This is a genomic window from Roseobacter sp. HKCCA0434 (genome assembly GCF_032464675.1).
In the GTDB taxonomy this organism is placed as follows: Bacteria; Pseudomonadota; Alphaproteobacteria; order Rhodobacterales; family Rhodobacteraceae; genus Pontivivens.
In genome coordinates this window covers 56,332-146,816 of sequence record NZ_JAWDKL010000004.1, presented here as the reverse complement: position 1 = coordinate 146,816, position 90,485 = coordinate 56,332, and the positions used below count along the sequence as shown (strand labels likewise).

The 90,485-nt window shown below is 68.5% G+C and carries 94 protein-coding genes, 1 tRNA gene and 1 pseudogene (1 of these 96 running past the window's edge); 64 read left to right on the top strand and 32 right to left on the bottom strand.

The genetic code is table 11. The features are described from left to right. From RX333_RS04645 to RX333_RS04630, 4 genes are all read left to right on the top strand, one after another. Positions 1-966 (top strand): alpha-D-ribose 1-methylphosphonate 5-triphosphate diphosphatase (locus tag RX333_RS04645; protein WP_316013750.1); only part of this gene is annotated, 966 nt, incomplete at its 5' end. Between the two features lie 10 nt (positions 967-976). Continuing rightward, a complete protein-coding gene (locus tag RX333_RS04640; RefSeq protein ID WP_316013749.1) occupies positions 977-1,975 on the top strand; it encodes a hypothetical protein in 999 nt (332 codons plus the stop codon). A 37-nt stretch (positions 1,976-2,012) separates the two neighbouring features. Further along, entirely contained in the window at positions 2,013-2,471 is a 459-nt protein-coding gene (locus RX333_RS04635; protein WP_316013748.1) for a universal stress protein, read from the top strand. Between the two features lie 87 nt (positions 2,472-2,558). Continuing rightward, positions 2,559-3,068, top strand: coding sequence for a peptide-methionine (R)-S-oxide reductase (locus RX333_RS04630; protein ID WP_316013747.1), 510 nt, complete (start codon positions 2,559-2,561; stop codon positions 3,066-3,068). A gap of 4 nt (positions 3,069-3,072) precedes the next feature. Here the strand turns inward: RX333_RS04630 and RX333_RS04625 are convergent, their stop codons facing one another. After that, on the bottom strand, positions 3,073-4,065 hold the full coding sequence (locus RX333_RS04625) for a mechanosensitive ion channel family protein (protein WP_316013746.1): 993 nt from the start codon (positions 4,063-4,065) through the stop codon (positions 3,073-3,075). Positions 4,066-4,198: 133 nt separating this feature from the next. On the opposite strand from RX333_RS04625, the gene RX333_RS04620 reads away from it, so the two are divergent. From RX333_RS04620 to lpxK, 10 genes are all read left to right on the top strand, one after another. Then, positions 4,199-4,759 carry a NifU family protein gene (locus RX333_RS04620; RefSeq protein WP_316013745.1) on the top strand — a complete coding sequence of 187 codons (561 nt, stop codon included), beginning with the start codon at positions 4,199-4,201 and terminating at the stop codon, positions 4,757-4,759. Continuing rightward, complete coding sequence (gene tsaB / locus RX333_RS04615) at positions 4,752-5,393, top strand: tRNA (adenosine(37)-N6)-threonylcarbamoyltransferase complex dimerization subunit type 1 TsaB (protein WP_316013744.1); 642 nt, start codon at positions 4,752-4,754, stop codon at positions 5,391-5,393. Before RX333_RS04620 ends, tsaB begins: the two co-directional genes overlap by 8 nt. Next, positions 5,390-5,800: a GNAT family N-acetyltransferase gene (locus RX333_RS04610; protein WP_316013743.1), complete on the top strand. Its 411-nt coding sequence runs from the start codon at positions 5,390-5,392 to the stop codon at positions 5,798-5,800. The genes tsaB and RX333_RS04610 overlap by 4 nt, the downstream gene beginning before the upstream one ends. 90 nt (positions 5,801-5,890) lie before the next feature. Continuing rightward, positions 5,891-7,621 carry an acyl-CoA dehydrogenase gene (locus RX333_RS04605; RefSeq protein ID WP_316013742.1) on the top strand — a complete coding sequence of 577 codons (1,731 nt, stop codon included), beginning with the start codon at positions 5,891-5,893 and terminating at the stop codon, positions 7,619-7,621. Positions 7,622-7,676: 55 nt separating this feature from the next. Beyond that, entirely contained in the window at positions 7,677-9,020 is a 1,344-nt protein-coding gene (locus tag RX333_RS04600) for a TldD/PmbA family protein (protein WP_316013741.1), read from the top strand. Further along, the gene (locus RX333_RS04595) at positions 9,007-9,792 is read left to right on the top strand and encodes a 3'(2'),5'-bisphosphate nucleotidase CysQ (protein ID WP_316013740.1); all 786 of its coding nucleotides are present in this window, start codon (positions 9,007-9,009) and stop codon (positions 9,790-9,792) included. The genes RX333_RS04600 and RX333_RS04595 overlap by 14 nt, the downstream gene beginning before the upstream one ends. Before the next feature lie 55 nt (positions 9,793-9,847). Further along, the gene (locus RX333_RS04590; protein ID WP_316013739.1) at positions 9,848-10,090 is read left to right on the top strand and encodes a DUF4170 domain-containing protein; all 243 of its coding nucleotides are present in this window, start codon (positions 9,848-9,850) and stop codon (positions 10,088-10,090) included. 10 nt (positions 10,091-10,100) lie between these two features. Next, a complete protein-coding gene (locus RX333_RS04585) occupies positions 10,101-10,844 on the top strand; it encodes a lysophospholipid acyltransferase family protein (RefSeq protein WP_316013738.1) in 744 nt (247 codons plus the stop codon). Beyond that, the gene (locus tag RX333_RS04580) at positions 10,844-12,130 is read left to right on the top strand and encodes a 3-deoxy-D-manno-octulosonic acid transferase (RefSeq protein ID WP_316013737.1); all 1,287 of its coding nucleotides are present in this window, start codon (positions 10,844-10,846) and stop codon (positions 12,128-12,130) included. The genes RX333_RS04585 and RX333_RS04580 overlap by 1 nt, the downstream gene beginning before the upstream one ends. Continuing rightward, positions 12,127-13,083 carry a tetraacyldisaccharide 4'-kinase gene (gene lpxK, locus RX333_RS04575; protein WP_316013736.1) on the top strand — a complete coding sequence of 319 codons (957 nt, stop codon included), beginning with the start codon at positions 12,127-12,129 and terminating at the stop codon, positions 13,081-13,083. The genes RX333_RS04580 and lpxK overlap by 4 nt, the downstream gene beginning before the upstream one ends. A 62-nt stretch (positions 13,084-13,145) precedes the next feature. On the opposite strand, the gene RX333_RS04570 is transcribed toward lpxK, so the two are convergent. After that, positions 13,146-13,736, bottom strand: a complete 591-nt coding sequence (locus RX333_RS04570; RefSeq protein WP_316013735.1) for an ABC transporter substrate-binding protein — start codon at positions 13,734-13,736, stop codon at positions 13,146-13,148. A gap of 31 nt (positions 13,737-13,767) precedes the next feature. Next, on the bottom strand, positions 13,768-14,499 hold the full coding sequence (locus tag RX333_RS04565) for a VacJ family lipoprotein (RefSeq protein ID WP_316013734.1): 732 nt from the start codon (positions 14,497-14,499) through the stop codon (positions 13,768-13,770). Between the two features lie 184 nt (positions 14,500-14,683). On the opposite strand from RX333_RS04565, the gene RX333_RS04560 reads away from it, so the two are divergent. The 6 genes from RX333_RS04560 to RX333_RS04535 are packed head-to-tail and all read left to right on the top strand — an operon-like array spanning position 14,684 to position 20,496. After that, entirely contained in the window at positions 14,684-16,453 is a 1,770-nt protein-coding gene (locus RX333_RS04560; protein ID WP_316013733.1) for a type I secretion system permease/ATPase, read from the top strand. After that, positions 16,450-17,751 carry an HlyD family type I secretion periplasmic adaptor subunit gene (locus RX333_RS04555; RefSeq protein WP_316013732.1) on the top strand — a complete coding sequence of 434 codons (1,302 nt, stop codon included), beginning with the start codon at positions 16,450-16,452 and terminating at the stop codon, positions 17,749-17,751. Before RX333_RS04560 ends, RX333_RS04555 begins: the two co-directional genes overlap by 4 nt. 44 nt (positions 17,752-17,795) lie before the next feature. Further along, positions 17,796-18,248, top strand: a complete 453-nt coding sequence (locus tag RX333_RS04550) for a RidA family protein (RefSeq protein ID WP_316013731.1) — start codon at positions 17,796-17,798, stop codon at positions 18,246-18,248. Then, the gene (locus RX333_RS04545) at positions 18,245-18,997 is read left to right on the top strand and encodes a glycerophosphodiester phosphodiesterase family protein (protein ID WP_316013730.1); all 753 of its coding nucleotides are present in this window, start codon (positions 18,245-18,247) and stop codon (positions 18,995-18,997) included. Before RX333_RS04550 ends, RX333_RS04545 begins: the two co-directional genes overlap by 4 nt. Before the next feature lie 45 nt (positions 18,998-19,042). After that, the gene (locus RX333_RS04540) at positions 19,043-20,212 is read left to right on the top strand and encodes a GNAT family N-acetyltransferase (protein WP_316013754.1); all 1,170 of its coding nucleotides are present in this window, start codon (positions 19,043-19,045) and stop codon (positions 20,210-20,212) included. Continuing rightward, positions 20,212-20,496 carry a 4a-hydroxytetrahydrobiopterin dehydratase gene (locus RX333_RS04535; protein WP_316013729.1) on the top strand — a complete coding sequence of 95 codons (285 nt, stop codon included), beginning with the start codon at positions 20,212-20,214 and terminating at the stop codon, positions 20,494-20,496. Before RX333_RS04540 ends, RX333_RS04535 begins: the two co-directional genes overlap by 1 nt. Positions 20,497-20,531: 35 nt before the next feature. On the opposite strand, the gene RX333_RS04530 is transcribed toward RX333_RS04535, so the two are convergent. Next, positions 20,532-21,020: a peroxiredoxin gene (locus tag RX333_RS04530; RefSeq protein ID WP_316013728.1), complete on the bottom strand. Its 489-nt coding sequence runs from the start codon at positions 21,018-21,020 to the stop codon at positions 20,532-20,534. A 73-nt stretch (positions 21,021-21,093) separates the two neighbouring features. Between RX333_RS04530 and RX333_RS04525 the strand changes: the two genes are divergently transcribed. Beyond that, the gene (locus RX333_RS04525) at positions 21,094-22,302 is read left to right on the top strand and encodes an NAD(P)/FAD-dependent oxidoreductase (protein WP_316013727.1); all 1,209 of its coding nucleotides are present in this window, start codon (positions 21,094-21,096) and stop codon (positions 22,300-22,302) included. Here RX333_RS04525 and tldD read toward each other — a convergent pair. Continuing rightward, positions 22,299-23,723, bottom strand: coding sequence for a metalloprotease TldD (tldD, locus tag RX333_RS04520; protein ID WP_316013726.1), 1,425 nt, complete (start codon positions 23,721-23,723; stop codon positions 22,299-22,301). The genes RX333_RS04525 and tldD overlap by 4 nt on opposite strands. Positions 23,724-23,912: 189 nt before the next feature. On the opposite strand from tldD, the gene coxB reads away from it, so the two are divergent. The 6 genes from coxB to RX333_RS04490 all read left to right on the top strand — a co-directional run bounded on the left by coxB (position 23,913) and on the right by RX333_RS04490 (position 28,151). Beyond that, complete coding sequence (gene coxB / locus RX333_RS04515; RefSeq protein ID WP_410056046.1) at positions 23,913-24,770, top strand: cytochrome c oxidase subunit II; 858 nt, start codon at positions 23,913-23,915, stop codon at positions 24,768-24,770. A gap of 96 nt (positions 24,771-24,866) precedes the next feature. Then, positions 24,867-25,817 (top strand): heme o synthase, encoded by a 951-nt coding sequence (locus tag RX333_RS04510; protein ID WP_316013725.1) that lies wholly within the window; start codon positions 24,867-24,869, stop codon positions 25,815-25,817. An 11-nt stretch (positions 25,818-25,828) separates the two neighbouring features. Continuing rightward, entirely contained in the window at positions 25,829-26,032 is a 204-nt protein-coding gene (locus RX333_RS04505) for a hypothetical protein (protein ID WP_316013724.1), read from the top strand. After that, entirely contained in the window at positions 26,029-26,595 is a 567-nt protein-coding gene (locus RX333_RS04500; RefSeq protein ID WP_316013723.1) for a cytochrome c oxidase assembly protein, read from the top strand. Before RX333_RS04505 ends, RX333_RS04500 begins: the two co-directional genes overlap by 4 nt. Position 26,596: 1 nt before the next feature. Then, entirely contained in the window at positions 26,597-27,403 is an 807-nt protein-coding gene (locus tag RX333_RS04495) for a cytochrome c oxidase subunit 3 (RefSeq protein WP_316013722.1), read from the top strand. Between the two features lie 73 nt (positions 27,404-27,476). Then, complete coding sequence (locus RX333_RS04490; RefSeq protein WP_316013721.1) at positions 27,477-28,151, top strand: SURF1 family protein; 675 nt, start codon at positions 27,477-27,479, stop codon at positions 28,149-28,151. On the opposite strand, the gene RX333_RS04485 is transcribed toward RX333_RS04490, so the two are convergent. Then, on the bottom strand, positions 28,148-29,122 hold the full coding sequence (locus RX333_RS04485) for an agmatinase (RefSeq protein ID WP_316013720.1): 975 nt from the start codon (positions 29,120-29,122) through the stop codon (positions 28,148-28,150). The two genes, RX333_RS04490 and RX333_RS04485, sit on opposite strands and share 4 nt — an antisense overlap. A gap of 80 nt (positions 29,123-29,202) precedes the next feature. Here RX333_RS04485 and RX333_RS04480 point away from each other — a divergent pair, with 80 nt between their 5' ends. Further along, positions 29,203-29,937, top strand: coding sequence for an SDR family oxidoreductase (locus RX333_RS04480; RefSeq protein WP_316013719.1), 735 nt, complete (start codon positions 29,203-29,205; stop codon positions 29,935-29,937). A 466-nt stretch (positions 29,938-30,403) separates the two neighbouring features. Here RX333_RS04480 and RX333_RS04475 read toward each other — a convergent pair whose 3' ends face one another. From RX333_RS04475 to RX333_RS04460, 4 genes are read right to left on the bottom strand one after another with little or no spacing between them, the layout of a single operon-like run. Further along, positions 30,404-30,844: a MarR family winged helix-turn-helix transcriptional regulator gene (locus tag RX333_RS04475; RefSeq protein WP_316013718.1), complete on the bottom strand. Its 441-nt coding sequence runs from the start codon at positions 30,842-30,844 to the stop codon at positions 30,404-30,406. After that, positions 30,841-31,674, bottom strand: coding sequence for a carbon-nitrogen hydrolase family protein (locus tag RX333_RS04470; RefSeq protein ID WP_316013717.1), 834 nt, complete (start codon positions 31,672-31,674; stop codon positions 30,841-30,843). The genes RX333_RS04475 and RX333_RS04470 overlap by 4 nt, the downstream gene beginning before the upstream one ends. Then, positions 31,671-31,928 (bottom strand): glutaredoxin 3, encoded by a 258-nt coding sequence (gene grxC / locus RX333_RS04465; protein WP_316013716.1) that lies wholly within the window; start codon positions 31,926-31,928, stop codon positions 31,671-31,673. Before grxC ends, RX333_RS04470 begins: the two co-directional genes overlap by 4 nt. Positions 31,929-31,939: 11 nt before the next feature. Next, the gene (locus tag RX333_RS04460; RefSeq protein ID WP_316013715.1) at positions 31,940-32,674 is read right to left on the bottom strand and encodes a ComF family protein; all 735 of its coding nucleotides are present in this window, start codon (positions 32,672-32,674) and stop codon (positions 31,940-31,942) included. A 48-nt stretch (positions 32,675-32,722) separates the two neighbouring features. Between RX333_RS04460 and RX333_RS04455 the strand changes: the two genes are divergently transcribed. Then, positions 32,723-33,547: a methyltransferase domain-containing protein gene (locus RX333_RS04455; RefSeq protein WP_316013714.1), complete on the top strand. Its 825-nt coding sequence runs from the start codon at positions 32,723-32,725 to the stop codon at positions 33,545-33,547. A 107-nt stretch (positions 33,548-33,654) separates the two neighbouring features. Continuing rightward, entirely contained in the window at positions 33,655-34,734 is a 1,080-nt protein-coding gene (hemH, locus tag RX333_RS04450) for a ferrochelatase (RefSeq protein ID WP_316013713.1), read from the top strand. A 61-nt stretch (positions 34,735-34,795) separates the two neighbouring features. On the opposite strand, the gene RX333_RS04445 is transcribed toward hemH, so the two are convergent. From RX333_RS04445 to RX333_RS04430, 4 genes are all read right to left on the bottom strand, one after another. Beyond that, entirely contained in the window at positions 34,796-34,918 is a 123-nt protein-coding gene (locus tag RX333_RS04445) for a hypothetical protein (RefSeq protein WP_316013712.1), read from the bottom strand. Between the two features lie 97 nt (positions 34,919-35,015). Continuing rightward, the gene (locus RX333_RS04440) at positions 35,016-35,402 is read right to left on the bottom strand and encodes a (deoxy)nucleoside triphosphate pyrophosphohydrolase (protein ID WP_410056045.1); all 387 of its coding nucleotides are present in this window, start codon (positions 35,400-35,402) and stop codon (positions 35,016-35,018) included. A gap of 8 nt (positions 35,403-35,410) precedes the next feature. Then, entirely contained in the window at positions 35,411-36,688 is a 1,278-nt protein-coding gene (gene argJ / locus RX333_RS04435) for a bifunctional glutamate N-acetyltransferase/amino-acid acetyltransferase ArgJ (RefSeq protein WP_316013710.1), read from the bottom strand. A 49-nt stretch (positions 36,689-36,737) separates the two neighbouring features. Further along, the gene (locus RX333_RS04430; protein WP_316013709.1) at positions 36,738-37,685 is read right to left on the bottom strand and encodes a peptidylprolyl isomerase; all 948 of its coding nucleotides are present in this window, start codon (positions 37,683-37,685) and stop codon (positions 36,738-36,740) included. A 271-nt stretch (positions 37,686-37,956) separates the two neighbouring features. Here RX333_RS04430 and secA point away from each other — a divergent pair, with 271 nt between their 5' ends. Further along, complete coding sequence (secA, locus tag RX333_RS04425) at positions 37,957-40,707, top strand: preprotein translocase subunit SecA (protein WP_316013708.1); 2,751 nt, start codon at positions 37,957-37,959, stop codon at positions 40,705-40,707. Positions 40,708-40,763: 56 nt separating this feature from the next. Here the strand turns inward: secA and RX333_RS04420 are convergent, their stop codons facing one another. Further along, positions 40,764-41,855 (bottom strand): alkene reductase, encoded by a 1,092-nt coding sequence (locus RX333_RS04420; RefSeq protein ID WP_316013707.1) that lies wholly within the window; start codon positions 41,853-41,855, stop codon positions 40,764-40,766. A gap of 52 nt (positions 41,856-41,907) precedes the next feature. Beyond that, the gene (locus tag RX333_RS04415) at positions 41,908-44,199 is read right to left on the bottom strand and encodes a xanthine dehydrogenase family protein molybdopterin-binding subunit (protein WP_316013706.1); all 2,292 of its coding nucleotides are present in this window, start codon (positions 44,197-44,199) and stop codon (positions 41,908-41,910) included. 198 nt (positions 44,200-44,397) lie between these two features. Between RX333_RS04415 and RX333_RS17220 the strand changes: the two are divergent. After that, a pseudogene (locus tag RX333_RS17220) lies at positions 44,398-44,679 on the top strand (hypothetical protein); the annotation flags it as partial. Between the two features lie 38 nt (positions 44,680-44,717). On the opposite strand, the gene RX333_RS04410 reads toward RX333_RS17220, so the two are convergent. Then, positions 44,718-45,047 carry a hypothetical protein gene (locus RX333_RS04410; RefSeq protein WP_316013705.1) on the bottom strand — a complete coding sequence of 110 codons (330 nt, stop codon included), beginning with the start codon at positions 45,045-45,047 and terminating at the stop codon, positions 44,718-44,720. 95 nt (positions 45,048-45,142) lie between these two features. Here RX333_RS04410 and RX333_RS04405 point away from each other — a divergent pair, with 95 nt between their 5' ends. Beyond that, positions 45,143-46,318, top strand: a complete 1,176-nt coding sequence (locus RX333_RS04405; RefSeq protein WP_316013704.1) for a hypothetical protein — start codon at positions 45,143-45,145, stop codon at positions 46,316-46,318. Between the two features lie 42 nt (positions 46,319-46,360). Next, on the top strand, positions 46,361-47,971 hold the full coding sequence (locus RX333_RS04400) for a phosphate ABC transporter substrate-binding/OmpA family protein (protein WP_316013703.1): 1,611 nt from the start codon (positions 46,361-46,363) through the stop codon (positions 47,969-47,971). A gap of 882 nt (positions 47,972-48,853) precedes the next feature. Here the strand turns inward: RX333_RS04400 and radC are convergent. Both radC and map read right to left on the bottom strand, forming a co-directional pair. Further along, positions 48,854-49,597 (bottom strand): RadC family protein, encoded by a 744-nt coding sequence (gene radC / locus RX333_RS04395; protein WP_410056044.1) that lies wholly within the window; start codon positions 49,595-49,597, stop codon positions 48,854-48,856. Between the two features lie 43 nt (positions 49,598-49,640). Beyond that, positions 49,641-50,450, bottom strand: coding sequence for a type I methionyl aminopeptidase (gene map, locus RX333_RS04390; protein ID WP_316013702.1), 810 nt, complete (start codon positions 50,448-50,450; stop codon positions 49,641-49,643). 110 nt (positions 50,451-50,560) lie between these two features. Between map and RX333_RS04385 the strand changes: the two genes are divergently transcribed. Both RX333_RS04385 and RX333_RS04380 read left to right on the top strand, forming a co-directional pair. Next, positions 50,561-51,271 (top strand): competence/damage-inducible protein A, encoded by a 711-nt coding sequence (locus RX333_RS04385; protein ID WP_316013701.1) that lies wholly within the window; start codon positions 50,561-50,563, stop codon positions 51,269-51,271. A 47-nt stretch (positions 51,272-51,318) separates the two neighbouring features. Next, positions 51,319-51,404 (top strand) — tRNA-Leu (locus tag RX333_RS04380). Positions 51,405-51,410: 6 nt separating this feature from the next. On the opposite strand, the gene RX333_RS04375 is transcribed toward RX333_RS04380, so the two are convergent. Then, positions 51,411-51,857, bottom strand: coding sequence for a PaaI family thioesterase (locus tag RX333_RS04375; RefSeq protein ID WP_316013700.1), 447 nt, complete (start codon positions 51,855-51,857; stop codon positions 51,411-51,413). A gap of 165 nt (positions 51,858-52,022) precedes the next feature. Here RX333_RS04375 and RX333_RS04370 point away from each other — a divergent pair, with 165 nt between their 5' ends. The 4 genes from RX333_RS04370 to RX333_RS04355 are packed head-to-tail and all read left to right on the top strand — an operon-like array spanning position 52,023 to position 54,882. Further along, the gene (locus RX333_RS04370; RefSeq protein ID WP_316013699.1) at positions 52,023-52,457 is read left to right on the top strand and encodes a hypothetical protein; all 435 of its coding nucleotides are present in this window, start codon (positions 52,023-52,025) and stop codon (positions 52,455-52,457) included. Then, positions 52,454-53,371, top strand: coding sequence for a sterol desaturase family protein (locus tag RX333_RS04365; protein WP_316013698.1), 918 nt, complete (start codon positions 52,454-52,456; stop codon positions 53,369-53,371). Before RX333_RS04370 ends, RX333_RS04365 begins: the two co-directional genes overlap by 4 nt. Positions 53,372-53,374: 3 nt before the next feature. Continuing rightward, positions 53,375-54,094: a TlyA family RNA methyltransferase gene (locus RX333_RS04360; RefSeq protein ID WP_316013697.1), complete on the top strand. Its 720-nt coding sequence runs from the start codon at positions 53,375-53,377 to the stop codon at positions 54,092-54,094. Further along, positions 54,091-54,882, top strand: coding sequence for an alpha/beta hydrolase (locus RX333_RS04355; protein WP_316013696.1), 792 nt, complete (start codon positions 54,091-54,093; stop codon positions 54,880-54,882). Before RX333_RS04360 ends, RX333_RS04355 begins: the two co-directional genes overlap by 4 nt. 67 nt (positions 54,883-54,949) lie before the next feature. On the opposite strand, the gene RX333_RS04350 is transcribed toward RX333_RS04355, so the two are convergent. Together RX333_RS04350 and RX333_RS04345 are read right to left on the bottom strand one after the other, a co-directional pair. Further along, positions 54,950-56,980, bottom strand: a complete 2,031-nt coding sequence (locus RX333_RS04350; protein WP_316013695.1) for an NADPH-dependent 2,4-dienoyl-CoA reductase — start codon at positions 56,978-56,980, stop codon at positions 54,950-54,952. Positions 56,981-57,252: 272 nt separating this feature from the next. After that, the gene (locus RX333_RS04345) at positions 57,253-57,507 is read right to left on the bottom strand and encodes a hypothetical protein (RefSeq protein ID WP_316013694.1); all 255 of its coding nucleotides are present in this window, start codon (positions 57,505-57,507) and stop codon (positions 57,253-57,255) included. 115 nt (positions 57,508-57,622) lie between these two features. Between RX333_RS04345 and pyrC the strand changes: the two genes are divergently transcribed. Both pyrC and RX333_RS04335 read left to right on the top strand, forming a co-directional pair. Further along, positions 57,623-58,660 (top strand): dihydroorotase, encoded by a 1,038-nt coding sequence (gene pyrC, locus RX333_RS04340; protein ID WP_316013693.1) that lies wholly within the window; start codon positions 57,623-57,625, stop codon positions 58,658-58,660. A gap of 22 nt (positions 58,661-58,682) precedes the next feature. Then, positions 58,683-59,378, top strand: coding sequence for an orotate phosphoribosyltransferase (locus RX333_RS04335; RefSeq protein ID WP_316013692.1), 696 nt, complete (start codon positions 58,683-58,685; stop codon positions 59,376-59,378). A gap of 67 nt (positions 59,379-59,445) precedes the next feature. Here the strand turns inward: RX333_RS04335 and RX333_RS04330 are convergent, their stop codons facing one another. Both RX333_RS04330 and pip read right to left on the bottom strand, forming a co-directional pair. Further along, entirely contained in the window at positions 59,446-60,096 is a 651-nt protein-coding gene (locus RX333_RS04330; RefSeq protein WP_316013691.1) for an OmpA family protein, read from the bottom strand. A 136-nt stretch (positions 60,097-60,232) separates the two neighbouring features. Then, complete coding sequence (gene pip, locus RX333_RS04325) at positions 60,233-61,222, bottom strand: prolyl aminopeptidase (RefSeq protein ID WP_316013690.1); 990 nt, start codon at positions 61,220-61,222, stop codon at positions 60,233-60,235. A 53-nt stretch (positions 61,223-61,275) separates the two neighbouring features. Here pip and ubiG point away from each other — a divergent pair, with 53 nt between their 5' ends. Beyond that, positions 61,276-62,022, top strand: coding sequence for a bifunctional 2-polyprenyl-6-hydroxyphenol methylase/3-demethylubiquinol 3-O-methyltransferase UbiG (gene ubiG / locus RX333_RS04320; protein ID WP_316013689.1), 747 nt, complete (start codon positions 61,276-61,278; stop codon positions 62,020-62,022). Here the strand turns inward: ubiG and RX333_RS04315 are convergent. From RX333_RS04315 to RX333_RS04305, 3 genes are read right to left on the bottom strand one after another with little or no spacing between them, the layout of a single operon-like run. Continuing rightward, a complete protein-coding gene (locus RX333_RS04315; RefSeq protein ID WP_316013688.1) occupies positions 62,019-62,798 on the bottom strand; it encodes an SseB family protein in 780 nt (259 codons plus the stop codon). The two genes, ubiG and RX333_RS04315, sit on opposite strands and share 4 nt — an antisense overlap. Continuing rightward, positions 62,791-63,411: a uracil-DNA glycosylase family protein gene (locus RX333_RS04310; protein WP_316013687.1), complete on the bottom strand. Its 621-nt coding sequence runs from the start codon at positions 63,409-63,411 to the stop codon at positions 62,791-62,793. The genes RX333_RS04315 and RX333_RS04310 overlap by 8 nt, the downstream gene beginning before the upstream one ends. Continuing rightward, positions 63,408-63,995 (bottom strand): uracil-DNA glycosylase family protein, encoded by a 588-nt coding sequence (locus tag RX333_RS04305; RefSeq protein ID WP_316013686.1) that lies wholly within the window; start codon positions 63,993-63,995, stop codon positions 63,408-63,410. Before RX333_RS04305 ends, RX333_RS04310 begins: the two co-directional genes overlap by 4 nt. 107 nt (positions 63,996-64,102) lie before the next feature. Between RX333_RS04305 and RX333_RS04300 the strand changes: the two genes are divergently transcribed. The 4 genes from RX333_RS04300 to kdsA are packed head-to-tail and all read left to right on the top strand — an operon-like array spanning position 64,103 to position 68,400. After that, positions 64,103-65,356, top strand: coding sequence for a Na+/H+ antiporter NhaA (locus RX333_RS04300; RefSeq protein ID WP_316013685.1), 1,254 nt, complete (start codon positions 64,103-64,105; stop codon positions 65,354-65,356). A 54-nt stretch (positions 65,357-65,410) separates the two neighbouring features. After that, positions 65,411-66,064, top strand: a complete 654-nt coding sequence (locus RX333_RS04295; protein WP_316013684.1) for an ABC transporter ATP-binding protein — start codon at positions 65,411-65,413, stop codon at positions 66,062-66,064. After that, a complete protein-coding gene (locus tag RX333_RS04290; RefSeq protein WP_316013683.1) occupies positions 66,048-67,565 on the top strand; it encodes a capsule biosynthesis protein in 1,518 nt (505 codons plus the stop codon). Before RX333_RS04295 ends, RX333_RS04290 begins: the two co-directional genes overlap by 17 nt. 1 nt (position 67,566) lies before the next feature. Then, entirely contained in the window at positions 67,567-68,400 is an 834-nt protein-coding gene (kdsA, locus tag RX333_RS04285) for a 3-deoxy-8-phosphooctulonate synthase (protein WP_316013682.1), read from the top strand. Between the two features lie 199 nt (positions 68,401-68,599). Here the strand turns inward: kdsA and RX333_RS04280 are convergent, their stop codons facing one another. Beyond that, a complete protein-coding gene (locus RX333_RS04280) occupies positions 68,600-69,772 on the bottom strand; it encodes an NAD(P)/FAD-dependent oxidoreductase (protein WP_316013751.1) in 1,173 nt (390 codons plus the stop codon). Beyond that, the gene (locus RX333_RS04275) at positions 69,772-70,581 is read right to left on the bottom strand and encodes a response regulator (RefSeq protein ID WP_316013681.1); all 810 of its coding nucleotides are present in this window, start codon (positions 70,579-70,581) and stop codon (positions 69,772-69,774) included. The genes RX333_RS04280 and RX333_RS04275 overlap by 1 nt, the downstream gene beginning before the upstream one ends. 254 nt (positions 70,582-70,835) lie before the next feature. On the opposite strand from RX333_RS04275, the gene RX333_RS04270 reads away from it, so the two are divergent. Further along, on the top strand, positions 70,836-72,623 hold the full coding sequence (locus RX333_RS04270; protein WP_316013680.1) for a sensor histidine kinase: 1,788 nt from the start codon (positions 70,836-70,838) through the stop codon (positions 72,621-72,623). A gap of 7 nt (positions 72,624-72,630) precedes the next feature. Here the strand turns inward: RX333_RS04270 and RX333_RS04265 are convergent, their stop codons facing one another. Both RX333_RS04265 and RX333_RS04260 read right to left on the bottom strand, forming a co-directional pair. Further along, on the bottom strand, positions 72,631-73,044 hold the full coding sequence (locus RX333_RS04265; RefSeq protein ID WP_316013679.1) for a DUF2177 family protein: 414 nt from the start codon (positions 73,042-73,044) through the stop codon (positions 72,631-72,633). Between the two features lie 86 nt (positions 73,045-73,130). After that, positions 73,131-74,168, bottom strand: a complete 1,038-nt coding sequence (locus RX333_RS04260) for a hypothetical protein (protein WP_316013678.1) — start codon at positions 74,166-74,168, stop codon at positions 73,131-73,133. 126 nt (positions 74,169-74,294) lie between these two features. Here RX333_RS04260 and RX333_RS04255 point away from each other — a divergent pair, with 126 nt between their 5' ends. From RX333_RS04255 to RX333_RS04205, 11 genes are all read left to right on the top strand, one after another. After that, positions 74,295-74,570 carry an STAS domain-containing protein gene (locus RX333_RS04255; protein ID WP_316013677.1) on the top strand — a complete coding sequence of 92 codons (276 nt, stop codon included), beginning with the start codon at positions 74,295-74,297 and terminating at the stop codon, positions 74,568-74,570. Continuing rightward, positions 74,570-74,929: a response regulator gene (locus RX333_RS04250; RefSeq protein WP_316013676.1), complete on the top strand. Its 360-nt coding sequence runs from the start codon at positions 74,570-74,572 to the stop codon at positions 74,927-74,929. The genes RX333_RS04255 and RX333_RS04250 overlap by 1 nt, the downstream gene beginning before the upstream one ends. 11 nt (positions 74,930-74,940) lie before the next feature. Continuing rightward, on the top strand, positions 74,941-76,962 hold the full coding sequence (locus RX333_RS04245) for a chemotaxis protein CheA (protein ID WP_316013675.1): 2,022 nt from the start codon (positions 74,941-74,943) through the stop codon (positions 76,960-76,962). Next, on the top strand, positions 76,959-77,447 hold the full coding sequence (locus tag RX333_RS04240) for a chemotaxis protein CheW (protein WP_316013674.1): 489 nt from the start codon (positions 76,959-76,961) through the stop codon (positions 77,445-77,447). The genes RX333_RS04245 and RX333_RS04240 overlap by 4 nt, the downstream gene beginning before the upstream one ends. 31 nt (positions 77,448-77,478) lie before the next feature. Next, positions 77,479-78,525, top strand: a complete 1,047-nt coding sequence (cheB, locus tag RX333_RS04235; protein WP_316013673.1) for a chemotaxis-specific protein-glutamate methyltransferase CheB — start codon at positions 77,479-77,481, stop codon at positions 78,523-78,525. A 15-nt stretch (positions 78,526-78,540) separates the two neighbouring features. Continuing rightward, positions 78,541-78,921, top strand: coding sequence for a response regulator (locus RX333_RS04230; RefSeq protein WP_316013672.1), 381 nt, complete (start codon positions 78,541-78,543; stop codon positions 78,919-78,921). Positions 78,922-79,005: 84 nt separating this feature from the next. Beyond that, positions 79,006-80,340 carry an NAD(P)-dependent oxidoreductase gene (locus tag RX333_RS04225; protein ID WP_316013671.1) on the top strand — a complete coding sequence of 445 codons (1,335 nt, stop codon included), beginning with the start codon at positions 79,006-79,008 and terminating at the stop codon, positions 80,338-80,340. Then, complete coding sequence (locus tag RX333_RS04220; protein ID WP_316013670.1) at positions 80,340-81,116, top strand: DNA-formamidopyrimidine glycosylase family protein; 777 nt, start codon at positions 80,340-80,342, stop codon at positions 81,114-81,116. Before RX333_RS04225 ends, RX333_RS04220 begins: the two co-directional genes overlap by 1 nt. Before the next feature lie 26 nt (positions 81,117-81,142). Further along, the gene (preA, locus tag RX333_RS04215; RefSeq protein WP_316013669.1) at positions 81,143-82,444 is read left to right on the top strand and encodes an NAD-dependent dihydropyrimidine dehydrogenase subunit PreA; all 1,302 of its coding nucleotides are present in this window, start codon (positions 81,143-81,145) and stop codon (positions 82,442-82,444) included. 128 nt (positions 82,445-82,572) lie between these two features. Next, complete coding sequence (locus tag RX333_RS04210) at positions 82,573-83,283, top strand: DUF1963 domain-containing protein (RefSeq protein ID WP_316013668.1); 711 nt, start codon at positions 82,573-82,575, stop codon at positions 83,281-83,283. 80 nt (positions 83,284-83,363) lie between these two features. Next, a complete protein-coding gene (locus RX333_RS04205; RefSeq protein WP_316013667.1) occupies positions 83,364-84,251 on the top strand; it encodes a DMT family transporter in 888 nt (295 codons plus the stop codon). A gap of 202 nt (positions 84,252-84,453) precedes the next feature. Here RX333_RS04205 and RX333_RS04200 read toward each other — a convergent pair whose 3' ends face one another. After that, a complete protein-coding gene (locus RX333_RS04200; RefSeq protein WP_316013666.1) occupies positions 84,454-85,077 on the bottom strand; it encodes a TetR family transcriptional regulator C-terminal domain-containing protein in 624 nt (207 codons plus the stop codon). Between the two features lie 137 nt (positions 85,078-85,214). On the opposite strand from RX333_RS04200, the gene RX333_RS04195 reads away from it, so the two are divergent. The 5 genes from RX333_RS04195 to hydA all read left to right on the top strand — a co-directional run. Further along, complete coding sequence (locus RX333_RS04195; RefSeq protein WP_316013665.1) at positions 85,215-86,543, top strand: aspartate aminotransferase family protein; 1,329 nt, start codon at positions 85,215-85,217, stop codon at positions 86,541-86,543. A gap of 106 nt (positions 86,544-86,649) precedes the next feature. Next, positions 86,650-88,143, top strand: coding sequence for a CoA-acylating methylmalonate-semialdehyde dehydrogenase (locus RX333_RS04190; RefSeq protein ID WP_316013664.1), 1,494 nt, complete (start codon positions 86,650-86,652; stop codon positions 88,141-88,143). 103 nt (positions 88,144-88,246) lie between these two features. After that, entirely contained in the window at positions 88,247-89,497 is a 1,251-nt protein-coding gene (locus RX333_RS04185; RefSeq protein ID WP_316013663.1) for a Zn-dependent hydrolase, read from the top strand. 111 nt (positions 89,498-89,608) lie between these two features. Continuing rightward, positions 89,609-89,896, top strand: a complete 288-nt coding sequence (locus RX333_RS04180) for a GIY-YIG nuclease family protein (RefSeq protein WP_316013662.1) — start codon at positions 89,609-89,611, stop codon at positions 89,894-89,896. A 113-nt stretch (positions 89,897-90,009) separates the two neighbouring features. Continuing rightward, on the top strand, positions 90,010-90,485 hold the 5' end (the start) of the coding sequence (hydA, locus tag RX333_RS04175) for a dihydropyrimidinase (protein ID WP_316013661.1). The gene runs 985 nt beyond the window's last position; only the first 476 of its 1,461 coding nucleotides appear in the window; the start codon lies at positions 90,010-90,012; its stop codon lies off the right edge, out of view.

The window sequence follows — 90,485 nt, the reverse complement described above, 5'->3', positions numbered from 1 at the left end:
CGATCCGACTTGTTCGAGCGGCATGTCGCGGGGCGGCGCGGCATGGTCCGCGCGCCCGCCGAGGGGCTGCCGATGCTGGCGGCGGAGCTGGCGGCCTGCGGGATCACCACCGCCTGTCTCGCGCAATACTGGAGCTGGGAGGGTGGGCAGCGCGGGCCGGAAGCGGCGAAGGCGCTGGCGGCGGCGCTTGCCGACCACGCGGGGCCGGTGGACCTGCGGATACAGCTGCGGGTCGAGACGCACATGATCGCCGATTTCAACGCCATCGCGCGTTTCGTGCGGGCGGCGGGCATCGGCTACCTCGTCTTCAACGATCATCTGCCGCACAAGGCGCTGGCGCGCGGCAAGCGGCCCGAGCGGCTGACGGGCGCCGCCTTGCGCGCCGGACGCTCGCCCGAGGCGCATCTGGAACTGATCCGGGCGCTCGCCGCGAACGGGCCGCAGGTGCCGCTGGCGCTCGCCCGGCTGGTGGCGGAGCTGCCGCCGGTGGTGCTTGGCTCGCATGACGACGCGGATGCGCGGATGCGTGAGGGCTATGCCGCGCTGGGCGCCGAGGTGGCGGAGTTCCCGCTATTCGCGCCGGAGGCCGGGCCGGTCGTCATGGGCGCGCCGAACGTGCTGCGCGGCGGCAGTCACGGGCGGGGGCCGGATGCGGCGGCGATGGTGCGGGCGGGGCGCTGCGGCGTGCTCGCATCGGATTATCACTACCCCGCGATGCTGGACGCGGTAAGGCGTCTGGTGGCGGAGGGGATGGCGTTGCCGGAGGCCTGGGATCTGGTTTCGGGCGCGCCCGCGCGGATGCTGGGTCTGGCGGATCGCGGGCACCTCGCCGAGGGGGCGCGCGGGGACGTGGTGCTGCTCGATGCCGGAACGCTGGAGCTGCACGCGACCTTCGCCGCCGGGCAACCGGTCTGGCTGTCGCCGATGATGGCGGGGCGCTTGCTGGCGGCGGGGACGGGGCGCTAGGCTCGATAGCATGGAACGGCGCGCGCATCGCGGAGTGCTCTGGGCGGACCGGCTGCGGCGGGTGCTGCGGGTCTGCGTGCTGTTGAGCACGGTGGCGCTGCTGATCGGGATGACGCGCCAGCCGTGGCTGGCGCCTTATGTCGAGCGGACCGGGGCCGAACTGCGGCTCGCCCTCGACCGCGCGGTGGCGGAGGATCTGTCGGAGGTCTGGCTGGCGGCGGAGGCGGACGCCGCGCTCGACACCGGGGACGCGGATCGGGCCGAGGTGCTGCTGGCGCTGGCGGGGCGGCACGACCGGGCCATGCCACGGGAGGCGGAGCTGCGCGCCCTGCTCGACCCGCCCCCGCGCGAGCGCGCGCTGCAATGTGCCCGCTGCGCCGCGAATTTCGAGAGCTGCCGGGGGCTGGGAGAGATCGCTTCCTGCAACCTGCCGGTGGAGCTGACGCCGATGGGCGACCTCAACGCCCTGCGCCGGGGCGCGGCGGCCTGGTGGGCGGAGGAGGAGGTCGACCGCTTCGACGTGGCGCTGGCCGGTGTCGGGCTGACGGCCACGGGCCTCGCGGTGGCGAGCGGCGGGACCAGCCTGACGGTGAAGGGCGGGGCGGCGCTGATGCGGGTCGCGCGCCGGGCGGGAAGCCTGTCGCCGCGGCTGGTGCGGGTGGTGCTGGCCTCGGCGCGGGAGCCTGCGCGGCTGCGACCTCTCATCAGCGATCTTGCCCGCGTGCGCGGGTCGGTCGGGACGGCGGCGACGCTCGACCTGATGCGGCATGTGGACGATGCGGGCGACGCGGCGCGGCTGGTGCGCGTGACCGATGCGGTCGGCCCGGCGGCGCGGGGGCATTTCGCGGTGCTGGGCAAGGCGCGGGTGTTCCGCGCCATGGTCCGCTTCAGCCGCCCGCTGCTGGCGATGTGGGGCGCGATGGCGGCGCTGGCCGGGCTGGTCGGCGCGATGCTCCTCAACATCGCCATCGGTCGGGTACTGCGGCTCCGGTTGCACGGGCGCGGGTGATCCGGCATCCTGCCTGCCGGCCCTGAAGGAGGCAGCCATGCGCAAGTTCCTCGTCGTGCTCGACGACAGCCCCGAATGCGTCAACGCGATCCGCTTCGCCGCCATGCGGGCGTGCAACACCAGGGGCGGGGTGCAGGTGCTCGCCGTCATCCAGCCCGAGGAGTTCCAGCACTGGCTGGGCGTGGGCGACCTGATGCGCTCCGAGGCGCGGGAGAAGATCGAGGAGAAGTTCGCCTTCTTTGCCGAGAAGATGCGCGAGAACGAGGGCATCGAGCCCGAGCTGGTGGTCCGCGAGGGCGAGACGGCCAAGGAGGTGCTGGCCCAGATCCGCGAGGATCGCGAGATCGGGGTGCTGGTGCTGGCCGCGGGCACGCATGGCGACGGGCCGGGCCCGCTGGTCAGCCAGCTCGCCGGGCGGATGGCCGCGCAGATGCCGGTCCCGGTGACGGTGGTGCCTGGTGCGATGACGCTGGAGGAGATCCGCGCGGTCTGCTGAGGGGTCACGCCCCGATCGCGCAGCCGTGTCGGGGGCGGGCGCAATTCCATGCTATGCTCACGGTCCAGCAATTCAGAGGAGCGTGCCATGCCGACCCGACGCCAGTTCATGGGAACCACCATTGCCGGGGCAGCGCTGTCGCCGCTCGCCGCCGGGTCCGCCGCCGCGCGGGATGACGGTTTCACCTACGAGATCGAGCGGACCGAGACCCAGTGGCGGGAGTTGCTGACCGACGAGGAATACGCCATCCTGCGCGAAGGCGGGACCGAGCGGCCGCATTCCAGCCCGCTGACGACCGACTATCGCGAGGGCACGTTCCACTGCCGGGGCTGCGAGTTGCAGCTCTATTCCTCGCAATGGCGCGAGGAGGTCGACAAGGGCTGGGTGTTCTTCCGCCATGCCGAGCCCAACGCGATGCTGATGGATATCGATGGGCCGGAGGAGGCTTACGGTCAGCCGGAACTGGCGAGCCTCACCAATATCGAGGGGCATTGCCGCCGGTGCGGCAGCCATATCGGGCATATCCTGCTGGTCGAGGGCAAGGTGCTGCACTGCATGAACGGATCGGCCCTGATCTTCCGCCCGACGGAGGCGTAGCGCCTCAGCTCGCCTCCGCCTCTTTCCGGCGTGCGGTTTCTCGGTCGCGCTCGACGATGGCGTCGGAGATGCGGCGCGGCTTGGGGTCGTCCTCGTTGGGCCGCGCGGGCCAGCCCTCGCGCTGTTGCGAGCGGATGCCGTCGGTCTCCTCCGTCTGGTCGTGGAACAGGCTGACGGTGGTGGGGTAGGGCATGTCGATGCCGTTCTCGGCCAGCGCCTTGGCCGACGCTTCGATGACGCGGCCGAAGGTCTGGATCTGGCTGGCGCGGTCGGGCGCCGTCCACCAGCGCAGGCGGATGATGTTGGCGAAATCGCCGATCTCGACCGGGATCGCCTCGGGCGCAGGGTCGGAGAGCACGCCCTCGCAGCCGCTGGCCGCCGCGATCATGATGCGCCGCGCCTCGGCCCAGTCGTCGTTGCAGCCGATGCCGATATCGTATTCCGACCGGCGGCTGTTATAGGCGGTGTTGACCACGACCGCGTCGGTATAGACGTCGGCGTTCGGGATCAGCACGCGCCGCCCGTCATAGGTCTTGATGATCGTCGCGCGGGTCTCGATCCGCTCCACCGTGCCCTCGTGCCCCTTCGAGACGATCTGGTCGCCCACCTCGAAGGGCTGGCGCAGCAGGATCAGAATGCCCGACAGCATGTTCTGCAGGATGTCCTTGAAGGCGAAGCCGATGGCGACGGAACTGACGCCGAGGCCGGAGATCAGGTTGGCGGGCGTGATGTTGGGCGAGATGATGGTGATGGCCAGCATCAGGCCCACGATCACCACCGCCCAGCGGGTCAGCGACGCGCCGACATCGCCCAGGCTCTCGCGCCCGCGGGCGTGGGCGAGCCGCCGGACCGCCCGCCCGGCATAGCGGGCCAGCGCCAGGAAGATCAGGAAGACGATCAGCCCGACGACGAGGTTCGGGATCAGCCGGATGAACCCGTCCAGCCAGGCGTCCAGCCTCTCGAATATCGGCTGCGACGATGCGTCGACCTCGTCCATGTCCATCTCTCCTTGCGCGGTTGTCGGGGAGGTAGCGGCATGGCGGGAATGCTCAACTTGGAATCATTCCAGATATATCTTGAAGAAATCGGTCAGGATGGGCATGTTGAGCCTCAGACGAGGAGTGTGCCCCATGTTCATCCAGACCGAATCCACGCCGAACCCCGCGACGCTGAAATTCCTGCCCGGACAGGCGGTGATGAGCGCGGGGACCGCCGATTTCCCCAGCGCGGAGGCGGCTCAGGCCTCCCCGCTCGCACGCCGCATCTTCGCCGTGGACGGCGTAGCGGGCGTGTTCTTCGGCCCCGATTTCGTGACCGTGACCAAGACCGACGCCGTGATGTGGGAGCATATCAAGCCCGCGATCCTGGGTGCGGTGATGGAGCATTTCCAGTCCGGCGCGCCGGTCATGGAGGGCGAGAGCGGCACGGTCGGCCATGCCGAGCACACGGGCGAGGACGAGGAGATCGTCGGCCAGATCAAGTCGCTGCTCGACACCCGCGTCCGGCCCGCCGTGGCGCAGGATGGCGGCGACATCACCTTCCACGGCTTCGACCGCGGCGTGGTCTACCTGCACATGCAGGGCGCCTGCGCGGGCTGTCCGTCCTCGACCATGACGCTCAAGCACGGGATCGAGAACCTGCTGCGCCATTACATTCCCGAAGTGACCGAGGTGCGCCCTGTCGGTGTCTGACGCCCGCATCCTCGCCTTCGACACGTCGGCCGCGCATTGCGCGGCCGCGTTGATTCAAGGCGGGCGGTTGCTGGCCCAGGCGCGCGAGGAGATGGCGCGTGGGCAGGCGGAACGGCTGATGCCGATGCTGGAGGAGGTCTCGGGCGGATGGCGGGTCGACGCGCTCGCAGTCTGCACGGGGCCGGGCAACTTCACCGGCATCCGCATCGCGGTGGCGGCGGCGCGCGGTCTGGCGCTGGCGAAGGGCATTCCGGCGGTCGGGGTCAGCGTGCTGGAAAGCCTCGCGCCGGTGGAGGGTGCGGCACTGGTCACGGCGGATGCGCGGCAGGGGCGGTTCTACGCCCAGATGTTCCGCGATGGCGCGGCGCAGGCGGAGATCCGGCTGGTGACGCTGGACGAGATCGCGCAAGCCGCGCCGCAGGACTGGCAGGTGATCGGCCACCGGGCCGAGGAGGTCGCGGACCGTCTGGCAGCGCCCTGCTGGCGGGAGGCGGAGGTCGCGGACCTCGCCGCCGTCGCGCGGATCGGAGCGGAGCGGATCGCGGCGGGCGAGGTCACGCGGCCCGCGCCGCTCTACGTGCGCCCGGCGGATGCGGCCCTGCCCTCCGAGCCGCCACCGGTGATCCTGCCGTGACGCCCGAGGCGATGGCGGCACTGCACGCGCGCTGTTTCGACGATGCGCCGCGCCCCTGGAGTGCGGCGGAATTCGCCGAGTATGTCGCCGACCCCGCCTGCCTGATCGAGACGGCCGACGCGGCGCTGGGCGTCGTGCGCGTCGTCGCGGACGAGGCGGAACTGCTGACCATCTGCGTCGCCCCCGAGGCGCGGCGCGGCGGGCGCGCGGCGGGTCTGCTCGACCGTCTGATCGAGATCGCAAGTTCGCGGGGCGCGACCCGCATGTTCCTCGAAGTCGCCGAGGACAATGCGGCGGCGCGGGCGCTCTACACCCGTGCGGGCTTCACCGACGCGGGCTATCGCAAGAGCTATTACCGCCGCGCCTCCGGCCCCGTCGGCGCGCGCGTCATGGCCCGTCGGCTCTGATGCGTATTTGCAGGAAGCTGAAGCTCACGTCGCGTCGGGGGTGACAGGGCGCGCGCGGGGCCGCAGGGTTCGGGGTCAAAGGAGACGCCTATGCCCCATATCCTCGACCCGCGCGACATCGACTTCCTGCTCTATGACCTGCTCGATCTGGAGGCCACTCTGGAGGCGACGGGCCATGACCGCGGCACGGCGGATGGCATCCTCGCCACGGCGGAGCGGATGGCCGAGGACCTGTTCCAGCCGCACGCGGCCAAGGCCGATGCCGAGGAGCCGCGTTTCGACGGCAAGCGCGTGCACCTGATTCCGGAGACGGAGGTGGCGCTGAAGGCCTATGCCGAGGCGGGCTTCCCGGCGGCAGGCTTCGCCGAGGCCGATGGCGGGATGGGGCTGCCTTACCTCTTATGTCAGGCCGCGGCGGGCTGGTTCACGGCGGCCAATGTCGGGTTCTCGGCCTATCCGTTCCTGGCGCAGGCCGCGGGCAACCTGCTGGCCGAGTACGGGACGGAGGAGCAGAAGGTGCGGTATCTGACCCCCATCGTCGAGGGGCGGGCCTTCGGGACGATGTGCCTGAGCGAACCGCAGGCGGGCTCGTCGCTAGCCGATATCCGCACGCGGGCCGAGCCGCAGGCGGATGGCAGCTATCGCCTGTTCGGCAACAAGATGTGGATCTCGGGCGGGGCGCATGAGATGGGCGAGAACATCGTGCACCTGGTGCTGGCCAAGATCCCCGGCGGCCCGGCTGGGACGAAGGGGATCAGCCTGTTCCTCGTGCCGAAGGTGCTTGAGGATGGCAGCCTCAACGACGTGCGGCTGGCCGGTCTCAACCACAAGATGGGCTATCGCGGCGCCACCAACTGCGCGCTGAATTTCGGCGAGCAGGGCGGCGCCGTCGGCTGGCTGGTGGGCGAGGCGCACCGCGGCCTCGCCGTGATGTTCCACATGATGAACGAGGCGCGGATCGGCGTCGGGCAGGGCGCGGCGGTGCTGGGCGTGACCGGCTACCTGCACGCGGTGGCCTATGCCAAGGACCGCACGCAGGGCCGCGCGCCGGACAATCGCGACCAGTCCACGCCGATGGTGCCGATCATCGAGCATGCGGATGTGCGCCGCCAGTTGATACAGGCGAAATCCTATGCCGAAGGGGCGCTGGCCCTGTGCCTCTACGCCGCGAGCCTGGTGGATCGGGAGCGGGCGGGCGACGAGGCAGCCACTCCGCTGCTCGCCATCCTGACCCCGGTGGTCAAGTCGTGGCCCTCGGAATTCGCGCTGCGCGCCAACGACATCGCGATCCAGATCCACGGCGGCTATGGCTACACGCGCGATTATCCGGTGGAGCGGCTCTACCGCGACAACCGGCTGAACCCGATCCACGAAGGCACGAAGGGCATCCAGGGGATGGACCTGCTGGGCCGCAAGGTGGTGCAGGAGGGCGGCGCGCCCTTGAAGGCGCTGGCGGGGGAGATCGCGGCGACGCTGGGCGCGGCGGGAGAGTTCGCCGAGGAACGCGACCAGCTCGCTGCCCTGCTCGACCGGGTGGGGCGGGTGACGGCGGGGATGGCCGCTGAGGCGGTGGCCGATCCCAAGGCGTATCTGGCGAACGCGACGATCTATCTCGACATGCTGGGCCACGTGGTGGTGGCGTGGATGTGGCTGCGGCAGGCGATCGCGGTCGAGGGCCACGCGGATGCCGATTTCGCGTCGGGCAAGCGCGCGGCCATGCGCTATTTTTTCCGCTACGAGCTGCCCGCGACCGGCCCGCAGCTCGACTTGCTGGAGGCGATGGACCGCACCTGCCTCGATGCGGAGGCGGAGTGGTTCTGACGCGCGCGTCCGTGCGCTCTTGACCGGGGCGGTGCGGCGGGCCAAGTCGCAGGGCATGACACAGACCCTTCCCGACCTGACCGCCGCGCTGATCGAGGCGGCCCGCCGCGCGGGCGCCGATGCCGCCGATGCCGTCGCCGTCGCAGACGAGACGCTGTCCATCGAGGTGCGCGGCGGCGCGCTGGAACATGCCGAACGCGCGGAGGGGATGGAGATCGGCCTGCGCGTCTTCGTCGGCAACCGCGTGGCGAGCGTGCAGTCTTCCGACACGCGGGCCGAGATGATCGCGACGCTGGCCGAGCGCGCGGTGGCGATGGCGCGGATCGCGCCTGCCGATCCCTGGGCGGGGCTCGCCGACCCGGACCAGCTGGCGCGCGATACGGATGCCGCCGCACTCGATCTGGTGGATCCGACCCGGCCCGAGCCTGCGGCGTTGGAGGAGGTGGCGCTGGCCGCGGAGGAGGCCGCGCTCGCCGTTCAGGGCGTGACCCAGATGCAGGCGGCGGGGGCGGGCTGGTCGCACCGGCGCAGTCACATCGAAGGCACGAATGGTCTGTCGGTCAGCGGCGAGCGGACCGGCTGGTCCACCTCCGCCGTCGCCATCTCGGGCAGTGGGCTGGGGATGGAGCGGGACTATTTCGGCGACGCCCGCACCCACCGTGCGGACCTTACGTCGGCGGAGGAGATCGGCCGCATCGCGGGCCGGCGCGCCGTCGACCGATCGGGCGCGATCAAGCCGCCCACGGGCCGTTTCCCAGTCATCTACGACGAGCGCATATCGGCCGGGCTGATCGGCCACCTGCTCGCCGCCGCCAGCGGCGCGGCGGTCGCGCGCGGGGCGAGCTGGCTGAAGGATGCGCGCGGCGAGGCAGTCCTGCCCGACGGGCTCGACCTTATCGAGCAGCCGCACCGGCCCCGCGCCTCCGGCTCACGCGTCGTGGATGCGGAGGGGTTGGCGACGCGCGAGCGCGCCATCGTGCGGGGCGGCGTCTTGCAAGGCTGGACGATGGACCTCGCCACCGCGCGGCAGCTCGACGAGGTGCCGACGGCGAGTGCCGGGCGCGGCGTCTCCGGCGGGCCCTCGCCGGTCGTGGGCAATGTCGCGCTGACCCAAGGGACGCATTCCAAGCAGGAGCTGCTGGCGCAGATGGGGACGGGGCTGCTCGTCACCTCGCTGATCGGCTCCTCGATCAACCCCAATACCGGCGACTATTCGCGCGGGGCCTCGGGCTTCTGGATCGAGAACGGGGAGATCGTGCGCCCGGTGAACGAATGCACGCTGGCGGGCAACCTGCGCGACATGCTGCGCGGGATCGTGCCCGCGAACGACGCGCGCACCCATCTGAGCCGCGTGGTGCCGAGCCTGCTGGTCGAAGGGCTGACGATTGCCGGGGCTTGAGGCCGACCTGACGCTGCTGCGCGACGTGGTGGCGGAGGCGGCGGAGCTGGCGCTCGGCCATTTCGGCAACAGGCCGAAGGTCTGGCAGAAGGAGGGCGGCCTCGGCCCCGTGACGGAAGCCGATCTGGCCGTGGACAAGCTGCTGCGAAAGCGTCTGCTGGCGGCGCGCCCCGATCACGGCTGGCTGTCGGAGGAAACCACCGACGATCCCGTGCGGCTGTCGCATCGGCGCTGCTTCGTCGTCGATCCGATCGACGGGACGACGAGCTTCATCAAGGGAAAGCCCGGCTGGGCGATCTCGGTCGGGCTGGTCGAGGACGGGGTGCCCGTGGCGGGCGTGATCGCTCAGCCCGTGACGAAGACGGAGTTTACCGCCGCCTTGGGGCACGGCGCGTGGCGCAACGGCGAACGGCTGGCTCCAGATTGGCCGCTGGAGGGGGCGAGCCTCGCCATCCCGCGCCCGCAGCTCGACGCGGTGAACTGGCCGGGCGGCGTCCCGGTCGAGCCGGTGGTGCATGGCGGCGCGCTGGCGCTGCGGCTCGCGCGGCTGGCGGTGGGCGACATCGCGGGCACCGTCACCTTCCGCCGCGTCTGGGAATGGGACATCGCCGCGGGGGCCGTGCTGGCGGCGGAGGCGGGCGCGCGGCTGACCGACCGGCACGGCGCCGCGCTCAGGTTCAACTCCCCACCCGGCGCGCTCGACGGGCTGGTGGCGGCCGGGCCGGTGATGCACGATCGCCTGATGGCCCGCATCGCGCCGGGCGATTCTTGACCTCCGCCCGCCGGTGACTAGGGTGCGCGGCAGTTTGACCCCGAAAGGACCGGCCATGACCCAACGACTTCACCTCGTCTTCGGCGGAGAGCTGGTGGACACGCAGCGTACCGAGTTCGCCGACACGGCCCAGATCGACGTCGTGGGCATCTTCCCCGACTACAAGTCCGCCTACGAGGCGTGGAAGGATGCCGCCCACCGCACCGTGGACGAGGCGCAGACCCGCTATTTCATCGCGCATTTGCACCGGCTGCGCGACGAGGAGACGCCCGCCTCCCCCACCGAAGAGCTGGGCTGAGGGCGGCGCGGTGGCGCGCCCGCTGCGACGTTGGTGGAAACGGCGCGGCTACGCGCTGGGCGGGCGGCTGGCCTATTACTACCTGCGCTTCGTCTGGGCGACGGCGCGGGTTGAGTTCACGGGCGACGCGGATATCCGGGCGCTGGCCCGTTCCGGCGACGCGCGCTTCGTGCTCGCGCTGTGGCACGGGCGGGTCGCGGGCGCGACGCGCATCGTCAAGGACGGCGTGCCGATCATCGGCATCGCCTCGCGCTCCGGCGACGGGGCCTTCGCCGCCGCGTTCCTGGAGCCGATGGGGGTGGAGCTGATCCGCGGAAGCTCCGCCAACCCGCGCAAGCCCAGGAAGGACAAGGGCGGGGCCGCGGCGATGGCCGCGGCCCTCGGCGTGTTCCGCAAGCGCGCGGCTGGCATCGTCACCCTGACCCCCGACGGCCCGACCGGACCGCGCGGGCGCTGCAAGCACGGCGTCGCCGTCATCGCGGCGCGGGCTGGCGTCCCGGTGGTGCCGCTGAGCTTCTCCGCCCGGCGGGCTTGGCAGCTCGACAGCTGGGACCGGGCTCTGATCCCGCTGCCCTTCACCCGCGTATCGGTGATGTGGGGCAGCCCCGTCGCGCCCCCTGCCGAAACAGGTGATCCAGAGGCGGTCGAACGCTTTCGCCTATCCATCGAGACGGCGTTGAACGATCTGACGACCCGCAACGATGTCGAGGCGGGCCGACCCGATCCCTGGGCACCGGCGGCGGAGGCGGCGTGATGCCCGCGCTCTCCTCCGGTCTCTACGGTCTGTTCTCGCGCTTCGGGGGCGGCTACGGGCAGCGCCTGCTCGCCCGCCGCGTCGCCGAGGGCAAGGAGGATCCGGCCCGCCTCGACGAGCGTCTGGGCCATGCCTCCGTCGAACGGCCCGAGGGGCCGCTGATCTGGTTTCACGCAGCGTCGGTGGGCGAGTCGCTGTCGCTGCTCGACCTTCTCAGCCGCATCCGGGCGGGCTGGCCCGAGATCGCGATCCTCGTGACCACCGGCACCGTGACCTCCGCCGACCTGATGCGGCAAAGGCTGCCCGAGGGCGTGCTGCACCAGTACTACCCGCTCGATTTCCGCGCGGCGGTGGACCGGTTCCTCGATCACTGGCGGCCCGACCTCGTGCTCTGGACCGAGAGCGAGCTGTGGCCGACCATGTTGCGCCGCCTGCACCAGCGATCCATCCCGGCGCTGCTCATCAATGCCCGCATGTCGGAAAAGTCGGCGACCCGCTGGCGCTGGGCGCCGGGTCTGGTGCGCGCGACCTTGCGCCGGTTCGACCTGATCCTCGCGCAGGATTCGGACAGCCGGTCGCGGATGATCGCGCTCGGCGCGCCCGAGGGATCGACCGAGGTATCCGGTTCGCTCAAGGACAGCGCGACACCGCTGCCCCATGACGAAGCGGCGCGGCGCGACCTTGCCGGACGCATCGCGGGGCGTCCCGTCTGGTGCGCGGCGTCCACCCATCCGGGCGAGGAAGAGATCGTGGTCGAGGCGCACCGGCTGGCGCGCAAGGCCGCGCCGGGCCTGATGCTGATCCTCGTGCCGCGCCATCCCGATCGCGGACCGGGCATCGCCGTCGATCTCAAGGCCGATGACTGGCGGGTCGGTCTGCGCAGCGCCGGAGACCGGCTCGACGAGCATCAGGAGATCTACGTCGCCGACACGCTGGGCGAGCTAGGGCTGTGGTACCGGCTGTGCCCGGTGTCGCTGGTCGCGGGCTCGCTGCTGCCCATCGGCGGGCACAACCCGTTCGAGCCGGCGGCGCTCGGCTCCGCCATCATCCACGGACCGCATGTCGACAATTTCCGCGATGCCTACGCGCAACTGTCGTCCGCAGAGGCGGCGGTCGAGGTCGCGGGCGCCGCGGACCTCGCCGCCGCGGTGGCGGATCTGGTGCGGCCCGATCGCGCGGCGGCGCTCGCCACGGCAGCCTGGGACCTGTCCTCGGCGGGGGCGGGCACGCTCGACATCGTGTTGGAGCGTCTCGGGCCGCGGCTCGACGCGGTCGCGGGCCGGTGAAGGCGCCGGGGTTCTGGTATCGCGAGCCGGGCCTCGGTGCCGCGTTGCTCTCCCCGCTCTCGGCGCTCTGGGCGATCGGGGCGCGCAGGCGGGCGGCGCGGCCCTGTCAGAGGGTGCCGATCCCCGTGATCTGTGTCGGCAACCTGACGGTTGGGGGCACCGGCAAGAGCCCGACGGTCATGGCCCTGGTCGAGATGTGCCGCGCCCGCGGGGTGGAGCCGCACATCCTGTCGCGCGGTTATGGCGGCAGCGTGGCGGGCCCGGTCGCGGTGACGGCACAGATGACGGCCGACGAGGTCGGGGACGAGCCGGTCATGCTGCGCGATTTCGCCCAAGTCTGGGTGGCGCGCGACCGGCTGGCGGGCGCACAAGCGGCGGCGGAGGAGGGGGCTCAGACGCTGATCCTCGATGACGGCTTCCAGGATCCCAGCCTCTGCAAGGACTTGTCGATCCTCGTCGTCGATGCCGAGACCGGCTTCGGCAACGGGCGCCTGCTGCCTGCGGGCCCTTTGCGCGAACGCGTCGCGGACGGCGTCGCGCGTGCCGACCTTGCGCTGATGATCGGGCAGGGCGACGGCCCGAGCCTGCCCTTGCCGACCGCGCGGGGGCGAATCGAGCCCTTGCGCACCGGCATGCCCTGGGCGGGGCTGCCGGTGGTCGCCTTCGCCGGGATCGGGCGGCCCGAAAAGGTGTTCGCGACGCTGCGCGGGCTTGGTGTCGATCTGAAAGCCGCGCATGGCTTCGGCGATCACGCCCCCTACACGCCCGCGATCCTGTCGCGGCTGGAGGCGGAGGCGAGGCGCCACGGCGCGCAGCTGGTGACGACCGAAAAGGACGCCGCGCGCCTGCCTGCCGACTTTCGCGCGAAGGTCTTGCCGCTGGCGGTGCGGCTGCACCTGCACGACGGCACGGCGCTTGAGACGGCGCTCGACCGAGTGCTCGCCCCGTCCTGATAGCGGAGACGAAAAAGGGCGGACCGCGCACGGCCCGCCCTCAAATCAACCTTGGAGACTGATCAGCCGGCGTTCGGCAGATCCGCGATCAACTGGTCGAGATTGCCGCCGCGCCGGTCGAGCATGTTGCCGATGGCCGAGCGCTCTGAGGTCAGCAGGCTCACGCCCTCGGCCACGATATCGACCAGCAGCGGGCGGCCGGACCGGTCCGAGAACTGCCACTGAACCGCGATCGGGGCACCGCCCGCGCGCGACACGGTGGAGTCGACCACAATCCCGCGATCGCCCAGGTCCCGCGCGCCGCCCACGGCGATCTGCGCGCCCTGGTAGTCGCTGAACTGCGAGCCGTACTTGTTCGACACGTAGGTCCGGAAAGCCTGCGTGAAGGCCGCCTGCTGCGCGGGCGTGGCGGAGCGCCAGTTGACGCCGAGCACGTAGCGCCCGATTGCGTTCATGTCCGCATAGCGGTCCATCGTCGTGCGGAACGAAGCCTGCTTGCTCGAAAGCGACGCGCCGCTCTGGATGTAGCCCTGCACTTCCTGGACGATGGTGTTCGTCAGGCTGGTCGCCTCCTGCGTGGTCAGCGCGGCGGCGCTGAGCGGCATGGCGGCGATGGCGGTGGCCAGCAGGGCGGCACGGGTTTTACTCAACACGGACATGGGGGTTACCTCTCTCTCGATGCCGTCACTCGGCATATATGTCCACGAACCCCTCGGTGCCGCCTTCCGTTCCGTTCACGAATGCGCGACGGTTCTGGATGTAGACATCTCGCAACGCGACGTAGCTGTCCTCGCTCTCGTAGAGGATCGCGTCGAGCGTTCCGCCCAGCTCGTCTCGCGTGTCCACGATGTCCGTCGTGGTGCCCGCGACCAGCACGTCCGTGGCAGTGTCCGAGTCGATCAGGGCGAGCGGGTTGGTCACGATGTCGACCACGGTGCCCACCGCGTCGCGCGTGGTGGACGGGCCCAGCAGCGGCAGTTCGACATAGGGGCCTTCCTGCACGCCGTAGACGGCCAGCGTCTGACCGAAATCGGCGGGCACCCGCTCGATCGCGTTGTCGCCCGCCACGTCGAGGAAGCCGCCCAGACCCAGCGTGCTGTTCATCAGGAACCGTCCCAGATTGCGCGAGAACCCGTCCCCGTCGCCCTGCAACGCGTTGTTGACCATGTCGCCGGGCAGCGAGAGATTGGAGACGAAGTTCTCGATCCCGCGCTCCATCGGTTCGGGCACGATGGCGCCGTAGGCTTGCGAGGCGGGCCGGATCAGCGCCACGTCGATGCCGGTGTTGAACGTGTGCACGACCCGGTTCGCGGGCTCGTAGGGGTCGGCGATCAGCGCGGTCTCATCGGCGGTTCCCGCACAGGCGGAGACGGTAAGGGCAAGCGGCAGGGCAGCGATCCGGAGGGCACGGGACATGGTTCGCCTTTCATTTACGATTGGGACTTATGCAGGACGGACGGTGCCGCGGCGCATCGCTTTCGCAGGCTCCAACTCGATGTTATAGCGATTCTGCACGAAAGAGAAATGCGGCCACCCTCAAAAAGACCATAATATCCGGGCATGTGGCTGCGAGACGTTCCGATCTCGGACAGGAGACGATATGGCGGCAAAGACACCCGGCGGGCGTGAGGAGTTGCGCGGCGTGCTGCGTCGCAGCCGCGGACTGTTCCGCATCGTGCTGCTGTTCAGCATCTTCGCCAACATTCTGGTCCTGACCGGGCCGCTGTTCATGCTGCAGGTCTACGACCGCGTGCTGTCGAGCCGGTCGGAGGCGACGCTGGTCGCGCTCTTCGCGCTCGTCGCGGTGCTCTATGCCATCATGGGCGTGCTCGACTACGCGCGGGGCCGGATCCTCGGCCGGGTCGGGGCGCGGTTCCAGTCGATGCTCGACCGCCGGGTGTTCGACGCGGTTCTGCGCCGCTCGGTCGATCCGAACTTCCGCAATCGCCCCGCGACGGGTCTGCGCGATCTGGAGGCGATCCAGCGGCTGCTGTCCTCGCCTGCACTCTTCGCCTTCTACGACCTGCCGTGGACGCCGATCTTCCTGGCCGCGATCTTCATCTTCCATCCCCTGCTGGGCTGGATGGCGGTGGCGGGCGGATCCGTGCTCATTATCGCCACCGTGCTCAACCAGATGCTGTCGAAGGGTGCGCAGCGCGAGGGGCATCAGGCCAACGCCGCGGCGGAGAACTTCGCCGAATCCGTGCGCCGAGATGCGGAGGTGATCCAGAGCCTCGGGATGCGCGACGCGGTGCTCGGGCGCTGGCGGCAGCAGCGCGACACCGCGCTCGACCACACGATCCGCGCGGCGGACGTGTCGGGCAGTTTCTCGACCTTCTCGAAGACCTGGCGCTTCTTCCTGCAGTCGGGGATGCTGGCGCTCGCCGCCTATCTGGTGCTGCAGGGGCAGCTGACGCCCGGCGCGATGATCGCGGGCTCGATCCTGCTGGGCCGCGCGCTCGCCCCGATCGAGCAGGCCATCGCGCAATGGTCGCTGGTGCAGCGCGCACGGCAGGGCTGGACCTCGCTGGAGGAATTGCTGGAGGCGACCCCGCAGGAGGAGGAGAAGACCGAGTTGCCGCGCCCCAAGGCGATGCTGGACGTCAACGGCCTTGCCGTCGTCCCTCCGGGCGAGAAGACGCCGACCCTGCGCAACGTCTCGTTCCGCGTCGGGCCGGGCATGGCGCTGGGCGTGATCGGGCAGAGCGCGTCGGGCAAGTCGACGCTGGCACGCGCCATCACCGGCATCTGGCCCGCCATCCAGGGCAAGGTGCGGCTCGACGGGGCGGCGCTCGACCAGTTCGACCACGCGACTTTGGGTAAGCATATCGGCTACCTGCCGCAGGACGTGTCGCTGTTCGACGCCAGCGTCGCGGACAACATCGCCCGCCTGTCGGCAGAACCCGACCCCAAGGCCATCGTCGAGGCGGCCAAGAAGGCTGGCGCGCACGAGATGATCCTCAAGCTGCCCGAAGGCTACGACACCCGGATCCAGTCCGGCGGCTCGCGCCTCTCGGGCGGCCAGCGGCAGCGGCTGGGCCTCGCCCGCGCGATGTACGGCAACCCGGTGCTGCTGGTGCTGGACGAGCCGAACGCCAATCTCGACAACGAAGGCTCGACCGCGCTCAACGCGGCGATCGAGCAGACCAAGAAGGACGGCGGCGCCGTCATCATCATGGCGCACCGCCCCGCGGCCATCGCGCAATGCGACCTGCTGCTGGTGATGGAGAACGGCACGGTCAAGGATTTCGGGAAGCGCGACGACGTGCTGCGCAAGAACGTGAAGAACCACGAGCAACTGGCCAAGACGACCGCGACGCCGCAGGTCGCCGCCGCACCCAAGGTCGCGATGGTGGAGGGCAAGTCGTGAGCGAACAGACGAAATGGAGCGCGGGGCGCCCAATCTTCCTGGGGTTGGTGGCGCTGCTGGTGCTGACGGGTGGCGTGTTCACCTGGTCGGTCGTCACCACCATCGCGGGCGCGGTCATCGCCTCGGGCCAGCTGGAGGTCGAGTCGAACCGGCAGATCGTCCAGCACCCCGAGGGCGGCGTCGTTGGCGCGATCTATGCCGACGATGGCGACATGGTCGCGGCGGGCGACGTGCTGATCCGGCTCGACGACACGATGCTGCGCTCCGAACTCGCCATCATCGAAAGCCAGTATTACGAGCTGATCGCCCGCCGCGGGCGGCTCAGGGCCGAAAGCGAGGGCAGCGATGTCATCCGCTTCGACGACGACCTGCTGCAGATCGCGGCGGCGAACGAGGACGTGGCCGAGCTGATCGGCGGGCAGATCCGGCTCTTCAACGCGCGCATCGTCTCCAACGACCAGCAGATCAGCCAGCTGGAGGAACAGCAGACCCAGATCGAGGAGCTGATCGCCGGCCGCACAGCGCAGGTCGACGCGCTGGGCGAGCAGCTGGAACTGATCGCGGGCGAGCTTGAGGACCAGCAGAGCCTGCTCGACCGCGGCCTTGCACAGGCCAGCCGCGTGCTCGCCCTGCGGCGCGAGGAATCGGCGCTGCGCGGCGAACAGGCCGCCCTGACCGCCAGCATCGCCGAGTCGCGCGGTCGCATCGCGGAATTGGAGATCCAGAAGATCCAGCTGCAGAACGTCCGGCAGGAGGAGGCGATCACCACCCTGCGCGACATGCAGTTCCGCGAGAACGAGCTGCGCGAGCGGCGGCTCTCGACCCTCGAAACCCTCTCGCGGCTGGAGATCCGCGCCCCGGTGGACGGGATCGTCTACGGGCGCACGGTCCATGCCCTGCGCTCGGTCATCCGGCCTGCCGACCCGGTCATGTTCATCGTGCCGCAGGACAGCCCGCTGGTCATCACCAGCCGGATCGAGACCATCAATATCGACCAGGTCCAGGTCGGGCAGGAGGCCGTGCTGCGCTTCGCCGCCTTCGACCAGCGCACCACGCCCGAGCTCTACGGCGTCGTCACCCGCATCTCGGCGGACGTGCTGACCGACGAGGCGACGGGCCTGAACTTCTACGAGGCGCAAATCCTGCCCTATGATGGCGAGATCGAGAAGCTGGCGGGCCTCGAACTGGTGCCCGGCATGCCGGTCGACGCCTTCATCCAGACCGGCGAACGCTCGCCCCTGACCTTCCTGACCAAGCCGTTGACCGACTATTTCACGAAGGCGTTTCGCGAGACCTGATCCTGTACTAGCCTCGCGCCGAATCGAAGCGGGAGGAGAGCGCGATGTCCGTCGAGGATCGTTTGAAGGAATTGGGGATCGAGCTGCCGGAGGCCGCGGCCCCCGCCGCGAACTACGTGCCGACGGTGCGCACGGGCAACCTGCTCTACGTCTCGGGTCAGGTGCCGCAGCGGGACGGCGTGCTGGTCAAGGGCCAGTGCGGCAACGGCATGTCGGTCGAGGATGCCGCTGCAGCAGCACGGCTCTGCGGCCTGTCGCTGATCGCGCAGGTCAAGCGCGCGGCGGGCGATCTCGACGCGGTGCGGGTGGTCAAGCTCAACGGCTTCGTCAACGCGACCGGCGATTTCGGCGATCATCCGGCGGTGATCAACGGCGCGTCCGACCTGATGGTCGAGGTGTTCGGCGACAAGGGGCGGCACGCCCGCTCCGCCGTCGGCTCCTCCTCGCTGCCCTTCGGCGTGGCGGTCGAGGTCGAAGGCATCTTCGAGATCGGATGAGCCTCTCCGACACCTTCTTCGCCCGGCCCGTCGCGCATCGCGCGCTGCATGATGCGACCAGGCCCGAGAACACGCTGGCCGCGATCCGGGCCGCGATGGACGCGGGCTATGGCATCGAGGTGGACGTGCAGCCCGCCGCCGACGGCACGCCCATGGTGTTCCACGACTACGCGCTCGACCGCCTGACCGGGCAGGAGGGCTGGGTGCGCGAGCAGCCGGTCGAGACGCTGGGCGACCTGCGGGTGAAGGGGACCGGGGAGCGGGTGCCGACGCTCGCGCAGGTGCTCGACACCATCGGGGGTGCCGTGCCGCTGATCGTCGAGATCAAGGATCAGGACGGCGCGCTCGGGCCCGCGGTGGGCGCGCTGGAAAAGGCGGTGGCGGACGTGCTGGCGGGCTATGCCGGCCCGGTCGCTGTGATGAGCTTCAACCCCAACTCCGTCCGCGTCTTCGGAGGTCACGCGCCGGACATCCCGCGCGGCCTGGTGACGGATGCGTTCACCGAGGAAGATTGGCCGATGGTTCCCGCCCCGCGCCGCGCAAAACTCGCCAGCTTGCGCGAGGTCGCGGCGTCGGGCGCGCAGTTCATCAGTCACAATGTCCGCCATCTCGACATGGTGGAGGTAGAGAAGGTCAAGCGCGGCGGACTGACCGTGCTGTGCTGGACCGTGCGCAGTGCAGAGCAGGCGGACCGGGCCCGCCGCATCGCCGACCAGATCACCTTCGAAGGCTTCACCCCGGTTGAATGACGCCCCGGCGGCCCCAAGTCAGGACCTGTGACCGGGGACGCCACCATGCAGGACAGGATCGAGATCACCGTGCTGACCGCGCTCGACCAGATCGAGGCGGGCGCGTGGGATGCCTGCGCCGCGCCCGAAGCGGGCCGCCCGCGCGATCCATTCACCACGCATCGCTTCCTGTCGGCGCTGGAACGCTCGGGATCGGTGGGGGAGGGGACGGGCTGGGTGCCGCGTCACCTCGTCGCGCGCGCGGATGGCGAGGTCGTCGCGGTCATGCCGCTCTACGCCAAGGGGCACAGCCAGGGCGAATACATCTTCGACCACAACTGGGCCCATGCCTATGAACGCGCGGGCGGGCGCTACTACCCGAAACTCCAGGGCGCCGTGCCCTTCACCCCCGCCACCGGGCGGCGCTTCCTGACCTTGCCGGGGCGCGAGGCGCAGGGCCGCGCAGCACTGATGCAGGGCCTCGTGCAGCTGGCGTCCGAGAATGAGCTGTCCTCCGCCCATGTCACCTTCTGCACCGAGGCGGAATGGCAGGCGGGCGGCGAGGCGGGCCTGCTGCAACGCACCGGCCAGCAATTCCACTGGGTCGATCGCGACTATGCCGATTTCGACGCCTTCCTCGCCGACCTCAGCTCGCGCAAGCGCAAGACGATCCGCAAGGAACGGCGCACGGCGCAGGATTTCGGCGGCACCATCCATCTGCTGACCGGCGACGCGATCCGGCCCGAGCACTGGGACGCGTTCTGGCGGTTCTACCAGGACACCGGCGCGCGCAAATGGGGATCCCCCTACCTCACGCGCGCCTTCTTCGAGGAGGCGCAGGCGACCCTGCGCGACGACATCCTCCTGGTGATGTGCGAACGCGAGGCGGCTTGGGTCGCCGGGGCGATGAACCTGATCGGAGACGACACGCTCTACGGTCGCTACTGGGGCTGCATCGAGGACCACCCCTGCCTGCATTTCGAGGTCTGCTACTATCAGGCGATCGACTGGGCTCTCGCGAACGGCCTGACCCGCGTCGAGGCCGGCGCGCAAGGGGAGCACAAGCTGGCGCGTGGCTACCTGCCGGTGCCGACCTATTCGCTGCACTGGATCGCCGATCCCGGTTTTCGAAGTGCTGTCGAAAGCTATCTGGAACAGGAACGCGCCGCGGTGGACGAAGAGATCGAGATCCTCACCGATTACGGCCCGTTCCGCAAAGTGACGGGAGAGGACTGATGGTCGAGAAACTGGATGCGCAGGCGGTCGAGGCGGGGCTGGCCGAACTGGACGGGTGGGAGATCGCGCGCGATGGCGCCGCGATCGCCAAGACCTACAAGTTCAAGGATTTCACCCGCGCCTTCGGCTGGATGACAACCGCCGCGATCCTGGCGGAAAAGGCCGATCACCATCCCGAATGGTTCAACGTCTACAACCGGGTCGAGGTCACGCTGACCACCCATGACGCGGACGGGCTGTCGCAGCGCGACATGGACCTCGCCCGCGCCTTCGACGGCATCTGAGCGCACCCCGACGCTTGCCGGGGCGCGCGCCCCCGTCACATCGCGTCGAGCAGCGCCTCGCCGGCGCTCAGCTCGCAGGTGCCGGGGCTGTCCTCGACATTCAGTTCCTCGACCACGCCGTCCTTCACCAGCATCGCGTAGCGTTGCGAGCGGGCGATCAGCCCGGCGGGCGGTGCAGTGAAATCCATGCCGATCGCCTTGGTGAACTGCGATTCGGGGTCCGACAGCACGGTGATCCCCGCCCCCGGCGCGCCGGTCGCATCGGCCCAGGCCTTCATCACGAACGGATCGTTGACGGAGACGCAGGCGATCTCGTCCACGCCCTTGTCGCGCAGCTTGTCCGCCGTGCGCACGAAGCTGGGCATATGCGCCGAGGTGCAGGTCGGGGTGAAGGCCCCCGGCACGGCGAACAGGGCGACCGTGCGCCCCTTCAGCATCTCCGCTGCCTGGACGGGCGCGGGCCCCTCGGCCCCGAGCGTCAGGAAGGTGGCGTCGGGAAGCCGGTCTCCTTTGGCGATTGTCATGTCGTTTGGCCCCTTTCGGTCAGGTGTCGTTGCGTGGCAGTAACCTAGGCACGAAACCGGAGGAGGGCGAGAGATGAAGCATGTCGTGATCGGCGCGGGCCAGGCGGGGGCGGCCCTGGTGGCGAAACTGCGCAGCCTCGACGCGGAGGCCGAGATCACCCTGCTGGGCTCCGAGCCCGTCCCTCCCTACCAGCGCCCGCCGCTGTCCAAGAAATACCTGATGGGCGAGATGGAGCTGGAACGGCTCTACCTGCGGCCCGCCCGCTTCTACGAGGAGCAGCGCATCGACCTGCGCACGAGCGCGACCGTCGCGCGCATCGACCGCGACGCGCAGGAGGTGGAGTTGGAAGGCGGCGAGCGGCTGCCCTACGACCGGCTCGCCCTCACCACCGGCTCGCGCCCCCGTCTGCTGCCTGCCGGGATCGGTGGCGATCTGGGCCGCGTCTACCCGGTGCGCAGCCTCGAACATATCGACGCGATGGTGCACGAGTTTGCCGAAGGCGCGCGCTGCCTGATCGTCGGCGGCGGCTATATCGGGCTGGAGGCGGCGGCGGTCGCGGCCTCGCGCGGGCTGAAGGTCACGCTGGTCGAGGCGATGGACCGCATCCTGCAACGCGTCGCGTCGGTGGAAACCTCCAACTACTTCCGCACCCTGCACCAGGGCCACGGCGTCGAGATCCGCGAGGGCACCGGCCTCGTCCGCCTGACGGGCGAGGGCGACGTGACGGGGGCCGATCTGTCGGATGGTAGCACGCTCGACGTCGATTTCGTGCTGGTCGGCATCGGCATCCTGCCCGAGGACGATCTGGCCGCGGCCGCCGGGCTGACGATCGAGAACGGCATCGCCGTGGACGCGCAGTGCCGCACCTCGGATCCCGCAATCTTTGCCGCCGGGGACTGCGCGTCCTTCCCCTGGCAGGAGGGCGCGCGCATCCGCCTCGAATCGGTGCCCAACGCCATCGACCAGGCGGAGGTCGCGGCGGCGAACATGGCCGGGGGCGAGGAGGACTACGTCGCCGTCCCGTGGTTCTGGTCCGACCAGTTCGACGTGAAGCTGCAGATCGCCGGGCTCAACACCGGGCACGACCGCACCGTTCTGCGCCCCGGCGCCCGGCCCGGCGCGCAATCGGTCTGGTATTATCGCGGCGATCGGCTGGTCGCGCTCGACGCGATGAACGAGCCTCGCGCCTACATGATCGGCAAGCGGCTGATCGACGCGGGGCGGTCCATTCCGCCCGAGACGGCTGCGGACGCGAACGCGGACCTCAAGGCGCTGCTCTAGGCGCTGCCGCCCACGGTCAGCCCGCCGATCATCAGCGTGGGCTGACCGACGCCGACCGGCACCCACTGGCCCGCCTTGCCGCAATTGCCCATGCCTGGATCGAGGCTCGCATCGTTGCCGATGGCCCGGATGTGCTTGAGCGCGGTCGCCCCGTCGCCGATCAGCGTCGCGCCCTTGACCGGCGCGCCGACCTTTCCGCCCTCGACGCGGTAGGCCTCGGTGCAGGAGAAGACGAACTTGCCGTTGGTAATGTCGACCTGCCCTCCGCCGAAGCCGACGGCATAGATCCCGTCCTGCAATCCGGCGAGGATATCCGCAGGCGCGCTGTCGCCGCCCGGCATGAAGGTGTTGGTCATGCGCGGCATCGGCGCGTGCTCGAAACCCTGCCGCCGTCCGTTGCCCGTCGGCTCGACCCCCATCAGGCGCGCGTTCTGCCGATCCTGCATGTAGCCGACCAGCACCCCGTCCTCGATCAGCACGTTGCGGGCCGAGGGCGTGCCCTCGTCGTCGATGGTGATCGAGCCGCGCCGATCGGGGATGGTCCCGTCGTCGATGACCGTCACGCCCTTCGCCGCGACCTGTTGCCCCATCAGACCCGCGAAGGCGGAGGTGGATTTGCGGTTGAAATCCCCCTCCAGCCCGTGACCCACCGCCTCGTGCAGCAGGATGCCCGGCCAGCCGGGGCCGAGCACGATGTCCATGACGCCCGCAGGCGCGGGCACCGCGTCGAGATTGACGAGGGCGATGCGCAGCGCCTCCTCGGCCACGGGCTTCCAGTACGCAGCGTCGAGCAGACCCGCCAGCCCGAACCGGCCGCCGCCGCCCGCGCTCGCGGACTCGCGCCGCCCGTCCCGCTCCACGATGACCGAGATGTTGAGCCGCGCCATCGGCCGCACATCCGTGTAGCGCGCGCCGGTCGCGCGCAGGATCTCGACCTCCTGATGGCTCGCCCCCATCGAGGCGGAGACCTGCACCACCCGCGGATCGCGCCCGCGCAGGTAGTCGTCGATCTCTCGCAACGTGTCGATCTTCACCGCGAATTCGGTATCGGCGGTCGGGTCGAGATCGGCATAGAGCTTCGCGTTCGTGCGCACAGGATCGTTGGCGGGCACCCGTCCCCCGTCGCGCACGGCGAGGCGCACCGTCTCCGCCGCGCGGGCCAGCGCGTGCTCGTCGAGCGTGGTGGAATGGGCATAGCCCGCCATCTCGCCGCTGACCGCGCGCAGGCCGAACCCCTCGGACGCATCGTAATTCGCGGTCTTCACGCGGCGGTCGTCCAGCACCAGCATCTCCGACCGGCGCCGCTCAAGGAACAGTTCCCCGTCCTCGGCGCCCTCGAGCGCCGCGCGCAGCGTGGCGAGGCTCGCCTCCTCGTCGAGATCGGTCTCGAAGGGGCGGAAGGGCGCGGTCGCTTGGGGCATCTAGACGGTCATCCTGTGGCAGAACGGCGGGGCAGGCCTGCGGCGTTGTGCGACAGACTCGTATCTTGTCTGACGGCACCTAGTGTGGTTTGAAGCAGCAATCAATTGACCGCCCCCTCCGGGTCGGCCCGACCGGGCTGCCGCATGGTGGGTCTGGCGACGGGATGACGACGAACCGGGATGGCAAACATGCGACTTCTCAAGACAGTGCCGAGCCTTGCTGCGGCCATGATGACCGCCGGCGCGGCCTTCGCGCAGGACGAGGTGCTGAGCGAGCTGCCGATCATCGGCGCGCCCACGCCGGGCGGCATCGCGTTCCAGCCCGCGGTCACGTCGGTGTCGCGCGGCATCCACTGGCTCGACAACATGCTGCTGGTCATCATCACGCTGATCGTGCTGCTGGTCACCGCGCTTCTCGCCATCGTCGCATTCAAGTTCAGCGCGCGCCGCAACGAGACGCCCGCCCGCTTCACCCACAACACGACGCTTGAGATCGCGTGGACCATCGTTCCCGTGGTCATCCTCGTGATCATCGGCTCCTTCTCGCTGCCCCAGCTCTTCCGTCAGCTGGAGATCCCGGACGCCGACCTCACCATCAAGGCGACCGGCTACCAGTGGTACTGGGGCCACGAGTACCCCGAGCAGGGCATCTATTTCGAGAGCTTCATGCTCCCCGAAGAGGAGCTCGAGGCCGCGGGCTACCCGCCCGAGGTGCACCTGCTTGCGACCGATACCGCGGTGGTCGTGCCGGTCGGCGCGGTGGTCAAGCTGCAGGTCACGGCGGCCGACGTCATCCACTCGTGGAAGATCCCGGCCTTCGGCGTGCATATCGACGCGATCCCCGGCCGCCTGAACGAGAGCTGGTTCCGGGTCGAGGAACCGGGCGTCTATTTCGGCCAGTGTTCCGAGCTGTGCGGCATCGACCACTCCTTCATGCCGATCACGGTCAAGGCCGTCCCGCAGGAGGAGTTCGACGCCTGGCTCGAAGCCGCGACCGCCCGTTATGCCGAGGGTGGCGCGACCATCCAGGTCGCGGCGACCGAGTAATCCGCGTCGGGTGACATCGCGTCGCGCCCGCCGGACAGGTCGGGCGCGTTCGCACATATGGGTCTTGGTGTACGAACGGTCAGGTGTGGTGACGACATGGTGGACATGACGGTACAGACGGCAGAGGGCGAGGCAGGGGTCGGCGACTATTTCGCGCTGCTCAAACCCCGCGTGATGTCGCTGGTCGTGCTGACGGCGGCGGTCGGGCTCTACGTCGCGCCCGTCCCCGTGCACCCCGTCATCGCCTTCGCCTCGATCCTGTGCATCGCCATCGGCGCGGGCGCGTCGGGCGCGCTCAACATGTGGTGGGACGCCGATATCGACGCCGTGATGAAGCGGACCGCGACCCGCCCGCTGCCCGAAGGCCGGGTGGAGCCGGGCGAGGCGCTGGCCATCGGGCTGGGCCTCTCGATCATGTCGGTGTTGATGCTCAGCGTCTTCGCCAACCCGTTCGCGGGGGCGTTCCTAGCCTTCACCATCTTCTTCTACGCCGTGATCTACTCGATGTGGCTGAAGCGCTCGACACCGCAGAACATCGTGATCGGCGGGGCCGCCGGCGCCTTCCCCCCGATGATCGGCTGGGCGGTCGCGACGGGCGGGGTCAGCGTCGAGTCGGTGCTGATGTTCGCGCTGATCTTCCTGTGGACACCGCCGCATTTCTGGGCGCTCGCCATCTTCCGCAACGAGGATTACGTGAAGGCCGGCGTGCCGATGCTGCCGGTGGTCGCGGGCGACCGCGCCACGCGCAACCAGATCCTCGCCTATACGCTGGTCCTGTTCCCCGTGGCGATGGCGCTCGCCTTCACGCAAGTGGGCGGGCCGGTCTACCTCCTCGCCGCACTCGCCTATAACGCCCGCTTCGTCTGGGGCGCGCTGGCCATCTGGCGGCGGGACGAGGCGGAGGCTCTCGCCGACAAGTTCAAGGTTGAGCTGCGCGTCTTCCTCGAATCCATCGGCTACCTGTTCGCATTGTTCATCGCGCTGGGCGTCGACGCCCTGCTGCGCGATCTGGGCTGGGCCTGGTCCGGCTGGCCCGTGCTGTTCTGAGGAGGCGTGACATGGCTTTGAACGGAACCGGAGAGCATGAGATCTACACCCGCCGCCGCGGGCGCAACATCGCCGTGCTGGCGATCCTGGTGAGCTTCGTCGGCCTGATCTTCGCGGTCACGATCGTGAAGATGCAGAACGGCGCGAGCATGGAGGCGTTCGACCACGTCGTGCGCCCCTCCATCCTGCCCCGGACCGAGGAGGCCGGGCAATGAGCGTTCGGCGCACGGCGCTCGGCGGGGCGGCACTCGTCACCTTCATGGTCGGGATGAGCTTTGCCGCCGTCCCGCTCTACGACCTGTTCTGCCGCGTGACCGGCTATGGCGGCACCACCGCCGAGGGGACCGGCTCGGACATCGTGCTCGACCAGACGATCCGCGTCCGCTTCGACGCGTCCAAGGCCCGCGGCATGCCGTGGGAGTTCAGCCCGCCCGAGGACATGGTGGTCGAACTGCGCATCGGGGAGACGGGCTTGGCCTTCTACGAGGCGCACAATCCGACCGACCGTCCCATCGCGGGGCAGGCGTCCTACAACGTCACGCCCTACTCCGCCGGCGCGTTCTTCACCAAGATCGACTGCTTCTGCTTCGAGGAGCAGGTGCTCCAGCCCGGTCAGACCGTGATGATGCCCGTGACCTATTACGTCGATCCCGAGATCGTCGAGGATCGCGAAGCGAAGTTTGTGCACGAGATCACGTTGTCCTATACGTTCTATGAAATCGATCTGCCGGAGGACGAGGTCAGTCTCGCCCCGCAGCCTGCCGCCGAAGAGGGATAAGATGGCCCACGCTAAGAATCACGACTACCACATCCTGTCGCCGAGCCTCTGGCCGTTCGTCGGCGCGGTCTCCGCCTTCGTCATGCTGTTCGGCGCGGTCATGTGGATGTCGCCGAATTCGCCGATGCCGCAGCCCTGGCTGTTCGCCATCGGCTTCGTCGGCGTGCTGTTCGTCATGTTCTCTTGGTGGTCGGACGTGATCGCGGAATCGAAGGTCGGCGATCACACCCCGGTCGTGCAGATCGGCCTGCGCTATGGCGTGATCCTGTTCATCGTGTCCGAGGTCATGTTCTTCGCCGCCTGGTTCTGGAGCTTCTTCAAGCACGCGATCTACCCGTCTTCGGTGGATAATGTCGGCGGCGTCTGGCCTCCGGTCGGGGTCGAGACCTTCGACCCCTGGCACCTGCCGCTGATCAACACGCTGATCCTGCTGCTGTCGGGCTGTGCCGCCACCTGGGCGCACCACGCCATCGTGCATGAGAACGACCGCAAGGCGATGTCGCAGGGCATCCTGATCGCTGTGCTGCTGGGCGCGATCTTCACCGTGTTCCAGGCCTACGAGTACAGCCACGCGGCCTTCGGCTTCTCGCAGTCGATCTACGGCGCCAACTTCTTCATGGCGACGGGCTTCCACGGCGCGCATGTCATCATCGGCACGATCTTCCTGCTCGTCTGCCTCGTGCGCGCGCGTCAGGGCGACTTCACCGCCGACAAGCATATCGGCTTCGAGGCCGCCGCCTGGTACTGGCACTTCGTCGACGTGGTATGGCTGTTCCTCTTCGCCGCAGTCTACATCTGGGGCGGCTGACCCCGGGCTGATTGATTTGCAGGGCGCCGTGCGGGACACCCCCGCGCGGCGCCGCTCTTTTGGGGAGGGGACGTTGCGCGCCTATCTCGCACCGCTGATCTTCGGCACCGTCGGCTGCGCGATCCTGCTTGGCCTCGGGATCTGGCAGGTCCAGCGTCTGGCCTGGAAGCAGGACCTGATCGCCCGCACCGAGGTCCTGATGAACGCCGACCCGGTCCCGCTGCCCGAAGCGCCCAGCGAAGAGGCGGACGAGTACCGCCCCGTGATCCTCGACGGCACCGTCCTGACGGGGGAACTGCACGTCATCACCACCCGCCGCGGCTCCGGCCCCGGCTTCCGCGTCATCGCCCCGTTCGAGACCGCGCAGGGTCGCCGCATCCTGGTCGAGCGCGGCTACGTTCGCGAGGCAGAGAAGGACGCCGACCGCCCCACCGGCCCGATCGACAGCTTCGGCATCCTGTCTTGGCCCGACGAGCGCACCTTCGACACCCCCGCCAACGACGTGGCCGCGAATTACTGGTTCGCCCGCGACGTGGCGGAGATGGGCCAGGTGCTCGGCACCGAACCCGTGCTCGTCGTCAATGCCGGCCCCGACCTGCCCGGCGCGCCCGAGCCGATGCCCATCGGGGCCGCCTATCACAACCGGCACCTCGAATACGCGGTCACCTGGTTCGGCCTCGCCATCGGTTGGGCCTTCATGACCGGCCTCTGGATCGTCGCCCGACGCCGCGAACTGGCCGAGGCCTAGCGCCGCGCGTCGAGCGCCTTTGCCAGCACGCACATGATCTCGAACATGATGTTCACGCCCAGCCAGGCCGTGCCGCCCGACGGATCGAAGGGCGGCGATACCTCGACCAGATCCGCGCCGATCAGGTTCGCCCCCTCCAGCAACCGCACGCAATGCTGCGCCTGATAGCTCGTCGGCCCGCCCACCTCCGGCGTGCCGGTGCCCGGCGCATAGGCCGGGTCGATGAAATCGATGTCGAAGCTGCAATAGGTCGGACGATTGCCGATCACCTCCCGCGCGATCCGCATGACCTCCACGACGCCCAGCTCGAAGAACTCCTCGATCGGGATGATCCGCACGCCCCGCGCGCGGCCCCATTCGATGTCCTCGCCATCGTACATCGGCCCGCGAATGCCGATCTGCACCACCCGCTCCGGGTCCAGCACCCCCTCTTCGATTGCCCGGCGAAACGGGGTCCCATGCGTGTAGCGATATCCACCGAAATAGCTGTCGTAGAGATCGGTATGCGCATCGAAATGCACCATGCCGAGCGGGCTCCCATGCGCCTTCGACAGCGCCCGCAGCACCGGCAGCGAGGTCAGGTGGTCGCCCCCCGCACTCATCGGCACGATGCCCTCCGCCGCCACGCCCGCATAGAAGGTCTCGATCCGCCCCAATGTGTCGTCGAGGTCGACCGGGTTCGGGTTCACATCCCCCAGGTCGGCACAGTTGGCGAGCGCGAACGGGTCGATCTTCGACGCCGGGTTCACCCGCCGCATCATCGTGGAATAGTCCCGCAACTGCCGCGGCCCGTGCCGCGGGCCGGGCCGGTTGGTGGTGCCCCCGTCCCACGGCACCCCGATCAGCCCGATCTCCACCTCCGTACGCCGCGCGTCGCCCGGTGCCAGATGCGGCAGCCGCATGAAACTCGGCACACCGGCGAAGCGCGGCAGGTCCTGGCCTGAGATCGGGTGGAAAAACGGGTCGGACATGCGGCCTCCTTGCCAATCGTCACGGATCTCCTTCATCTTCCCCCAAATACGCAGAGAAGAAAACGGGCAGGAGGGCGGCCATGTCGCGCATCGCGGTCATCACGGGGGCAGGAACGGGCATCGGCCGCGCGGTGGCCGAGGCGCTGCATGGCGAGGGCTGGTCGCTCGCCCTGATCGGGCGGCGCGAGGCCCCGCTTCGGGAGGTCGCGGCCGACAAGGACGCGCTCGTCGCCCCGGCAGACGTCTCGGACCCGGCGCAGGTCGAGGCCGCCTTCGCCGCCATCGCCGCGCGCTTCGGGCGCATCGACCTTCTGTTCAATAATGCAGGGCGCGGCTCGCCATCGCGCCCGATCGACGAGACGCCGCTAGACGACTGGTTCGGCGTGCTGGGCGCCAACCTGACCGGCAGCTTCCTCTGCGCCCGCGCCGCCTTCGCGCAGATGCGCGCGCAGCGTCCGCAAGGCGGGCGGATCATCAACAACGGCTCGATCAGCGCCCACGCGCCGCGCCCCGGCTCGGTGCCCTACACCACGACCAAGCATGCGATCACCGGCCTGACGCGCAGCCTGTCGCTCGACGGGCGCGCCTACGACATCGCCTGCGGCCAGATCGACATCGGCAACGCCCTGACCGAGATGGCGAAGCCGATGACCGAAGGTGTGCCGCAGCCCGATGGCACTATCCGGGCCGAGCCCGTGATGGACGTGGCCGAGGTCGGGCGGGCCGTTGCCTACATGGCCTCCCTGCCGCTCGACGCGAATGTCCAGACGATGACGGTGATGGCGCGGGATATGCCCTTCGTCGGGAGGGGGTAGGGCGCTGCGGATCGGTCGTGCCCCGTCCCACGAAAATCATGCTATGGAGGGTCGAGACGGCGCGGACAGGTTCGCAAAGCCTCCCTGGCGCGGAATCAAGGCGAAGCCGCCGCGCATCGGTCGTGCCAAAGGCACGCTTCCAGCGTGACCCGCCCCCCGGCACGGCGATTTGGCTGAGGCAGGCGGGACGCCGATAGGTCAGACGGACTTGGCGGCCATAAAGTGCCACGCAGCACCGTCGGATCGCCGCACCGCGGCCCGTCGATGCGCTCTGTCCCGCTCCGGCCCCGAGCCGGAGCCTCTCTCCGGGGTCAATCAAGCTTAACGCCCGTTAACCCTTTCCCCGCGGGGAAACACCCCACCCGCGCGCGGGACCAAACCCGCCAAACCCAACGACCCGGCCTCCGTTTCCCCGCGGGGAAATGGTCAGCCCTTCTCACCCATCTCCCGCGGGGAAACCCGGCCGCTATCGGTTCAGCAGCGTCCGAAGGTCCCGCAGGAAGGGCAGGGCGGCGCGGATGCGCTCGCGTCCCATGCCCTCGATCACGTCCTCGAAGACCGGAGTGATCGACTGCACCGCCATGTCCCGCGCCGACCGCCCCGCCGGGCTGATCGACACCCACTTTCGCCGCCCGTCATCCCAGTCGGGGCGGACATGCACCCAGCCCGCGGCGTCGAGCTTCTGCACCGTGTTGGTCATCGTCCCGCGCGTGACGTGGAAGGTCCGCGCCAGCTGCGCCGGGGTCTTCTCGCCCCCCAGCCGCGCGAAGTGGTTTAGCACCTTGAACTGGCTCAGCTCCATGCCCCGCGGCAGGGCATGCTGCAGCCGCGCCTCGGCCAGCTGTTCGAGCGTGTCGATCTCGCTCAGCAGCGCGATGGCCAGCGGGTCGGAGGGGATGGCGGTCATGCGCGCGACGGTTGCGCGAAGGACCGCCGGTTGGCAAGCGCCGGGATGGCCGCGCGGGCGCGGGGGACGGCCTCGGGGTCGATCTCGACGAAGGAGAGCCCCGGCGCCCCGCCCCCGTCCGCGACCACTTCGCCCCAGGGCGTCACGGCCAGCGAGTGCCCCCAGGTCTGGCGGTCCGACCCTTCATGCGTGCCGCATTGCGCGGGCGCCAGCATCCAGGCTCCGGTCTCGATGGCGCGGGCGCGCAGCAGCACTTCCCAATGCGCGCGGCCCGTGGGCACTGTGAAAGCGGAGGGCGCGGTCAGCACCTCCGCCCCCGCCTGCGCCAGCGCTGCGTAGAGCGCCGGGAAGCGCATGTCGTAGCAGATAGACAGCCCGATCCTCAGCCCCGCGAGGTCCACCACCACAGCCGCCTCGCCCGGCGCGTAGCCCGCGGATTCGCGGTAGCTGTTCTCTGCGTCCACCTCGGCGTCGAACATGTGGATCTTGTCATAGGTCGCGACGACCTCGCCGGTCTCGTCGATCGCGACGGAGCGGTTGACGAAGCGGCCCTCGGGCTCCGGTTGCAACGCGAGCGAGCCGACGACGATCGCCACACCTTCGCGCGCCGCGACCGTGCGCAGGGCGGCGAGGGTCGCGTCCTCGTCCTGCGGGCGCAGCACGGCGCGCTGGTGGCGGCGCGAGAGGCTGACGCAGTTCGTCACCTCCGGCGTCAGGATCAGCGCGGCGCCCTCGCGCGCGGCGCGCGTCGCCATCTCGGCCGCGACCCGTGCATTGGCGTCCGGGTCGTCCGAACTGGTCATCTGGACGAGGGCCGCGCGCACGCTCATGCGGCAAGCAGGCCGTCCAGCTTGCCTGAACGCTCCAGCGCGTGCAGGTCGTCGCTGCCGCCGATGGGCGTGCCGTCGATGAAGATCTGCGGCACGGTGCGCCCGCCGCCCGAGCGCTGCGTCATCTCCGCCCGCTTCGACGGGTCGGCCATCACGTCGATCTCGGTGAACGCGACGCCCTTCTGCGTCAGCAGCCGCTTGGCCGCGTGGCAGAAGCCGCAGATGGGGGTTGTGTAGATCTCGACTGGTTTCATGGGGGATGCTCCTATCTGCCCGCAGATATAGCGTCCCTCGGCTCGCGCACAACTCGGGCCAGGACCAGCACGTCCACGCCCGAAGCCCCGTGGTCGAGGAGCGCGCGGGTGCAGGCGTCGAGCGTGGCGCCGGTCGTCATCACGTCGTCGACGATCAGGACGCGGGCCTCGGCGACCCTGTCCGCGTGGCGGGGATGCACCGCTATGGCCCCGTCCAACTCCGCCGCCCGCTCGCCTCGCGTGGTGCCGTCGAGGCTACGGGTCCGGCGGGGGCGTGCCAGCAGTTCGGGCACGGCCTTGGCGGGATCGAGGGCGCGGACCAGCTCCGCCGACTGGTTGTAGCGGCGTTTGACCAGCCGCGACCAGTGCAGCGGCACCGGGACGATCAGGTCCGCAGCCCCGATCAGGTCGCCGCCCGCGCGGCGCATCCAGGTGGCGAGCGCCGGCACGATATCGAGCCGGTCGCCATGCTTGAGCTGCAGCACGGCCCGTCGGCCGATGCCGCCATAGACCAGCGTGGCGCGGCCCTCGGTCCAGGGGCGGGGGTGGCGTTCGCATTCCTCGCAGACCGGGCGCTGGCCGTGGGCGGGCGTGTCCACCGGGGTGCCGCACAGCGCGCAGGTCGTGCCGCTGATGAACTCCACCGCGTCAAAGCAGTCGGGGCAGAGGCCGCCCGCCAGCGCGGTCTCCGCCGGGCAGGTCATACAGCGGGGCGGATAGATCAGGTCGCGGATGGCGGTGAGCATGGCCGTCGCTCCTTTCCCTTCGCCACGCGGCGACATAGATGCGGGGGCATGAGCCAGACCCTGTTCGATCCAGCCGCCCTCGCCGCCCACCGCGCCCGTACCGAAAGGGCCGGGACCGTGGCCACCTTCCTGCACGAGATCGCGGCGGACGAGGTCTCAGAAAGGCTCGTCGAGGTTAACAGAAGGTTTACGGACGCCGTGGTGATCGGGCCGCAAGCCGCGCTGTGGGCCGACGCGGTCGCGCCGGGCGCGCGGCAGGTGGCGGCGGCGGAGGTGCTCGATCTGGCCGAAGGGTCGGCGGACCTGATCGTGCACGGGCTGGCGCTCCATTGGGCGGAGGACCCGGTGGGGCAACTGGTGCAGATGCGACGGGCGCTGCGGCCCGACGGTCTGATGATCGCCGCGATGTTCGGCGGGCAGACGCTGGCGGAACTGCGCACCGCCTTCGCCGAAGCGGAGACGCGGGTGGAGGGCGGGCTGAGCCCGCGCGTGGCCCCGATGGGCGAGATCCGGGACCTTGGCGGGTTGTTGCAACGCGCTGGTTTCGCCCTGCCGGTGGCGGATTCGCTGCCGTTGAAGGTGGATTATGCCGATCCGCTGGCACTGATGCGCGACCTGCGCGCGATGGGAGAGACCAACGCGATGGCCGCGCGGCGGCGCGGTGGCCTTCGGCGAGAGACGCTCGGTGCGGTGGTGGAGACCTATTTCGACCAATATGCGCGTGACGATGGCCGCGTGCTCGCCACGTTCGAGATCGTGTTCCTCACCGGCTGGGCCCCGGCGGAGAACCAGCAGCAGCCCTTGCGCCCCGGCAGCGCGAAGGCGCGGCTGGCCGATGCGCTGAAGGTGCCGGAGCGGCCCTTGGACGACTGAGCGCGGAGCGGCTGCGACACCGCGTGCGGGGGCGCGGCATTGACCGCACCGCGCGCGGACGGCACTTAGGCTAGACGCGCGACAGGCCAGACCGGGAGGATGAGGGAATGCTCGACCAGCACAACGACGCCGTGATCGACACGCCGGGCGAGGGCAGGCTCGCCCACGCCCCTGCCGACCACCCGCCTGTGGCGCGTGCGCGCACCGCCGTCATCATCGCCAATCTCGGCACGCCCGACGGCACCGATTACAAGTCGATGCGCCGCTATCTCAACGAGTTCCTGTCGGACCGGCGGGTCATCGACTATTCCCCGTTCCTCTGGCAGCCGCTGTTGCAGGGGATCATCCTGACCAAGCGGCCGTTCTCCTCCGGCAAGGCCTATGCCTCGATCTGGAACCAGGAGCTGAACGAGAGCCCGCTGCGCACCATCACCCGCGCGCAGCGTGATCGGCTGGCCGAGGCGATGGCGGCGAAGTTCGGGAACGACGTGATCGTCGAGTTCGCGATGCGCTACGGCAATCCCTCCACCCGCTCGGTCATCGAGGATTTGAAGCGGCGCGGGGCCGAGCGGATCGTGTTCTTCCCGCTCTACCCGCAATATGCCGGGGCGACGACGGCAACGGCCAACGACCAGGCCTTCCGCGCGCTGATGAAGATGAAGTGGCAGCCCGCCATCCGCACCGTGCCCGCCTATTACGAGCACCCGCTCTATATCGAGGCGCTGGCCAAGTCGGTTGAGGAGGCCTATGCGGGGCTGGAGGTGGAGCCCGACGTGCTCGTCACCTCCTATCACGGGGTGCCGAAACGCTACCTGATGGAGGGCGATCCCTATCACTGCCAGTGCCAGAAGACGACGCGTCTGCTGGCAGAAAAGCTGAACTGGGCGCCGGAGCGGATCGTCACGACCTTCCAGTCCCGCTTCGGCCCCGAGGAGTGGTTGCAGCCCTACACGGTCGAGGAGGTCGCGCGGCTGGCCGAGGCCGGGAAGAAGCGGATCGCCATCATGGCGCCCGCGTTTTCGTCCGATTGCGTCGAGACGCTGGAAGAGATCAACGAGGAGATCAAGGAGAGCTTCGAGCACGCCGGCGGCGAGAGCTTCACCTATATTCCCTGCCTCAACGACCAGCCCGCGCATATCGAGATGATGGCGGCCATCGTCGAGAACGAGCTGAAGGGCTGGATCTGAAACGCGCGCGCCCGCCGCTGGGGTCAGCGGCGGGCGCGGTGCGATCGAGCTGTGTCCGGTATCAGACCGGGAAGCCGCTGAGCAGGCGATCGCCCACGCGGATGGTGACGCGGCCGTCGTTGAGCATCTCGACGAACTTGCCCTGTGCGGCGATGTAGCTGCTGATCATGATGGTTCGGAACATGGTCGTTTCCCCTTTGGTGGTCTTTTTTGATTGGCCCGCAATCTGCGGTTTAATCGGATCGCTGTCAAAGATTGTTTCAAAAAAATGCCACAATTCGTCACAACCAGTCGCGCAGATGCGCCACCAGCGGCACGTCGGCGGCGGGCATGGGCAGGTCCGGCATTTCCCTCGGTGTGACCCATCGCAGGGTCTGACCCTCGCGCGGGGTGACAATGCCTTCCCATTTGCGGCAGGCGTAGAGCGGCATCAGCAGGTGGAAATCGTCGTAGCCGTGGCTGGCGAAGGTCAGGGGCGCGAGGCAGCTTTCCCAAGTGTCGATGCCCAGCTCCTCCTGCAATTCGCGGATCAGCGCGGCCTCGGGCGTCTCGCCGTCGTCGATCTTGCCGCCGGGAAATTCCCACAGGCCCGCCATCGGCTTGCCCTCGGGACGGCGGGCCATCAGCACGCGCCCGTCAGGGTCGATCAACGCGACGGCGACGACCATGACGATCCTCACGAGCGGTAATCCGCGTTGATGGTGATGTAGCCGTGGGTCAGGTCGCAGGTCCAGACGGTCGCGCGGCCCCCGCCGACGCCGATATCGACCGCGATCGCGATCTCGTCGCGCTTCATCAGAGCTGCACCGGCCTCCTCGCGGTAGCTTTCGGCCACCCAGCCCTTCTCGGCCACCAGCACGTCGCCGAAGCGGATGGTCAGCGCGTCGCGATCCGCGGGCTCCCCCGACTTGCCCACGGCCATGACGATGCGGCCCCAGTTGGGATCCTCGCCCGCGATGGCGGTCTTGACCAGCGGCGAGTTCGCGATGCTCATCCCGATGCGGTGGGCGGAGAGGTCGGACGCCGCGCCTGTCACCGCGATCTCGACGAATTTCGTGGCCCCCTCGCCGTCGCGCACGACCTGGTGGGCGAGGTCGCGCATGATCGCCTCCAGCCCTTGCGCGAACCTCTCGGCGCGCGGGTCGTCGCGGGTCTCGATCGGATCCATGTCGGCGCGGTTGGTGGCGGCGAGCACCAGGCTGTCGGAGGTGGAGGTGTCGCCGTCCACGGTGATCGCGTTGAAGGTGCGGGCGTTGAGCTCCGACAAGATCTCCTGCAGCACGGGCTGCGCGATCTTCGCGTCGGTGAAGATGTAGACCAGCATCGTCGCCATGTCGGGCGCGATCATGCCAGACCCCTTGGCGAAGCCGGAGATGGTTACCGGCGCGTCGAGGTCCACCTCGCAGAACGCGCCCTTCACATAGGTGTCGGTGGTCATGATCGCTTGCGCGGCGCCGAGCGCGCCATCGGGCGCGAGGTTCGCGACCAGTTCGTCGAGCTTCGCGGTGATCCGCTCATGCGGCAGCGGCTCGCCGATCACGCCGGTGGAGGCGGGGAAGACGTGGCTCGCCTCGCAGCCGAGCGCGGCGGCGCAGCGATCGGCGAGGGTCTGCGTGGCCTCGGTGCCGCCGCGCCCGGTGAAGGCGTTGGAGTTGCCCGAGTTGACGAGGATGGCCGCAGGGCCCTTGCTACCGTCGAAGCGGGCAAGGTTCTGCTCGCACATCAGGACGGGCGCGGAACGGGTGGAGGAGCGGGTGAAGACCCCGGCGATCGACGCGCCGGGCGCGACCTCGGCCAGCATCACGTCGAGCCGATCCTTGTAGCGAACCCCGGCCATCGCACTGGCGAAGCGGACGCCGTCGACGACCGGCAGGGCATGCACCCCTTCGGTCGGGGCGAGCGGGGCGGCGTTGGATTTGGGTGTCCGCGGCAGCAGACGGGTCACTTGGGTCATGTCGGTCCTCCCGGACGGCGCGGATGCCGTCCGGGAGAAGGATGTGCCGTCACTCGGCGGACAGTTCAAGCGTCGTGAGCGCCTCGGCGGGGATGCCCTCGACCGAACGCTCGATCTCCGCCCCTTCGCGCAGGGCGTCGATATGGGCCTGCAGCGCGTCCTGGTTGAGCTGCGAGACGATGTCGGGCTGCACCTGCTCCAGCGGGGGCAGGGGGCTGAGACGGGTCTCGTTCACCGTGACGACGTGCCAGCCGAACTGGGTCTCGACCGGCTCGGACACCGCGCCGACTTCCAGCGCCTGCACGGCGGCGTCGAATTCGGGGACCATCTGGCCCGGACCGAACCAGCCGAGATTGCCGCCGTTCGGGCCGGACGGGCCGGTGGAGCGTTCCTGCGCCAGCTCCGCGAAATCGGCGCCGCCCTCGAGCTCGGCGATCACGTCGTTCGCCTCCTCCTCGGTCTCCACAAGGATGTGCGAGGCGTTGTACTCTGTCGCGCGCGTCATCTCGGAGGTCAGCGCCTCGTAGGCCTCGGCGATCTTCTCCTCGGTCACGGCGCCCGCGAGCACGGTGGCGATGGTCTCGTTCGACAGGATGCCGCGCCGCTCGTTGTCGAGCTGGATCTGCACGCGGGCCAGATCCTCGGCCCCCGCCTCGACCGCCTCGTCCGACAGGAGGGTCTGGTCGATCAGCTGGTCGACGAGGCCGGGAAGCAGCACCTCGGGCGGCAGCGAGCGGTAGTTCTGGGGCAGGCGGTCGCGGATGGCGACGACGTGGCCCAGCGTGATCTCGGTGCCGTTGACGGTGGCGACGACGGTGTCGAGGCCGAAATCGGCCATCGTTTCGCCCTCGGAACCCGCATCGGCGGCGGGTGCCTCGGCGGCGGCACCGGCCTCGGCGTCGGTCGCGGCGTCCTCCTGCTCGGCATCCTGGGCATAGGCCGCGCCGGTCAGCGCGAGCGTCAGGGCAAGGGCCGTGGTGGTGAGAAACTTGGTCATGCGAACTCCGATCCAGGAAAGCGGCGCGGGCCTTGGTCCCCCGCGGGAAAATTTCGGGTCGGGACCGGTCGATCCGGCCCCCCGTAGGCGACGTTGACAGCGCCAAGGGCGGGTCTTACATCCAGAACCGCTTTTATAGGCCAGCTGCACCGCCGCGGCGCAAACCTAGATTGTCACCGGCGGTCGGGCAACCTCCCCTCCGATGATATTACCGGGAGCGGCGCGAGGGCGCGGCGGCGGGCCTGTCCGGGACGTGACGCGAGGGATTGAGATGCTGGGTTTGACCACGGTCGCCAAGAAGGTGTTCGGCACCGCAAATGACCGAAAGGTGAAGGCCGTCCGCCCGTTGGTGGCGAAGATCAACGCGCTGGAGCCGGAAATGCAAGCGCTCGACGATGCGGCGCTCCGGGCCAAGACGCAGGAATTCGTCGATCGCCACGCGGCGGGCGAGAGCCTGGATGACCTGCTGCCCGAAGCCTTCGCCGCGATGCGCGAGGCGAGCGTGCGCAGTCTGGGCATGCGGCCCTTCGACGTGCAGCTGGTCGGCGGGATCTTCCTGCACCAGGGCAACATCTCGGAAATGAAGACGGGCGAGGGCAAGACGCTGATGGCGACGCTGCCCGTCTACCTCAACGCGCTGACCAAGCGCGGCGTGCACGTCGTGACGGTGAACGACTACCTCGCACGGCGCGATGCGGAATGGATGTCGAAGGTCTATTCGTTCATGGGGCTGACCACCGGCGTGGTGGTGTCGGGCCTGGACGAGGCGGCCAAGCACGCGGCCTATGCCTGCGACGTGATCTACGCCACGAACAACGAACTGGGCTTCGACTACCTGCGCGACAACATGAAGCCGCGGGTGGAGGAGATGGTCCAGCGCGATCATTACTTCGCCATCGTGGACGAGGTCGACTCGATCCTGATCGACGAGGCGCGCACGCCGCTGATCATCTCCGGCCCGACGCAGGACCGCTCCGAGCTCTATATCACGCTCGACAAGTTCATCCCCGATCTGTCGGACGAGCATTACGAGATCGACGAGAAGGCGCGCCAGGCCACCCTGACCGATGCGGGCAACGATTACCTGGAGGACCGGCTGAAGGAGGCGGGCCTGCTGGAGCCCGACGCCACGATGTACGACCCGGAATCGACGACCATCGTGCATCACGTCACCCAGGCCCTGCGCGCGCACAAGCTGTTCACGCGGGACAAGGACTACATCGTGCGCAACGACGAGGTCGTGCTGATCGACGAGTTCACCGGCCGTATGATGGCGGGACGTCGGATGTCCGAGGGTCTGCATCAGGCGATGGAGGCCAAAGAAGGCGTCAAGATCCAGCCCGAGAACGTGACCCTCGCCTCCGTCACCTACCAGAACTACTTCCGGCTCTACGAAAAGCTCGGCGGCATGACCGGCACGGCACTGACCGAGGCGGAAGAGTTCATGCAGATCTACGGGCTGGGCGTGGTCGAGGTGCCGACGAACAAGCCCATCGCCCGCGTCGACAACGACGATCAGGTCTACCGCACCGCGCGCGAGAAATACGACGGCATCGTGCGGGCCATCCGCATTGCGCATGAGAAGGGCCAGCCGACGCTGGTGGGCACCACCTCGATCGAGAAGTCGGAACTGCTGTCCTCGCTGCTGAAGCAGGAGGGGATCGAACACAACGTGCTGAACGCGCGCTTCCACGAGCAGGAGGCCGCGATCATCGCGCAGGCCGGGCGCCTGGGCGCCGTGACCATCGCCACGAACATGGCCGGGCGCGGCACCGACATCAAGCTCGGGGGCAATGCCGAGATGATGGCCGAGGTCGAGGCGGCGGAGAAGGGAATCACCGATCCGGCCGAGATCGCCGCGTTGGAAAAGGCGCACGAGGCCACGGTCGCCGCCGAAAAGCAGAAGGTGCTGGAGGCGGGCGGTCTGTTCGTCCTTGCCACCGAACGGCATGAAAGCCGTCGCATCGACAACCAGCTGCGTGGCCGCTCGGGCCGCCAGGGCGATCCGGGGCGCACGAACTTCTTTCTCAGTCTCGAGGACGACCTGATGCGGATCTTCGGCTCCGACCGGCTGGACGGGATGCTGCAGAAACTGGGCATGAAGGAAGGCGAGGCGATCATCCACCCTTGGGTCAACAAGGCGCTGGAGCGCGCGCAGACCAAGGTGGAAGCGCGCAATTTCGACATCCGCAAGAATCTGCTGAAATTCGACGACGTGATGAACGACCAGCGAAAGTCGATCTTCACCCAGCGGCGCGAGATCATGGAGGATGACGACCTGTCCGACACGGTCGAGGAGATGCGCGAGGAGGTCATCGAAAACCTTGTCGCCGAGCATGTCCCCGCCCGCGCCTATGCCGACCAGTGGCGGACCGAGGAACTGGCCGAGCGGGTGAAGGAAATCTTCGCGCTCGACCTGCCGATCGCGGACTGGGCGGCGGAGGAGGGCGTCGACGATGACGACCTGCGCGTGCGCATCAAGGACCGGGTCGACGCCGCCTATGCCGAGAAGATCGAGAAATACGGCGAGCCGACCATGCGCCAGGTGGAAAAGCAGCTGCTGCTGCAGACCATTGACAAGGAATGGCGCGAGCATCTGCTGACGCTGGACCATCTGCGTTCGGTCGTCGGATTCCGCGGCTATGCGCAGCGCGATCCGCTCAACGAATTCAAGACCGAGGCGTTCGAGCTGTTCCGCAACCTGCTCGAGGGGCTGCGCACGCAGGTGACGCGGCAGCTCTACCACGTGCAGATCCTGACGGAAGAGGAGCGCGCGGATGTCATCGCCAAGATGCAGGCGCTCGCCACCGGGCAGAAGGCGCAGGCGATGAAGGCGGAAGCGGACGCGCAATCCGGCGCGGGCGGAGCCGCGCCGCAACCGGCCCCGCAGCCGGAGGCCGCACCCGGCGCGGCATCGGGCCGCGACCCTGAGCGTCCCGAGACCTGGGGCGAGGTCGGCCGCAACGAGCCGTGCCCATGCGGGTCGGGCAAGAAGTACAAGCATTGCCACGGGCAGCTGTGAACCGGCGGCACGTGTAGTCAGGGGGCGGCACCTGAAACGGTGCCGCCCTTTTTCGTTCAGGCGCTCTCGGCCAGCGTCGGGTAGTCGGTATAGCCCTCGCGCCCGCCGCCGTAGAACGTGTCCTTGTCCGCGGCGTTCATCGGGGCGTTCCGCTCCAGCCGGGTCGGCAGGTCGGGATTGGCGATGAAGGGCACGCCGAAGGCGATGGCGTCGGCGCGGCCCGCCTCGACCGTCTCGATGGCGAGATCGCGGTCGTAGCCATTGTTCGCGACGTAGACGCCGGGGAACCGCTTGCGCAACGCGTCGATGGAGTTGCCGCCGTCGAGCTCCCGACTGCCGCCGGTCTGGCCCTCGACCATGTGCAGATACGCGAGGCCCGCCTCGGCCACCACGTCCACCGCGGCGGTGAAGGTCGCCATCGGGTCACTGTCCGAGATGGCGTTGGCGTTCGAGAAGGGGGACAGGCGCACGCCCACGCGGTCGGCGCCGATCTCCTCCGTCACGGCTGCCAGCACCTCGCGCAGCAGGCGCACGCGGTTCTCGACCGAGCCGCCATAGGCATCCGTCCGCTGGTTCGCGCCGTCGCGCAGGAACTGGTCGATCAGGTAGCCGTTGGCGGCATGCACCTCCACCAGATCGAAGCCCGCCTCGATCGCGTTGCGCGCGGCGCGGCGGAAATCCTCGACCAGGCGGGGGATCTCGTCCGTCTCCAGCGCGCGCGGTTCGGACGTGGCGACGAAGCCCTCGCCGTCGAAGGTCTTGGCATCGGCGGCGATGGCGGAGGGGGCCACGGGCTTCTGCCCGTCCGGCTGCAACGAGGTGTGGGAGATGCGGCCCACATGCCAGAGTTGCAGCGCGATGCGCCCGCCCGCCGCGTGCACCGCGTCCGTCACCGCGCCCCAGCCTTCGATCTGCGCGTCGGAATAGATGCCGGGCGTCCAGGCATAGCCCTTGCCTTCGGGCGTGATCTGGGTGGCCTCGGTGATGATGAGGCCCGCGCCCGCGCGCTGGCGGTAATACTCGACATGGATGTCGTAGGGCGCGTCATCCTCGGCCCGCGCGCGGTTGCGCGTCAGCGGCGCCATGAAGACCCGGTTGGGGACGGTCACGGCCCCCACGGTCAGCGGTTCGAAAAGTGTGTCGGTCATCGAAAGGGCTCCTTGATGAATCTCGGAGCCCTCATCTGTGGTGCCGAGGGCCTCAGCCCAAGGAAACGTCACGTTTCCGGACCGCGTCCAATGCCGCCCAGACCCGGCCGGGCGTGTAGGGCGGGGCGAGGTCGTCCACCCCCAGCCGCGCGAGGGCATCGCAGACCGCGTTCGCCGTGGCGGGCACGGCGGCGACCGATCCGGCCTCGCCCGCGCCTTTCAGCCCCAACGGGTTGGAGGGCGTGGGCACCGCATGGAAGGCAACGTCGATCATCGACAGGTCCGCCGCGCGGGGCAGGGCGTAGTCCATGAAGCTGCCGGTTAGCGGCTGGCCATCGGCGTCCCACGCGACGGCCTCGCACAGCACCTGGCCGATGCCTTGCGCCACGCCGCCATGCACCTGTCCCTCGACCAGCATCGGATTGATGACATGGCCGAAATCGTCGACCACCGTGTAGCGGTCGAGCGTCACGCGCCCGGTTTCGGGGTCGAGCAGGATCTCCGCCACATGCGTCCCGTTCGGGGTGGTCGTGATTTTGGAGTTCACGTCGCCGGCACCGGTCAGACCGCCCGTGGCGCGCGCGATCTCCACCAGCGTCATGGACCGATCGGTGCCCGCGACGGTGATCCGTCCGTCCTCGAAGGTCAGGTCGGCGGCGGCGACTTCCAGCAGATCCTCGGCGGCGGCCTTGGCCTTCTTCACCACGTCCTCGCAGGCGAGCAGGAAAGACCGGCTGGCCTGCACGGCGGAGCGGCTGCCCCCCGTGCCGCCCCCATCGGGCAGGCGCGCGCTGTCGGGGGTGGCGAGCCGCATCGTGGCCGGATCGAGGCCCAGCCGGTCTGAGACGATCTGCGCCCAGGCGGTCTCGTGCCCCTGACCGCCGCTCTGCGTCCCGACATCGAGCAGTGTGCGCCCATCCGCGCCGATCTCGACCGTCGCCATCTCGACCGGGCCGCCGCCCGTCCGCTCGTAATAGCAGGCGAGACCGAGGCCCGCGACCAAACCCTGCGCCTCGGCCTCAGCGCGGCGAGCGGGATATCCCGCCAGGTCGGCCTTCTCCACCGCGAGGTCGAGGATCGCGGGCGCGTCGAGCGCGTCGAAGTCGATGCCGCCGGCGGTGACGTAGGGTATCTGCTCGGGCCGGATCAGGTTGCGCCTCCGGATCTCCACCGGGTCGAGACCGATCTTGGTGGCGGCGCGGTCCATCAGCCGTTCCATCACGTGCAGCACTTCGGGCTTGCCCGCTCCGCGATAGGCATCGACCGGGGCGGTGTTGGTCACGACGCCCTCCACCACATGATCGACCGCGGCCACATCGTAGAGCCCGCCGATCAGGTGCCCGGAAAAGGCCGTGTGCACCGCCGCGCCGTAGCCGGGCACGAATGCCCCGACATTGGAAGTGGAGCGCCAGCGCAGCCCAGTCAGCCGCCCCTCCGCGTCGAATGCGGCCTCCGCCTGCGTGTCGAGATCGCGGGCCTGCAGATCGGTCAGCAGCGCCTCGGACCGGGTGGAGGTCCAGCGCACTTCCGCCCCGAACTGCTGCGCGCCCAGACAGGCCAGCGCGTATTCGGGATGGTCGATCAGCTTCAACCCGAAGGCCCCGCCCACATCGGGCGCGTGGACGCGGATCCGGTCGGTCGGCACTCCCAGATCGCGGGCGAGATCGTTGCGGATCGCGTGCACGCCCTGGTTGGAGACGGTCAGATCCCAGCCCTCGGCCTCGTCGTAGCGAATGCGGATGCCGCGCGGCTCGACCGGGGAGACGGCGAGCCGCTGGTTGCGCACCTGCATCGCGATCCGGTGCTCCGCCGCCGCGAAGGCCGCGTCGACCGCTGCGGCATCGCCGACCTGCCAGCGATAGAAGACGTTGCCGTCCAGCCCGTCATGCAATGGCGCTCCGGCCTTCGCGTCCGTCGCGGTTACGAGGGCGGGGCGCTCCTCAACCTCGACGAAGACCTGTTCCGCCGCGTCCAGCGCTGCCCGGCGCGAACGGGCGAAGAGGACGGCGACCGGCTGCCCGACATAAAGGACACGGGCTTGGGCGAGGTGCGGCTGCGGCAGGTCGGCGAAATCGGTTCCGTCGGCCTGCTTCAGCGGCATCGCGGCCGAGATCGGCGAGAGCCGACCCGATATGTCGCCCGCGGTGAAGCCTCCGACCACGTCCGGCATCGCCAGTGCGTCGGCCAGATCGACCGGCGCGAGGTCGCCATGCGCGACGTCGGAGCGGATCACCTGCATCCACAAGGACCCTTCCGGCGCGGCGTCGTCTACGAAGCGTCCCTCGCCCTTGAGCAGGCGCGGATCCTCGATTCGTCTGGCCGATTGCCCGATTCCGAATTTCATGCCTGTACTCCGATCTGTCCTTGCGTCGCAGGTGAATGGTGCCGCTTTCCCGCCACAATGCCCAGATATGAGGGTTAACGAGCCAGTGACAGTCCGAAAACCCGCGCTTTTAATTGAAATCCGGGTGAGTATGATCGTTAATTGGAACTCGGAGGGGGAGCTCCGTGTCGCAAAGATGATTCGTGGGGGGATCAGCTTATGAAGGCCGACGATCGGCTTATGATGGTTCTGACGGTGGTGGTCTTCATGATCGCTGCTGCGACCATGGCACAGCGCAGCGAGTTCATCATGGCCGCGTTCGGCTCGGTGGACGAGTACGAGGCTGTCGATGACGCATTCACCGTGCGCGCCGGGCGGACGCAATCGCTCGACGTGCTGGGCAACGATTTGAACGTGCAGGACGGGGACGCGGACCGCGTGCTGATCGTGCAGCAGCCGGTCTGCGGCACCGCGCGCCGGTCGGGTGGTCGCATCGACTATCTCAACAGCGATGCCTGCTCGGGCCGCATGGTCTTCACCTATTGCGTCATCCAGGGCGACACCTGCCCGAGTGCCGAGGTCGTGCTGAACGTCTCGCTCCCTGAATCCCTCGCGAACCGTGACAGCATCGCCTCAGCCGAGGCCGGTGCGACCGGGTTCCCCACCCTGCAGGCCCCCTCGCTCGCCGCACCCGGCAGCGAGGTCGAGATCGCGCCGGCCGAGGCGACCGCCTCCATCCGCAACCGCGACGCGGCGCCGGTGCAGATCGGCCGCCCCAGCCAGGGCGTGGGCGAGAGCATCGGCACGCAGCAGAGCGCGGCCGTCACGGCGGGCACCGTCTCGGGCGGCTTCGGCGCCGGGCCCGACATCGACGCCTCCGTTCCGACGCTCCGGCGTGGCGACGCGCCCGAGCGTGTCGCCATCGCGCGGCCGACAGCGCCCCAGTTCGCCGCAGGCGCCCTCGATGGCGGGCATCCGCAATCCCGGCGGCTCGGCCCCCAGCCCGCGCCCGTCGCTGCCCAGCCAGCCGCAGGTCGCTTCGGTCGAGACGTCGAGCGGCGTGACCGCGCAGCGCAGCACCGGTGGCCTGTCGCTCCGCTCCGTCACCAGCATGTTCCGCCCGGCCACCGCGCCGCAGGTGGAGGACACGCCGGTCGTGACCGCGCAGGCCTCGTCCCGTCCGCAGATCAACGCGGCGCCCGGCCTCGGCGGCGGCTCCGCCGTCGTGACCGACCGGGCCGCGCAGATCATCGTGCCGGTGGCCCCCGAAACCTCGTCGCTGCGCAGCGGTGCCGCACCGCAGGCCCCGTCCATGCCGGTCGAGCAGTCCGTGGCCGATCTCGGCTCCGGTCCCGCGTTGGCAGGCGAAAGCGCCGATGAGCCCATCGAACCCTTCGTGACCGCCGCGCTCGGCGACGAGGAGCCCGAGATGCCGCGCGTCGACGCGACGCCCGCGCCCGAAATCGCAGAATGCTCCGCGACGCTGCTCGCTTCGGCCAAGCTGGGCGAGATGCTGGCGCTGACCCTGACCTCCGAGTGCCGGCCCAACAGCATCGTGACGCTGCGCTATTCCGGGCTCAGCTTCACCGACGTGACCGACGAGGCAGGTGTGCTGCAAGTCGACGTGCCCGCCTTCGACGAGAACACACGCATCTCCGCCGAGTTCCTCGACGGGACCGAGGCCGAGGCCGACATCACCGTACGCGGCATCGACCGCATCGCGCGCGTCGGCATCGCCTGGGAAGGAGAAATGGATCTCGACCTGCACGCCTTCGAATTTACCGCTGGCGAAGGGACCGAGGGTCACATCTGGCAAGGCAACGAGCGCAGCTACCGCGAATCGCGTCGCGGTGGTGGCGGCTACATGACCCGAATGGGCCTGCCCGGCGCGCGGCAAGTCGAGGTCTACACCCTGCCGGTGTCCCGCCGGACCCAGCGCGGGGTGGTGGACACGCAGGTTCGCTTCGGTGCCGACGTGACCGAATGCGACGACCGGATCGAGGTACTCTCGATCTACAACAACCAGGCGCTCCGCTCCGATCGGCGCACCATCAGCATCGATACCGCGGGTTGCGGTGCCAATGCGCAGTCGGTCTCCTTCGACTCCGCAGTGCGCAGCATCCTGGTCGCGGAGAGATAACGCTTTACCGAAACGAGCGACCCCGGGAAAGGGATCGCCCCAATGACATATGACGAGGGACGGATGATGAAGACGATCACCACAGCACGCGGCAAATTCGCCTCTGCCGGCCTGGCCGTGGCGCTCATGGTCGCCGCAGTGCCGGCCACGGCGCAACAGGTCACGCTGCAATCCTATGACGGGACGATCACGCTGCGCGGCGACCTCGTCGACTTCGACGGGCAGAACTACCAGATCGCCACCGCGATCGGCACCATCACCATCGACGCCTACCAAGTGTCGTGCGAGGGTGAGAGCTGCCCCGATCCGTCGCTGCTTCAGTCCGAATTCCGCATCGTCGGCTCCGACACGATCGGCGTCGACCTGATGCCGGCACTGGTCGAAGGCTACTCCTTCGCGCTCGACGCCGACATCGCGTCCAACGTCATCAACTCCGACGGGTCGGTCGACCTCGCCATCGAGGATCTGAGCGGCGGTCGCATCGCGGATATCGAAATCGCGTCCTTCTCCTCCGGCGACGGATTCGAGGCGCTGCTCGACGGCTCCGCCTCCATCGGCATGGCCTCCCGCCAGGTCCGCCCGCGCGAGGCTCAGGAATTCGAGGCGGCGAATCTCGGCAACCTCACCACGCCCGAGCAGGAGCACATCCTCGCGCTCGACGGGATCCTCGTGATCACCTCGCGCTCCAACCCGGTGCGCAACCTGTCGATCGAGGAGATGGCGGGCATCTTCGCGGGCGACATTACCAACTGGTCCGAGGTTGGCGGCCCGACCGCCCCGATCAACGTCTACACCCGCGACGAGGGTGCCGGCACCCGCACCGTGTTCGAGCAGAACGTGATGGAGCTGATCGGCGCCGACATCACCGCCTCCGCCGAAGTCATCGCGGACAATGCCGACCTGTCCGACGCCGTCGCCAACGACCCGTTCGGCATCGGCTACACGGGCTACGCGAACGAGCGCAACGCGCGCGCCGTCGGCATCGAGGACGTCTGCGGCATCGTGACCGAGCCCACCGTCTTCAACATCAAGGCCGAGGAATACCCGCTGGCGCGGCGTCTCTACCTCTACACCACCAATGGCAGCCTGCCGAACCACGCACGCAACCTGATCGACTTCGTCAACTCCGAGGCGGCGCAGGACATCATTGCGGATGCGGGCTTCATCGACCAGGGCATCTCCGGTGCCGCGATGAACGAGCAGGGCCTGCGCCTCGCGTCGGCCATGCTGACGGCGGAGGATCTGGATCAGCTCAACTCGGTGCGTGACTTCGCCTCGCTGATGCTGAATGCCGAGCGTCTGTCCACCACGCTGCGCTTCCAGCCCGGCTCCTCTCTGCTGGACGCGAAGGCGCAGCGCGACGTGGTGCGCATCGCCGACATGCTGGCGCGCGGCTCCTTCGACAACAAGGAACTGCTGCTGGTGGGCTTCACCGACTCGATCGGCCGTCCCGACCTCAACCGCGCGCTGTCCGAGCGCCGGGCCGAGCAGGTGCTCGAGGCGATCCAGGCCGCGGCACCTAGCGGTTCGCTCAGCGATCAGCAGCTGACGGTCCTGGGCTTCGGCGAGATCTCCCCGGTGGGCTGCAACGAGACCTTCGCAGGCCGTCAGGTCAACCGCCGCGTCGAGATCTGGGTGCGCGACCGCACCTGATCCCAGCGATTGAAGAGTTGGAGACGGCACCGCCCCGGCGGTGCCGTTTTCGTTTTGGGGACCGTTACGTTCGAATGGATCGGACGTGGTGACCAAGTGTTCGAGAAGACCCCAGCGCAACGAATCTTGTCGGGATGGATTGCGTGCAGTCGGGTCGGCCTCTCGCAATCTCCGGTCGATATTCGGCTCCCAAGGAGACGCGATCCCTGTCTCTCGGTCGGCGAATGACCGACCGGAGCGCTTCACAGGAATGGGGCAGACGTGCGACCTGGCCGTGGCTCATGGCAAGCGTTCGACGGAGCTTGGGACAGGGAGCGTGGTCGCGATCGACGGTCGCGAACAGCACGTTCGGGCGTCGATGGCTTGGTAAATGCATCGCAGCAGAGCCTCGCGACCCGAAAGACAGTCTAGCCCCTTGATATCCCCGGCGCAGCTCGGACCGCCGAGGGCGGCGCGATCCATGCCCATCGCGTGTGAGCGGACGCCCGAGAGGCCCTTCGGTCATCATTTCGAGGGGTGACGACACGGACAAGCTCATCACGATACCCGAGAGACGGGCGGATGTTCCAAGTCGGTCGCACTCCGACAGGGCAAAGACCCATTTCACAGCGTCATCGATACCGATCCATGACCACATCGGATTGCATAAGATGCCCGTCCCGAGCGGAAATCTGTCGACTTGGATAATCGGACCCGACTAAGGCGGCTCTCCGCTCGCCGGGAAGGTCCCACTCGTCCCCGGGCGGATGACCTGAGCCGTGGCGCGATCACCGGCGGTGCGAGAACGCCGATGCCGCATTTAGCTGTCTACCAGACATTGGGATGCCCCCGAGCGGCCGCTTATAATCAACCGCGCTCGCCAATCGGTATCGGCCGCGCGGATCAGAGCAGACCGGCCTCGCGGAAGCTGAACTCGGCCCCCTTGCCAATGATGATATGGTCGTGGACCACGATCCCCAGTGCGTCGAGCGCGGACACGATCCGTGCCGTCATCTCGATATCCGCCTGGCTGGGTGACGGATCGCCAGAGGGATGGTTGTGGACTAGGATCAGCGCGGATGCCCCGAGCTCAAGCGCGCGGCGTGCGACTTCCCGCGGATAGACGGGCACGTGATCGACGGTGCCTCGGGCTTGCGCCTCGTCCGCGATCAGGACATTGCGCCTGTCGAGGAACAGGAGCCGGAAACGCTCCGTCCGCTCCTGCGCCAGCGCGATCCGACAATAGTCGAGCACGGCGTCCCAACTGCCGAGAACCTCCCGCCCCATCACGCCGGTCTGCGCCATACGCGCCGCGGCGGCGGCTACGATGCCGAGCTCCAGCACAACGGCGTCGCCGACACCGGACACCTCTCTCAGCAGTCCGGGCGGAGCGGCGATCACGGCATTGAAGCTGCCGAAGCGCGCCATCAGCGCCTTGGCGAGCGGCTTCACGTCGCGGCGGGCGATGGCCCGGAACAGCACCAGCTCGAGCAATTCGTAATCGGGCATGGCATCCGCGCCACCGGCCACGAAGCGTTCGCGCAGCCGCGCGCGGTGGTTGAGCTGGTCGGGCCGCGCGGGCGCCGCCGCTGCGGCGGGCGGCATCGGCATCTCGGCGAATCCGGGCAGGGATGGCGGGCGTTTCATGCCCCCGATCCTGCCGCCCACCGATTAACGAGAGCTTAAGGCCTCAGAATTGCGGTGCGTAGACCCCGGCGGGCGACTGCGTGAAGATCTCGCACCCATCCTCGGTCACGCCCACGGAATGCTCGTATTGCGCGCTGAGCGAGCGGTCTTTGGTCACGGCGGTCCACTCGTCGGCGAGGATCTTGGTCTCGGCCCGGCCAAGGTTCACCATCGGCTCGATGGTGAAGAACATCCCCGGCTCCAGCACCGGGCCCGTTCCCGCGCGCCCGTAATGCAGCACGTTCGGGGCCGAGTGGAACTGCCGCCCCAGCCCGTGCCCGCAGAAATCGCGCACGATCGAGCAGCGGCGGCTTTCGGCGAAGCGCTGGATGGCGTGGCCGATATCGCCGAACGTGTTGCCGGGCTTCACCACCGCGATCCCCTCCATCAGCGCGTCATGCGTGATCTCGATCAGGCGCTGCGCCTTCTTCGGCGCGCGGCCCGCCCAGTACATGCGGCTGTTGTCGCCGTACCAGCCATCAACGATCACGGTGACGTCGATGTTGAGGATGTCGCCGTCGCGCAGCACCTTCGGCCCCGGAATGCCGTGGCAGACCACGTGGTTGATCGAGATGCAGGTCGCGTGCTGGTAGCCCTTGTAGCCGATGGTGGCCGAGGTCGCGCCCGCGGCCTCGATCTTCCCGCGGACGAAATCGTCGAGCTCCGCCGTGGTCGCGCCCGGCTTCACCAGCGCGCCGACCTCGTCGAGGATCTCCGCCGCCAGCCGCCCGGCCACGCGCATGCCCTCGAACGCCTCCTGAGGGTGGATCAGGATCCCGGCGCGGTTCGTGCGGATGTCGAGTGTGTCGGTCATGCGGTCGGCTCCGATTGCGTGCGGTCTCACATATAGATGCGCGGCCCGCGTGACAACGCCGCTGGACGCGCTGTAGATGAGGGCCGGGACGCGGAGTGGAGGAGCGAAACATGCCGACGGCAGCCATGATCGTGATCGGGGACGAGATCCTGTCGGGTCGGACGCAGGACGTGAACGTGCAGGTTCTGGCCCGCGCCCTGGGAGAGAAGGGCATCCGGCTGGCCGAGGTGCGGATGATTCCCGACGATGCGGACACGATTGTCGGCACGGTGAACGCGCTGCGCGCGGGACATGACCACGTCTTCACCTCCGGCGGAATCGGGCCGACCCATGACGACATCACCGCCGACTGCATCGCCGCCGCCTTCGGCGTGGGCATCGACGTGCGGGAGGATGCGCGCGCGATCCTCGCCACCAACTATGCCGACCCGGAACGCGATTTGAACGCGGCGCGCCTGCGCATGGCGCGCATCCCGGACGGGGCCACCCTGATCGACAATCCGGTCTCGAAGGCGCCGGGCTTCACGCTCGGCAACGTGCACGTCATGGCGGGCGTGCCCAAGATCTTCGCCGTGATGGTCGAGAGCGTGCTGCCCGGCCTGACCGGCGGCCAGCCGATGCTGTCGGACGACGTGCTGATCGACCGGGGGGAGGGCGACCTCGCCGCCCCCTTGGCCGAGATCGACGGCCGCTACCCGACCGTCTCGATCGGCTCCTACCCGCGCGTGCACGAGGGGCGGTTCATCGTGAACATCGTCGCCCGCTCCGAGGATGCCGAGGCGCTGGCCGCCGCGATGGCGGAGCTGCGCGGGCTCGCTTGACCTTCGCGCCCCCGCGACGGATGGTCGGCCCGCGCCGGTCAGGCTGCGCCCGCTTGGTGGAATGGTAGACACACGAGACTTAAAATCTCCTGGCCGAATGGCCGTGCCGGTTCGAGTCCGGCAGCGGGTACCACCCTTCTCAGGTCTTCCTCACGTGCCAGGCGACGACCATCTCGTTGACCAGGGTGCCGGTCTCGTCGGTGATGGCGACGTTGACGTTGAACTTGACGCGGCCTTCCGATTTGAGCGTGGCGAGCGCCTCCGAGCCGGGGATCGAGGTCTTCGCCTCCGCGACCAGTTCACCCTTGGCGAGCGCGAGGTAGCTGATCCGGGCCTCCGCCGCGACGGGGCGCGATTCGAGCAGGACGGGGGCGAGCGCGCCACCGAGGGCCGCACCGCTCGCCGTCTCGCCCAGCGTGAAGACGGCACCCGCGTGGGGCGTGCCGATATGATTCTTGCCGGTCTCGCTCTCGGGCAGGGTGGCGCGGGCGGTGCCATCGCCGATCTCGTCGATCCGCACACCGGCATGGCGCGCGAAGGGGATCGAACTGGTCATGTACTCGCGGACCATGTCGTAGGGGTTCATGTCGTGTCCTCCTGTCGGTTTTTCAGACTGTCCCGTGATCGGCCTTGCGAGGCAACCGTGCCGCGAGGGCAGGTGCGACACCGCCACGCGGCCGGGTGACGTAACGGCGGGATTGATCGGATCGCGCGGCTGCGGCCTGATGACGGAAAACGACGGGGAAACGCCATGGGACTGGAACTGCTCGCCGTGCTCGTCGCGGGTGGCATCACCGGGATCGTGCTGCTGGTGCATTTCACCGGCGGCTCGGCCGCGCTGGTCTTTACCGACGATGACGACGTGCGCGCAGCCTGGGCGGCGGACATGCCCGACATCCCGCTCGCCGACATCACACGCAACGCGGCAGGCACCGCCGCGCTGGTGCGCACGCGCGACGGGCGCACGGGGCTGATCTGGTCCTTCGGCGCCGATGCGGTGTCGCGGCTGATGCCGCCCGACACGCTGCGCGCCATCGACACCTGCGAGGACGGTCTGCGCCTGCATTTCCTCGCCTTCGAAACGCCCTCGGCCTTCGTGGGCCTGACCCGCGACGAGCTGCCCGACTGGTACGCCGTGCTGGAGCGGTCCCTGCGCCGCCCCGCCCTCAAGGAGGTTCTGACATGACCGACCCGAGCTTTCCCGATGTGGTGATGCTGGCCATCCCGGCCTTCATCGTGCTGATGGTGATGGAGATCGCGATCGTCCGCTGGCGCGCCGGATCGGGCCGCTACGAGACGCGCGATACGCTCACGAGCCTCCTGATGGGGGCGGGCAACGTGGTCAGCGGGCTGCTGCTCGGCTTCGTCGCCTACACCCTCTATTACTGGGCCTGGGACTACCGGATCTGGGATCTCGGCACCGCCTGGTATGTCGTCGTGCTGTGCTTCGTGCTAGACGACCTGCGCTATTATTGGGTGCACCGGATCGGTCATACCTCGCGGTGGGTCTGGGCGAGCCATGTGAACCACCACTCTTCCCAGCATTACAACCTGTCCACCGCCCTTCGGCAGAGCTGGACCGGAGAGCTTACGGGCATGATGATCCTGCAATTGCCGCTGATCTTCCTCGGCTTCCACCCGTTGATGGTGCTGTTCGTGGCGGGCATCAACCTCGTCTACCAGTTCTGGATCCACACCGAGGTGATCGGTAAGCTGCCGCGACCCATCGAGTGGATCTTCAACACGCCCTCGCATCACCGCGTGCATCACGGGCGCAACGCGCAATATCTCGACGCGAACTACGCGGGCACGCTGATCGTTTGGGACCGGCTCTTCGGTACCTTCGTGCCGGAGGGGGAGACGCCGGATTACGGGCTGGTGCACAACCTCGGCACCTTCAATCCGCTGCGGGTCGCGTTCCATGAATATGTCGGCATCTTGCGCGACGTGACGCAGCCGGGCATCACCTGGAAGGACCGCTGGAACTACGTCCAGAAACCGCCGGGTTGGAGCCATGATGGAAGCCGCCAGACCTCCGAGGACATCAAGCGCGCCCATGTCGCCCGCAATCCCGAGTTGGAGGGCACGCCGGGGCTGTAATCCATGAGGCTCGACCGGGCCCTGGTGGCGCGGGGCCTCGCGCCCAGCCGGTCGCGCGCGGCGCAGTTGGTGGCAGAGGGCGTCGTGCTGGTGGACGGCACCCCCGCCCGCAAGCCCTCGCTGGAGGTGGCGGACGCGCAGGCACTTGCCCTCACCCACGATCCGATCCCCTGGGTCAGCCGCGCGGCGCTGAAGCTCGTGCATGCGCTCGATGCGTTCGAGTTGGCTCCGCACGGCATCGCGCTCGACCTCGGGGCCTCCACCGGCGGGTTCACGCAGGTGCTGCTGGAACGCGGGGCGGGGCATGTCTACGCGCTCGATGTCGGGCACGGGCAGCTGCACCCGGACATCGCCGCCGACCCGCGCGTGACGCGGATGGACGGGGTGAACGCGCGCGACATCACCGCCGACCTCCTGCCACCGCTCGACTGGATCGTCACGGATGTCAGCTTCATCTCGCTGGAAAAGGCGCTGCCGCCCGCGCTGGCGCTGGCCCGGCCCGGCGCACGGCTGGTCGCCCTCGTCAAACCGCAATTCGAGGTCGGTCCGGCCCATGTCGGCAAGGGCGGCATCGTGAAGGACGCGAGCGTGCGCGAGGCCGCCCGCGACCGGATCGCCGCCTTCCTGACCGCCGAGGGCTGGACGGTGGAGAGCACGACCCAAAGCCCGATCACCGGATCGGATGGCAATATCGAATACCTGCTGAGCGCGGTCCGCGGGTGAAGCGCCTTCTGCTCACCATCCTCGGCGTGCTGATGATCGGCTGGCTCGGCGCCGCGCTGTGGTTCCGCATGCAATACCACACGCTCTATTTCCCGTTCGACACGCAGAGCTACCCCGCCAGCATCGCGGGCGCTGGCGTCACGCGCGTCGATCTAGATGGCCTCGATGTGCTGCTGCACGAGCCTCGGGGCGACCGCCCCGTCATCCTCTACTTCGTCGGCAATCTCGGCAATCCGCTGCGGCAGGGGCCGGTGCTGCGCGAATACGTGGTCAACGGCTACGGCCTCGTCGCGCCGTCCTATCGGGCAGAGGGGGTGGGCGAAGGCCAACTGGTCGCCGATGCGCTCGCCGTCGCGCGGGCGGTGGACGACCTGCTGGCGGCGGACGTGCCGCCCGAACGTCTGGTCATCCACGGCACCTCCCTCGGATCGGGCATCGCGACCGCCGTCGCCGTGGAGGTCGCGGCCGCGGGCCTGATCCTGGAGACCCCGTTCACACGGCTCTGCGACGTGCCGGGGCGGCATGTGCCGCTGTTGCCCTATTGCCTCCTCAGCGGTGGCAACCGTCTCGCCACCATAGAGCGGATCGACCGGATCGAGATGCCGCTGCTGGTCCAGCACGGCGATATGGACCGGCTGGTGCCCTTCGACATGGGGCAGGCGGTTTTCGAAGCGGCGCGGCAGCCCAAGCAGTTCATCGCCTATCCCGGCGGCGACCATAACGACCTGCGCCTGCACGGCGCGGGCATCGATGCGCGCGCCTTCGCCGACCGGGTCACGGCCCGCTGATCCCCCTTCTTCTTCGTTCAAATATCTCGGGGGGCGCGTCAGCGCGGGGGCAGCGCCCCCTCCACGCTCAAATCTTGGCGGCCAGTTCCGAGCCCTGCTTGATCGCGCGCTTGGCATCCAGCTCCGCCGCCACGTCCGCGCCGCCGATCACGTGGACGGTCCGGCCCGCCGCCTCCAGCCTGTCGGCCAGCTCGCGCAGGCTCACCTGCCCCGCGCACATCACCACCGTATCGGCCTCGACGACACGTGGATTCTCGCGCCCCTCGCCCGAGGAGATCTCGACCCCTTCGGGCGTGATCCGCTCGTAGTTCACGCCCGCGACCATCTGCACGTCCTTCATCTTCAAGGCCGCGCGGTGGATCCAGCCGGTCGTCTTGCCCAGGCCCGCACCCGGTTTCTTCGCCTTGCGCTGCATCATCGTGACGGAGCGGGGGGAGGGTGTGGGCTGCGGCCCTTCGGGGGCGAGGCCGCCGCGATGCTCCTCCGGATCGGCGACGCCCCACATCTTCAGCCATTCGTGCAGGTCCATCGTCGGGCTCTCGCCCGGCGCCTCGACCAGATAGTCCGACACGTCGAAGCCGATGCCGCCCGCGCCGATCACCGCGACGCGCTTGCCGACCTCGGCCTTGCCGCGCAGCACGTCCACGTAGCTGACGACATGCTCCGCGTCCTGCCCCTCGATGCCCGGATCGCGCGGCAGGACGCCCGTGGCGATCACCACCTCGTCGAAGCCCTCGAGCGCCTCCTCCGTCGCGACCGTGTTCAGCCGCTGCTCCACTCCGTGCACGTCGAGCATCGTGCGGAAGTAATCGACCATGTGCCAGAACTCCTCCTTGCCGGGGATCTGCTTGGCCATGTTGAGCTGCCCGCCGACCTCGCCATCCTTCTCGAACAGCGTGACCTTGTGGCCCCGTTCCGCCGCGACCAGCGCGGTCGACAGGCCCGCCGGACCTGCGCCGACCACGGCGACGGTCTTGGGCGCCTCCGTCGGTTCGTAGTTCAGCACCGTTTCGTGGCAGGCGCGCGGGTTGACGAGGCAGGAGGTCAGCTTGCCCGAGAAGGTGTGGTCGAGGCAGGCCTGGTTGCAGGCGATGCAGATGTTGATCTGCTCGGCCTTCCCCTCCGCCGCCTTTCGCATGAAATGCCCGTCGGCGAGCCAGGGCCGCGCCATCGACACCATGTCCGCACAGCCATCCGCCAGGATCGTCTCGGCCGTCTCGGGATTGTTGATGCGGTTCGAGGTGACGAGCGGGATCGACACTTCGCCCATCAGCTTCCTCGTCACCCAGGTGAAGGCCCCGCGCGGCACCGAGGTCGCGATGGTCGGCACCCGCGCCTCGTGCCAGCCGATGCCGGTATTGATGATCGTGGCGCCCGCCGCCTCCACCGCCTTGGCGAGCTGGACGACCTCCTCCCAGGTGGAGCCGTTGGGCACCAGGTCGATCATCGACAGCCGGTAGATGATGATGAAGTCGGGGCCCACGGCCTCGCGGCAGCGGCGCACGACCTCGACCGGCAGGCGCATCCGGTTCTCGTAGGAGCCGCCCCAGCGGTCCTCGCGCTTGTTGGTATGGGTGACGAGGAACTGGTTGAGGAAATAGCCCTCCGATCCCATGATCTCGACGCCGTCATAGCCTGCCTCGCGCGCCCGCTCGGCGGCCGTCACGATGTCGGCGATCTGCTTCTCGATCCCGTCCTCGTCCAATTCGGTCGGGGGGAAGGGGCTGATCGGCGACTTCACCGGCGAGGGTGCGACGCATTTCGGGCTGTAGGCATAGCGGCCCGCGTGCAGGATCTGCATGGCGATCTTGCCGTCCGCCGCGTGCACCGCGTCGGTGACGATGCGATGGTTTGCGATGTCCTGATCGGTAAACAGGCCCGCCGCCCCCGGCAGCACGCCGCCCTCCTCGTTCGGGGCCATGCCGCCCGTCACCATCAGCGCCGCCCCGCCCTCGGCCCGTTCGGCGTAATAGGCCGCCACCCGGTTCCAGTCGCCGAGCTCTTCGAGCCCGGTATGCATGGAACCCATGATCGCCCGGTTCTTCAGAGTCGTGAAGCCGAGGTCGAGCGGGGCGAGCAGGTTGGGATAGGCGGTCATGCGAACTCCTCCGGGAACAGGTCGGGCGCGGCCTTCGGACGGGCCGCTCTCCCGCCCGACCTTACGTGCACGGAAGGTTCTGTAAACCGGAACGCGGCGGAAGGTCAGGCGAGAGGCGAAGCCTCGACGATCGCTGCCGAGAAATCCAGATCCCTGTCGAAGCTGTCGTCGTTCCCGCCCGGCGACCGCATGCTGGTCGCGCCCCCGGCGGCAGCCACGCAGCAGGCGAGCGATGCCGGGAACAGGCGCGTGAGGGCGAGTCGCGCCGCGCGTCAGTCCCTCTCGGACGAGAAATCGGCGTCGTTCTCCAGCCCGTTTGCGTTGCGTCGCATCAGATGGGCGATCTCGGCCACGCTCAGCTTGCCGCACTCCTCGCGGCTCAGACCCACCGAGCGTTCCAGCTGCAGGCAGCCCTCCTCGGGCGTCATGTTGTAGGGCGGATCGTCATAGGGGCTGAGCGGACGGTCCACGCCCGCGCAAGCGGCGAGTGTGGAAACCAGGGTCAGCGTGGTTGCGATACGATACATGTGAAATCTCCTCGAAGCTGGGACAGCAACGCGCGAGCCCGCGCCAAGGCTCCACACGATTGCGTGACGGCGCGCGACGCGCTAGCACACGCCGGACCCTTGCCCGGAGAGCCCCATGCAGCAGATCACCCTGCGCCGCCCCGACGACTGGCACCTGCACCTGCGCGACGGGCCGATGCTGGAAGGGATCGTCGGCGAGAGTGCGCGCGACTTCGCCCGCGCCATCGTCATGCCCAACCTCGTGCCGCCGGTCGTGACGCGGGCCGACGCTCTGGCCTATCGCGACCGCATCCGCGCAGCGCTGGGCGATGACCCGTTCCGGCCCTGCATGACGCTCTACCTGACCGAGGCGACCGATCCCGACGACGTGGCCGCCGCCGCCGAGGATGGGCTGGTGACGGCGGTCAAGCTCTACCCCGCCGGGGCCACGACCAATTCCCAATCGGGCGTGCGCGATCTCGGCGAGGTGATGCCGGTGCTCGAGCGGATGGCCGCGATCGGCCTGCCGCTCTGCATCCACGGCGAGGTCACCACGCCCGAGGTCGACATCTTCGATCGCGAGGCGGTGTTCATCGAAACCGTGCTCGACCCGCTGCGCGCCCGCCTGCCCGAGCTGCGCATCACGCTGGAGCATGTGACGACGAAGGACGGCGTGGATTACGTCCGCGAAGCGGAGAAAAACCTCGCCTGTACGCTCACCACCCATCACCTCGTCATCGACCGCAACCACATGCTCGTCGGTGGCATCCGCCCGCATTACTACTGCCTGCCCATCGTCAAGCGGGCCGAGCACAAACGGGCCTTGCGCGCGGCGGCGGTGTCGGGGGACGCCCGCATCTTCCTCGGCACCGACAGCGCACCGCATGTCGACGCGGCCAAGGAGACGGGCTGCGGCTGCGCGGGCGTGTTCTCGGCCACCAATACCCTGCCGATCCTCGCGCAGGTCTTCGAGGAGGACGGCGCGCTCGACCGGCTGGAGGCGTTCACCTCGCTCAACGGCGCCGCCTGGTACGGCATGGACCCGAACGAGGCGACGATCACGCTGGAGCGGTCGGACGATCCCGTCACCTTCCCCGCGCGGATCGAGACCGGCGCCGGCCCGGTCACGGTCTTCGACCCGCAAATGGAAATTCACTGGCGCGTCGCGCGCTGACCGACACTCGGAAAGGACGACCATGTTCGCCAACACCTATCCCTCGGACGCGGAGATGGCGCGCCTGACCGCACGGATGCTTCTCGAAATCGGCGCGGTGCATTTCCGCGCGGACGAGCCCTACATCTTCACCTCCGGCATCGCAGCACCGGTCTATATCGACTGCCGCAAGCTCATTTCCTTCCCCCGCATCCGCGCGGCGCTGATGGACTTCGCCTGCGCCAAGCTGACCCGCGACGTCGGGTTCGAGGCGTTCGACGCGGTGGCGGGCGGCGAGACGGCGGGCATCCCCTTCTCCGCCTGGATTGCCGAGCGGCTGGCCCTGCCGATGCAATATGTCCGCAAGAAACCCAAGGGCTTCGGCCGCGATGCGCAGATCGAGGGCCTGATCGAGGAAGGCCAGCGCGTCCTGCTGGTCGAGGACCTGACCACCGATGGCGGCTCGAAGGTGAAGTTCGCCGAGGCCATCCGCACCGCGGGTGCCAGCTGCGATCACACGATGGTCGTCTTCTACTACGACATCTTCAAGGACGCGCCCGAGAAGCTGCGCGAGCACGGGCTCGAGCTGCACTGGCTCGCGACCTGGTGGGATGTGCTGGCCGAGGCGCGGGCGCAGGGCCATTTCGATGCCGCGACGCTGGACGAGGTCGAGGCGTTCCTGAACGCGCCGCTCGACTGGTCGGCGGCGCATGGCGGCAAGGCCGAAACCTCGGTCTGACACGCCGCCGAAATGCAAGAAGGCCCGCCAACCGGCGGGCCTTCTCCTTTGTCGACCTGAGCGGCGATCAGCCGTTCGGCGTGATGACCATTTCCACGCGGCGGTTCTGCGCGCGGCCAGCGGCCGTGTCGTTGGACGCGATCGGCTGGGTCTCGCCCGCGCCGGACACGATCAGGCGGTTGGAGGACACGCCGTTGGCGACCAGCACGTTGGCGACGGCGGAGGCGCGACGCTCGGACAGGTTCTGGTTGTAGTTCGCGTCACCCGTGGAATCGGTGTGACCCGTGATACGCACCGAGGAGTTCGGGTAGGTGCGCAGGTTGTTGGCCAGGACCGAGAGCTGGTTCTGGAAGCCCGGCGCGACGGTCGCGCTGTCGGTGGCGAAGGTGATCGACTCGGGCAGGGTCACGACCAGCTGGTTGCCGGTGTTCTGGATCTGCACGCCCGAGCCTGCGAGGTCGCGGCGCAGTTCCGCTTCCTGACGGTCGAGGGCGATGCCGATGCCGCCGCCTGCGGCAGCACCCAGCGCCGCGCCGACCAGCGTACCTTGCGTGTCACCGCCGACGGCCTGACCGGCCGCTGCACCCAGGGCCGCGCCGGCGAGTGCGCCGGTGTTGCGGTTGGCGTTCGGGCCCGTAGTCAGTGCACCTTCTGCGCATGCGGACAGGCTGAAGCCGGCGATCAGAAGTGCACCGGCGGATTTGAGAGCAAAGGTCATGTATAGTTCCCCATAGTTAAGGCGTAGTCGGCCCATTAACGCGACTCGGTGTCGCTGCGTTCCGAAGAAACTGTAGCGCACCGTGCGAATGTCCACATTCGCCGCATGGTTGCACGTCACGAGTGTTCACTCGCCTTCACAGGGATGTGTGGGACATGGCCTTGAGCTCTTCCATCACCGCGACGAGCTCCGAGGTGATGCCGGGTTCGGACAGGGCGTGGCCCGCCGTCGTGACCATGCGCAGATCCGAATCCGCCCAGGCCCGGTGCAGGTTCCACGCGCTCATCGGCGGGCAGACCATGTCGTAGCGGCCCTGCACGATATAGCCCGGTATCCCCTTCAGCCGCGGCACGTCGCGCAGGATCTGCCCTTCCTCGATCCAGCCCAGATTGGTGAAGTAGTGATTCTCGATCCGGCTGAAGGCGCGGGCATATTCCCCGGCCCCGCCCGAGGATCGCCCGTGGCTCTCCAGCACGGCGAGGTTCGATTCCCACGCGGCCCAGGCGCGGGCATAGCGCACCTGCTCGGCCCGGTCGGCACCGAACAGGCGTCGGCGATAGGCCGCGATCATGTCGTCGCGCTCGGCCTGGGGGATCAGGGCGCAGAACCGCTCCCACTCCTCGGGCCAGAACCGTCCCGCGCCACCATTGTAGAACCAGTCGAGCTCGCCTTGCGTCATCAGGAACACGCCGCGCAGGATCAGCCCGCGCACCCGCATCGGATGCGCCTGCGCATAGAGCAGCGCCAGCGTCGCCCCCCAGGAGCCGCCGAAGACGTACCAGCTCTCGATGCCCAGATGCTCGCGGATCCGCTCGATATCGGCGATCAGGTGGTGGGTCGTGTTGTCGTCCACGCTCGCATGCGGGGCGGACCGTCCGCAGCCCCGCTGGTCGAACAGCACCGCGCGATAATGGTCGGGGTCGAAGAAGCGCCGCATCGCCGGGCTGCACCCGCCCCCCGGTCCCCCGTGCAGTACGACGACCGGCACGCCGTCGTCGCGGCCCGACTGCTCGACATAGAGCCGATGCCCGTCGCCCACCTCCAGCACAAGCTGGGCGGAGGGTTCCCGCGGGGGGTAGAGACTGCGCCGATAGGGCGCGCTGTTCCGGCTTCCGTGTTCGCGCATGATCGCACTATGTCCTATCGGAACGGCGAAGAAAATCCATCGAAAGGCTCGATATGTCCGTATCTTCCAGCGTCAACGACGGCGAGATCGCCAAGTTCCAGGCGATGGCCGACGAGTGGTGGGACGAGGAGGGCAAGTTCAAGCCGCTCCACATGCTCAACCCGACGCGGCTCGACTACATCACGCGGCAGATCGCGGGCGAGTTCGGGCGCGACCTGACCGCCGACCGACCCTTCGAGGGGCTGCGGCTGCTCGACATCGGCTGCGGCGGCGGCCTGCTGGCGGAGCCGATGGCCCGGCTGGGGGCGGACGTGGTCGGCGCCGACGCGGCGGAGCGCAACATCCCGGTGGCGAAGCTGCATGCCGAGCAATCCGGCCTCGACATCGACTACCGCCACACCACGGCGGAAGCCATCGCCGAGGGCGGCGAGCGCTTCGACGTCGTGCTGAACATGGAGGTGGTCGAGCATGTCGAGGATCCCGCGAGCTTCCTCAAGACCTGCGCGGATCTGCTGAAACCCGGCGGGCTGATGGTCTGCTCCACGCTCAACCGCAATCCCAAGAGCTTTCTCTTCGCCATCATCGGGGCGGAGCACGTCATGCGCTGGCTGCCCAAGGGGACGCACGAGCATTCCAAGTTCATCACGCCCGACGAGCTTTACGAGCTGATCCGCATGGCCGGGCTCGAGCCGGTGGACCGCACCGGGTTCAAGTTCGACTTCCTGCGCTGGGACTGGGGCCTCGATCCCCGCGATCTCAGCGTCAACTACGTGACGGCGAGCGTGAAGCCCTCCGCCTAGCGCAGGCGCGGCGGCTTGTCGGGGTCGGAGCCGGGGGCGATCACCTCCCGCACCGGCTCGGCGGGCTGCGGGATCTCGAACCCCATCGCGCGGGTGCGCAGGGTCTCGACGATCTGCGTGCCGCCCGCCACGAAGGTGATGTCGAGCGCACCCGCCTCCAGACCCGACAGCCGCACCGCCTCCGCCATCGCCTCGGCGATCTGGGGTTGGGCCTGCGGCAGCGCGTCGACGAGGGCCAGCATATGCCCCTCGCTGCCGTCGCGATAGCGCACGCCGGCCAGCCACGCCTCGCGCGCCAGCCCTTCCAGGACCGGCAGCTTGGCGGCCAGCGCCTCCAGCAGCACCTGCGGCACGCCGCGCGGCGCCCGGACCTCCCGCACCGCCGCCTCGCGCACCTGCGTCAGGTCTGCCAACTGCTCCACCGCCCAGTCGAGCGCCTCCACCGGCAGGATCGTCTCGGACGGATGGCCCCCGAGATTGAGCGCCAGCCCGATCCGCTCCGCCGCCAGCAGGCCGACCAGCCGCCGCCCCGACAGCGCGGCGAACGGGGCGGCCCCTTCCATGAACTCCGCCATCCGCCGGTCCCGGTCGAAGGCGAGCGCGATGCGCCCCTCGCCGGTCTCCAGCACCACGGGGCGGATCGCGGTCTCGCCCGCCTCCTCCTCCAACGGCACGTAGAGCTCCGCCTCCAGCAGGCGGCTCCAGAAGCGGGGGCGCAGGCTCTCGTCCGCCTCGGCGGCGAGATGGGCGTGGTCGAGCGGGGTCAGGTCATCCATGCGGGCCGGTTTGCCCGTCCGCGCGGGCCAAGGCAAGCGACACCGCGTCGCGCAGGGCGGGCACGACCTCCGTATCGAACCAGGGATTGCGCTTCAGCCAGCCGGTATTGCGCCAGCTCGGATGGGGCAGGGGAAAGGTCTCCGGCCCGAACTCCCGCCATCGCGCCACAGTGTCGGTCAGCCGCCCGCGCGTGCCCAGATGCCAGGCCTGCGCATGCGCGCCGATCAACACCCGCACCCGGATCTGCGGCATTTGGCCCAGCGCGCGCTCCCGCCAGGTCGCGGCGCAGACCTTCGGGGGCGGCAGGTCCGACCCGCGCGCATCGTATCCGGGAAAACAGAACGCCATCGGCAGGATCGCGAAGCGGTCCCGATCGTAGAAGGCCGCGCGGTCCACGCCCAGCCAGTCGCGCAGCCGGTCGCCGGAGCGGTCGTCGAAGGGCTTGCCCGACAGGTGCACCCGCATCCCCGGCGCCTGCCCGACGATCAGCACCGGCGCGCGATCCGACAGCCACGGCACCGGGCGTGGCCGGTGCTGCGTCGCGGTCGCCGCGAAGCGCTCGGCACAGATGCGGCAGGCGCGCACCTCCTCCTCGAAGGCGGCGACGCTCATGCCAGCGCGTCCCGCACCCGCGCGCGCAGGTCGGGCAGTACCTCGGCCTCGAACCACGGGTTGCGCTTCAGCCAGGGCGTGTTGCGCCAGCTCGGGTGAGGCAGGGGCACGCACTTCCCGAAACCCTGCCAGTCGCGCACGGCTTCGGTCATCCGTGTCGTGCCGAGCATCCGCCGCTGCGCCAGCCCGCCGATCACCAGCACCAGCCGCAATTCCGGCAACACCGACATGACCCGGTCGTGCCAAGTCCGCCGACAGATCGCGGGCGGCGGCAGGTCGCCCCCCGCCGCGTCATGCCCCGGAAAGCAGAAGCCCATCGGCACGATGGCCAGCGTGCCGGGCGCGAAGAACGTCTCCTCGTCCAGCCCCATCCAGTCGCGCAGCCGCACCCCCGACGGATCGCGGAACGGGATCCCCGAGGCATGCGCCCGCGCCCCCGGCGCCTGGCTGGCGATGCCGATCCGGGCGCGCGGGTGCAGATGCACGATGGGCCGCGGCACATGCCCGCTCGCCGTCGCGGCGAAGCGCCCCTCGCACAGGCGGCAGGCGAGAAGCTCCGCGCGGGTTTTCGCAAAATTCTCCATGTTCCGCGCAGCTAGTCCGGCATGCGCGGGACGCCACGCCCATTGCGAGCGGCCCCCCGCCTTGCTAGGAACCGGCCTCAGCACCGTCACCCGAACGAGGATCGCCGATGTACCGCGTCTGGAACTTTCTGAGCGCCTATTCCCTGCTGCTGGTTTTCGGAGCCCTGCTGGCGCTCGCCTGGGCCAATATCGACTATGACAGCTACCATCATTTCGTGGAGTACCCGATCTGGGACTACGCGCCGATCGGTCACTACCATGACGGTCACCGGACGCTGACGCTGCACTACCTCATCAACGACGTGCTGATGGCGCTGTTCTTCGCCATCGCGGGCAAGGAGGTGTGGGAGGCCGTCGCCCTCAAGGACGGAAGCTTGCGCGGCAAGAAGGCGCTGACCCCGCTGATCGCCACCTCGGGCGGTATCCTCGGGCCGGTCGCGGTCTATTTCGGCATCGCGCTGCTGATGGGCGGGACGACCTTCGCCGACACGTCGAACGGCTGGGCCATCCCGATCGCGACCGACATCGCCTTCGCATACCTGATCGGGCGGCTGATCTTCGGCAACGGACACCCGGCGGTGGGCTTCCTGCTGCTGCTGGCCATCGCCGACGATGCGATCGGTCTGATCATCCTCGCGATCTTCTATCCCTCGGGGGAGCTGGCGCCCGAATGGCTGCTCCTGTCGCTGGCGGCAGCGGTGATCGTGTTCTTCGTCTTCAACTCGCTGCCGCGCCGGATGGACCGGGGCGACCAGTCGCGCACCCGCTCGACCTGGATGCGCACGAAGCTCGGCGTCTGGCCCTACGTGATCGCTGGCTGCATCAGCTGGTACGGCTTCATGCGGGCGGGCATCCACCCCGCGCTGGGCCTCCTGCCGATCATCCCCGCGATCCCGCATGCCGACCGCGCCTTCGGCATCTTCGCCGATGCGGAGCGGCATCTGACCGACCTCCTGAACACGCTGGAGCATGCGCTGAAAAGCCCGGTGGAGGTCATCCTCTTCTTCTTCGGCCTCGCCAATGCGGGCGTTCTGTTCAACGCCGTGGGTGATGCCACCTGGCTGGTGCTCGCGGGCCTGCTGGTGGGCAAGCCCATCGGCATCTGGTTCATGGGCTGGCTGGCCGCCGGACCGATGCGCCTGGGCCTGCCGCAGGGGATGAAGACCGCGGACCTGTTCGTGCTGGGCTGCGTCGCGGCGATCGGCTTTACCGTGTCGCTCTTCATCGCCTCGGTGGCGTTCGAGCCGGGCTTCGTGCAGGATTCGGCGAAGATGGGGGCGCTTTTGTCCTTCTCCGCCGCGATCATGGCCTTCGTCGCGGCCAAGGTGTTCAAGACCGAAAAGATGGAAGGCGGGAATTAACCCCGCCTTCACCCTGTACAGGCCACACCGGGTCCGAGGGAGAGCATCCGCCAGGTGATCGAGTTCCGGAACGTCAGCAAGTCCTACTGGACCGGGGTGCGCCGCAAGGTGATCCTCGACCGCGCGACGTTCCGGGTCGAGCTGGGCCAGTCGGTCGGCATCCTCGCGCCCAACGGCACCGGCAAGACCACGCTCATCAACATGATGGCCGGCCTGACCAAGCCCGACGAGGGATTTATTCTGCGCGAGAGCCGCATCTCGTTCCCGATGGGCTTCATGGGTGTGGTCGACAACAAGCTCTCGGCGGCGGAGAACGCCCGCTTCGCCGGGCATTTCTACGGCGTCGATCCCGATTACGTCGAGGCGTTCTGCCGCTGGATGTGCGATCTGGAGGAATATTTCGAACAGCCGGTGCGCACCTATTCCTCCGGCATGAAGGGGCGGCTCAGCCTCGCGCTGCTGCTCAGCCTCGATTTCGACATCTACCTCGTGGACGAGGGGATGCCGACGATGGCCGATGCCGATTTCGTGCGCAAGGCCGGCGAGGTGTTCCGCGAGCGGCTGAAACATGCGACGCTCGTCATGGTCTCGCACATGCCCGCGCAGCTGGAGGCCTACGCCCAGCGGGCCGCGATCCTGAAGCATGGCCGCCTGACCTTCTACGACAGCCTGGAAGAGGCGAAGCAGTACTATGACTACACAAGGTGACGGCGACGCGGGCCTCGACCCGCAGCAGAAGGAGGAAGCCGAGCGCAAGGCGCGTCAGGCCCGCCGCCGTGCCAAGCGCCTGATGGCCGAGGCCCAGAACTGGGAGGAGCACTCCGCCAGCGACGGCCGCCTGCCACCGCCCGAGGGCGGTCCGGGCAAGCGGCAGGACGTGATGAAGGTCGCGGCAGAGCAGGACAAGACCGCCGCGCAGACACCGGACGATACCGACGGCGCCGCACCCGCCGCCCCTGCGAACCTGCCCGCCCCGCGCCGCGAGCAGAGCGTCGCGAAGGTGGAGCCGGGCGACACCGGCAAGGGCGGCACGACCACCAGCACGATCGACCCGCGCGAGGCGGAGATCCGCGAGATCCAGCGCGAGCTGGTCCAGCGCCGCCGTCGGCGGTTCGTGCTGCTCTGGCTGCGCCTCGCCTTCTTCGTGATGCTGCCGACCTTCCTCGTCGGCAACTACTACTACCGCCATGCCACGCCGTTCTACGCGACCGAGGCGAACATGCTGCTGGAGGCGTCGAGCGCGTCGCTCAACGCACCCTCCGCGGCGGGCGCGACGGCGGCGGCCAACGTGATCCGGGCCAGCATCGCGGTGCAGGACTTCCTCGTCTCGCGCGAAGCGCTGCGCATCCTCGATCAGGAGCTCGGGGTGATCGCGCATTACGCCGATCCCGCCATCGACCCGATCCAGCGCCTGCCCGCGGACGCGTCCGAGAACGAGGTCTACGCCTTCTACAAGGACCGCGTGCTCGTCGGCTTCGACATTACCGAGGGCGTGCTGCGGCTGGAGGTCATCGCCGCCACGCCCGACATGGCCTACGCGATGGCCAACCGCCTGATCGAGCTGGCCGAGGAGCGGGTCGTCACCATGTCCGACCGCAACCAGCAGAACGCGGTCGCCAGCGCCCGCGCCGCGCTGACCGATGCGGAAGTGCAGCTCGACACCGCCTACGAGCGGGTATTGGGGCTGCAGGAACAGCTCGGCATCTTCTCCGCCGATATCGAGGTGGGGCTGGTGCAGGGCCAGATCAGCTCGCTCACCTCCGCGTTGGAGGAGCGCCGCCTCAGCCTCGCCGCGCTTCAGGACAACGCCCGCCCCAATCAGGCGCAGGTGCGCGTCCTCAATGCTGAGATCGCCCGGCTGGAGGAGGCGATCGCCGAACAGCGCAGCCTCATCGTCAACGAGCAGAGCAGCGCCGATCGCGAGAGCCTCGCCCGCGTCAGCGCCGACCTCGCCCGCGCCGAACAGCAACTCGCCACGCGCGAACTGATGGTCGGGGCCGCCATCGAGGGGCTGGAGATCGCGCGACGGGAGGCGGCTCAGCAGTCGCTCTTCTTCGCCCGCGCGGTGAACCCCGTCCTGCCCGTGGTGCCGAGCTACCCGCGTGCCTTCGAATACACGGCACTCGCCTTCGTCATCTTCTTCGCCACCTACATGATGGTGAGCCTGACGATATCCATCCTGCGAGAGCAGATGTCCTATGGAGACTGACATGAAGACCGTCGCGATCCGCGATCTGACCATCGGCAACGACCAGCCGCTCACCTTCCTCGCCGGGCCGTGCCAGCTTGAAAGCCGCGACCACGCCTTCATGATCGCCGAGACGATGGCGAAGGCCTGCGCGGATGCGGGCGCTCAATTCGTCTTCAAGGGCTCCTTCGACAAGGCCAACCGCACCTCGCTCACGGGCAAGCGCGGACTTGGCATCGAGGAGGGGCTGCGCATCCACGAGGAGGTGCGAGAACGTTTCGGCTGCCCCGTCGTCACGGACATCCATACCGAGGAGCAGGCGGCGACCGTCGGCGCCGTGGTCGACATGGTGCAGATCCCCGCCTTCCTGTGCCGCCAGACCGATCTCTTGCTGGCCGCGGGCCACTCGGGCGCGGCGGTCAACGTCAAGAAGGGCCAGTTCCTCAGCCCCGCCGAGATGACCAACGTGGCCGACAAGATCGCCAGCACCGGCAATGAGAAGATCCTGCTGTGCGAGCGGGGCACCACCTTCGGCTACAACAACCTCGTCGCGGACATGCGCAGCCTGCCGATCATGGCGCGCACCGGCTACCCCGTGGTGATGGATGCGACCCACGCGGTCGCGCAGCCCGGCGGTCTGGGCGGCGCGTCGGGCGGCCAGCGCGAATTTGCGCCCGTGCTGGCCCGCGCGGCGGTCGCGCTGGGCGTGGCGGCGGTGTTCATGGAAACGCATCAGGACCCCGACAACGCCCCCTCCGACGGCCCCAACATGGTCCGCCTCGACGAGATGCCGGATCTCGTGGCGAGCCTCATGCGCTTCGATGCGCTCGCCAAGGAAACCCCGCTGCGGGTCTGACGGCACGACCCCCTTGCAGGCAAGGCGTTGCCGCATGGCCGCGATCTGCGCGCGTCGGGCAGGGCGGCCCGTTTCCCGTCCGTCTACGTGTCCGAAAGGCTGCGCCCGGACGCGCGTCGATCCGGAGGGGTGCAAGACTGAACCTGCCTATTCCCCGCCTCGGTCCGAAACGACCGAACGCGCTGCCCGGTGCTTGGCCTCAAAGCACCTGCGCCGCCGCCCAGCCGCTCGACCAGGCCCATTGGAAGTTGTAGCCGCCCAGCCAGCCGGTCACGTCGACGACCTCGCCGATAAAATGCAGCCCCGGCACGTCGCGCGCGGCCATCGTGCGACTGTCGAGCGCGGCGGTATCCACCCCGCCCAGCGTGACCTCCGCCGTGCGGTAGCCCTCGCTGCCCGCGGGCACCAGACGCCAGTCCGACAGCCTGTCGGCCAGAACGCGGAGCTCCCGGTCGGGCAGGTCGGCAAGGCGGCGTCCGTCCTCACCCGCCAGCATCTGCGCCAGCCGCTTCGGCAGCACCTCCGCCAGCATCGTGTGCACGGCCCGTCCGCCCGCGCGGCTGCGCAACTCGCGCAGCACCTCGAACGCGTCGGTCTCGGGCATCAGGTCCACCGCGATCGCGTCGCCTTCCCGCCAATAGGAGGAGACCTGCAGGATCGACGGCCCGCTCAGGCCGCGATGGGTGAACAGCATCCCTTCCCGGAACGCGGTCCCGTTGCAGCCGATCCGCGCATCCGTCGCGAGGCCCGCCAGCGCCGCAAACCCCGCCCTGTCCGCATCGCCGAAGGTCAGCGGCACCAGCGCCGGGCGCGTGTCCGTCACGGCCAGCCCGAACTGCCGCGCGATGTCGTAGCCGAGACCCGTCGCCCCCATCTTCGGGATCGACTTGCCCCCTGTGGCCACCACGACCGATCCGGCGGTGAAGCGGCCCTGCGCCGTCGCTACCCGCCAGCCCTCGCCGATCCGCTCCACGCCCTCGATCCCGCAGGACAGCCGCAGCGCGCCCCCGGCCTCGGCGAGGCCGTTGACCAGCATCGCCACGATCTCCTTGGCCGACCCGTCGCAGAACAGCTGCCCCAGCGTCTTCTCGTGCCAGCCGATGCCATGCCGGTCGACCAGTTCGATGAAATCATGCTGGGTGTAGCGGCGCAGCGCCGACTTCACGAAATGCGGATTGGCGCTCAGGAAATTCGCGGGAGCCGCGTGCAGGTTGGTGAAGTTGCACCGCCCGCCGCCCGAGATGCGGATCTTCTCGCCCGGTGCCTTCGCATGGTCGAGCACCAGAACGCGGCGGCCCCGCTCCGCGGCCATCCAGCCGCAGAACAGGCCCGCCGCACCGGCGCCCAGGATGATCGCGTCGTAGTCGTGGATCAGGAAGCGGCCTGCCGCTTGGAGAAGAACAGCGCCTGGCTGACCGTGGCGCGCACCTGCTCCTCGGTGAAGGGCTTGGTGATCAGGAAGGCGGGCTCCGCCCCCTGGCCGGTCAGCAACCGCTCGGGATAGGCGGTGATGAAGATGATCGGCTGGTTGGCCTCCTTGGCCAGGATGTCCGCCGCCGCGTCCGCGCCGCTCGACCCGTCGGCGAGGTGGACGTCCATCAGCACCAGGTCGGGTTCATGCGCCGCGTACATCTCGTTGGCCTCGCCATGCGTGCGCGCGTTGCCGACGGAGTCGTGTCCGAGCGAGCCGACGATCGCGTCGAGATCCATCGCGATCAGCGGCTCGTCCTCGACGATCATCACGCGCGCGGACAGGCCGCTCTCGATCTCCTCGGCGCCGATGCGGACCAGTTCGCCCGCCTCCTTCTCCGACAGGTCCATGATCTGCGCGACTTCCGAGACGGAGAACTGCTCCATCACCTTCAGCAACAGCGCCTCGCGCGCTCGCGGCGTCAGCTTCGACAGGCGGGCGGCGGCGATCCGTTCATCCTCGCTGAGATCCTCGGCTTCGCCCGCGGGGCGTCCTTCCTGCGTGATCCAGATCGAATGGAAGACCCGGAAGAGGCGGACATTGGCAGGGTTGTCACCGTTCATCAAAGACATGTCGGTGATGATCGCTTCCAACGTGCTGGCCGCGTAGGCATCCCCACGGGTCTGCGATCCCGTCAGGGCGCGTGCGTAGCGCCGCAGGAACGGAAGCTGGGTTTCGATCTCTTCGACAATCTTGCCGATATCATCCATAAGCGTGAAGTCCTTAGCAAAGGCGTCTTGCCGGTGGGTCGCGACCCGCCGAACCGCATACCTAATCGGGTTTTCGCGATTGACCATGCATCGCGTGGCGGAATGCGGGAAAAAACGCCCGATCAAGCCCTTTCGATCCAAGGATATATGGAACGGACCCGGCTTGCCCCGCGTTCAAGACATTGACGAAAGCCGTTCCGGGTACAGGTTCGCCTCCGTCGACGGTAATCGGGCAAAGGGCGAAAAAGGGCGGGATGCAAAAACGACGTTCCAACTTTTTCAACAAGCTCTCCCTGACCTGGCAGATCGTGCTCTTGCTGACGATTGCGCTGCTGCCGATCGGGGGGCTTGCGATCTACGAGACGATCCGCTCGAACGAACAGGCGGAATCGCTGGCCTCCTCGGCGCTGCTCGGGTTCGCCCAGCAGGCGGCGGAGCTGGAGCGGTTGGAAATCGCGGAGGGCTTCGGCGCGGCCAAGGCTCTCGGCCGAAATTCGGTCGTCTCGCGGGGCAGCGCGCAGGAGTGCGGGCGCGAGATGGCACGCTTCATCGCCGCGTCCGACCGCTATGTCTTCGCATCCTATACCGACGAGAACGGCATCATGGCCTGCTCCTCGGTCGCGGGGGCGGTGCGTGATTTCTCCGAAAGCGAGAATTTCCAGGATTTCGCGGCCGACCCGCGACGGACGGTGCGGGTGGTGGAATCGGGGAACGTGACCAATCGCGCGGTCCTGATCCTGTCCTCCCCTGTCTTCGTCGACGGCGCGTGGCGCGGCTTCGTCTCGCTCTCGATCCCGCGCGAGGTCATCCAGTTCCTCGACCAGGGCGCGTTCGGCGGCCCCGGCATCAACGTCTCCCTGATCGACGACGAGGGGAACATCCTCGCGCGCCCCAGCTCGCAGCCCGATGCGCTCGCCGACGATGCCGACTGGCTGCCGCCCGACGACTGGTCGGCCGAGGTGGAGGCGGTGCAGAGCCCCTACGTGTTCGAGGAGCGCGACCGCGCCGGCAACCGCCGGACCTATGCCTACGTCCCCATCGTGGAAGGCCAGATCGCAGGCCTCTTCGCCCGGTCCGAGGTCCGTCCCTCCGCCGTGGCGCTGCTGCCGATCCTGCAGGCGATCCTGCTGCCGATCCTCATCTGGATCATCTGCATCGGGCTTGCCTACATCTCGATGCAACGCCTCGTCGTGTCGGGCATCATGGACATCCGCCGGTCTGTCATCGCCTTCCGCCGCGGCGACCGCCAGCGCGCGATGGAGCCGATCCGCGGCGCGAGCGGCGAGCTGGAGGTGCTGGGCGACAGCTTCGTCGAGATGGCCCGCACCGTGGACGCCAGCGAGCGCGAGCTCAGCGGGCTGGTCGAGGAAAAGACCGTCCTGCTGCTCGAGGTCTATCACCGGGTAAAGAACAACCTGCAGCTGATGATCTCGATCATGAACATCCAGATCCGCAACACCGATGACGAGAGCGAGCGCACCATCATCCGCAACCTGCGCGAGAGGGTCATGGGCCTCGCGCTGGTGCACCAGCGTCTCTACGAGACGCCCAACCTCACCTCCGTCCCGGCGGACAAGCTGGTGCGCGAGATCGTCTCGAACCTGACCGACACGCTGACCACCAGCGGCACCGCGACCATCCTTAGCGAGCTCGACGCGATCAACCTGCATCCCGACCAGGCGGTGCCGTTCTCGCTTCTCGTGACCGAGGCGATGATGAACGCGCTGAAATATTCCGATACGGACGAGAATGACGGCCGCATCGACATCTCCATGAGCATCGATCCGGAGGAGACGGTGCGGCTCGACATCTCCAACTCCATCGCGCCGGACGAGCCGGGTGCACGTTCCTCGGGGCGCAACGGCATGGGCCAGCCGCTGATGCGTGCCTTCGTCATGCAGCTCGGCGGTCAGATGACCACCGCGCAGGAGGGGGACACCTATCGCGTCGAGGTTACCTTCAAGCGCGCCCGCATGGACGAGCGGGACAACACCCGCATCGGCATGCCGGGCCGCGACAAGAAGGAGCGGCTGGCCTCCTGACCTCCCGTCAGAGGATCCAGCGCGCCACGACCAGTCCACCCACGGCGGAGATGCCGGTCAGGAACCCGCCCCAGGCCGTGTCCATGGACACCATCGTCCAGTCCCAGTTCTTCATGACGGACATCGATGTGAACTCGTAGGTGCCATAGGCCATCAGCCCCAGCACGACCCCCCGTCCGAACACGGTCCACAGCGACGTGTCCGCACCGATCCCGGCCGAGCAGAAGAACAGGATCCCCATTACGTAGAAGGCGTAGAACCCGCCCGCGACGGCGATCTTGGGCTGGTCGCGCATCATGTCGCCGATGCGCGCCTCGAAGATGTCGAGCACCACCAGCCGCAGCCAGACGAAGTCGATGCCGAGGAAGATGATCAGCGTCGCGAGGTAGAGGACGATCAGGTCGGTCGGTTGCAGGCTCATGTCGGATCCCCGTTTGTGATGATCTGTCGAATTGGCGCGCCGGGTCACGCGGTAAAGCGCGAGCGGCGTTTCGCCTCAGACCCGGCTTATGTCAGGATGGCGTGCTCGACGAACCGGTAGAGCCCGAACGCGGCGATGACGAGCGATCCGGGCACGACGATCCCCCGCCGGTACCAGTCCCGGTCGCGCAGCGCCGCCGCGAGCAGGCCGAGCAGCGCCAGTGCCACCCCCACCTGCAGGACAAGCGCGCCGAGCGTGAGCGTGAGCGGCGCGGCATCGCCCGCCAGCCACAGCCCGGCCAGCACCCCGAACAGCGCCACGACCGGCCAGCGCCACCAATGGACCCGGCGCAGGATCAGGTTCTCGAGGCCGATATAGGCGATCGACAGTCCCATCAGCGCGGGAACGACGGCGCCGGTCGCGGACGGCCCGAACCGCGCCGCCAGCAATTGCAGCGAGACCAGCAGCGCCAGCTGGCCGAGCACGGGCCGCAGCCGCGGGTCCAGCAGGACCAGCCCGACGACGAAGGCGAGCTGCGCCGCGCTCGCCGACAGCGCCTGCCGGATCGTCTGCAGCAGGCCGCCTGCCGACCCGCCGACCGGCATCGCGAATTCCCCCGAGACGGCGCCCGTCAGAAGGTACTCCGAATGCACCTCCGCGCCGGCCGCATCGTCGACGTTCAGGATCACCGGCCCGCTCTCGTTCAGCCAGGCGAGCTGCGCGCCGGGCTGCGCGTCGGTCGCCACGCGGTAGGTCAGGATCGAACTGCGCGCGAATTCCGTGTCGCCCACCTCGGGCACCTCGACCGCGACGCGCTCGGCGGTGAGATCCGCGCCCCCGGCCTGCAGGCGGAACGCGTCGAGGCCCTGCCGTTCCAGCTCGTCCGCCAGCGCATCGGGGGGCAGCAGGCGGTAGCGGTCGTAGATGGCGGCTTCGGGGGCCGCATCGGTGTCGTCATGTCCGTCGCCGATCCCGGCGAGGGCCGCTTCGAGGTTCAGCTCCAGCGTGATTTCCACCCCGCCCTCGGCCGGGGCGATCCGCAGGAAGGCCGGCATGATCTCGTGCGCCGACGCGACGGTCGCGCAACTGGCGAGAGCGAGGCAGAGCAGGATGGAGCGCAGCATTGGATGTCCCTCGGCGGATGCGCGTGCAGCCTACAGCCGACGGGCGGTCTGGCAAGCGCACAAATCCGCGGGCGGTAAGGAAACGGTAAGGGTCAGCGGCGATGAAGGACCGGGAGAGGAGAGCCGATGGCCGACGATTCGACTTCGCTGGAACTGCCGCCACGGGCCGATCTCGCCGCGGCCGAAGCGCTGCGCGACGCCGTGCTCTCGGCCGATCCCGACCGGCCGGTCGAACTCGATGCGGGCCATGTCATGCAGATGTCCGCGCCAGCCGCCTTCGTCATCCTCTCCGCCGCACGGCGCGCGGGCGGCTTCGTCCTGCTGCGTCCGACCGAGTGCGTGACGCAGGCCTTTTCCACCCTGGGTCTCTTCGCCCAGATGATGAAGATGGAGATGCGCTGATGAAGAAGGTGCTCGCCATCGACGACACGCGCAGCATGCTCGCCTCGCTGGTCGACTGCCTCGAGGATGCGGGCCATTCCGTGACCTCGGCGGGCGACGGCCTCGAGGGGCTGGCGCGCCTGCGCGAGGACCCGCCCGACATCGTCATCACCGATCTCAACATGCCGCGCATGAACGGCCTGAAATTCATCGAGGCCGCGCGCCAGACGGTCGAGGGTCGCACGATCCCCATCCTCCTGCTGACCACCGAAACCGCGCAGGAGCTCAAGGTCGAGGCGCGGCGCCTGCGCGCGACAGGCTGGCTCAGCAAGCCGTTCGATGCCGACCAGATCATCGGCCTCGTCGACCAGTTGGCCTGAAGGAGGACGAGGTGGAGGAAGACTATGCCCAGCTGTTCCTGACCGAATGCGACGAGCTGCTGTCGGAGTTGCAGGACGTCCTGTCCGGCCTCGACCCGCAGGCACCGGACGCGGAGGAGATCGATCGCGCCTTCCGCGCCGTCCATTCGGTCAAGGGCGGGGCGGCGGCCTTCGACCAGCCGCAGCTCGCCGCCTTCACCCATCATTTCGAGGAGGTGATGGACGGTCTGCGCGGCACGCGCATCGCCCTCGACGACACCGTGCTCGACCTTCTGGTGCGAGGCTCCGACATGATGGCCGCGCTGATCGAGGCGGCCCGCGGCGGGCCGGCTGTGCCCGACGCGCGGATCGAGCAGGTCATGCAGGGCTTCGCCGGGCTGTGCCCGCCTGAGGCCGATGCCCGATCGCCGCTGGCCGAGGCCACCCCCCCATCGGACGAACCGGTCGATCCGATCGAACCGGACGCCCCGCCCGGCCCCGACCCGGACGGCAACACCACCGTCACCTTCCGGCCGGAACCGGACTTCCTTCTGTCGGGCCACGATCCGCTGAGGATGTTGCACGCGGCTGCGCGCATCGGCCTGATCCATGCGGAGCCGGGCGGAGAGATCCCCGATCTCGACGCGCTCGACCCGACACACTGCCCGCTGACATGGCAGCTCACCTTCCGCGACACGCCATGCGACGTGCTGCGCGACTTCTTCTCGATCTACGACCTGACGGCGCGGGTCGAAGGCCTGCCCGACCGGGACGCGCAGATCGCGCCACCCGCGACCGACCGCCATGTCGCCGAGGTGCCCCGCATGCGCGGCGCGGGCCAGTCCCTGCGCGTGGCGCTGTCGCGCATCGACCGGCTGGTCAACCTGGTGGGGGAGATCGTGATCACCCAGGCCGCCGTCGCGCAGCGGATCGAGACGGCGGGCACCGGTGCCGCGGGCGGGCTGACCCCCGTGATCGAGGCGCTGTCGCGCCAGGTGCGCGAGATGCAGGACAGCGTCATGGCGATCCGCGCGCAGCCGATCAAGTCGGTCTTCAGCCGCATGCCGCGCATCGTGCGTGACCTGTGCGAAACGCTGGAGCGGGAGGTCCGCATCGAGGTCAGCGGCGAGGAGACCGAGGTCGACACCTCGGTGATCGAGCAACTGGTCGAGCCGCTCACCCACATGATCCGCAACTCGATGGATCACGGGATCGAGGCGCCCGAGGACAGGATCGCGGCGGGCAAACCGCGCCACGGCCTGTTGCGGCTGACTGCGCGGCATCGGGGCGAGCGGGTGGTCATCACGCTGGAGGATGACGGGCGCGGCCTCGATCGCGAGGCGATCCTGGCATCCGCCATCCGCAAGGGGCTCGTCGATGACGGGCACGACCTCATGCCCGAGGAGATCGACAACCTGATCTTCCTGCCCGGCTTCTCGACCAGCGAGAGCGTCTCGAACATATCCGGCCGCGGCGTGGGGATGGACGTCGTCCGACGCAAGATCCAGGGCTTGGGCGGACGCTGCGTGCTCAGCTCGCAGCCGGGGCAGGGCACCCGCATCCAGATCAACCTGCCGCTGACGCTCGCGGTGCTCGAAGGGATGATCGTGCAGATCGGGCAGGAGCGCTACGTGCTGCCGCTCGCCTCCGTGACCCAGGCGCTCGAGATCCGGCCCGAGCAGCTCGAACGCCTGCCCGGAGGCAACCGCGTCGTCCGGCACAAGGAGGGCTGGCTGCCGGTCTGGCACCTGCCCGAGCTTTTCGGACAGGCGGCGGAGGACGGCCCGCCCCGCACCCGTCTCGCCCTCGTCGTCGATACCGAGACGGAGGGCCACATCGCGCTGGTGGTGGACGGCCTGCTGGGCCAGCGGCAGGTCGTCCTCAAATCGCTCGAACAGCATCCGGGCAATACCTGCGGGCTCGCCGGGGCCACGATCATGGGCGACGGGCGGGTCGCGCTGGTCCTCGACCTCACCGCCTTGATGGAGCGGCGGATGCGCGGCGAGCGGCTCGCGCGCAGGCCCGACAAGCAGCCGGAGATGGAGCTCACATGACCCGAGACAGACCGACAGCCGATCCCGCCGATGCGACGGATTCGGGCGAACGGGGCCGACAGTTCCTCAGCTTCTGCATCGACGGGCGGACCTACGGCGTCGACGTCGCGGATGTGCGCGAGATCCGGCAATGGGCGCCCGTCACGCCGTTGCCGGAACGACAGCTGGACACGCTGGGGGTCCTCAACCTGCGCGGCACGATCGTCAGCGTGCTCGACCTGCGCGTCCGCTTCGACGCGCCCAGCCCCGAGCCGACGCCGACGAACGTCGTCATCATCGTCGAGGCCGCGGGCCGGACCACCGGCCTGCTGGTCGACACGGTCTGCGACATCCTCGACGTACAGGAGGACGAGCTCAGCGCGGTTCCCGCGGCCGCGGGACTGGATCGGGGCACTCAATGCCTGCGGCACATCGTGGCGCGCGACGACGGCATGGTCGGGATCCTGGACGTCGCGGCGCTGACCGGTGATCCGGTCGAGGCATAGGGCCGGAATGGAACGAGGGGACGGGGTAAGGATGACACGGGGAATTCATGTTCTGATCGTAGACGACAGCAGGCTGATGCGGCGGATGATCGGCGACATGCTCAGCGCGCGCGAGGAGATCCGGCAGATCTCCTTCGCCGCCGATGTCGAGGCGGCGGAGAGGTTCCTCGCCGACCGCAGGCCGGATGTCGTGACGCTCGACCTCGAGATGCCGCAGACCAGCGGCATGACCTTCCTCGAACGGTTGATGCGCGACTGCCCGCTTCCGGTCGTCATGGTTTCGGCCCTCACGCCCCGTGGCGGGGATGCCAGCATCGCGGCGCTCGAATGCGGCGCGGTGGACGTCGTGCCCAAGCCGACGGGCCTCGACGCGATGGACGGGTTCCGCCACAGCCTGCAAGAGGCGGTGGTCTCGGCGGCCGGGGCGCATGCCGACCAGGCCCTGCGGACCGGTGGCGCCGTGACGACCGCGGCCCCGGATCTCGGCCGGGTCGAGCGGCCCCGCCTCATCGGTCTTGCCGCCTCGACCGGCGGGGTCGGGGCGCTGTCGCTCCTGCTGCCGAGCCTGCCTCCGGATGCGCCGCCGGTGCTGATCACCCAGCACATGCCCGGACCCTTCATCGAGCGGCTGGTCGCCCGTCTGCACCTCAAGTTCGACCGCGACATCGCCGTCGCGCGCGAGGGCGAGCGGCTTCGCGACGGCGTCATCCGCTTCGCGCCCGGCCATCGCGACCTGATCCCGGTCGAGGGCGCGGATGGTGTCTCGGTACGTCTCGAAGCGGGCAGGACCGCGACGTCCCCTTGCGCCGACCGCATGTTCAAGGCGATGTCGCGGCTCGGCGGCGCGCGCATGGGGGCCGTGCTGACCGGCATGGGCCGCGATGGCGCGCTCGGGGCCCTGGCGCTCAGGCGATCGGGCGGGCACGTGCTGGCGCAGGACGAGGCGACGAGCGTGGTCTTCGGCATGCCGCGCGCCGCCGCGGAACTCGGCGGCATCGACGAGGTGCTGCCGATCGAGGGCATCGCCGCGCATCTGTCCACGATTTGTAAACCTCTCTCGCGCAGGGTCGCGCTGTGAACCAAGGAGAGTAGGATGCCGTCCGCCCGAACCCTCACCGTGCTGGTCGTCGACGACCAGCAGAGCATGCGCGGCCTCGCGCGGCAGTGCCTCGCCCGTCTCGGCGTCCAGACGGTGTCGCTCGCCGCGACGGGGGAGGCGGCGCTCGACATGATGGCGGAGCGCAAGTTCGACCTCGTGATCTCCGACCTCAACATGCCCGGTCTCAGCGGGGTGCAACTCGCGCAGAAGATCAAGGCACACCCGGTCTACGCGAAGACGCCGGTCTTCCTCGCCACCTCGGACGCATATCGCGACGAGGCGGAGGATGCGACCGTGGACCATTTCGTGGCCAAGCCGTTTTCCGTCGCCGACATGCGCGGCGCGATCGAGGAGCATCTGGGCGCCCTGACCTGAGACGCATCCGCGTTTTTACCGTTTGATAAAAAAACGGACCTGTGCCACGCTTTCCCCAACGGAGCACGGGAAAGGGAGGCGCGCTTGTCCAATACCACGCGAACCGAGGGTATCGTCGCCGGGCGTCTGGCCGGCGAACAGTACGAGGTCAATTTCGGCGATCTCTACGCGCCGCTCGACGCGCACGAGGCACAGGTGGCCGCGGATCGCTGCTATTTCTGCCACGACGCGCCCTGCATCACCGCCTGCCCGACCTCCATCGACATCCCGCTCTTCATCCGCCAGATCGCGACCGACATGCCCGCGGCGGCGGCGAAGACCATCTTCGAGCAGAACATCCTCGGCGGCATGTGCGCCCGCGTCTGCCCGACCGAACAGCTCTGCGAGGAGGCCTGCGTGCGCGAGGCCGCCGAGGGCAAGCCGGTCGAGATCGGCCGCCTGCAACGCTTCGCCACCGACACGCTGATGATGCGCGAGGAGCATCCGTTCGAACGTGCCGCCCCCACGGGCCGCAAGGTCGCCGTGGTCGGCGCGGGCCCCGCGGGCCTCGCCGCCGCGCACCGGCTCGCCACGCACGGGCACGAGGTCACGCTCTACGAGGCGCGGCCCAAGCCCGGCGGTCTCAACGAATACGGCATCGCCGCCTACAAGACGCCCGAGGATTTCGCCCAGGCCGAGGTCGCCTGGCTCATGCGCATCGGCGGCATCACGCTGCAGCACGACACCATGCTGGGCCGCGACATCGACCTCGACACGCTTGCGGGCGAGTTCGACGCCGTGTTCCTCGGCATGGGGCTGGGCGGCGTCAACGCGCTGGGGCTGGAGAATGACGGCAAGGAGGGCGTGCAGGACGCCGTCCGCTTCATCGACTGGCTGCGCCAGACGCCCGATAAATCCGAACTGCCCATCGGCCGCCGCGTCGTGGTGATCGGTGGCGGCATGACGGCGGTGGACGCCGCGGTGCAATCCCGCCTGCTCGGCGCCGAGGACGTCACCATCGTCTATCGCCGCGGCCAGGATCGGATGAGCGCCAGCCGCAAGGAGCAGGACCACGCCACAAGCGAGGGCGTCCGCCTGATCTGCAACGCGCAGCCTGTCGCCATCCACGGCAACGGGTCGGTCGCGGAGGTCGAGTTCGAATACACCGCCGACGGCGACACCGGCCTCGCCGGCACCGGAGAGACCTTCCGCCTCAAGGCCGACCAGGTTTTCACCGCCATCGGCCAGACGCTGGGCGAGGTGCCGCTGGAACTCGACGGCCGCAAGATCGCGGTCACCGGCGCGGGCCGCACCAGCCGCGCGGGCGTGTGGGCCGGCGGCGACTGCGCCGCGGGCGGCGACGACCTGACCGTCACGGCGGTGGCCGAGGGCCGCGACGCGGCGGAGGACATCCACGCCATGCTGTCGGGCGCCGACTGATGCCCGAACTGCCCGAGGCGCAGTCCAATCTCGGCCGCGTCCGTGAGGGCGCGCTGAACCGGACCGTCCGGGCGATCACGCTGGGCGAGACCTCCCATGTCGATCTGCCTTCCGAGGCGGAGCGCGACCGGCTGGTCGGGCACCGGTTCACCGAGACCCGCCGCCATGGCAAGACGCTCTTCGTCGGCTCCGCCTCCGGCCCGTGGCTCGCGATCCATCTCGGCATGACCGGCTCGCTGCGGGTCTACGATGAAGGCGACGCGCCGGATTACGCCCGCCTGACGGTCGAATTCGAAGGCGACCGCCGCCTCGCCTTCCGTTGCCCGCGCAAGCTCGGCTCGGTCGAGCTGGTCGAGGATCCCGAGACCTACGTGGCCGAGCAGGGCTACGGCCCCGACGCGCTCGACATCGACGAAGACAGTTTCGCCGACACCATCGGCACCAGCGACGGCGCGCTGAAATCCGCGCTGATGGACCAGAAGAAGCTCGCCGGGCTCGGAAATCTCTGGTCGGACGAGACGCTGTTCCAGTCGGGCCACGACCCGGAGGCCGCGGGCAGCGACCTCACCGACGGGCAGCTGTCGGACCTGCACGCCACCATGCGCGCGGTGCTGCAGGGCGTGCTCGACACCGGCGCGAACTACGAGGATCTGCCGGGCACCTGGCTGATCCACCGCCGAGAGGACGGCGCGCAATGCCCGCGCTGTCCCGGCACCATCCGCAAACGGCAGGTCGGCGGACGCTCCGCCCATGCCTGCGACCAGCATCAGGGCTGATGCCCCATCCTTGAGGAGACAGGACCATGGCCGATCTTTCCATCGATTTCGCGGGCATCAAGTCGCCCAACCCGTTCTGGCTGGCCTCCGCGCCGCCGACGGACAAGGAATACAACGTCCGCCGCGCCTTCGAGGCCGGCTGGGGCGGCGTGGTGTGGAAGACGCTGGGCCTCGATCCCCATGTCGTCAACGTCAACGGCCCGCGCTACGGCGCGATCTGGGGCGCGGACCGGCGACTGCTCGGCCTCAACAACATCGAGCTCATCACCGACCGCCCGCTCGAGACCAACCTGCGGGAGATCAAGGCGGTCAAGCGCGACTATCCCGACCGCGCCATGATCGTCAGCCTCATGGTCCCGTGCGAGGAATGGGCGTGGAAGGAGATCCTCCCCAAGGTCGAGGAGACCGGCGCCGACGCGGTCGAGCTCAACTTCGGCTGCCCCCACGGGATGAGCGAGCGGGGCATGGGCTCCGCCGTCGGCCAGGTCCCCGAATATATCGAGATGGTGACCCGCTGGGTGAAGCAGAACACCCGCATGCCCTGCATCGTGAAACTCACGCCCAACATCACCGACATCCGCAAGCCGGCCGAGGCCGCGACGCGCGGCGGGGCGGACGCGGTCAGCCTCATCAATACGATCAACTCGATCACGAGCGTCGATCTCGACCTCTTCGCGCCGGAGCCGACCATCGACGGCAAGGGCGCGCATGGCGGCTATTGCGGCCCGGCGGTCAAGCCCATCGCGCTCAACATGGTGGCCGAGATCGCCCGCAACGCGGAGACGGCGCGGATCCCGATCTCGGGCATCGGCGGCATCACCACCTGGCGCGACGCGGCGGAGTTCATAGCCCTCGGCGCGGGCTCCGTACAGGTCTGCACCGCGGCCATGACCTACGGCTTCAAGATCGTGGAGGAGATGAAGACGGGCCTGTCGCAATGGATGGACGACAACGGGCATGAGAGCATCGCCGCCATCACCGGACGCGCCGTGCCCAACTGCTCGGACTGGAAGAACCTCAACCTCAACTACGTGACCAAGGCCCGCATCGACCAGGACCTCTGCATCAAGTGCGGCCGCTGCTACGCCGCCTGCGAGGACACCTCCCACCAGGCCATCAGCATGAGCGCCGACCGCACCTTCGAGGTGATCGACGAGGAATGCGTGGCCTGCAACCTCTGCGTCAACGTCTGCCCGGTCGAGGACTGCATCACGATGGAGGAACTCGACGCGGGCACCACCGACCCCCGCACCGGCAAGGTGGTCGAGAAGGAGTTCGCCGACTGGACCTCCCACCCCAACAACCCGGCAAAGGTGGCGGCGGAGTAACCTCCGCCGCTCGCCAAAGGGGCCTTGCAATGGCAATTGAGCGAAGCTTTGCGGTCTCCCACTCTGCGAAAGTTGGGCGCTAGAACTCGGTCAGAGAGACTTCTCTACACTTGTGAGCTTGAACGGCTATGGAAAAACCGACTTGGCGAAAGGTCATCGAGAAAAAGTGCAGCACCCTCGCCATCGGAGGATTTCGTCCATCAAATGCACTAAGGGCGTCATGTTTTGGTGAGGTTCGAGCTACAGAAGGTGAGGTGTGGCCGCAGTTTGAAGGTAAGATGCTTTGGCCTGTGTGCCAGCTCAATCTTTTGGACGCACCATATCTACCTGAATGTCTCAGCGATTTGGCTATGGTTCAATTGTTTGTTATGGATAATTATAGGCAGGCCAAGCGGTGTAAGGTCGATACTTCGATTTCGGTGCCTTCCGGGCCATTCTTTCTGAAAACTTATGGAAATCTAGAAAATCTGAAACCTATTGAAACGCCGACGCACGGGTCACCTTTCAAGCCTTTTGAAGCCAAGTGGAATGAAGGCGTGCAGATTGACTATCCAACTCACGACTGCTTGCCATTCGATTTCGAAGAGCTTGGGTTAGGAGAATACTATGATCAAGACATAGTGGCGCCAATATTCGCAACAAAGCTGGGTGGGTGGCCAAGCTGTGTGCAATCCGAACCTTGGTGGGACTACCGTCCAGAAGGCAAGGACTTCGAGTTTGCTTTCCAGATTGACAGTGAGGAAAAAGCTAACTGTTGGTGGGGCGACAACGGCGTTGTCTACTTTGCGCGTCACCAGTCGAACCCAGACATTTGGGCGGTAGACTGGCAGAGCCTTTGATCTCAATTCTTCAGTAGGTCTGGGCTTAAAGCTATTGTCGACATTGACCCCGACCCCTCATCTCCCCCAATACCCCACCCATGCTCACCCCCTCCCACCAGGGCCATGCGGCCATGCTTCTCTTCGCCCTGCTCGTCGCGGGGTCGTTCAGTCTGGGCGGGCGGATTGCGGGCCTCATCGACCCCACGGTGCTGACCCTTGTGCGCTTCGTCCTCGCGGCGGCGGTGCTGGGGGCCGCGGCCTTCGCCACGGGGCGGGTGCGGCGGGTGCATCTCGCGGCGCCGTGGCGCTATCCGCTGCTCGGCGGCATCTTCGCCCTCTATTTCATCCTGATGTTCGAGGGGCTGAAGACCGCGCCGCCCGTCAACACCTCCGCCGTGTTCACGCTGACCCCGATCCTGTCCGGCCTGTTCGGCTGGTGGCTGTTGCGCCAGCGGATCACCCCGCGCATGGCACTCGCGCTCACCCTGGGCGGGGCCGGGGCGCTGTGCGTGATCTTCGGCGCCGATCCCGCGCGCCTCATGGCCTTCGACATCGGGCGGGGGGAGGCGATCTTCTTCGTCGGCGTCTGCGCCCACGCGCTCTACACGCCGCTGGTGCGGCGGCTGAACCGGGGCGAGCCGCCGCTCGTCTTCACCTTCGGCATGATGCTGGGCGCGATCGCGCTGATGAGCCTCTGGGCCGGGCGCGAGACCCTCGCCACCGACTGGGCCGCGCTGCCGCCGCTCTTCTGGATCACGCTCGCCTATCTCGCCATCTTCGCCAGCGCCACGACCTTCCTGCTGCTGCAATTCGCGACCCTGCGCCTGCCGAGTTCCAAGGTCATGGCCTATACCTACCTCGTCCCCAGCGTGGTCATCGGCTGGGAAGCCGCACTGGGCGGCGGCCTGCCGCGCCTCGCCCTGCTGCCGGGCGTGGCGGCGACGGTGCTGGCGCTGCTGCTGTTGCTGCGGAACGACGCCGACTGATCCTGCGCGGAATAAAGGCGTAGCCGTCGCGCATCGGTCGTGCTGGAAGCACGCCTCCGGCGTGACCCGCCCCCCGGTACGGCGATTTGGTCGAGGGAGGCAAGACGCCGGAAGGTCAGACGGACTTGGCCTCCATAAAGTGCCATGATCGAATGTGGGATCGCCGCACCGCGGCCCGCCGATGCGCTCTGCTACGCCCCCCTCACCGCGGCGCCAGCCCCCGCATCAGCAGCACCTCGATCGTCGCCGCCGCGTCGTGGAACCGGGCCTCGTCCTCAGACCCCAGCACCGCGCAGACCTGCGCGTCGAAATCGGCGTAGTGCTGGGTGATCGCCCAGATCGCGAAGATCAGGTGCCGCGGGTCCATCCGCGCGATGCGGCCCGCCTCCATCCAGCCGCGCAGCACGGCCGCCTTCTCGTCCACCAGCTCGCGCAGCGGCCCGCGCAGTTCGTCGATCAGGCGCGGCGCGCCCTGGATGATCTCGTTGGCGAAGAGGCGGCTTTCGCGCGGGTAATCGCGCGCCGCCTCCAGCTTGCGCTGCACGTAACCGCGCAGCTCGGTCAGCGGGTCGCCCTGCGCATCCATCTCCCGCAAGGGGTCGAGCCAGGTGTCCAGCAGCCGCTCCAGCAGCTCGGCATGGATCGCCTCCTTGCCCTCGTAATAGTAGAGCAGGTTCGGCTTCGACAGCCCCGCGGCCTCCGCGATCTGGTCGAGCGTCGCCCCCCGGAACCCGTGGGCCGAGAACACGTCGAGCGCCGCCTCCCGGATCGCCTCGCGCTTCTCGATCTGGATGCGCGTCTGCCTGCGTCCGCCATCTGCCGCCATGTGCCGCCTTTCCGCTGACCGCGCTTGACTGGTCCGGGACGCTCTGTCAGCGTTCTGACCAATTGGTCAAAAGATCATAGCCAAGCCGGGTGCGTTTCGGCCAGCCGAAAACGGCCCATAACAGGGGAGACGCGGCGATGTCCGACCGCACCAATGTCGCACCGAACGATCTCAACGCGTTCTGGATGCCCTTCACCGCCAATCGCCAGTTCAAGAAGAACCCGCGCATGTTCGTGGCGGCGAAGGACATGCACTACACCACCTCAGACGGGCGGCAGGTGCTCGACGGCACGGCCGGCCTGTGGTGCTGCAACGCGGGCCACGGGCGTCCCAGGATTACCGAGGCCGTGCAAAAGCAGGTGGCGGAGATGGACTACGCCCCCGCCTTCCAGATGGGCCACCCCAAGGCGTTCGAGCTGGCCAACCGCCTGATCGACATCGCACCGGACAACATGGAGCACGTGTTCTACACCAATTCCGGCTCCGAAAGCGTGGAGACAGCGCTCAAGCTCGCCATCGCCTATCACCGCGCGCGCGGCGAGGGCACGCGGACCCGCCTGATAGGGCGCGAGCGGGGCTATCACGGGGTGAATTTCGGCGGCATTTCGGTGGGCGGCATCGTCAAGAACCGGATGCATTTCGGGACCATGCTGTCGGGCGTCGACCACCTGCCGCACACCCATTTGCCCGAGCAGAACGCCTTCACCCGCGGTCGCCCGCAGCACGGCGCGCACCTGGCCGATGAGCTGGAGCGGATCTGCGCCCTGCACGACCCCTCCACCATCGCCGCCGTGATCGTGGAACCGCTGGCCGGGTCCACCGGCGTGCTGGTGCCGCCCATCGACTACCTCCTGAAGCTGCGGCAGATCTGCGACAAGCACGGGATCCTGCTGATCTTCGACGAGGTCATCACCGGCTTCGGCCGTCTCGGTCAGCCTTTCGCCGCGCAGCGGTTCGAGGTGATGCCCGACCTCATCACCACGGCCAAGGGCCTGACCAACGGCGTCATCCCGATGGGCGCGGTGCTGACCACCGGCGCCATTCATGACGCGTTCATGGACGGGCCGGAGAACATGATCGAGCTCTTCCACGGCTACACCTATTCCGGCAACCCGGTGGCGAGTGCCGCGGGTCTCGCCACGCTCGAAACCTATCGCGAGGAGGGGCTTCTGACCCGCGCGGCGGAGCTGGCCGACTACTGGGAGGAGGCGGCGCACAGCCTCAAGGGCCTGCCCAACGTCATCGACATCCGCAATCTCGGCCTGATCGCGGGGATCGAGCTCGCGCCCATCGAGGGTCAGCCGACCAAGCGTGCCTTCGAGGCGTTCCTGCGCTGCTACGACAAGGGCGTGCTGATCCGCACGACCGGCGACATCATCGCGCTCAGCCCGCCGCTCATCATCTCGAAGGCCGAGATCGACCAGCTCTTCGGCACCATCGCCGAGGTGCTTCGGGACCTGCCGTGAGCGCAAAGGTTAACGGCGCGCGGCCCGACAGGTGCCATACGCGTGCCATACGCTTGCCATACGCATCGCAGCCCCCGGTTTCGGGGCGAAAGGACGAAAAGTTAACATGACCTACAGCATCCAGAACGCCGTCGGCGGAAAGCTCGTCGACAGCCGCTCGGACCGGACCCAGCCCGTCTACAACCCCGCCACCGGGGAGGAGATCGGCACCCTCACCCTCTCCACGGTCGAGGAGGTCGACGCCGCCGTCGCCAACGCCAAGGCGGCCTTCCCGGCATGGCGCGATACCCCACCGCTCAAGCGGGCGCGGATCATGTTCAAGTTCCTGGAATTGCTCAACAAGAACGCCGACAAACTGGCGAAGGAGCTGAGCCGCGAGCACGGCAAGACCCATGCCGACGCGCTGGGCGAGGTGCAGCGCGGGCTGGAGGTCGTGGAATTCGCCTGCGGCATCCCGCAGCTTCTCAAGGGCGAGTTCTCCCGCAATGTCGGTCCCGGCATCGACAGCTACGGCGACCGCCAGCCGCTCGGCGTCGTGGCCGGGATCACCCCGTTCAACTTCCCCGCGATGGTGCCGATGTGGATGTATCCCATTGCAATCGCTTGCGGAAATACCTTCGTCCTCAAACCCTCCGAACGCGACCCCTCCGCCCCCATGCTGGCCTGGGAGCTGCTGAAGGAGGCCGGCCTGCCCGACGGCGTGCTCAACATCGTGCACGGCGACAAGGCGAGCGTCGATGCCCTGCTGGACCACCCCGACGTGAAGGCCGTCAGCTTCGTCGGCTCGACCCCGATCGCCGAGTATGTCTATGCCCGCGGTACGGCGAAAGGGAAGCGCGTTCAGGCACTTGGCGGCGCCAAGAACCACATGATCGTGATGCCCGACGCCGACATGGACCAGGCGGCGGATGCCCTGATGGGCGCAGGCTATGGCTCCGCCGGGGAGCGCTGCATGGCGATCTCCGTCGCCGTTCCGATCGGGGACGAGACCGCCGATCGGCTGGTCAAGGCCCTGAAACCCAAGGTGGAATCGCTCAAGATCGGCCCCTCCACCGATCCCGATGCCGATATGGGGCCCGTGATCACGGCGGACGCGAAACGCCGCATCACCGGCCTGATCGATCGCGGTGTGGAGCAGGGCGCCGAGCTCGTCGTCGACGGGCGCGGCTTCAGCCTGCAAGGCTACGAAGACGGCTATTTCCTCGGCGGCACCCTGTTCGACAAGGTGACGCCCGAGATGGACATCTACACGACCGAGATCTTCGGCCCCGTCCTCAGCGTGATGGAGCCGCAAACCTATGATTCCGCGGTGAAACTGATCAACGACCACGAATACGGCAACGGCACCGCGATCTTCACCCGCGACGGCGACGCGGCGCGCGAATTCGCAGACAAGATCGAGGTCGGCATGGTCGGCATCAACGTGCCGATCCCGGTCCCCGTCGCCTATCACAGCTTCGGCGGGTGGAAGCGGTCGTCCTTCGGCGACCACGCGATCTACGGCCCCGAGGGCGTCCGCTTCTACACCCGCCTCAAGACCGTGACCCAGCGCTGGCCCGACGGCATCAAGGCGGGCGCGAGCTTCAGCTTCCCGACGTAAAGTGCCGTCCCGTTCCGGCGAAGGCCGGAACCTCGACAATCAGCGCGCTGCGGCGCGAGGTTCCGGGTCTACGCCCGGAACGGCAAGGAAAAGGAGACCGACCATGGCAGCCCCCGGTGAAAACCTGAAGATCGACGGCTCCCGCCTGTGGGACAGCCTGATGGAGATGGCCAAGATCGGCCCCGGTGTGGCGGGCGGAAACAATCGCCAGACCCTGACCGATGCCGACGGCGAAGGGCGCGCCCTGTTTCGCAAGTGGTGCGAGGATGCGGGCTGCGAAATGGGGCTCGACCAGCTGGGCAACATGTTCGCGATGCGCCCCGGCACCGATCCTGACGCGCTACCGGTCTATGTCGGCTCCCACCTCGATACGCAGCCGACGGGCGGCAAATATGACGGCGTGCTCGGGGTGCTGGGGGGCCTGGAGATCGTGCGCACGCTCAACGATCTGGGGATCAGGACGAAGCACCCCATCGTCGTGACCAACTGGACGAACGAGGAGGGCACCCGCTTCGCCCCCGCCATGCTCGCCTCCGGCGTCTTCGCGGGCGTGCACGATCAGCAATGGGCCGAGGACAAGACGGATGCCGAGGGCAAACGCTTCGGCGACGAACTCGACCGCATCGGCTGGCGCGGCGAGGAGGAGGTCGGCGCGCGCAAGATGCATGCCTTCTTCGAGCTGCATATCGAGCAGGGCCCGATCCTGGAGGCCGAGGACAAGGAAATCGGCGTCGTCACCCACGGGCAGGGGCTGTCCTGGACGCAGGTGACGGTGACGGGCAAGGACAGCCACACCGGCTCCACCCCCATGCCGATGCGCCGCGACGCGGGGCTGGGCATGGCGCGCATCTTGGAACTCGTCAACGAGATCGCGCTGAGCCACGCACCCCACGCGGTCGGGGCCGCAGGCCATATCGACGTCTACCCCAACTCGCGCAACGTGATCCCGGGCAAGGTCGTCTTCACCGTCGATTTCCGCTCGCCCGAACTGAGCGTGATCGAGGACATGGAACGCCGCCTGCGCGAGGGGGCGGAGGCGATCTGCCAGGACGCCGGGCTGCAGGTGGATTTCGAGAAGGTCGGCGGCTTCGACCCCGTCGCCTTCGACGAGACCTGCGTGGGCGCCGTCCGCTCTGCCGCCGAACGGCTCGGCTATCCCCACCGCGACATCATCTCGGGCGCAGGCCACGACGCCTGCTGGATCAACCGCGTAGCTCCAACGGCGATGGTCATGTGCCCCTGCGTGGACGGCCTGTCGCATAACGAGGCCGAGGAGATCAGCCAGGACTGGGCCGAGAAGGGCGCCAACGTCCTGCTGCACGCGGTGGTGGAAACGGCGGGGGTCGAGGGGTGACGTCTACTCCTTCTCCCATCACCGTTCCGGGCTTGACCCGGAACCTTGAAGCCCGGTGCGATCACGGTCGAGGCTCCCGCCTTCGCGGGAGCGGCGAGGAGAGAGGGATCGATGTTGCACTTCGTCTATCTGATGGCGTCCCGCCCTCGCGGCGCGCTCTATCTCGGCTCGACAAACGACCTGCGACAGCGGGTCGAACAACATCGGGCCAAAGCCGTCCGAAGCCACACGGCCACGTACAATATAGGCACGCTCGTCTGGTTCGAGCAGCATCCGACCTACCGCGATGCCATTCATCGCGAACGGCGCATCAAGAAGTGGCGGCGCGCCTGGAAGATCGCCCTGATCGAAGAATCCAATCCAGATTGGCGAGACGTAAGCTCCGAGATCCCGCTCTGACACCGTCACTCACCGTTCCGGGCTTGACCCGGAACCTCGACCGATGATGCGCTGACGTCGAGGTTCCCGCTTTCGCGGGAACGGCACGTCGCCTGTTGCCTGAGGAGAACCCCATGACCAAAGTCATCAAGAACGGAACCATCGTCACCGCCGACCGGCAGTGGAAGGCGGACGTGCTGATCGAGGGCGAGAAGATCGCCGCCATCGGCGAGAACCTCACGGGTGATGAGACCATCGACGCCACCGATGCCTATGTCATCCCCGGCGGCATCGACCCGCACACGCATCTGGAGATGCCCTTCATGGGCACCACGGCGGCCGAGACCTTCGAGAGCGGCACCTTCGCCGCCGCCGCGGGCGGCACCACCATGCTCGTCGATTTCTGCCTGCCGGGCGAGGGCGGCCTGCTCGCCGCCATCGACGAGTGGGACCGCAAGTCCAAGGACCAGATCTGCACCGACATCTCCTATCATATGGCCATCACCGGCTGGTCGGAGGACATCTTCAACGAGATGGAGGCGGTGGTGCGCGAGCGCGGCATCAACACCTTCAAGCACTTCATGGCCTACAAGGGCGCGCTGATGGTCGA

What these genes read in the sequence shown, in the direction of transcription:
- RX333_RS04640 (WP_316013749.1), top strand. Translation starts at nt 977, where the DNA reads ATGGAACGGCGCGCGCATCGCGGAGTGCTCTGGGCGGACCGGCTGCGG.
- RX333_RS04635 (WP_316013748.1), top strand. Translation starts at nt 2,013, where the DNA reads ATGCGCAAGTTCCTCGTCGTGCTCGACGACAGCCCCGAATGCGTCAAC.
- RX333_RS04630 (WP_316013747.1), top strand. Translation starts at nt 2,559, where the DNA reads ATGCCGACCCGACGCCAGTTCATGGGAACCACCATTGCCGGGGCAGCG.
- RX333_RS04625 (WP_316013746.1), bottom strand. Translation starts at nt 4,065, where the DNA reads ATGGACGAGGTCGACGCATCGTCGCAGCCGATATTCGAGAGGCTGGAC.
- RX333_RS04620 (WP_316013745.1), top strand. Translation starts at nt 4,199, where the DNA reads ATGTTCATCCAGACCGAATCCACGCCGAACCCCGCGACGCTGAAATTC.
- RX333_RS04605 (WP_316013742.1), top strand. Translation starts at nt 5,891, where the DNA reads ATGCCCCATATCCTCGACCCGCGCGACATCGACTTCCTGCTCTATGAC.
- RX333_RS04600 (WP_316013741.1), top strand. Translation starts at nt 7,677, where the DNA reads ATGACACAGACCCTTCCCGACCTGACCGCCGCGCTGATCGAGGCGGCC.
- RX333_RS04590 (WP_316013739.1), top strand. Translation starts at nt 9,848, where the DNA reads ATGACCCAACGACTTCACCTCGTCTTCGGCGGAGAGCTGGTGGACACG.
- RX333_RS04580 (WP_316013737.1), top strand. Translation starts at nt 10,844, where the DNA reads ATGCCCGCGCTCTCCTCCGGTCTCTACGGTCTGTTCTCGCGCTTCGGG.
- RX333_RS04565 (WP_316013734.1), bottom strand. Translation starts at nt 14,499, where the DNA reads ATGTCCCGTGCCCTCCGGATCGCTGCCCTGCCGCTTGCCCTTACCGTC.
- RX333_RS04560 (WP_316013733.1), top strand. Translation starts at nt 14,684, where the DNA reads ATGGCGGCAAAGACACCCGGCGGGCGTGAGGAGTTGCGCGGCGTGCTG.
- RX333_RS04550 (WP_316013731.1), top strand. Translation starts at nt 17,796, where the DNA reads ATGTCCGTCGAGGATCGTTTGAAGGAATTGGGGATCGAGCTGCCGGAG.
- RX333_RS04545 (WP_316013730.1), top strand. Translation starts at nt 18,245, where the DNA reads ATGAGCCTCTCCGACACCTTCTTCGCCCGGCCCGTCGCGCATCGCGCG.
- RX333_RS04540 (WP_316013754.1), top strand. Translation starts at nt 19,043, where the DNA reads ATGCAGGACAGGATCGAGATCACCGTGCTGACCGCGCTCGACCAGATC.
- RX333_RS04535 (WP_316013729.1), top strand. Translation starts at nt 20,212, where the DNA reads ATGGTCGAGAAACTGGATGCGCAGGCGGTCGAGGCGGGGCTGGCCGAA.
- RX333_RS04530 (WP_316013728.1), bottom strand. Translation starts at nt 21,020, where the DNA reads ATGACAATCGCCAAAGGAGACCGGCTTCCCGACGCCACCTTCCTGACG.
- RX333_RS04525 (WP_316013727.1), top strand. Translation starts at nt 21,094, where the DNA reads ATGAAGCATGTCGTGATCGGCGCGGGCCAGGCGGGGGCGGCCCTGGTG.
- tldD (WP_316013726.1), bottom strand. Translation starts at nt 23,723, where the DNA reads ATGCCCCAAGCGACCGCGCCCTTCCGCCCCTTCGAGACCGATCTCGAC.
- coxB (WP_410056046.1), top strand. Translation starts at nt 23,913, where the DNA reads ATGCGACTTCTCAAGACAGTGCCGAGCCTTGCTGCGGCCATGATGACC.
- RX333_RS04510 (WP_316013725.1), top strand. Translation starts at nt 24,867, where the DNA reads ATGGTGGACATGACGGTACAGACGGCAGAGGGCGAGGCAGGGGTCGGC.
- RX333_RS04505 (WP_316013724.1), top strand. Translation starts at nt 25,829, where the DNA reads ATGGCTTTGAACGGAACCGGAGAGCATGAGATCTACACCCGCCGCCGC.
- RX333_RS04500 (WP_316013723.1), top strand. Translation starts at nt 26,029, where the DNA reads ATGAGCGTTCGGCGCACGGCGCTCGGCGGGGCGGCACTCGTCACCTTC.
- RX333_RS04495 (WP_316013722.1), top strand. Translation starts at nt 26,597, where the DNA reads ATGGCCCACGCTAAGAATCACGACTACCACATCCTGTCGCCGAGCCTC.
- RX333_RS04485 (WP_316013720.1), bottom strand. Translation starts at nt 29,122, where the DNA reads ATGTCCGACCCGTTTTTCCACCCGATCTCAGGCCAGGACCTGCCGCGC.
- RX333_RS04480 (WP_316013719.1), top strand. Translation starts at nt 29,203, where the DNA reads ATGTCGCGCATCGCGGTCATCACGGGGGCAGGAACGGGCATCGGCCGC.
- RX333_RS04475 (WP_316013718.1), bottom strand. Translation starts at nt 30,844, where the DNA reads ATGACCGCCATCCCCTCCGACCCGCTGGCCATCGCGCTGCTGAGCGAG.
- RX333_RS04470 (WP_316013717.1), bottom strand. Translation starts at nt 31,674, where the DNA reads ATGAGCGTGCGCGCGGCCCTCGTCCAGATGACCAGTTCGGACGACCCG.
- grxC (WP_316013716.1), bottom strand. Translation starts at nt 31,928, where the DNA reads ATGAAACCAGTCGAGATCTACACAACCCCCATCTGCGGCTTCTGCCAC.
- RX333_RS04460 (WP_316013715.1), bottom strand. Translation starts at nt 32,674, where the DNA reads ATGCTCACCGCCATCCGCGACCTGATCTATCCGCCCCGCTGTATGACC.
- RX333_RS04455 (WP_316013714.1), top strand. Translation starts at nt 32,723, where the DNA reads ATGAGCCAGACCCTGTTCGATCCAGCCGCCCTCGCCGCCCACCGCGCC.
- hemH (WP_316013713.1), top strand. Translation starts at nt 33,655, where the DNA reads ATGCTCGACCAGCACAACGACGCCGTGATCGACACGCCGGGCGAGGGC.
- RX333_RS04445 (WP_316013712.1), bottom strand. Translation starts at nt 34,918, where the DNA reads ATGTTCCGAACCATCATGATCAGCAGCTACATCGCCGCACAGGGCAAG.
- RX333_RS04440 (WP_410056045.1), bottom strand. Translation starts at nt 35,402, where the DNA reads ATGGTCGTCGCCGTCGCGTTGATCGACCCTGACGGGCGCGTGCTGATG.
- argJ (WP_316013710.1), bottom strand. Translation starts at nt 36,688, where the DNA reads ATGACCCAAGTGACCCGTCTGCTGCCGCGGACACCCAAATCCAACGCC.
- RX333_RS04430 (WP_316013709.1), bottom strand. Translation starts at nt 37,685, where the DNA reads ATGACCAAGTTTCTCACCACCACGGCCCTTGCCCTGACGCTCGCGCTG.
- secA (WP_316013708.1), top strand. Translation starts at nt 37,957, where the DNA reads ATGCTGGGTTTGACCACGGTCGCCAAGAAGGTGTTCGGCACCGCAAAT.
- RX333_RS04420 (WP_316013707.1), bottom strand. Translation starts at nt 41,855, where the DNA reads ATGACCGACACACTTTTCGAACCGCTGACCGTGGGGGCCGTGACCGTC.
- RX333_RS04415 (WP_316013706.1), bottom strand. Translation starts at nt 44,199, where the DNA reads ATGAAATTCGGAATCGGGCAATCGGCCAGACGAATCGAGGATCCGCGC.
- RX333_RS04410 (WP_316013705.1), bottom strand. Translation starts at nt 45,047, where the DNA reads ATGTCGGGCCCGGCGCCGAAGCCGCCCGAGACGGTGCCCGCCGTGACG.
- RX333_RS04405 (WP_316013704.1), top strand. Translation starts at nt 45,143, where the DNA reads ATGGCGGGCATCCGCAATCCCGGCGGCTCGGCCCCCAGCCCGCGCCCG.
- RX333_RS04400 (WP_316013703.1), top strand. Translation starts at nt 46,361, where the DNA reads ATGACATATGACGAGGGACGGATGATGAAGACGATCACCACAGCACGC.
- radC (WP_410056044.1), bottom strand. Translation starts at nt 49,597, where the DNA reads ATGAAACGCCCGCCATCCCTGCCCGGATTCGCCGAGATGCCGATGCCG.
- map (WP_316013702.1), bottom strand. Translation starts at nt 50,450, where the DNA reads ATGACCGACACACTCGACATCCGCACGAACCGCGCCGGGATCCTGATC.
- RX333_RS04385 (WP_316013701.1), top strand. Translation starts at nt 50,561, where the DNA reads ATGCCGACGGCAGCCATGATCGTGATCGGGGACGAGATCCTGTCGGGT.
- RX333_RS04375 (WP_316013700.1), bottom strand. Translation starts at nt 51,857, where the DNA reads ATGAACCCCTACGACATGGTCCGCGAGTACATGACCAGTTCGATCCCC.
- RX333_RS04370 (WP_316013699.1), top strand. Translation starts at nt 52,023, where the DNA reads ATGGGACTGGAACTGCTCGCCGTGCTCGTCGCGGGTGGCATCACCGGG.
- RX333_RS04365 (WP_316013698.1), top strand. Translation starts at nt 52,454, where the DNA reads ATGACCGACCCGAGCTTTCCCGATGTGGTGATGCTGGCCATCCCGGCC.
- RX333_RS04360 (WP_316013697.1), top strand. Translation starts at nt 53,375, where the DNA reads ATGAGGCTCGACCGGGCCCTGGTGGCGCGGGGCCTCGCGCCCAGCCGG.
- RX333_RS04350 (WP_316013695.1), bottom strand. Translation starts at nt 56,980, where the DNA reads ATGACCGCCTATCCCAACCTGCTCGCCCCGCTCGACCTCGGCTTCACG.
- RX333_RS04345 (WP_316013694.1), bottom strand. Translation starts at nt 57,507, where the DNA reads ATGTATCGTATCGCAACCACGCTGACCCTGGTTTCCACACTCGCCGCT.
- pyrC (WP_316013693.1), top strand. Translation starts at nt 57,623, where the DNA reads ATGCAGCAGATCACCCTGCGCCGCCCCGACGACTGGCACCTGCACCTG.
- RX333_RS04335 (WP_316013692.1), top strand. Translation starts at nt 58,683, where the DNA reads ATGTTCGCCAACACCTATCCCTCGGACGCGGAGATGGCGCGCCTGACC.
- RX333_RS04330 (WP_316013691.1), bottom strand. Translation starts at nt 60,096, where the DNA reads ATGACCTTTGCTCTCAAATCCGCCGGTGCACTTCTGATCGCCGGCTTC.
- pip (WP_316013690.1), bottom strand. Translation starts at nt 61,222, where the DNA reads ATGCGCGAACACGGAAGCCGGAACAGCGCGCCCTATCGGCGCAGTCTC.
- ubiG (WP_316013689.1), top strand. Translation starts at nt 61,276, where the DNA reads ATGTCCGTATCTTCCAGCGTCAACGACGGCGAGATCGCCAAGTTCCAG.
- RX333_RS04315 (WP_316013688.1), bottom strand. Translation starts at nt 62,798, where the DNA reads ATGGATGACCTGACCCCGCTCGACCACGCCCATCTCGCCGCCGAGGCG.
- RX333_RS04310 (WP_316013687.1), bottom strand. Translation starts at nt 63,411, where the DNA reads ATGAGCGTCGCCGCCTTCGAGGAGGAGGTGCGCGCCTGCCGCATCTGT.
- RX333_RS04305 (WP_316013686.1), bottom strand. Translation starts at nt 63,995, where the DNA reads ATGGAGAATTTTGCGAAAACCCGCGCGGAGCTTCTCGCCTGCCGCCTG.
- RX333_RS04300 (WP_316013685.1), top strand. Translation starts at nt 64,103, where the DNA reads ATGTACCGCGTCTGGAACTTTCTGAGCGCCTATTCCCTGCTGCTGGTT.
- RX333_RS04290 (WP_316013683.1), top strand. Translation starts at nt 66,048, where the DNA reads ATGACTACACAAGGTGACGGCGACGCGGGCCTCGACCCGCAGCAGAAG.
- kdsA (WP_316013682.1), top strand. Translation starts at nt 67,567, where the DNA reads ATGAAGACCGTCGCGATCCGCGATCTGACCATCGGCAACGACCAGCCG.
- RX333_RS04275 (WP_316013681.1), bottom strand. Translation starts at nt 70,581, where the DNA reads ATGGATGATATCGGCAAGATTGTCGAAGAGATCGAAACCCAGCTTCCG.
- RX333_RS04270 (WP_316013680.1), top strand. Translation starts at nt 70,836, where the DNA reads ATGCAAAAACGACGTTCCAACTTTTTCAACAAGCTCTCCCTGACCTGG.
- RX333_RS04265 (WP_316013679.1), bottom strand. Translation starts at nt 73,044, where the DNA reads ATGAGCCTGCAACCGACCGACCTGATCGTCCTCTACCTCGCGACGCTG.
- RX333_RS04260 (WP_316013678.1), bottom strand. Translation starts at nt 74,168, where the DNA reads ATGCTGCGCTCCATCCTGCTCTGCCTCGCTCTCGCCAGTTGCGCGACC.
- RX333_RS04255 (WP_316013677.1), top strand. Translation starts at nt 74,295, where the DNA reads ATGGCCGACGATTCGACTTCGCTGGAACTGCCGCCACGGGCCGATCTC.
- RX333_RS04250 (WP_316013676.1), top strand. Translation starts at nt 74,570, where the DNA reads ATGAAGAAGGTGCTCGCCATCGACGACACGCGCAGCATGCTCGCCTCG.
- RX333_RS04240 (WP_316013674.1), top strand. Translation starts at nt 76,959, where the DNA reads ATGACCCGAGACAGACCGACAGCCGATCCCGCCGATGCGACGGATTCG.
- cheB (WP_316013673.1), top strand. Translation starts at nt 77,479, where the DNA reads ATGACACGGGGAATTCATGTTCTGATCGTAGACGACAGCAGGCTGATG.
- RX333_RS04230 (WP_316013672.1), top strand. Translation starts at nt 78,541, where the DNA reads ATGCCGTCCGCCCGAACCCTCACCGTGCTGGTCGTCGACGACCAGCAG.
- RX333_RS04220 (WP_316013670.1), top strand. Translation starts at nt 80,340, where the DNA reads ATGCCCGAACTGCCCGAGGCGCAGTCCAATCTCGGCCGCGTCCGTGAG.
- preA (WP_316013669.1), top strand. Translation starts at nt 81,143, where the DNA reads ATGGCCGATCTTTCCATCGATTTCGCGGGCATCAAGTCGCCCAACCCG.
- RX333_RS04210 (WP_316013668.1), top strand. Translation starts at nt 82,573, where the DNA reads ATGGAAAAACCGACTTGGCGAAAGGTCATCGAGAAAAAGTGCAGCACC.
- RX333_RS04205 (WP_316013667.1), top strand. Translation starts at nt 83,364, where the DNA reads ATGCTCACCCCCTCCCACCAGGGCCATGCGGCCATGCTTCTCTTCGCC.
- RX333_RS04200 (WP_316013666.1), bottom strand. Translation starts at nt 85,077, where the DNA reads ATGGCGGCAGATGGCGGACGCAGGCAGACGCGCATCCAGATCGAGAAG.
- RX333_RS04195 (WP_316013665.1), top strand. Translation starts at nt 85,215, where the DNA reads ATGTCCGACCGCACCAATGTCGCACCGAACGATCTCAACGCGTTCTGG.
- RX333_RS04190 (WP_316013664.1), top strand. Translation starts at nt 86,650, where the DNA reads ATGACCTACAGCATCCAGAACGCCGTCGGCGGAAAGCTCGTCGACAGC.
- RX333_RS04185 (WP_316013663.1), top strand. Translation starts at nt 88,247, where the DNA reads ATGGCAGCCCCCGGTGAAAACCTGAAGATCGACGGCTCCCGCCTGTGG.
- RX333_RS04180 (WP_316013662.1), top strand. Translation starts at nt 89,609, where the DNA reads ATGTTGCACTTCGTCTATCTGATGGCGTCCCGCCCTCGCGGCGCGCTC.